Genomic DNA, 112,074 nt, shown 5'->3' on the forward strand with positions numbered 1-112,074 from the left:
CCCGCGTCGGGCCAGCCGAGGCTGTCGTGCCTGGTCATCGCACCGAGGAGTTCGTCGGCGGTGAACCGGCCGCGCTCCTCGCTGACGAGCCGCTCGTGCATCTCCACCGCCCGCGCCTCCTCGAACATGTCCACAATGGCGTTGCTGTCGGTGCCGAGCGAGAGCCGCACGCCCGCTTCGGCGAGCGCCCGCGCCGGGCCGAGCCCGTCCGCGAGGTCGCGTTCGGTCGTGGGGCAGAAGCTCGCGGTCGTCCCCGAGCGGCGCAGCAGCTCGATGTCGTGCCCCGCCAGGTGCGTGGCGTGCACCGCCGTCAGGTCCGGGCCGAGGAGCCCGCAACGCTCGAGCAGTTCCGTTGGGCTGCAACCGTGCACGAGGCGGCACGACTCGTTCTCGGACCGCTGCTCGGAGAGGTGCACATGGACCGGGCGGCCCTCGGTCGAGCACGCGAACGCCGCGATCGCCTCGTCCGGCACCGCCCGCACCGAGTGCACCGCGGCGCCGATCACCGCGTGACCCGGCGGGTGGAGCTTCTCGACCCGGTCGAGCCAGGCCTCCAGGCTCCCGTCGCCGAAGCGCCGCTGCGCGCGCTCGAGCGGCAGGCCGAAACCGCCCGCGAGATAGAGGGTGTCGAGCAGCGTGATCCTGATGCCCGCATCGGCGGCGGCCTGCATCAGGGCCTCCCCCATGGCGTTCGGGTCCGCGTACGGCCGCCCGCCCGGCGAGTGGTGCAGGTAGTGGAACTCCCCCACCGTCGTGATCCCGGCCAGCGCCATCTCGGCGTAGACCCCGCGCGCCAGCCGGTAGTACGAGTCCGGGTCGAGGCGTTCGGCGAGGGCGTACATGCCGTCGCGCCACGTCCAGAAGGTGCCGGTACCGGCTTGCGTGCGACCGCGCAGCGCCCGGTGGAACGCGTGCGAATGCGCGTTCGCGAACCCCGGCATGGTCACGCCCGCAAGCACATCGCCGCGGCGCCTGTCGCCGGGCGTCACCTTGGTGATGCGCCCCTCCGCGACCTCGATCGCCACCGCGTCGGCCGGACCGCCCGGCAGCAGCGCGTGCTCGGCCCAGAAGGTCAGCACGCCAGGTCCCTCAGCACGGCCGCGAGCGCGTCCACGCCCGCCGCGCAGTCCTCGTCGCTCGCCGACTCGCCCGGGGCATGCGAGACCCCGGTCGGGTTGCGCACGAACAGCATCGCGGTCGGCACATGTGCGGACAGGACGCCCGCGTCATGGCCCGCCGCGGTCGGCAGGACCGGCGCACCGCCCAGGAGCGCGGCGATCCGGTCGCGCAGGGCCCCGTCGAACTCGACGATCGGCGACTCCGACTCCGGCACGATCTCGACCCTCGTGCCGTCACGGCCCGCCCGCTCGACCACTTTGGACTCGAAACCGGTGAGGATCTCGCCGAGCACCGCCTCATCGGGCGCCCGCGCGTCGAGCCAGGCGGTCACGGAAGCAGCGATCGCGTTGGTGGCGTTCGGCTCCACCTCGACCCGGCCGACCGTGGCGACGCCCCCGGCCAGCCGCGCCTCCTTGCGGGCGGCGAGGACCGCGAACGCGAAGGTCAGCATCGGGTCGCGCCGGTCGGGCAGGCGCGTGGTCCCGGCGTGGTCGGCCTCGCCGGTGAACGTGACGCGCCAGCGGCCGTGCGGCCAGATCGCGCTGGCGACGGCCACGGAGGACTCGCTGCCGTCCAGCGTGCGGCCCTGCTCGATGTGCAGCTCGATGAACGCGGCGAGGCGTTCGAGCCGTTCGGGGTCGGGCCCGAGGAGGTCCGGTTCGGCTCCGGCCGCGCTCATGGCCGCTTCGAGCGTGACCCCGTCAGGGTCGGTGAGCGCGCGGGCGCGGTCGGGGGCGATCACGCCGGCCATGAGGCGGGAGCCGAGGCAGGGGACGCCGAAGCGCCCGCCCTCTTCCTCGGTGAACGCGGCGATGCCGATGGGCCGCTTCGGGTTCGCCCCGTCCGCCCTGAGCCGGTCGACGGCGAGGAAGGCCGAGACGATGCCGAGCGGGCCGTCGTAGGCGCCGCCATGCGGGACGGAGTCGAAGTGGCTGCCGGTGAGCACTGCTTTGTGCGGATGCGGGGCTTCGGGATCGACCACGAGCTCCTTCTCCGGGTCCCACCAGGCGTAGAGGTTGCCGTTGCGGTCCTCCTCGTAGCGCAGGCCGCGCAGTTTGGACTGCGCGTGGAACCAGGTGCGCAGGTCCAGGTCGGCCTCGGTCCAGGAGAGGCGCACGTAGCCGCCCGAGTCGGCGCGGCCGATCGGCGCGATCTCATTCCACAGTCGACGAAATTCGCCCGCGTCCATGTCAATCCCCGTTCACAGTTGCAGCGCGGCAGCGCGGATGGGCCTCAGGACTCCTTGGCGGGCACGCGGACACCGTGGTCCTGCGCAACCCGCTCGGCCTCCTCGTATCCGGCGTCCACGTGGCGGATGACGCCCATGGCCGGGTCGTTGGCGAGCACCCGCGCGAGCTTCTCGGCCGCGAGCGGCGTACCGTCCGCGACCGTGACCTGCCCGGCGTGGAGGGACCGGCCGATGCCGACGCCTCCGCCGTGGTGGATCGACACCCAGCTCGCGCCCGACGCGGTGTTGACGAGGGCGTTGAGCAGGGGCCAGTCCGCGATCGCGTCCGACCCGTCCTTCATGCCCTCGGTCTCACGGTAAGGGCTGGCGACCGAGCCGCAGTCGAGGTGGTCCCGGCCGATCACGATGGGGGCCTTCAGGGTGCCGTCGGCGACCATCTCATTGAAGCGCACGCCCGCGACGTCCCGCTCCCCGTGCCCGAGCCAGCAGATCCGGGCCGGCAGGCCCTGGAACGCGACCCGCTCGCGGGCCAGCGAGATCCAGCGGTGCAGGCTGCGGTTCTCCGGGAACAGGTCGAGCACGGCCTGGTCGGTCGCCGCGATGTCGGCCGGGTCGCCCGAGAGCGCGGCCCACCGGAAGGGGCCCTTGCCTTCGCAGAACAGCGGCCGGATGTAGGCGGGCACGAACCCGGGGAACGCGAAGGCGCGCTTGAAGCCGCCTTCGAGGGCTTCGCCGCGGATCGAGTTGCCGTAGTCGAAGACCTCGGCGCCCGCGTCGAGGAAGCCGACCATGGCCTCCACGTGCTGGGCCATGGAGGCCCGGGCCTGCTCGGTGAAGCCTTCCGCGTCGGCCCGCGCGAGTTCGGCCGCCTCGGTGTAGTCCACCCCGGCGGGCACATAGGACAGAGGGTCGTGCGCGGAGGTCTGGTCGGTGACGATGTCGATCTCGACCCCGCGCCGCAGGAGCTCGGGGAAGACCTCGGCGGCGTTGCCGACCACGCCGATCGACGTCGCCTCGCCATTGCGCTTGGCGGCCATGGCCTGCGCGATCGCATCGTCCAGGTCGGCGGCGACCGTGTCGAGGTAGCGGGTCCGCACGCGCCGCTCCAGGCGCTCGGGGTCGACCTCGACGATCAGGCACACGCCGCCGTTCATCGTGACCGCGAGCGGCTGCGCCCCGCCCATGCCGCCGCAGCCGGCCGTCAGCGTGAGCGTCCCTTTGAGACTTCCGGCGAAGCGCCTCTCTGCGACGGCCGCGAACGTCTCGTAGGTGCCCTGCAGGATGCCCTGCGTGCCGATGTAGATCCACGACCCGGCCGTCATCTGCCCGTACATGGTCAGGCCGAGCGACTCAAGGCGCCGGAACTCGGGCCAAGTGGCCCAGTCGGGCACCAGGTTCGAGTTCGCGATGAGCACGCGCGGCGCCCACTCGTGGGTGCGCATGACGCCGACCGCGCGGCCGCTCTGCACCAGCAGCGTCTCGTCCGCCTCCAGGGTGAGGAGGGTCCGCAGGATCGCCTTCAGGTCGTCGCGGCTGCGCGCGGCCTTCCCGGTGCCGCCGTAGACCACCAGGTCCTCAGGGCGCTCGGCCACCGCGGGGTCGAGGTTGTTCTGGAGCATCCGGTACGCCGCCTCGGCCTGCCACGTCTTGCAGTGCAGGTCAGGGCCGTGTGGTGCGTGCATGTGTCCGCTCCCCGATCGTGCGGCCGCCATCAGAGGTTGCCGCGCTTGGCCTGCTCCTTCTCCAAGGCCTCGAACAGGGCCTTGAAGTTGCCCTTGCCGAAGCTGAGCGAGCCGTGCCGTTCAATGATCTCGTAGAACATTGTCGGCCGATCCTGTTGCGGCTTGGTGAAGATCTGGAGCATATAGCCGTCCTCGTCCCGGTCCACCAGGACGCGCCGCGCCTGCAGCTCCTCGATCGGCACCCGCACCTCGCCGATGCGTTCGCGCAGCTCAGGGTCCTCGTAGTAGGCGTCAGGGGCCTCCAGGAACTCGACGCCGCGCTCGCGCATGGCGTCGACGGCGGCGAGGATGTCGCTGGTGGCGAGCGCGATGTGCTGGACGCCGGGGCCGCCGTAGAACTCCAGGTACTCGTCGATCTGCGACTTCTTCTTGCCTTCGGCGGGCTCGTTGATCGGGAACTTGATCTTGCGGCTGCCGTTGGCGACGACCTTGCTCATCAGCGCCGAGTACTCGGTGGCGATCGCGTCGTCGACGAACTCGACGATGTTGGTGAAGCCCATGACCCGCTCGTAGTAGCGGACCCATTCGCGCATCTTGCCGAGCTCGACGTTGCCGACCACGTGGTCGATGGCCTGGAAGAAGCGCTTCTTCGGCGGCGCGACCATGGGCTCGGCGGCGACGAAGCCGGGCAGGAACGGGCCCTCGTAGTTCGACCGGTCGATGAGGACGTTCCGGGTCTCGCCGTAGGTGCCGATGACGGCGCGGCGGACGGTGCCGTGCTCGTCCGTGAGGTCGTGCGGCTCCTCGATCGCGATGGCGCCCTGCTCGATCGCGTGCTTGTAGTTGGCGTCCACATCGGGCACTTCGAGCGCGACTTCGATGACGCCGTCGCCGTGGGCCGCGTAGTGCCTCGTCGCCTCGGCGTCGGCGGTGATGCCGCCGGCGAGGACGAAGACGACGCCGCCGGACTTGAGCGCGAACTCGGCGTGGTCGCGGTAGCCCTGCTCGGGGCCGCGGTAGGCGAACAGGGTCATGCCGAAGGCGGTGGAGTAGTAGTGGGCGGCCTGGCGGGCGTTGCCGACGTAGTAGCGGACGTGGTCCCAGCCCTTGATCGGGAAGGCGTCTTCGCGGATGTCGTGCGCTACGGCGCCGACAAGATCGGCATCACTGGGGCGGTTGGCAGTGTCGACCATGGCGGCCTCCTCGTCCTCAGAGTTCATTTCCGGCTCGCGAGCGTTGCCGGGGCGGGCGGTCGTCTTGATCATTGTTCAGATTCTGGGACAGGGCAAGCAGTCGTCAAAATATTGGTCATCTTGTGCAGATGTATCAATAAGAGCGCGCTTACACTGGTCAATATGACCACAGAAGCGGGAATCGATGCACTCGATGCCAGGCTCATCGAACTCCTCGAGGCCGAACCGCGCATCGGCGTGCTGGAGTGCTCGCGGCGGCTCGGGGTGGCGCGCGGGACGGTGCAGGCGCGGCTCGACAAGCTGACGCAGCGAGCGGTGGTCCGCGACTTCGGGCCGCGGGTCGAGCCCGCGGCCCTCGGCTATCCGGTGACGGCGTTCGTGACGCTGGAGCTGCGGCAGGCGGTCGGGCACGAGCACATGGCGCAGCGGCTCGGGAAGATCCCCGAAGTCCTCGAGGCGCATACGGTCACGGGCCAGGGCGACATGCTGTGCCGGATCGTGGCACGCACCAACGCCGAGCTGCAGGGCGTGATCGACCGCGTGCTGGCGAGCGAAGGGGTCCAGCGCGCCACGACCGTGATCGCCCTGGCCGAGCAGATCCCGTACCGGACCCTCCCGCTCGTCAAGCAGGCCGCGAACGAACCGGCCCGCCAGAACGCCGCGCGACCGACCGGACCGGCTTACTCGAAAGAGTGACATTCTGGCGGGCAAGCCGTTTCCGGTCCGATTCCTGTCGGACCCGCCCGCGAGACTCGCCGTGAGCCTTCCTTCCCCTCTTGGGAGGGTGGGGGCTCGTGGATGGCCATTCGCGGGGCCTCACGATTTCGCAGGCACGATCGTCCCGCTCACCTCGCCCAGGCCGATCTCGCCGCCGTTCACGCCGCGCGCGGTCGCGCTGATGACGACCGTGTCGCCGTCTTCGAGGAACTGCCGGTCCTCGCTCTCGCCGACCGTGACCGGCTCCTTTCCGCCCCAGGTCAGCTCCAGGAACGAGCCGCGCTGACCGGCCTCCGGCCCGGAGACCGTGCCGGAGGCGAACAGGTCGCCGGTGCGCAGTGAGGCGCCGTTCACCGTCATGTGCGCGAGCATCTGCGCCGGGGTCCAGTACATGCCCGCGAACGGCGGCCGCGAGACCTCGGTCCCGTTCCAGCGCACCGACATCTGGAGGTCGTAGCCGAACCGCTCGGCCTCCTGCAGGTAGGCGAGCGGGGCCGGGTCCTGGACGGGCGCGGCCGTCTTCGCCCCGGCCAGCGCGTCGAGCGGGGTCACCCAGTGCCCGATCGAGGTGGCGAAGGACTTGCCGAGGAACGGCCCGAGCGGGACGTACTCCCAGGCCTGGATGTCGCGCGCGGACCAGTCGTTGACGAGGACCGCGCCGAACACGTGCTCGGCGAAGTCGTCCGCGCCGACCGGGGTGCCGAGGTCGGAGCCGACGCCGACGACGAAGCCGACCTCGGTCTCGATGTCGAGGCGCGCGCTCGGCCCGAACTCGATGGCGGCGTCCTTGGATCTGCGCTGGCCGCACGGCCGCACGATCGGGGTGCCCGAGGGGACGACGGTGCCGGCGCGGCCGTGGTAGCCGACCGGGAGGTGCTTCCAGTTGGGCAGCAAGGGCTCCGAGTCGGGTCGGAAGAGCCGGCCGAGGTTCGTGGCGTGGTCCTCGGAGGCGTAGAAGTCCACATAGTCCGCTACCGCGAACGGCAGGTGCATGTGCGCCTTGGCGACCGGGGTGAGGAGGGTCGCGGACTGGTCCTGGTAGCGGCGGTCGCTCAGGAGCTCGGTGAGCTGGTGGCGCACGAGGCGCCACGCGGGCGGGCCCATGGCCATGAAGCCGTTGAGGTCGTGCTCGTGGAACGCGGGCCGGATCCAGGGCAGGAAGAACGTCCCGGTGGCGAGTCCGCGCAGGTCGAGCACCTGGTCGCCGATGCGCACGCCGATGCGCGCGGCGGGGTCCTTCGTGGTGGAGAAGACGCCGTACGGGAGGTGGTCGAGGCCGAACGGGCCCGCGTCGGCCCCTTCGACCCAGCTGGTGGCGGTCATGCGCGGTCCCCTCGGTGCAAGAGGTCGAGTTCGGTGAGGTCGTGGAGCGGTTCGTCGATGCTGCAGGAGCCGTACCCGGTCCACAGGGCGCGGGGGCGGTCGAGGACGCGGCGGGCGCGGGCGGCGAGGTCGGCGGCGTCGGTGCTGGCGAGCGTCGCGGTGAGGTCGTCGGTGCGGGCGCCCTCGAATGCGTCGGCGGCGGCGACCAGGACGTTGAGGAATCCGTGGTGGTCGAACCCGGTGGCGGGGTCGCGGTGGCGCACGGCCTGGTGGAGTCCGGCGGTGAGCTTGAACCGGAGTCCGCGCAGGCGGCAGCCGCTGATGGCGGCGGCGAGGGTCTCGGGCGCTGGGAAGAACTCGGCGGCGAGGCCGCCGGTGCGGAACTTCGGGGTGAACCCGGTGGACCGCACGGCGTCGAGGGCGTCGTCGCCGAACGGCAGCTCGGCGAAGACCGGCTCGCCCCAGGAGGGCGCGAACGCCATGAGGTGGTCGAGGGCGTGCCGGGACTCGTAGTGCACGACGGTGACCTGGGGCGGGAGTGCGGCGACGTCGCCGGTGACCTGTTCGAGGTCGCCGTCGACGATGACGCCGATGCGCATCTCGCCCCGCCCGGGGTTGAGTTCGCGGCCGAGTTCGGCGAGGCGCGACTGGGGTACCAGCAGCGGTCCGACCATGGCCTCGTACCAGGACTGGCGGTACCCGCGGTGGGCGGGGACGGCCGCTTGCATGGGCGCGTTTCCTGGTGGGAAGAGCGCCGCGTCGTCGATCAGGCCCCGCAGCATCGCGGGTATCGGTCCAACCATGGTGCAGAGCCTAGGCGGTGCGCGCGGCCCGGGTCCAGCGCTCCGCGCAGCCGGTGCGCGAATGGGCCCGGTCCGCGCGCGGGTGCGCGCGGACCTCTCGAAATCGAACGGCCGGAAGGTTATCCTCAGGGCATAACCGCCGCGGGGCGGGCGTCACCCTCGCCCGCACGCGCACGACAAAGGAGTCGACGTGCCGTTCTACCGTTCCGTCGGGCAGATCCCCGACAAGCGACACACGCAGTTCCGCCAGGACGACGGGAGCCTGTACGCCGAGGAGCTGATGGGCCAGGAGGGCTTCTCCTCGGACTCCTCGCTCCTCTACCACCGCTTCCGGCCGACCGCGATCTCCTCCAGCACCGAGCACCGGCCCGAGCGGGCCGAGCCGGTCGCGAATCACCCCCTCAAGCCCCGCCACTTCCGCACCCACAAGCTCAACGGCGGATCGGGCGACGCGATCTTCGGCCGCAACCACCTCTTGTCCAATGCGGACTGCCGCATCTCGTACGCGGTGGCCGACAAGCCTTCACCGTTGTACCGCAACGCGATCGGCGACGAGTGCATCTACGTCGAGTCCGGCGAGGCGCGCGTCGAGACCTCCTTCGGGGCGATCGACATCGGCCAGGGCGACTACCTGATCATGCCCATGTCGACGATCTACCGGGTCGTGCCGAAGGGCCCCGAGGCCCTCCGCACCCTGGTGGTCGAGTCGACGGGCCACATCACCCCGCCGAAGCGCTACCTCTCGGTGCGGGGCCAGTTCCTGGAGCACAGCCCGTACTGCGAGCGCGACCTGCGCAGCCCCGAGGAGCCCCTCCTCGTGGACGGGGAGGACGTGGACGTGTACGTCCAGCACCGGGGCCGCGGCAGCGCGACGCTCTGGACCAAGTTCACGTACGCCCACCACCCGTTCGACGTCGTCGGCTGGGACGGGTGCCTCTACCCGTGGGTGTTCTCGATCCACGACTTCGAGCCGATCACCGGCCGCATCCACCAGCCGCCGCCCGCGCACCAGGTCTTCCAGGGCCCGAACTTCGTCATCTGCAACTTCGTGCCGCGCAAAGTGGACTACCACCCGGACGCGATCCCGGTGCCGTACAACCACCACAATGTGGACTCCGACGAGGTGATGTTCTACTGCGGCGGCAACTACGAGGCCCGCCGCGGCTCCGGCATCGAGCAGGGCTCGATCTCCCTGCACCCCTCGGGTTTCACGCACGGCCCGCAGCCGGGGGCCGCCGAGCGCTCCATCGGCGCCGACCACTTCGACGAGCTCGCCGTCATGGTCGACACCTTCCGACCCCTCGAGCTCTGCGAACCCGCGCTCGACGTGGAGGACAGCGACTACGCCTGGACCTGGAACCGCGACGCGGTCTGACCTGTTGCGACGGTCGGCTCGCCTGCGCAGGGGAGCCGACCGGCCGCGCGGTCACCGCCTCGGTTCGGGCCAGGCCGCGCGCTTCGCTCCGTGCGCGTAGACGACCAGGGCCGCGAGCACGGCGACGCCGCCGCCGAGCGCCATGATCGTCGCAGGCGAGGAGCGGTCGACGACGAACCCTCCGGCGAGCGCCCCGATGGCGATGGTGGCCTGGAACGACGCCGTGAACAGCACCGACGAGGCCTCAATGGACTGCGGAGCGGCCTTGGCGAACCAGGTCTGCGAGCAGACCGGCACGCCGCCGTACGCGACGCCCCAGAGCGTGAGGAGCACGATCGCTCCGGGCAGGTCGCGGCCGAATACGGGCAGCAGCAGCGTGCTCGCCGCGATCGCGGCCGCCACGGCCGCGAACACGACCCGCGGATACCGGGACACGACGGCGCCGCACAGGAAGTTGCCGAGCATCCCGGCCGCGCCGTAGACGAGCAGGACCGCGGTGACGGTGGCCGGACCCGCCCCGGTCACGTCCTCTAGGAACGGCGTGACGTACGTGTAGGCGCCGAAGTGCGCGACCACGATGAGGAACGTCAGCACCAGCGCGTATCGCGTACCGGTGCCGCGAAGCAGGCCCCCCAGCTCGGACATGCGCGTCGGCCGCACGGGCGGCAGCTTCGGAACGGTGAGGATGAGCGCCGCGAGCACTGCGGTGCTCAAGGCGCCCATGACGACGAACGCGGTGCGCCAGCCCGCGGCCTCGCCGATGAAGGTGCCCGCCGGGACCCCGAGCACCGACCCGAGCGGCACCGCGGAGAAGATCACCGCCGTCGCCCGGCCGACCGACGCGGGCGGCACGAGCCGGCCGGCGAGGCCGGCCCCGATCGACCAGAAGCCGCCGATGGTCACGCCGACGAGCACCCTGGAGAGGAGCAGCAGCCAGTAGTCCGTGGCCGCAGCGGCGACGAAGTTGGCGACCGCCAGCAGCAGGATGAGGACGCACAGCATCGCCCGCCGATCGAAGCGCGCCGTCGTGACGGTCACCAGCGGGGCGGCGACCGCGGCCAGGAGCCCCGGCATGGTCATCATCAGCCCGGCCATGCCGTCCGAGATCGCGAAGCTCGCGCCGATGGAGGTCAGCAGGCCGATCGGCAGGATCTCGGTGGTGACGATGGCGAAGATGCCCATCGCCACCGCGACCACCGCGGCCCACGGGGTGCGGCGGCGGGCCGCCGGCTCGGTCGTCGTGCGGGTCGGGGCGGTGGCGTGCATGATGCTGCGTCCTGTCCTGGCGGCTGGAAGTGCGTGCGTTCCAGCTCATCAGGCGGCGCAGCGGGTTGCTGGCAGGATTGCGACGTCAACCCTAGTAGAGGCGAGCGGCCAGGTCCTCGCTGTCGAGGTCGGTGGTGGGACGCCACTCGGCGGCGTGGACCTCTTCGAGCCGCGGGGTGAGCTCGGGGTCGTCGCAGTCGAAGCGGTAGCGGATGTCGTAATGCCAGTGGGCGCCTTCGGCTTTGCGCGGGTTGGCGGGGATCGCGTGCACGTCGATGTGGATCGGGACCGGGTCGGCGAGCGTGAGCGCCGCCGGATCGATCCCCGTCTCCTCCACCGCCTCCCGCAACGCGGCCAGGGGCAGGGACTCGTCGGACGGTTCGACGTGGCCGCCCGGCTGGAGCCAGCGGTCGAGGCTCTTGTGGTGGATGAGCAGGACCTCGCCGGCGCGGTTGACGAGGATCGCCGAGGCCGTGACGTGGCCGGGCACGGTCGAGCGCTCGAACGCCTCCGAGCCGTTGAGGGCGAGGATCGGCGCTACGGCCTCGAAGTCCTCAGGCCAGCGGACCAGGTAAGCGGAGAGCTGGTCTTTGAGATGCGCGATGGAGATGGGCACCGCCGTATTCTGCCAGCGCCCGAATACGGCGGTGCCCCTGGCTAGTCGACGGTGAGCACGATCTTGCCGATCGCGCCGCCCGACTCCATCGCCTCGTGGGCCTTGACGAAGTCCTCGAGCGGGAACGTCTGGGAGACATGGACCTTGAGCTTGCCTTCGTCGGCGAGGGCCGCGAGCGCCTTGAGGCCGATCTCGTCGGGTTCGACGAGCATGAAGTCGGTGCGGATGCCGCGCGCGACCGCCTCGGGGAACTCGGCGTCGCGCAGCGAGTAGTAGAGCTGGGCGAGCACGCCGCCGTCGCGGATCACCGACACCGAGCGCGCGGCGTAGTCGCCGGCCAGGGTCGTGAGGGCCACGTCGACGTCCGCGACGGCCTCGGTGAAGTCGACCGCGCGGTAGTCGATGACCTCGTCGGCGCCGAGGGCGCGCACGAAGTCGTGCTTGCCGGCGCTGGCGGTGGCGATGACATGGGCGCCGCGGGCCTTGGCGATCTGCACGGCGAGGTGGCCGATGCCGCCGGCGGCCGCGTGGATGAGCACGGACTGGCCGGCCGCGAGACCGGCATTGTCCACCAGGGCCTGCCAGGCGGTGAGGCCGCACAGCGGGAGCCCGGCGGCCTCCAGGTGCGAGAGCGCGGCGGGCTTGCGAGCGAACTGGCGGCTCGGGGCGGTCACGAACTCGGCGTGCGTCCCGGCCTGGTGGGGGAAGCGGGGCATCCCGAAGACCTCGTCGCCGGGCTTGAAGCGGGTGACGCCGATGCCGACCTTCTCGACGACGCCGGAGACGTCCCAGCCGAGGATGAACGGCGGCTGTCCGATGTAGAGCCCGATTTCGCGGGCCGCCGGGTCGACCGGGTTGACGCCGGCCGCGCGAACGCGGACCTGGATCTCGCCGTAGTACGGCTCGGGCCGCTCGACCTCCTTGAGCGCCAACACCTCCGGTCCGCCGAGGGCGGTCTGCGTCACGGCGCGCATCATCTCGGGCACTGCGGGGTCCTCGTCTCTCTGGCGTTCGCGGTCAATGCTCGATTCTAGGCGGGCGCACGCTGGGGCCCGCCGAGCGGCGGGCCCCGGGCGGTGCGGTACTCAGCGCTTGCGGCCGTACGTGAGTCGCCGCAGCAGCGTCTCTGCCGGGCCGCGGTAGCCGCGGCGGTGGGCCAGGTAGGCGGCCCACACGGTCAGCACCCAGACGGCGAGCGCGCTGACCTGCGAGACCAGGAGCGGGCTGCCGACCCGGTCGTCCAGGCCGAGGAGGAACGGCGTCGCCAGGACCAGCCAGGCCACGGACTGGAACAGGTAGCCGCTCAGCGACCGCTGCCCCAGGGCGCTCACCGCGGTCACCAGGGTGCCGGCGGGCTTGCGGGTGAGGACGTGGGCGAGGAGGCCGAAGATCGCCGCGTACCCGATGCCGCCGAAGAAGCCCGAGGTCTCGTACAGGAGCTTCATCGACGCGGCGGTGCCCTCATCGGCGTTGATGAAACCGCCGCTGAGCAGCGCCATCGGCATCCCGGCGGCGACGGCGACCGTGAGGCCGCCGACCGCGGTCCAGCGCAGCAGCGGCAGGTGCCGCTCGGGCTCTTCGAGGAAGCGGCGGCGGCCCGCCCAGGCGCCGACCCAGACCATGAGGATCATCGGCAGCAGGGTCAGGGTGTGCACCGGCCACTCGGCGAGGCGCTCGGCGATCGAGGCGAGGTACGAGGGCGCTTCGACGGAGGGGAACGGCGACACGGGGATCGCGGCGCCGCCGGTCTGGAAGCCGGTCGCCAGCATGGCGGCGAGGACGAGGACGTAGAGGCCGCCGACGGCGAGGTACCAGGGCGCGAAGCGGTAGACCTTGTCCGTGCGCTGCAGCAGCAGGAGCGTGAAGACCACGCCGATGAGCCCGTACGCGCCGAGGAAGTCGCCCGAGTAGAGCAGCACGCCGTGGGCGATGCCGAAGAGGAACAGCCATCCGTTGCGCCGCAGCAGGACCCGCCGCACCTGGCCGGGGGTCGCGCCCGCTTGCGCCTGGCGGCGGGCGAGCTGGACGAGGCCGTAGCCGAACATGATCGCGAACAGCGGGAAGGCCCGCGCGTGGATGAACTCGACCATGAAGAAGTTGTAGAAGCGCTCGAAGCCGTGCGGGTCGGTCTCGACGCCGGGTGCGCTGGCGAGGAAGTAGCCGGCGCTGTTGGCGAGCGCGATGAACAGGAGCATCGCGCCGCGGGCGAGGTCGGGCGCGAGGGCCCGTTCGGTGGGGCGCACGGGGCCGCGGCGGATGCGCGGTTCGGCGAGGGCGGTCTGAGCGGTCATGTCGATCCTTCGGGGGTTCTCGGTCGAACAATTAATATCCTTGGGATACTATCCTAGAGATATTAATAACATGTGCAATGATGCTCCCGCAAGGGGGGCTACGAAGGGGCGGAGGTGACCGCAGCGCATGGACGAGGCGGCAGTGCCGGATGAGCTGGCGAGACTGTGGCGGATCGCAACGGAGTCCCGCCTCGGGCGGCCCGCGAAACTCGACGTCGGACAGGTCGTGGACGCAGCCGTGGCGCTGGCCGACCGCGAGGGCCTCGCGGCGGCGACGCTGCCGAAGGTCGCCGAGTCCCTCGGCGTCACGAAGATGTCGCTCTACCGCCACGTCGGATCCAAGGACGAGCTGCTGGCCCTCATGCAGGACGCCGCAGCCGGGCCAGTGCCCTCCTCATTGGACGGCACCGGACCGTGGCGTGAGCGGTTGCGGCTGTGGGCGTACGAGCAGCGCGCCTTCCTCGCCCGACACCCGTGGATCGCGACGGCGCCCGTCTCCGGGCCGCCGCGCGGCCCGAACCTCATCGGATGGTTCGACGCCGGGCTGCGCACGCTGCGGCCCACCGGACTCGACTGGGGCGCGAAGGTCGGCGTGGTCATGCTCGTCGGCGAGTACGTGCGCGGCAACGCCCAACTGACGCAAGGACTCGAGGCCTCGCGCTCCGAGACGGGCGAGGATCAGGCGGCGGCCGAGCAGGCCTACGGCCGCGCGATGGCGGCCCTGGTCTCCGCCGAGCGCTTCCCGGACGCGGCGGCGCTGTTCGCCTCAGCGACGTTCGAGGACACCGGCCCTGATACCGCCCAGGACGACTTCGACTTCGGCCTGGACCTCATCCTCGACGGCGTCGCCGCCGCGGTCGAGGGCTAGCGCCTACCCGGCGAGGCGCTGATCCCAGTCCCATGCCGAGATCTGCGCGCGCATGAGGCGCGCCGCGGCCGGGAGCCGTTCGTCGCTCGCCCAGTGCAGGCTGAGCGTGCGGTTGCAGTGCGGGTGGTCGATGCCCACCCAGGCCACGCCCGGCTCGGGCATCGCGAAACGGGCGATCTGCGGGAAGATGCTCAATCCCAGACCGGCGCTGACCAGCATGTACGTGGCGGCGGGCTCGTCGATCTCGCACACGATGCGCGGCTCCAGGTTGCGGTCGGCGAAGAGCCAGTCGAGCAGGCGCCGCTGCCACTGGCCGGGCCGGGTGATCACGAACGGTTCCGCCGCGAGGTCCTCGATGGTCACCCGCGGTTCGGCGGCGAGCCGGTGGCCCTGCGGCGCGGCCAGCCAGACCTGGTCGACGTGCACCACCGCGGACGTGATGCGCGGGGCGCTCACCGGCTGCGACGCCAGGCAGAGGTCGACCTCGTTGGCGCGCAGGGCCTGCTCCATCTCGTGCGGCGCCATCTGGTGCAGCCGCACCTCCACCTCGGGATGCGCGGCCGTGAACGCGGCGATCGGACCGGTGAGCGGCAGGAACGTCTCCGACGCGAGCCGCACGCTGCCTGGGCCGCCGCTCACGACCTCCGCGACCGCGCGGCGACCGGCCTCGAGCTCACCGAGCGCGCGTTCGACGTAGTCGCGGAAGACCGCGCCGGTCGCGTTGAGCCGCAGGCGACCCGCGCGGTCGAACAGCGGCGCGCCGAGCTCGGCCTCCAAGCGGGCGATGGTGCGGCTGAGCGCGGGCTGGGCGACCCGGAGCTCCGCCGCGGCCCGGCTGAGGTGCTCCTCACGTGCGACTGCGAGGAACTGGTGCAGGGCGTTCAGGTCCATTGACGTCCTTTCATGCCATCGGCGTTATAACACCATAGCGATATTGGTCTTTGCCGACTTAACCGCGAGGTCATATCTTCGAGCGCGTGAAACGACAAGCGACCCTCGACGACGCCAAGGCCGGCGCCCCGCCCGAGCCCCGTGCGCGCACTGCTGCCAGCGGCTGGGTGCTGCGCGGGGCGGCGACCCTCCTCCTCATCGGCGGCTTCGGCCAGCCCGCGTTCGCCGGCGTGTACCTGAGCGGCGACTTCGACGGGCTCGCCTGGCATGTGGTCGGGGCGGACCTGGTGTCCTACATCAGCCTCGTGCAGCTCGGCGCGGCCGTCGCGGTCTGGGTCCGGGTGCGCCGGGCCTGGCCGTTCTGGGCCACGCTCGCGCTCACCCTCGGCATCGCCGTGCAGTACTTCGCGGGGGTGGACGGGGCGCTCTGGCTCCACCTGCCTCTCGGCGTGGCGCTCATCGCCGGTATCGCCATCACGTTCGCGGCACTATGGCTGCGCCCGCTGCCCCGCCGCTCGAAGGAGGCGCGGACCGATGCCTGAACCCGCGCTGCCCGAACGCCCTGTCTCGCGGCGCCGCCTGCTCGGCATCGGCACCGGTCTCGGCGCCGTCGCAGTCGGCGGACTGGCCCTCTCGGCCGCATGGGCCCGCCGCCCCGCCGCCACCGGGGACCAACTGGTGAGCGAAGTACCGCTGCCACAAGCGTTCTCGGTACCGCTGCCGATCCCCGCGGTCCTCGCGCCGGTGGCGTCCACCGCTGAGGGCGACCGGTACGAGATGGTGCAGACCGAGACCGAAGCCGAGATCATCCCCGGCCACTCGACTCGACTATGGACGTACAACGGCACGTTCCCCGGACCCACCATCGAATCCCGGCGCGGCCGGCATGTCACCGTGGCGCACCGCAACGAACTCCCGGTGCCCACCGTGGTGCACCTCCACGGCGGGCGCACCCCGGCCGCCTCCGACGGCTACCCGACCGACCTCGTCCTCCCCGACGGCTGGACCGACACCGCCTCGCACCACCACGGCATGGCCGACGACCTCGCCGTCGTCACCAATGTGGAGCGCGAGTACGGCTTCCCGCTCGACCAGCGCGCGACCATGCTCTGGTACCACGACCACCGCATGGACTTCACCGCCCCGGCGATCTGGCGCGGGCTCGCCGGAATCCACTTCGTGCGCGACGACGTCGAAGACGCCCTGGACCTGCCCCGCGGCGACCGCGAACTCCCGCTGATGATCGCCGATCGCGCCTTCGACGCGGACGGGCAGCTCACCTACCCGTCCCTCGACCCGACCCTGACCGGCGAGATCGGCGTCGAAGAGCCCTACACGGCGGGCGTCCTCGGCGACGTGATCCTCGTGAACGGCGCGCCCTGGCCCGTGCACGAGGTCGACACCGGGCTGTACCGACTGCGGGTCCTCAACGCCTCCAATGCGAGGCACTACGAACTCGAAGCCACCACTGAGGACGGACGGCGGCTGCCGCTCGTCCAGATCGGCGCCGACCAGGGCCTCCTGGCCGCCCCGGTCCGCCACGAGCGCCTGCCGATCGCGCCCGCCGAACGCTACGACCTCCTCATCGACTTCAGCGGCCTGCCGGTCGGGGCGAACGTGCGCCTCGCGAACCGTCTCGGTTCGGGCCGCACCGCCGACGTCATGCAGTTCCACGTGGTCCGCGAGGGCACGAGCACCCCGATCCCCGAGACGCTCGCCGACGACCTGCCGGAATGGGACCGCTCGGAGGCGGTCGCGGTGCGCGACATGGCGTTCCGCGCCGGCCGCGTGAACGGCCGCCACGGCTGGGTCATCGACGGACTGCCGTTCGACCCGAACCGCACCGATGTGACGACCCGCCTCGGCGACATCGAGGTCTGGCGCCTCATCGCCGACGTGCACCACCCCGTCCACCTCCACCTCGTCGGCTTCCGCGTCCTCTCCCGCGGCACCGGTGGACCACTCCCCCAGGACGCGGGCCTCAAGGACACGATCGCCCTGCGCCCGGGCGAGTCCGCCGAGATCATCACCCGCTTCGACGGCTACAAGGGCCGGTACCTCTTCCACTGCCATACCGCCGAGCACGAGGACATGGGCATGATGGCCAACCTCGAAGTGACCTAGCGGGGCCCGGGCAGGCGGGCCCGCAGCTTCGCCAGGGCGCGGAGAAGGGCGTCGCGGTTCTTCGCTGAATTGATCCAGGCCGGGTGATGGTGCCGTTGCCGGGTCCGGTCTCGCGGACGCCGGCGGCGCCCTGCACTCGCCCAGTGGGTGGCGGGCGGCCTCATCCAGCCCACCGGCCGCGGCCTTCCACGCGGTGAATCCGCACCGACCCCGACGCCTACGAGCTCATGCGGGGCATCGGCGACCTCTGCATCGGCGACGGCGCCGACCCCGCGCTATGAGGCCGACGAGATGGTCGAACTGCAGGTCACGGGGTGCGAGTGCCAGACTGACGTGGTCCCGGTCCCGGTCCCGGTCGCGGCCGAGGACGGGCATCACACCCGTGCCATTCCGGCCCGGCCGAACTGTCGGGTACCCGACACTATCCGCTCTCGCCACGCCTGAATCCCGAGTCCTCGGCCCCCGGAAGAGTGAACTCGATCCCAGAAATGGTGACTGTCCGTATGTTTTTCATGACCGCAAGTAGCGGCTCAACGGACAGATGCCCCGCCGTCTCGGCGGGTTCGAAAGGAGCACCACATCATGCGCAAGCGCATCATGGCAAGTGTCGCCGCAGGTTTCATCATGGCCGCCGCCCTCGCCGCGCCGGCCTCCGCCGGCTGGGGCCACGACCACCACGACGGTCCGCACGACTGCCCCCGTCACGCGGTCTGCTTCTGGGAGAAGCCCCACTTCCACGGCGACATGTCGGTGAAGTGGAACAACGACCACCACTGCCACAAGGCGCCTGACCACCGGATCGGCTCGGTCGTCAACAATTCCCACAGCAAGGTCAAGCTCTACAAGGACAAGCACTGCGACGACCTGACCGAGGTCGTCTACGCCCACGACTGGGACAAGCACGTGCACGCGAAGAGCTGGAAGTAGTAGCCGCTCTTCTCCGCCGTTCAGGGCCCCGCTTCGCATGAAGCGGGGCCCTGAAGCTGCTTGAGGCAAAACAAAAGGTGGAGGCCATCCTCCTTCGCGCTGTTGAACGCGGCGCGCTCTGACCCTTCTCCCCCGCGGAACCACCGGGTGGACGGTAGCTCCGCACCCCAGACTTCCTCCTGAATTGAAGGTCATCGTGCAGCCTGTCGCTGCCGACCTCGACGAGATAGTTCTGGACTTGAACGATCGGCGATATGCTCTCATCCGCTCCAAGGCGAACAAGCATGCGCTCACGGAGGCGGCGGTCCAGTTCGGTGCGCGCGTCAGTGCTGCATGGGTGGGGGTTCGTGCACTGGAAGCGCATGGTTCCCAGGAATGGCTGCCTCGCCACACCAAACAGTTGGAAGATCCCGAACCTTTGCGGTACTTCGCGCTCGGATGCGTGGCTGCGTCGGCCAGTGGCGGTGCGACCTGCCTCTACGGCGGCCGGATCGCTGCCCGTGCTCCGCTGAAGTCGCGACCTGAGCCGGCTCAAGTCCGCATGGCGTACTCGACCAAGTGGCGGCCGACGTCCGAGGCTCATCCCAGATCGTCGAAGATCCACGGCATAGGCTGACCCTGCGGTTTCGATCCGCAATTGAGGCCAATGCACCTTGACGATCTTGCGCGCAGTCGCTTCCGACGAGAGGTTTCCCTCTCTCCTGAACTGGCTGAAGCACAATGATGACGTGCGTCAACTGGGGTCGGCGCCTGTCTCACGGTGGCTCATCGCTGGGGTATCTCACACAGGCTGATCACCTCTGAAATCGGTGGCGGCACCGGTCCTCCCCGGCGAGGATGGGAGGGTGGAAACTCTGCGCCGTGCAATCGAGGACTACCTCTACGAACTCGATGCCAACCTCGACCTGAGCATGGTTGCTGCTCACGCGTTGACTCGCGGAATCGACTCCCCGGCGTTGGCAGAGTTGGCGGGGCTATCAAGGGACACCCTCTACGAGATCCGTGAACTTGTGCCAACGGTGGTCGAGGAGCTTTCGATCGATGTCGGGTCCCTTCCCGAAGCAGTTTTCAGGAAGGCCGGGGAGGCAGCACGTGACTACCTCGCAGGCGACCTTGGGTTCAGGCCGGCGGTGCGCCGAGTAACCGAGCTGATGTTCAATCGCGACTACCTTGATTTCGATGATCGTCCCGACGTTGGTATCGACCAGTTCGACGATCTCTGGCTCCTCAACGAGTGGATCTTCGCCGTCGACATCGGGTACGAACGCGACGGTGTGTACTACTTCGAGACGAGCACTGACGCGGAAATGTACTTCAAGACGGTCGCCAGCGCGCTTGCTACACAGAGAACATGACGCGGCGATCTCGCACAGCCCATCGGCCACAAGGTGTCTGGGGAACTCGTCCAAGCATGCGCTGGATGGAGACCTTGAGAGCCGGGTTGCGGTCAGCCAGCTGCCACCTCGGGGTCATCGGCCGGCCAACCCTTGGGCATGCCCGGAATCGTGAAGTCTTTGCGGTAGAGCGCGGCAAGGAAATCAACGACGCCTATCGCATACTCCGACCAGTCGCCGTTCTCACCCGAGACCACGACCGACCAGTCGTCGGGGGACTCCGACCAGGTTCGCCAGAAAAAGTAGTCTCCTACATTTGACGACGCCCAGCGCAATAGTCCACCAGGCTCAGGAAACGGAACATACCCTGCGGCGTAACCCTCATTGCGCCAGTCATCGAGGATCTCGGCGGCTCGCCGATGAGCCGTGACGAAAGACGACTCCTCCCCAGGCTTGGGCAATCCGAGGTAAAGAAAATCCTCCAACACCAGCGCTGGATAAGCCTCCGCCAAAGCGCGGAAGTCGGAGGGAAGCTCCACCCCTAGTTCCTCGCGCAGCACCTCCCAACGCACCCCACGTGGCTCGGCAACACGAAACTGCACCATTGCAGGAATCGCGGACTCCAGTCTCATGATCGCGGACATGGCGTCTCCTTCGAAGTGCTGTTCATGATCGGCTGCCCGTGACATCCGTCCCTCGTGTCAGCTGTCGTAGACATGTTCTCCTCACCTGTCACACGAACCTCGCCAACCGAGACATGCTTTTAGCGTGCCGGTGGGATGTTCTCTGGCAGCCGCGCCCGCAGCTTGGCCAGCGCGCGGAGCAGGTCTTCGCGGTTCTTGCCGGACTTGATCCAGGCTGGGAGCCTGCTCGCGATGGTCCTGTTAAACGGGCTCACGTCCCGCACTCCGGCGGCGACGTAGGCTTCCAGGAAGCTCAGGTGCTGATCGTTCAACGCCCACAGCGACTTGCCGCGAAAATCTGTCTCGAGCCAGAGCTGTGCCCACTGATTCCGCTTCGGAGCCGCCCACGGGCGGTTAGCGGCTGGTTCCTTGGCCCAGCCGCAGCCTCGACAACGCAGTCGCTGCAGCCGCAGGTCGGATCTGTAGGTGCCGACATAGCGGTTGCACTCAGGGCACATGACAATCTGGGGTGGCTCCACCGGCTTGGCCTTGGGCTCTCGCCGAAGCCTGTCCGTGAACGCGCATGACCCGCAAGTCAAGTGGCGCTGCCGGCGAATCGCCATATCGTCGCATCGCGGGCAGTGCACCAGCGCGTAGTCGAAGCCTCCCATGTACTTGACAGGCTGATCCGCCTCGACGAACTTCGTCAGGTTGCGTCCCATGCGGCTGTCTCCCTTCGTATGCGGCTGAGCGAGCGTAGCGATCGAGTCGAGCTCCTGTCACCTCGGTTTCTGTTCGCGGCCAGAGACGCTTGACCTTGTGTGGATAACTGGGCAAACCGCAAAATTGTTAGGTCCAGGTCATATCGATCGATCGCGGCGAGAGATCCCGCTTGATCGTTCTTTTGCTGTTTGCCGAAGGTGCCGTTCTTGGTGTCCTCCTCAGAATCTCCCCTGCTCCGGAGTCGGAAATTTCGCGTGGCTCGACGTTGCGATGAAGTAGGTCTACCTTGCCGTTGACCTGCCGTTTTGCCCTGGTGAGGCGGTGAGCCCTGTGAGTGGCAGACAGCTTCGCGCGCGAAGCGTGTCGTGCTCTATCTGCGGGTGTCCTCGCAGGGGCAGGTGGAGACGGATTACGACCCCTAGGGGAACTCGATTCCAGCGCAGCGGAAAGCATGCCAGCGCCGGGCCGAGGAGCTTGGGATGGAGGTTGCGGCCGAGTACGTCGAGCCGGGGAAGTCCGGCATGACGGTTGACGGGCGCCCAAAGTTCCTGGAGATGATGGCGCGCGTGAGCGACTGGAGCAGGATCAGCTCTTGGAGCTGGTCGGTGACCCTGACCAGCCGCAAGCTCGGCTGAACGAGAAGGTTCGGGACCTCCGGGATCAGCTCGCTCGGATCAGCGAGCGGCTTGAGCGGGTCGGGAGCGCTGGGCTGGAGACCGCCAGACGGCCGGTGGACCTCGTATTGGAGTTGCTGGAGGATCCTCGGCGGTTCCTGGAGGTGCTGCCGGAGGCGCACCATCGGGCGGTCCACACCGGGTTCTTCGGGCGGCTCTTCGTCACGGTCGCCGGCGGGGATCGGGTGCCTCGGGTTATGGATAACCAAGTCACTGAGCTGCTGGAGCCGATGGTTCGGCGGCGCGGAGTCGCACGGGAGCTGAACAGGGCAAAACAAAAGGCCCGCAAGGCGGGCCTGATGACTCTTGCTGAAATTATGGCTGGGGTACCTGGACTCGAACCAAGAACAACGGAACCAGAAACCGCCGTGTTGCCAATTACACCATACCCCAATGGTGTCTTAGCGCCTCAAATCTGCAGGCGCCGACGAGAGACAACTGTACCGGATGCGCCCGCGGCCCTACAAACGGGTTCCTGTGACGGGGGCAACGCGTCGGTGCGAGTGCGAGTGGCCGCGCGTCGAGCGCGCCGCGTGCCGGGCGGATCTCGTGCGTGCGGGGCAACCGCCGAGACCGCCAGGGCGTACTAGGCGTGTCGGACCACGCCGAATCCACCACACCGCGGCCGGTCCGACCCCTACCCGTCACCTGAAAGAGGCCCCGTGAAGACCGAGGAGCAACAAGAGGCCGAGTTCCGATCCTTCGCCATCGCCCAGCGCGACAGCCTGCGCAGGTACGCGTACCTGCTCTGCGGGGACTGGTTCGAGGCCGACGACATCGTGCAGAAGGCGCTCACCAAGATGTTCGCGGCATGGCGGCGCATCGAGCCGGGCGGCGCTTCGGCGTACGTCCGCAAGATCGTCACCAATGTGTACATCTCCCATCGGCGCCTCGCCTGGGTCCGCCGCGAGCGGACCAGTCCCGAACTGCCCGTTCAGGAAATCGACCGTCCACAAGAGGCCGTGGATGTGCGGATGGAGCTGGAGGCGGCACTGAACCTGCTGCCCGCCAGGCAACGCGCGACGCTCGTACTCCGCTATTGGGAGCAACTGTCCGTAGAAGAGACCGCGACCGCCATGAGCTGTTCGACGGGAACCGTGAAGAGCCAGTCCGCCAAGGGCCTGCGCAAGCTGAAAGAGCTCCTCAACGACTCCCGCGTCCTGGCCCGGGTCTAGCGGAAGGAAGCGAATAGCGATGAACCTGCAAGACGACCCAGGTGCGGTGTTCCGCACCGTCATGCCCGAAGCCCCACCGCCGCCCCGGCAGCTCGACCTCGACCAGGTCGTGCGCGACGGCTACCGCGCCCGCCGCCGCCACCGCGCCGCCATCGGCGGAGCGGCGACCACCGGCGTCGCCGCCGTCGCCGCCGTGCTCGCCCTGACCGTAGTCGGACTACCGGGCGCCGAACCCGACCCGGCCGAGGACCCCACCGGCGCAGCGAACGGCGCGCCCCCGGAAGAGCAGGTCGTCGAAGACCCCGAAATGGCGGGCTATCCCTACGACTACGCCTGGGAGTACTCGGAAGACCCCATCACGAACGCGATCGTCTCCTCCCCGGAGGCCGAGCAGATCGGCGACGATGCCGCCGAGGCCTTCGGGCAGCTCCTGGCCGACGCCGGCATGTGGGACGACCCGGTGAACACGTTCGACACCGGCGATTGCGAGTTCGCCGCGGAAATGGGCGAGAACGTCGACGACTGCGAAGACGTCGAGACCGGCCTCCATGTCGATGCGCTCCAGCGCCCCGGCAACTACGGCCAGACCTACCTGCGCAGCTACACGGGCAGCGAAGCCGAGGAGCTCGGCGAACAGCTCTGGAACATGTTCAGCCTGGAAGTGCTGCTGCCGGGCGGCTGGACCGCCGAGCCGGGCCCGATCACCGACCAGCTCTTCCCGCAGCACCTGATCAGCGACGGCCCGTACTACTCCGCCGTGACCCCCGAGTTCACGACCACCGAGCTCGACGACGGCCGCACCCTCATGGTCGCCGACCACGGCTGCGCGTACGACGTCGCCGTGGTCTACCCCGGCGGGACCGGTCTGCGGGTCTCGTGGGACGCCGGCTGCGCCAGTGGCGACACCTTCTACCCGGTCGACCTGCCGGACCTGACCGATGCGGCGCTGGCGATGCCGGAGTACGAGTTCGACACGAGCGCGCTGACCACCGTCGACGAGCTCATGGAGATCCCGATGGGCTGGGTCGACGACGCCGACTGGGAGTACAGCGAACGGGCCGTCGACGACGCCGCCACGACCATCGAAGCGGCTGACGCCGCCCTACAGGAGGTCTACCCGGACGCCACGGTCGAGGGCGGCTCGGCCCGCACCCTGGGCATCACTGGGCGGGGCCTGGTGACCAACCGCAGCTACCACGGTTCGGGGACGCTCCCGATCGAGACCACGGTCGACGGGACGCCCAGCCTCGTGGGCTTCGAGATGCGCTACTACCTGCCCGGCGGGTGGGTTCCCGGCATCAACCAGTTCCTCGACAGAGGACCGTACATCGCCGGCTGCGTCGAGGGGGCCACGTGCACCGGCCCCTGGGAGGACCCGAACGGCACGTCCTGGACCTCCGAGGAGGAGACGACGACCTACGAGCCCGGGCCCGGTGAGGACTGGGAGGCGACCACGGAACACACGCTCCAGGTCACGATGTTCCACCCGGACGGCTGGGCCGCGAGCATCTGGGTGAGCTGGACCGACGACGCCCCGATCGACGCCGACATGCTCGGTGAGATCCTGCGCGCGATGCCGGCGCCGGCCTACGACGCGGAGGACGTGCCGACCGTCCCGGCCGGGTAGGCCTGCTCATTCTCGTCCCCTTTGAAGAACAGAGGCGCGGGCCCGACTCCTCGAGTCGGGCCCGCCCTCGAGTCGGGCCCGCGCCTTCCCCCGTCGCGGCGGCCGCTGCGTGGCCGCCCGGTTCCGGAGCGCCCGGTTCAGATCACACTCACCGCGAACGGTGCCGGCTACAAGACCTGCCAGTCGCGTGAGCCGAGGTACTCCGGCCGGTGCTTCTCGGCCGCGAACGGCGCTTCCAGGGCGTTCTCGACGCTGTTGAACACGATGAACAGGTTCGAGCGCGGGAACGGCGTGATGTTCCCGTTCGAGCCGTGCATGCAGTTCGAGTCGAACCAGATCGCCGAGCCGGCCGGGCCGGTGAACTGGTGGATGCCGTGCTTGTCGGCGAGCATCCGCAGCGAGCCGTGGTCGGGCGTGCCGACCTCCTGCTTGACCAGCGAGGCCTTGTGGTTGTCCTCGGGGGTCGCGCCGACGCACGAGACGAACGTCTGGTGCGAGCCCGGCATGATCATCAGCGAGCCGTTGAAGTGGTAGTTCTCGGTCAGCGCCAGGGAGAGGCTGACCGCGCGCATGCGCGGCATCCCGTCCTCGGCGTGCCAGGTCTCGAAGTCCGAGTGCCACTCGAACGGGGCGCCGCCGAAGCCGGGCTTGTAGTTGACGCGGCTCTGGTGCACGTACACGTCCGAGCCCAGGATCTGGCGGGCGATCCCGGCGATCCGCTCGTCGCGGATGAGCGCGGCGAAGTGCTCCGAGAGGCGGTGCACGTCGAAGACCGAGCGGATCTCGGCGGTGCTGCGCTCGCGGATCACGCGCTCGTCGCCGTCGAGGGCCGGGTCCTGCAGGAGCTGGTTCAATTCGGTCTGGGCCGCGGCGAGCTCGGCGGGTTCGAGCAGTTCCTCGATGGCGGTGAAGCCGTCGAGTTCGTGCGTGTCGAGCTGCGCCTCGGTGAGCGGCCCGTCGCCGGGGGCGCCCCACACGGCGGGGTCCTCGGTGCGGTAGACCAGGCGCGGTTCCTTGAAGCGCCGGGTCGGGTAGAGGTCGGTGGACTGCATCGTCGTTCGCTCCTCACTGCGCCGCAGGGCATGCGGCGCCGGATCGGCTGGTCGGCTAGTCGTCTTCGGTCAGCAGGGGGTAGGTGCCGTCGGCGTCGTGCACCTCGCGGCCGGTGACCGGCGGGTTGAACACGCACACGCAGCGCAGGTCCTGCTCGACGTCGAGCGTGTGCCGCTCGCCCCCGTTGAGCAGGTACATCGTTCCCGGCGCCAGCGCGTGCACGTCGCCGGTCTCCAGGTCGCGGAGCTTGCCTGCGCCTTCGATGACGTACACGGCCTCGACGTGGTTGGCGTACCGCATCGTGGTGGAGGTCCCGGCGAACAGGACCGTGTCGTGCAGGGAGAAGCCGACGCCGTCGCGGGCCAGCAGGAGGCGCCGCGAACGCCATGTGCCGGTGGCCTGGTCGCGGTCGCCGCCTTCGACATCGGCGTCGGTGCCGATGAGGTCTTCGAGTCTTCTGACGATCATGCGGTCACCTCTCCGAGCGTGCCGTCGGCGGCGGCTTCCTTCTCGACCGTCGCGACGGCTTCGCGGACGATGGCGACGCCCTCTTCGAAGTCGGCGCGGGTGGTGGTGAGCGGCGGGAGGAACTTGACCACTTCGTCCTCGGCGCCCGAGGTCTCCATGAGCAGGCCGTTCGCGAAGGCCTCGTGGCAGACCTGGCCGGCGTGCGCGGGGTTCTCGAAGACCATGCCGCGGGCGAGGCCGCGGCCGCGGGTGGTGATGCCGAGTTCGGGGTGGCTGGCGGCGATGTCGGCGAGCTCGGCGTCGAGCCAGGCGCCGTCGCTGTCGACGCCGGCGGTGAAGTCGTCATTGCGCCAGAAGGTCTCGAGCGCGGCGGTGGCGGTGACGAACGCGGGCGCGAACCCGCGGAAGGTCCCGTTGTGCTCCCCCGGCTCCCACACGTCGAGGTGCGGTTTCATGAGGGTGAGCGCGAACGGCAGGCCCATGCCGGACAGGGACTTCGAGAGGGTCACGATGTCCGGGTAGATCCCGGCCCGCTCGAACGAGAAGAACGGTCCCGTTCGGCCGCATCCCATCTGGATGTCGTCGACGATGAACAGCATGTCGTGCTCGCGGCACACGTCCTGGAGGCCGCGCAGCCATTCGTCGGTGGCGACGTTGATGCCGCCCTCGCCCTGCACGGTCTCGACGATGACCGCCGCGGGCTGGTCGAGGCCGGAGCCCGAGTCCTCCAGGAGGCTGCGGAGCCACAGGAAGTCCGGGGTCTGGCCGTCCATGTAGTTGTCGTAGGGCATGGTCGCGGCGTTGTTGAGCGGGACGCCCGCGCCGCCGCGCTTCATGGAGTTCCCGGTGACCGCGAGGGCCCCGAGCGTCATGCCGTGGAAGCCGTTCGTGAAGGACACGACGGTCTCGCGGCCGGTGTACTTGCGCGCCAGCTTGAGCGCGGCCTCGACGGCGTTGTTCCCGGCCGGGCCGGGGAACTGGACCTTGTAGTCGAGGTTCCTGGGCGCGAGTACGACGTCGCGGAAGGTCTCCAGGAACGAGCGCTTGGCGCCCGAGTACGTGTCGAGGGTGTGGACGACGTTGTCCTCGGTCAGGTAGGCCAGCAGGGCCTCTTTGAGCACTGGGTGGTTGTGCCCGTAGTTGAGCGATCCCGCACCGGCGAAGAAGTCGATGTACGACCTTCCCTGCTCGTCGGCGATGCGGCTGCCCTTGGCGGTGGTGAACACCGTGGGCCAGTTGCGGCAGTAGGAGCGGACTTCTGATTCGACCTGTTCGAAAACCTGCATGATCTCTTCTTCGTCTGCCTGTTGGCTGTTCTCCGCTTCCCGGCTGCGCTGCTTGGGGCGCACGCCGGGCGCATACCCGGGCTGGCACGTCTGGTCGACGCCCGGGTAGGGCTTGGCTCAGTCCGGCAGCGGGCCGTCGAGCGTCCGCGCCGGGCCCGCGAGGGGCCCGATGCGGTGGAGCACTTCCGGCTCGTGGCCGGAGCCGAGCTCACGCTCAGAGAACAGCACGTCGCGCGTCAGGTCCGCGCCGTTCGCCTCCGCGAACGACTCGAACAGGCGCATCGACGCTTTGTTGTCCGGAGTCACCGTCGTCTCGACGAAGCGGACTCCGTTGGAGCGCATGCGAAGGACCGCGTGGTCCAGCATGGTCCGCGCCAGTCCCCGGCGGCGGAAGCCGGGTGCGACCGCGACCTGCCAGACGAAGTACACGTCCGGCGCTTCGGGTCTGCGGTAGCCGGTGATGAAACCCGCGATCACACCCTGCGGGTCGCGGGCGACGACGCTGGTGGCCGCGAAGTCGCGGCACCACAGCAGGTAGGCGTACCTGCTGTTGACGTCGAGGTTGCCCGCTTCGCGGGCGAGGTTCCACAGGTCGGTCCCCTCGGCGGGGGTGGGCGAGCCGAAGCTCAGGTCCCCGCTGGGATCGATCGTTGCCTTGACCTGGGTGGCCGGGCCCTGCGGGCCTCTGTCACTTGCGTCACCGGATGGCATGCGCTCGACCGTAGCAAAGAAAGCCACGATTGTTAAGGCCAACAGAACGATATTGTGAAGTTCAGGTTTGAAGATCTAGTGTTCGATCGACTCCGCGACGTGCCCCTGCGGATCGAGGCGCTCGAGCCCCGCCCGCTCGGTGATCGACTTGCGCAGCGCCAGCTCGGGATCGACCCCGGCGGCCCGCGCGGCGGCCACGGCGGCGAGCAGGAAGTCGCCCACGTCCTCGGCCTCGAGCTTGAGGCCCTCGGGCAGTTCCGGCAGGTCCAGCTCCTCACCCTGGTCGTGGAAGCGCTCGATGACCTTGGCGGCCAAGGAGAGCGAGGGCAACTGGCGGGAGACGCCGTCGGCCGGGTGGTCGCGGTGCGGCTTCTCGGCGGCCTTCGCCTCGTTCCAGTGCTGGTAGAGGTCGTCCGGGTCGGCGTCGCCCCACACGTGCGGGTGGCGGCGGATGATCTTGTCGACCAGGTCGCCCGCGACGTCGTCGATGTCGAAGTCCTCGGCCAGCGAGGCGTGCAGGAGCGGCTGGAACAGCAGGTCGCCGAGCTCCTCGCGCAGCTCGTCGGGGTCGCCGCCACTGATGGCGTCCAGGACCTCGTACGACTCCTCGAGCAGGTACGGGCCGAGCGTCTCGTGCGTCTGCTCGTGGTGCCACGGGCAGCCGTCCTCGGCGTGCAGCCGCGCCACGGCCTCGACCAGGTCGAGCAGGCGCGCGCCGGGCGGATCCCAAGAGCCGTAGACGATCTCGAGCTCGATCTCACCGCCCGCCACGTACTCGGCGAGGGCCTCGCGCAGCTCCTCGTCGCCGTCCTCGCCGACGATCCAGACCCCGCCGGTCTCGATGAACTCGGCGGCGTCCTCCACGAGCTCCACGTCGATCCCGGCGTCGCGCACGGCCTCGACGGTGGGGCTCTCGAAGAACGCGGCCACGGCCTCGGCCTCGTGCAGGGCGTCCCAGGCCTCGACGGTGAGCAGGCCCGCGGGAATGCGCGGGGAGGTCAGGAGCCAGGTGATGTCGCTCAACGCTGCGGCACCTCGACCTCGAACACGCCCACGAGCGGGCTGATGTCGAGCGCGCCGTAGCGCGGGTTCACGGCGATGTCGTACTCGGCGATGTACCCGTTCAGGTCGTCGGCGAACCCGGCCTGCTGCTCGCCCCACAACTGCACGACCTCCTGGAGGACCGCGGGGTCGGACTGCGCGGCCATGTTGAACTCCGCCAGCTGCTGGTCGGTGAGCTGCTGCGCGGAGAGCCAGCCCTCCACGGCACGCTGCAGCAGGTTCTGGTCGTTCCCGACCGCGGCGTTCAGGGCCTCGGACTCGGCCTCGGTCATCGCACGCGGCTCGGCGGCCGAGGCGATCTCGTCGTAGTACGCGGCGGCTTCGATGTACCGGGCCTCGAAGTCGTCCGCCGCATCGTTCGTGTCAGGGGCCTCCAGGCCCATCGCCTCGCCGAGCTCGGAGAAGAGCACGATGAACGCGGCCTTCTGGCGGCTGTCCCCGTAGCTGACGTCGGCGAGCGTCGCGCCCTGCTCGAAGTACGAGTCCATCTCGGCGTCCACGTACCCGTCGAGCGTGGCCTCCGTGACGCGCTGGTCCCCCACGAACATCGCGGCCCCTTGCTCGCTCCCGCAGGCCCCCAACGCCAAGAGCCCGACCGACGCCACCACGACAATCCTGAGTATGCGCACTGCACTTCCCTTCCACTCGAATGCCCCTGTGACCTTAGCCTCACCGATGATTCCTCCACAATCCCCCCACCCGAGTCACAGGCGGCAGGCGGGAGCGGGCTTCAGCGTCCGCCGCGGGCCTCGGGGTTCGACAGCGATCATCTCGCTGTCATGGTTCACTGCCCGTGATCGAGGCACCCTCGATATTGATGGCGCGTAATACGATAGGAGGTCCCTCCGCTACGAGAGTGAGCGAGCTTGAGCACCCCCGAACCCACTCGTCGGCGTCTGCCAATGCCGAGCAGAACCACGTTGTTCATCGTGATCGCGGCGGTGCTCATCCTTGTCATGGTGGTCACCGCCGTCATCGGGGCGCTCGGTCAGGATAGGCGACAACCAGAGGCGGCCGAGTCGAGCGCGCCAGATGCCGCATCCGCAGCCGAGAGCCCGACAGCGGACACGGATGTCCTGCTGGCGACGATCACACGGCTCGGTGACGGCGACGAATCGCGGATCTTCGTGTTCGACGAACACTCGTCGGACGACGCGGACGCGATTCTCGAAAGCGACCTCCCGTACTACGGCAACACTCCCGAATTCGTCGGCGACCTGCTGTCCGCGGGCGCATACCTCTCAGGGACCATGAGTGTCTTCTTCACGCTGCAGACCGACCTTGCCCAGCAAGTGACCGTCACAGGCATCCGAGCCGAGATCATCGAGGAACTGGAGCCGATCACGGGCGGCACGTTCATTGAACCCATGCCAGGCGGCGGGGACCCGATCGACCAAATGCATCTGCTGCTCAACGCCCCGGTTCAGGGTCCGTACTTGCTCGATGAGAATACGGGGAATCGGACCGACCGGGCGTTCTTCGAGGAGCAGGTCATCAATGTCGCACCCGGAGACAAGCAAGCAGTCATGGTCAAGATCAGTCTTGACGACGAATCGGCAGGTGGCGCTTACGAGTACCGGCTGGTCGTGGACTACGAGGTAGACGGTGAGTTCGGCTCGGTGACGATCGACAATGACGGCACGCCGTTCCGCATGACCTCGTTCTCATGCGAGCAGGACCGCTTCTTCGGCCAGCCGGATTCTTCTTGGGGTGAAGGAGATCCAGGCTACGTGGAGATGTCCGACGCGATCGCGTGCCAGCTGATCGAACCGCCTTCCGCGCTTGACAACGCGGGCGGCGCCAAACGCGCGAGGTAACCGTGTGAATCCTTTCGTCACCCGCAACCAGGTGCAGTCCCTGCAGGATGAAGTCCGCACGTTGACCCGTGAACAGCAGCGGACGAATCAATTGCTCGCCGAGCTCATCGAACGGCACGGGCAGGAGTCCGAGCGCCAGCGCCGCTCCTCTGAGCACGCGACCCGAATCAGCGGCAGTCTCTCGGCGATCGCGCTGTCTGTGGCGATGGTGGGCTTCGTGGTCGGTTTGCTGGCGGTGTTCACGACGCTGCCTGCTTCACCAGTGACCGTCGTCGGCATCATCACCGCGGGTACCGCGATACTCCTGCTCCTCGGTCTCGCCGCGCGCCAACTCCTGGTCGCAGCCCGGTCTCAAGAAGCGTTCAAAGCGGAGGATGACGCCGCGAGGGGCTCCTCGGCACAAGCCAGCTCCACCTCTAGCAAAGTGTTGTCCCGCAGGCCGTCTGCGTAAGAGCGGCAGGGTGGTCTGGCGTGGTCTGGCCGCCGCGGAGTAACGGGTTCTTCAACGTCCTCAAGTCAGAATCTGCCTATGGACGCACCACCCCGGAGTCCCTGGTCTCAAGTTGCGTCTCCAGGCGACGGAGCAGAACGGCCCCACCGGGAGGCGGGGCCGTTCGCTTGTTCGCGGTCAGCTCAGGATTCGTGCGAGGGCCGCTTCTGCTGCGGGCTTCCAGGTCGGTTTGCCGCCCGGTTGACCGCGTTCACCTGCGATGCCGATATCGCGTAGGACCAGGGCCTTGATGAGTGCCCGGCCGCGGGCACGGAGCACTGTGGGCTCATCGGCCGCCTTGTAGGCGTTGAAGAAGGGTTCGGCGCTGCCGTCGGGCAGCAGAATCCAGGTGGCGGCGAGGTCGACGGCGGGATCGCCTACGAAGACGTCGCCGAAGTCGATCACGCCCGCGAGGGCGCCGTCCTGAGCGACGACGTTGGCGGGGTGCAGGTCGCCGTGGAGCCACACGTCGGGCTGGTCCTGCTGGGGCGCTTCGAGGGCGGCCTGCCAGACGGCGCGGGCGCGGTCGGCGTCGACATCGGGGTGGCGGGCGAGTGCCTGCTGGAAGTGCTGGTTCATCGCGTCGAGGGGTGCGCCGCGGCCGTCGTTGGCGGGGTCGGCCGGGCCTTCGGTGTGGAGCGCGGTGAGGAATTCGGCGAGCGCGGTGGCCGATTCGGGGTCGGTGACGGGTGCGTAGTCGGCGGGCGTGCCGTGGACCCAGGTGGTGATGAGCCAGGTGTGCGGGAACCGTTCGGAGGGTCGGCCGAGTCGGGCGGGCACGGGAACCGGGAGCGGCAGGCGGGACGCGATGCCGGGAACCAGGCGGTGCTCTCGCTCCAGGAGTTCGGGGGCGCCTTCGTGGCGGGGGACGCGGACGGCGAGGTCGGGGCCGAGGCGCCACATCTGGTTGGACCAGCCGCCGTCCACCGCCTTGAGTTCGAGGCCGGCCAGGTCGGGGTGCTGCTCCTCTAGGAGGTCTAGCAACAGTTGCTCGTCGATCGCCCAGTCGCCCAATCGGATTCCCTTCGCTGCAATTTCGCGACCACCCTACCCGCGGCGGTTGCGGAACGAAGCCGTCCAGGCGGTCGCGGAGGCCCGCTCACGAGTGCAGGATTTCGGCGAGGCGGTCCAGCGCGGCTTTGATCTGGGCGAGCGAGAGGCCTTGGGCGCGTTGGTAGGTGAAGACCTCGGGGGCGAGGGGGGCGAGGAGGGTGTCGGCGAGGGCTTCGGGGGCGGGGACGTTCGCTGCTCGGAGCAGGGAGAGGACGTGGGCGCGCCAGAAGCCGTAGGCGCCGATCTCGAAGCGTCGGCCGCCCACTTCTGTGGCGAGGGCGAGGTTGCCGTGCGCTTCGAGGAGGTCGGCCATGGCGGCGTAGAAGGCGGCGAGGCGTTCGGCGGGCGGGGCACCGGGGCCGAGGGGCGGGGGGCCGGACATCAGGTCGTGCTGGAGGGCGGCCTCGTGCTCGTCGAGGAGGGCGACCGCGATGGAGGCGACATCGGGGTAGCGGCGGTAGAGGGTGCCTCGGCCGACGCCGGCGGCTTTCGCGATGTCGTCCATGGTGACCGCGCGCGGGTCCTTGGCCGCGAAGAGGTCGGCCGCGGCGGCGAGGACCTTGGTGCGGTTGCGGGCGGCGTCGGCGCGCTCGGGCTTCATGGTGGCGATCCTAACAGTAAGTGGACATGATGACCGGTTATGCTCGAATAAGTGGACATCGTGTCCGTTTATTTGAGGAGGAACCGTGCTCCTGCACCTCGACGCCAGCGCCCGCCGCAGTTCGTTCAGCCGCGAGGTCGGCGACACCGTCGCCGCCGCTTGGAAACTCGCCAACCCTGATGCGGTGTACGTGCACCGCGACCTCACCCTCGACCCGCCGCCGCCGATCGGCGAAGCCTGGACCGAGCTCTGCGACTACGTGCTGGAGCACCAGATCACCGACCCCGCAAGGTATGCGGAGGCCGTCCGCACCCCGGAGCAGGCCGAGGCGTGGGCGATCGTGCAGCCCCTCTTGGACGAACTGGTCGCGGCCGAGGCGGTCCTGATCGCCGCCCCGATGTACAACTTCTCGATTCCGGCCGTGCTGAAGGCCTGGATCGACCAGGTGACGTTCCCGCGGATGTCGTTGGCGGGCACCAAGTTCGTGGTCGCCTACGCTCGCGGAGGCGCGTACGGGCCGGGCAAGCCTCGCGAGCCGTTCGACCATCACGAGCGGTACCTCCGCGACTTCTTCGCCGGGCACTTCGCCGTGGAGGACGCCGTGTTCGTCGGCTCGGAGATGGTGAACGCGCTCATCGACCCGGCTCTGGCCGGGCGGCGGGACGAGCACGAGCATTCGAGGGCCGCAGCGGTGGCCGCGGCGGCGACGATCGGCGGTTCGCTGTGAGCTGGTGGATCCTGCTCGGGGCCGGCGTCGTTGAGATCGCCTGGGCCATGAGCATCAAGCCGACGGAAGGGTTCACCCGGCTCTGGCCGACGGCCCTTTCCCTGGTGCTGATGGCGCTCGCCGCGTTCCTGCTCGCGCTCGCCATCCGCGAACTCCCGACCGGCACCGCCTACGCGGTCTTCACCGGCATCGGCGCGGTCGGCGCGGTGGTGCTCGGCATCGTCCTCAACCGGGACCCGGTGACCGCGGGGCGCATCCTGGCTCTCGCGCTCATCGTCGGCGGGGTCGTCCTCGCCAAGATCACCTCGCCGGAATGACCGCGACTCGTCGCGAACGGAACGGGCCGCCCGATCACCAGGATCGGTCGGCCCTTCGCAAACCGAATGGATCTCAACGCCGCAGCGCCCTGCGTGCATGTGGTCAGAACGGCGCATCGATGCCCAGCGCGATGCTGGAACCGTCGGGGAACTCCAGCAGGTGGAAGAGACCCTCCTTGGAGCCCTTGGACTTCCTCTCGTCGCGCCCGTGGTCCCGGTACTCGCCCATCGTCAGCTCGAAAACCGGCACGGCGTTCACCGGGGCGAGTTCCCTGTCGTCCTCACCGCTGGTCCAATCCCCGGCAGGTTGCCGAGACTCAGCTACGTCGAGGTGTCGGCGTGGAGGCATGACCGAGTCGGGACGAACTCGTGCCCGCCGTTCCTAGCGTGCTCGGCGGTGGCGCGAGGGCCGGACGGTCCCGCGGCACCGGCCGACCCTCCGGACCCTCCGGAGCGCCCCGCGTCGGCCCCCACCAACGACCACGGGAGACCGAGCAATGCACTCGAACGCAGAACAGTTCCCGCACGGGGACCTGGCAGCCCAGGCGGGACTCGGGCGCTGGCAAGCCCAGTACCGGCCCCGGAAGGCCCCCATCGCGTTGTCGATGGGGATCGCCGGGGCGATCTACGTCGCGCTCGCGGCGTGCTTCATCGGCAGCGACCTCCTGGCGAACGGGTTCCTGCTGATCCTGTTCCTGGTGATCACCGCGTTCTTCGCGCTGGGCTTCGCGAACCTGGCGTACACGAAGCACAAGTCCGGGGCGGGCGACACGCTCGACTTCTTCGAGCACGGCCTGATCGTCAAGGGCCCCAAGACTCTCGTCTCGATCTTCACCTGGGACGACGCCAGGGCCTACCAGCGCCTCTTCCACTACCCGCAGACCGGACTCGTCACCTACAACTACCTCCTGGTCGGCCCGGAGGGGAACGCGATCAGCATCGGCGATCCGAAGGGCGCGGCGATGTCCGCCGCGGTCAACCTGGAGGCGAACCTCGACCGGTTCACGCTCGGCGCGGCGTTCGACGCACCCCAGGAATGGGGGCCGATCGTGCAGGAGCAGATCACGCGGGCGCAGCTGCCGAAGGTGCTGGCCGAGATCGATGCGGGCCGCCGGGTCGAGTTCGGCGGCCTCGCGCTCGACGCCCGGTCGCTCCAGGTCGACGGCCGCGCGGTCCCCTGGGGCGATCTCCAGGGGGTGTCCGTCAACGACGGCGTGGTGGCCTTCAAGATCGCCGGCCGCTTCCTGAAGGCGCGCCAGTCGGTCTACACGATCCCGAACTTCTTCGTCTTCAAGGCGGCGGTCCACTCGCGGACCGGACTGGCCTGGTCGTGAGCCCGGCTTTGCCGGGACAGGCCGGGCCTCTGCTGCGTCCCAGGCAGTCCGGTGGCTTGGGCGCCCGGGAGTGCGGTTCTTCGGTCAGTCGGCGTCGGGCTGGTTGGGGTCGTGGGCGGTGCGGTAGCGGCGCCGGCGGCGCGGCCGGGGGCGGGCCCGGCGCCGCACCTGCTGGATCTGGTCGATTTCGTACCGCAGGTACCAGGGCTCCCAGCCGCCCTGGCGGAACCATTGGCGGGCCGTGCGGGAGGCGAGGCCGCCCAGGACGCAGAGCGCGGTCAGTATCCACAGTGGTGAGACTATGAGGGCCCAGACCTCGCCGTAGGTGCGGACGACGGCGGCGATGCCGATCCAGGTGTTGAGCGGGACGAACACGACGGCGGCGGCCCGGGCCCACTTGCGGCCCAGGCCGAGGGCGAGGACCGCCATGACATAAGGGACGGTGTATACCACGAGCGCGGGCAGGACCACCGCCATGGGGAAGCTCGTGCCGATGTCGATGGCGGCCTCGACGTCGGAGAGGTACGGCACCCCGGCGGTCTCGCCCTTGACCCAGTTGAAGATCCGGGGGCCGATGCCGACGCTCACGCTGACCAGCATGAAGTACTGGAACACCAGCATGACCTGGGCGAGGTCGACGGAGTGCGGCTTGTCGTACAGCGCTTGCGGGTCGGGTGAGGTGGACATGTTCATGGGCGCTCCAGGACACGGGTACTTCAAGACTACGGCCGCAACGGAACCGTGTGGGGGTTCAGCCGCCGCTACTTTCGTCGAAAGCCGCTTCCGACGAAGGTCGCATCGGTCGGCGCGACAGATCGGTCTCGCAGGGGATGCGGCGCAAGGCAGTCGGCGCGACAGTGGATCCCATGAACGCAGCTCCGCCCGATCAGCGCCCGAGTCGCCCCGCCCTGGCGCTCCGCACGTTCGGCGCGTGGGCGGCGATGGGGATCGGGCTCGGTGTCGCCGGGCCGGTCTCGATGGCGATCGCCGACCAGACGGGGTTCGGGCGCACCGCCCGGCAGGCCGTCGGCGCGGTCGTCGTCAGCCTCATCGTCGTCTCCGTCGTTCTCTGGCTTCACGCCAGGCTCGACCGGCGGCCGTACGCCGCGCTCGGATTCGTCTCGGCCGTATCCGCAGTGCGGACGTTCGGCCTGGGGGTCGCGGTCACCGGTGGGGCGGCAGCGGTCGCGATCGTGCCCGCGGTCCTCGGTGGCTGGATCGCGTTCGGGTCGGTGGACTGGGGCGCACTGGCGGGGTTCCTCGTCGTCAACGCGTGCATCGCATTCGCGTTGGAGGCGCTTCCTGAGGAGCTCACCTTCCGCGGCTACATCTACGCCACCCTCAAGCGCCGGGGCGCCCGCCGGGCGCCGTTCTTCGTGACCACGGCGCTGTTCTGCCTGATCATGCTGCCGACCTCCGCTGCCGCCGCCGCGGCGACCATGCTGCTGGGCGGCGATCCCGACGGGGTCGCGTTCGCGCCGTCCGGGCAGGAGCCCGTCACCTACGTCCTGCTGCTCGCCTGCTTCGGAACGGCGCTGCTGGCGGCGCGGATCGCGACCGGGTCGCTCTGGACGTCCATGGCACTGCATTTGACGTTCCTGACGGTGAACCGGATCGTGTTCGCGGGCGAAGGCCGCGACACCGGAGTGCGGGTGGAGTCCGCACCTGATGCCGCCGTGCTCGTGCTGGCCTACCTGGTGCTCACGGCCGCCGCGTTCGGTGTACTCGCCCGCGTGCGCGGCCGGCGTGGCGGTCAGGTCGACCCGAGCCGGCGTCCGTCGGCCGTCGGGCCTGCCTCCACGTCTCCATGAGCGGCCGACCGGTCATCATCGCGCTGCGATCAGGGCGGCGGGTGCGCTAGAGTCTCGGACCTGTGGCCACGCTTCGACCTGCCGACCTCGCCCGCGAGCACGGGCTCTCGACCCAGGCGGTCCGCAACTACGAGCGCGAGGGCTTCCTCCCGGCGGCGGCGCGCACGCCCAGCGGGTACCGGGTCTACACCGAAATGCACGCGGCGGCGCTGCGCGCGTTCCTGGCGCTGGTGCCGGCGTACGGGCACGCCGCGGCGGGCCGGATCATGAAGGCGCTCAACGCAGGCGACCGCGAGGGCGCACTGGCGCTGATCGACCGCGGGCACCTGCGCCTCGTGCGCGACAGGGAGACCCTGGACGCGGTGCGCAGCGCGATCGGGCACCTCACGGCCGAGCCCGCGCCCGCGCGGTTCCACGGCCCGCCGCTCACGGTGGGCGAACTGGCGCGGCGGCTCGAGGTCACCGCTGCGACCGTCCGGAACTGGGAGGACGCCGGCATTCTCACTCCCGAACGCGATCCGGCCACCGGGTACCGATTGTTCCGGGACGAGGACGTGCGGGACGCCGAGCTCGCGCACCTGCTGCGGCGCGGCGACCACCCGCTGGAGCGCATCGCTGTGGTCGTCCGGCAGGTCCGCACCGCGGGCGGCACCGAGGAGCTGGCGCTCGCGCTCGAAGGCTGGAGCAGCAGGCTCACCGAGCGCGGCCTGGCGATGCTCGACGCGGCCGCGCACCTGAGCCGGTACCTGCAGCTCGCCGAGTGAGCACGCCGATTGACAAGCGTAGATATCCCACTTACCATGGCACCGTCATTCTCGGAAAGTTTCATGAAACTTCTCGAAACTTCCGAAGCTTTGTTTTTCCCTCCTCCGCAATGGAGCTGCCAAGCCATGGAACGTCACCCCCGCTCACGGCACCGGCGCCTGCGCGCCCTCGCCGCCGCAACCGGAGCGCTGGTCATCCCCGCCGCGCTCGCCCTCGGCCAACCGGCCGCCGCCCAAGACGACGGCACCGTCGTCCACACCTCGGACTTCGAGGACGGCACGGTCGGCGACTGGGCCCCGCGCGGCCCGGTCACCCTCGCCGTCGAAGACGGCGCCCTCCTCACCACCGGCCGCGCCGCCGACTGGAACGGCCCCGCCCTCGACATCACCGACTACATCGCCCCCGGTGGCGTGTACGAGATCTCGCTCGACGTCCGCCTCGCCGAAGGCAGCACCGGAGACAAGCTCAGCGCCACCGTCCAGCGCGAAGCCGGCGGCGAGACCGCCTACGACAGCCTCGTCTACCAGGCCGCCGCCGGCACCGAGTGGACCACCCTCAGCGGCGAATACAGCATCGCCGCGCCCGCCGACGCCCTCACCTTCTACGTCGAGGCCCCGGCCCCCGATGCCTCGTACCTGATCGACAACGTGCAGATCACCGAGCTCACCCCGCCCGGCGTCGACCCGAACATCCCCTCCCTCAAGGACGTCCTCGCCGACGACTTCCGCTTCGGCGCGGCCATCGACCCCCGCGACCTCGCCGCCCCCACCGGCGACCTGCTGAACAAGCACTTCAACCAGGTCACCGCCGAGAACCACATGAAGGTCGAGGCGATCCAGCCGACCGAGGGGACCTTCAACTTCGACGCCGCCGACGAACTCGTCGAGCACGCCGAAGCGAACGGCATGGAGGTCTACGGGCACACGTTCCTGTGGCACAGCCAGACCCCCGACTGGTGGTTCACCTACCCCGCCGGGCACCCGCAGGCCGGTGAGCCCCTCGGCAGCTCCGCCGAGGACCAGCAGATCATGCTCGACCGCCTCGAAGCGCACATCGGCGCCATCGCGGAGCACTACGGCGACCGCATCTGGGCCTGGGACGTCGTCAACGAGGTCATCAGCGACAACGCCGCCGAGGTCTACCGCGACAGCCGCTGGTTCCAGATCTTCGAAGGCCCCGAGTACATCTCGCACGCCTTCCGCATCGCCCGCGAAGAGCTCGACGCCGTCGGCGCCACCGACGTCGAGCTCTTCATCAACGACTACGGCACCGACAACCCGGCCAAGCGCGACAACCTCTACAACCTCGTCGCCGACATGCTCGCCGACGGCGTCCCCGTCGACGGCGTGGGCCACCAGACCCACATCAGCCTCAACACCCCCCTCGACAACATCGAGTCGAGCATCGACAAGTTCGCCGGACTCGGCGTCCTCCAGGCGGTGACCGAACTCGACGTCGCCATCGGCGCCCCCGTCGAGGGCGTGGAGTTCCCCGAGTACGAGGCCCGCATCGTCCAGCAGGGCCACTACTACCGCGACCTGTTCGCGATGCTCCGCGAGAAGGACCTCGAATCCGTGACCGTCTGGGGCCTGCACGACGGCCGCTCCTGGCTGCGCGGCTTCAACGGCACCCGCCCGCTGGAGTCCCCGCTGCCCTTCGACGACGACCTCCAGGCCAAGTGGGCCTACTGGGGCATCGTCGACCCCACCCGCCTCCCCGAGATCCCCGAAGAGCCCGAACCCGAGTACGCGCGGGTGCAGGTGCCCCGGGCCAAGAACGCGCCCGTGATCGACGGCGAGAAGGACAAGCCCTGGAAGAAGGCCGCCACGGTCGCCACCGACGTCCGCGTCGAAGGCGCCGAGGACGGCGCGAAGGCCGACGTCTCGCTCATGTGGGACGAGAACGCGATCTACGCCCTGTTCGAGGTCACCGACCCGAACCTCGACGAGAGCAGCGCCAACCCCTGGGAAGAGGACTCCGTCGAGGTGTTCCTCAACCCCGGCAACACCAAGTCGGGCGGGTACGACGACGCCGACGGCCAGTACCGCGTGAGCTTCACCAACGTCGTCACCTTGGGCGGCAACGGACCCGACGCGGGTGCGATCACCAGCGCCGCGGTGGCCACGAGCACCGGCTACCGGGTCGAGATCGCGATCGCGCTGGCCGACGGCCAGGGCGAGGTCGGCGCCGAGCACGGCCTCGACCTGCAGGTCAACGACGCCACCGACGGCGTGCGCACCGCCGCGCACACCTGGTACGACCCGACCGGCCAGTCCTGGAGCACCAACAAGATGTGGGGCATCGCCGAACTGGTCGAGAAGGTCAAGAACGACAACGGGAACGGCGGCGGCGGCAGCCTGCCGGTCACCGGCACCGGCCTCACGGTCGCCGTCGCCTCAGCCGCGGTCCTCGCGGTCGGCGGCACGCTCCTGGTGCTGCGGCAGCGCCGCGCCGCCAACTGGGGCGAGTAGCGCCATAGATAGACGACAGGGCGGGACCTCGCGGTCCCGCCCTCGTCGTCTCCGGCGCGATGTCGTACCACCGTGCCACCATTGGGGCATGTGCCGCAGTGTGAAGACCCTGTTCAACTTCGATCCGCCCGCCACGGAGGAGGAGGTCGGCGCCGCCGCGCTCCAGTACGTGCGCAAGATCAGCGGCTCGACCCATCCGTCCCAGGCCAACGAAGCGGCCTTCGAGGCGGCGGTGGCCGCGATCGCCGCCGCCACCCAGGAGCTGCTCGACAACCTGGTCACCACCGCGCCGCCGAAGGACCGGGAGGTCGAGGCGGCCAAGGCGAAGGCCCGCTCGGCCAAGCGCTTCGGCGCCGAGGCCTAGGTCCCAGGCGCCTTGCTCAACCGTTCGTGTCTCGTTCCGGCACGGGCTGCGGCAGCCCGAGGGCCGCTGCCAGCCAGGTCAGGTTGATCGACGCGAGTTCGAGGAATACGCGGCGGAGCCAGGTCGGCTGCTCGCTCACACAGGCGCGCTGCAGTGACGGCCCTGCGAGCCTCGCGATGAGGGGTGCGGGTTCGGTGCACACCTGCCACGGCGGCGGGCCGCCCTCCAGGTGCAGGGTGGGGAGCAGCTGCACGAGGTCGTGCAGCTCGTGGCCGGCACCGGCGTGCGACCAGTCGACGAGGCGGGCTTCGCGCTCCCCGGCGCCGCCGAGGAGGCACACGTTGTCGCTGCGGAAGTCGCCGTGCACCAGGCATGCGCCGAGGTCGAGCGCGGTGTCCGCCGCCGCGTCGACAGCGGTCAGGGTCTCGGCGTGCGCCTCGAGCCAGCCGGGGACGACGACGCCGAGGTCGACGAGCCGGTCGGCCAGTTCGATGACGCGCGGCCACTGCGGCCCCGGCCAGCTGGGAGTCCGCGGCAGCCGGGCAGGGAGCGGCGTTCGGCGCAGACGGTCGAGCGTGCGGCGGAGCGCGTCGATGTCGCCGGGGCGCCAGACCGTCGACGTGCCCCCGTTCGGGTTCTCGGCGCCGGCCGCGGGCCAGTAGGCGGCGGACAGGTCCTCCGTCACCAGCAGCGGCAGCCTGGTGCCGTCGTCCTGCCAGCCGAGCACCTCTGGGGTGAGGCCGGTGCCGCGCAGGTGGTCGAGGATGCGGTGCTCGTTGCGCAGCCAGCCCGCGATCTCCTCGGTCGTCGCACCCTTGGCGAACGCGGCGCTGCCGTCGCTGAACGTGACGATGAGCCGGTCCGCACCCGACATCCCGAACGCAGGTGCGCGCCATGCCGTCGCGGTCTTGCCGAGCAGCGATCCTGCCGTCCCGGCGATCTCGGGCGTTGCTGCAGCCGTCACGCCCCAGGTATAGCAGAACTGCTCGATGCGCCGCCGCCCCGCGTCACCACCGGCGAACCGGATCGCACGGCGCCGACCGCGTCCGAAACCGGCCTAAGACCGTCCGAGGATTCCCCCGCGAACGCATCGGTGAGAAGCTGAGGCTTCCACATACGGGAGGGGCGCTCATGCGGTTCGAGGGGTATCGGGTGGTCGTGACCGGCGCCGGCCGCGGCTTCGGCAGGAGCCTGGCGATCGCACTGGGCCGGGACGGCGCGGAGGTGTACCTCAGCGCCCGCGACTTCCAGGCGGCCGAATCGGTCGCAGAAGAAGTGCGGCACGCCGGCGGGCGGGCGCACGCGTTCGAGTGCGACCTGGCCGACCCCGAGTCGGTGCGCGAGTTCGCCACCACCGTCGGTGAGGTGGCCGACCGGATCGACGTGCTCGTCAACAACGGCGCGCCCTACCTGGACGCGGGCGGGTTCCTCGAAGCGGACGACGCGCAGATCGCCGCCACGATCGCGGCCGGCGCCACCGGCACGGTGCTCGCCACCAAGGCGCTCCTGCCGCTGCTGCTGCGCAGCCCGCGGCCGGACATCGTGACCATGGTGTCCGGGTGCGGCGAGTACGGCAACCACCGGTCCGAGGCGCACGAGGCGTTCTACGCCGCGAAGTCCGCGCAGGCCGGGTTCACCGAAGTGCTCTCAAAGCGCCTGCGGCCCCAAGGGGTCCGCGTCATCGCCCTGTACCCGCCGGACTTCGACGACACCGACCCGCTCGGCCCCGCATGGGACGCCGAACGCGCGGACGGCGACGCCCTCACCGCCCGCTCGGTCGCCGACTGCGTCATGTTCGCGATCGGGCAGCCGCGCGACTGCTACATCAAGTCGTTCTACTTCGAGCAGGCGTGAAAGGGGGCCGGACGAATCCGGCCCCCGAAACACACTGATCAGCGGATGCGGTCGTAGACCAGCGAGACCGTGCCGTCCTCGCCCGCATTCTGGCTCACCAGCGCCCACTGCCCTTCGGGCAGTTCACCGTCGAACAGGCGCGGGCCCTCGCCGAGGAACACCGGGAACAGCGTGATCGCCAGCCGGTCGACCTGGTCGGCGGCCAGGAGCGCCTTGATGACGCTCGCGCTGGCGAGCACCAGGATGTCCCCGCCCTCGGCGGCCTTGAGGTCCGCGACCGCTGCTGCGGTCGGCTTGTCCACGACCTCGGCCCGCTCCCAGGGGGCTTTCTCCAGTGTGGAGGAAAGGACCGTCTTGTCCACGTCGACGAGCCATTGCGCGAAGGCCTCGTCGCGGGGGTCGACGCCTTCGGCGCCGATCACGGTGGGCCAGAAGCCGAGGAAGCCTTCGGCGTTGACGCGGCCGAGCAAGGCGGTGGTCGCCGTTTCGTGCAGGGCGGCGAGGTGGTCGCGGGCGGCCTCCGAGATCGCGTACGGCATGACCCAGCCCATGTCGAGCGGGTTCGCCTTGGCGTAGCGGCCGTCGAGGGACAGGGCGGTGTTGGTGACGACTCGGCGGGTGTGCTGCTGCGTGTTCATTGCAATGCTCCTTGAGGGTGTGCGGTGTTCAGTGGTCGAGCATGGCGGCGAGCTTGTCGAGGGTCTGGCCGAAGCCGATCTCGATGCCCGCGATGAAGTCGGCGGATTCCACGGTGCTGTCGGAGAGGCGCCAGTGGACGTCGAGTGCGGTGCCCTCGCCGGTCGGCCGGAGGTCGAACTCGACGTGGGAGGTGAAGGCGATGCCGCCGTCGGGCAGCAGCGGGGAGAGCCGGTAGGCCAGGCGCTCACCGGGAACGGCCTCGGTCACCTCGCCTTCGGCGCGGCCCGCGACGAGGTCGGTGCCCTTGTCGTCGATATCCCGGTACTCCAGGACGATCCGGCCGCCCGGCCGCGCCTCGAAGACCAGTTCGGCGACGCGGAAGTCGTCGGGCGTCCACCACCGGTCGAGCAGTGCGGTCTCGGTCAGGTGGGGCCAGAGCGCCGCAGGGGCGGCCGGGAGCGTGCGGGTGAACCGGAACGAGCGGCCGTCGGCCCAGCCTTCGCCGGTGGCGGCGATCCGCTCGGCCGCGGCGCTCGCCGCGTACCGGTCGAACCCCTCGTGGCCGTCAGCGGCGTCGGCGAAGCCCTGCAGTGCGGTCGCCAAGTCCCGCAGGGGACCCGAGCGGAGGGCGTAGATGCGGCGCTGGCCGTTGCGCTGGGAGGCGACGAGGCCGGCGCGTTCGAGGGCCTGCAGGTGCTTGGTGGTCTGCGGCTGGCGCGCCCCGGCCAGTTCGGCGAGGACGCCGACGGGCCGGGGTCGTTCGGCCAGCAGGTTGACGAGCCGCCACCGGGCCGGGTCGGCGAGTGCGGCGAGGATTGCTTCCATGAGAAGAAGTATTCTTCATGGAGAATATTCTTGTCAAGGAATATGTAGGAGTTCTTTCAGGCGACCTCGGGGATGATGTCGTTGACCAGGTCGGCGCACCACTGCAGCAGCGCGAGCCCCTCGAGCGGCTTGCCGCCGATCTTCGAGGTGGTCGGGCGCGGGACGCTGATGACGCCCCCTTGCGGCTTGTAGTGCGCGTCCGGGTAGTGCCGGCTCAGGCGCATCTGCTTCGAGTCGGGCAGCTCGATCGAGGAGAACCGGAGGTTCTTCCCCTGCAAGGCCACGTCCTGCAGGCCGTGCGCGCGGGCCAGGAGCCTGAAGCGCGCCAGGTGGAACAGGGTCTGCACCTGGTCGGGCGCGGGACCGTACCGGTCCTCCATCTCCTCGCGCACCTCGTCCAGCTCGGCCTCGCTGTGGACCTCGGAGATCTTGCGGTACATCTCCAGGCGCAGGCGCTCGACCTCCACGTAGTCGAACGGGATGTTCGCGTCCAGCGGCAGCTCCACCTTGACCGGCGAGGGCGGCTCCTCGGCGCCGCCCTTGAACGACGCCACCGCCTCGCCGACCATGCGCAGGTACAGGTCGAAGCCCACGTCCGCGATGTGGCCGGACTGCTCGGCCCCCAGGAGGTTGCCCGCGCCGCGGATCTCCAGGTCCTTCATCGCCACGTACATGCCCGCGCCGAGCTCGGAGTGCTGCGCGATCGTCGCCAGGCGCTCGTGCGCGGTCTCCGAGAGCGTCTGCTCCGGCGGGTACAGGAAGTACGCGTACGCCCGGTCGCGGCTGCGGCCCACGCGGCCGCGGATCTGGTGCAGCTGCGAGAGGCCGAGCAGGTCGGCCCGCTCGACGATGAGCGTGTTCGCGTTCGGGATGTCGATGCCGGACTCGATGATCGTGGTCGAGACGAGCACGTCGTACTCGCCCTCCCAGAAGCCCTGCATGATCTTCTCGAGCTGGCCCTCGCCCATCTTGCCGTGCGCCACGGCGATCCGGGCCTCGGGGACGAGTTCGCGCAGCTTCGTCGCGGCCCGGTCGATGGACTCGACCCGGTTGTGCAGGTAGAACACCTGGCCGTCGCGCAGCAGCTCGCGGTGGATCGCGGCCGCGACCTGCCTGGCCTCCCAAGCGCCCACATAGGTCAGCACCGGGTGGCGCTCCTCGGGCGGGGTGGCGATCGTCGACATCTCGCGGATGCCGGTCACCGCCATCTCGAGCGTGCGCGGGATCGGAGTCGCGGACATCGTCAGGACGTCCACGGCGGCGCGCAGGGCCTTCAGCTTCTCCTTGTGCTCCACGCCGAACCGCTGCTCTTCGTCCACAATGATCAGGCCGAGGTCCTTGAACCGGGTCTCGGCCTGCAGGAGCCGGTGCGTCCCCACGAGGATGTCGATCTCCCCCGCGGCGATGCCCTTCTGGATCTCCGCGGCCTCGCGCGTCGACTGGAACCGCGAGAGCTGCTTGATCTTGACCGGGAACTGGCCCATGCGCTCCACGAACGTGCCGTAGTGCTGGCTCGCCAGGAGCGTGGTCGGCACCAGCACCGCCACCTGCTTGCCGTCCTGCACCGCCTTGAACGCGGCGCGCACGGCGACCTCGGTCTTGCCGTAGCCCACATCGCCCATGACGAGGCGGTCCATCGGGACGCGCGCCTCCATGTCCGCCTTCGTGTCCATGATGGCCGACATCTGGTCGGGGGTCTCGATGTACGGGAACGCGTCCTCGAGCTCGCGCTGCCACGGCGTGTCCGGGCTGAACGCGTGCCCTTCGGCCGCCTGCCGGGCCGCGTACAGCTGGATCAGCTCGGCCGCGATCTCGCGCACGGCCTTGCGGGCGCGCCGCTTCGTCTTCTGCCAGTCCGCGCCGCCCAGCTTGTGCACCGTCGGCTGCTCGCCGCCCACGTACCGGGTCAGCTGGTCGAGCGAGTCGGTGGGCACGAACAGGCGGTCGCCCGGCTGGCCGCGCTTCGAGGCGGCGTACTCGATCACCAGGTACTCGCGCTCGGCCCCGCCGATCGCGCGCCGCACCATCTCCACGTACTTGCCGACGCCGTGCGCGTCGTGCACCACGAAGTCCCCGGGGGAGAGCTCGAGCGGGTTGACCACGCCGCGGCGCTTGGTCGCCTTGCCCTTGCGGGGCTTCTGGGCCGCGAGCGCCTTGCCGCCCGCGATGTCGGCGGCCGTGACGACCACCAGACCCGAAGCGGCGTCGACGAACCCGAGCGTGAGCGTGCCGGTGCACGCGACGACCTCGCCCGCGCGGAACGCCTGCGGCGCGGCCTCCAGGTGCGCGCCGATGCCCTCGGCCTTCAACTGCTCGGCGGCCCGCTCGGCCCCGCCGAGGGCCGGGTAGACGACGGCGACGGCGCGGCCCTCGCGGGTCCAGGCCTGCATGTCCGCCACCAGCTGCGGCGTGTTGCCGTGGTAGCGCGGGGTCTCGGCGATGCCGAGGTCCACGGTGATCGCGTCGTCGGCCGTAACCGCTCCATAGTGGAGCGGCTCGCCGGTGATGGCCGCGAGCTCCTCCGCGATCGCGTCCTCTTCGGGGGCGACGGCGAACGGCGAGATCGTCCACCAGCGCTGGCCCTTGGCGAGCGCGGCGGTGCGGGCCTCGGCGAGGTCGTGGAACGTGCCCGCGCCGAGGTCCACGGGCGCTTCGGCCCCGGCCGCGGCGGCGGCCCATGAGGCGTCCAGGAACTCGTTCGAGGTGGCGACGAGGTCGACCGCCCGCGAGCGGATGCGCTCAGGCTCGATCGCGACGACCAGGGAGTCGCGAGGCAGGACTTCTTGGAACAGCTGCAGCTCATCGGGTCCGGCGAGCGCGGGCAGCAGGGACTCCATGCCTTCGGCCGGGATGCCCTGGGCGAGTTTGGCGCACATCTCGGCGATGCCGGGGTAGGTGTCGCCGAGGGCGGCGGCCCGCTCCCGCACCTCGTCGGTGAGGAGCAGTTCGCGGCAGGCGACGGCGCGCAGTTCGGGGGCTTCGTCGAGGGAGCGCTGGTCGGCGACGGAGAACTCGCGGATGGAGTCGACCTCGTCGCCGAAGAACTCCAGGCGCAGCGGGTGCTGGGCGGTGGGCGGGAACACGTCGAGGATGCCGCCGCGCACGGCGAACTCGCCGCGCTTCTCCACGAGGTCGACCCGTTCGTAGGCGAGGTCGACGAGGTGGGCGGCGAGGTCGAGCAGGTCGGTCTCGTCGCCGCGCCTCAATTGCACGGGCTCGCGTTCGCCGAGGCCCTTGAGCTGCGGCTGGAGGGCTCCGCGGACGGGGGTGACGATGACGCGCGGCACGTCGCCGGCGTGGATGCGGTGGAGGAGTTCGAGGCGGGCGCCGACGGTGTCGGAGCGGGGCGAGAGGCGCTCGTGCGGCAGCGTCTCCCACGCGGGGTAGAGCGCGATGTCCTCCTCGTCGAGGAAGGACGCCAGTGATTCGGCCAGCTCCTCGGCTTCACGTGAGGTCGCGGTGATCGCGAGCACGGGGCCCGGCGAGCTGGCGGCGGCCCGGGCGAGCGCGAGGGGGCGCGCGCCGGGCACGGCGACGACGTCGACCGGGCGGTCGGACGAGGCCGCGAGGTCGCCGATGCGGGCGAGCTTCGGCGCTTTCGCGGCCGCGCTGAGCAGGCTCGCGAGTTTCGGAGCGGATCGTTCTGCGGCCATGCGGACTCCTGCGAGGTTCCGGGTTTCACTGTGCTCAAGGCACGACGATTGGCCGAAATCCGGGCATGAGGCCCGGTTCCGGCAACCGGTCGAGTCTACCTCGCGGGAGCAGCGCCCATTTACGGCTCGCGAGCTTCGCCGAGGGCCGCGTGCCGGCCGCGCCTACTCGCTCGCGCCCTGGCCCGTGCCCTGGTCGAAGAGCAGCTGCTGCACCTCGGGCACGTTGTAGAGCATGCCGATCACGACGAGGACGGTGAGCACGGGCAGGAGGATGCGGTTCTCCTCCTTGCCTCCCGCGCGGAGGGCGATCGAGTTGGGCAGGCCGATGTCCTTCCAGCGGCGGCCCTGGATCGGGAGCGGGAAGAACAGGGGCGAGCCCATCTTCGTGATCATGTCGCCCAGGACGTGGATGAAGCAGCCGATGCCCATCGCGAGTCCGAGGACCCAGTAGTCGCGGCCCTCGGGCAGGAACCGGTACATGCCGTAGGAGGCGACGAGCGCGACGCCGGTGGTGACGATCCAGCCCTTCTTCTCCACGGTCTCGGCGAGCAGGCCGCGCACCGCCAGACCGGTGAGGACGAACAGGATCGCGATGACCGCCGGCTTCCCGAACTGGTAGGCGAGGAAGCCGGTGCCGGTGCCCACGATCGCGGCGTGCAGGGCGGTGTGGGTGAAGGTGCGGTGGCCGTTCTTCCGCTTCTTGTCCTTCTTCGACTTCGTGAGCAGGTAGAACCAGTAGCAGAGACGTTCGACGACCTCGGCGACGAAGAGGGACGCGACGCCGAACGAACGGGCCACAGTGGAGCCGCCCTTGTTCTCGGTCACTTTGCCGGCGCAGTCGATGTCGGGGTAGAGCGCGGCGCCTGAGGCGACGATCGTGCCGACGATGAGCTCGGCGGAGGACTGGTCGATGCCGAACGCGATGTCGGCGACCGCCGAGCCCGCGAGCCACAGGGCGGCACCGGACATGGCGTGGGTCGGGCCCATGACCATAGTGGGGACTCCTTCAGGGCAGTATGGGGAGCAGTGTCTGGAAGCTGTGGAGACTATCCCACACGCGCACGACAACCACGGTTCCAGGCGAGACGTTCCTCCAGTCCCGCAACATCATTCCCGTATCAGTACGATCACGACCCAACCTGCGGGGCCGCCTCGCGCTATGGTCGAGGGGTGTTCGACTCCTCGCAGCTCACGGCCTATCTCAAGCGCGTCGGGATCAGGGCCCCGAGGCGCCCGACGCTGCACGCGCTGCGCCGGATCCACCGCGCCCACATCGACGCGATCCCGTACGAGAACCTCGACATCCAGCTGGGCAGGCCGATCCGGCTCGACGCGGCGTCGCTGTACACCAAGCTCGTCGAGGGCGGCCGGGGCGGCTACTGCTACGAGCACAACGGGACGCTCGCGCACGCCTTGGAGGCCATGGGCTTCGACGTGCGCCGCGTGCTCGGCGGCGTCGCCCGCGAGACCGAGGGCGAGGGCAACTGGTGGAACCACATGCCGCTCGTGGTGCGGTTCCCCGGCGGCGACGAGTACCTGGCAGACGCCGGCATCGGCACGGGCTTCCGCGACCCGCTGCCGATCCGCAGCGGCAGCTACCGGGTCGGGCCGTTCAATTTCGGCATCTGGAGCCTCGGCGAGGGCGAATGGCGCTGCTCGATCGACCCGCGCGTCACCAACCTCACGTTCGACTTCACCTCGGATCCGCGCGACGTGAGCGAGTTCGAGGCGAAGTGCACCGAGCTCTCGACCTCCCCCGAGTCCCCGTTCGTGAAGACCCTGACCGTGCAGAACCCCGGCGAGACCGACATCTGGGTCCTGCGGGCGCGCACGCTCACCGTCTACGACCCGCAACTGCCGGAAGGGAAGACGGTCCGGATCGTCGCCGACCCGGACGACTTCGCGTCGCTCCTGCGGGGCCGCTTCAACCTCACTCTCGACGAAGCCGATCTCGGCGCATTGTGGACCAAGGCCGAGGAGCAGCACGAACGCAAGCTCGCCGAGGACGCAGCCGCCAATCAGGCCTCGGTCTAGTCAGCCCCGGCGGCAGAGCCGGACTCCGATCAGCGACCAGACCAGCCCGGCCTGCCCTTCGGTAGCGGCCCAGGTGACGAACCCTGAGGCCGGTTCGCCCAAGCGCAAACCGGCGGCGACACCGAGGACGAGCAAAGGCAGGCTTGCGACCATCAGGACCGCTTCGGGAAGCGGACCCGATCGCTTCCGCAACGTCGCCGCCCCGAGCACCGTCGCACCTATGTAGACCAAATGCGACAGCACCCAGGCTGGCACACCCGCCAACGCCACCATCCCCTCGACCCCGCCCGGCGCCAACGGCCCGACCGCGTTCGCCAGGAAGCCGACCGCCGTCGCCACGAGCCCGGCCATCAGCAGGCCGCGCCCCCAGCCCGCGAGCCGCCCCGATCCCGCGCGGTGACGCCGCCCGAACGCTCGGAACCCCGCGAACACCAGGAGCACACCTGCCAGCCCCGCCCAGCCGGTCGACTGTGGCAGTGCCGCACCGACCCCCGGAAACCCAGTGGCGGCGAAGACGATCGCGCCACCGCACATCGCGGCACCGGCGACCGGTGCACCACGACGGGTCGAACCGGTGGCCGACAGGTCAGGGTCAGCCGAGGTGGCGATAGGCGCAGTCATGTGTCCTCCCATGCGCAGGGGATGGCGCCCGCCGATCAGCGGGTTCGAATCCATGTTCGCTTCCGGCGGTGCTCGCCGACTCCCCTGCAAAGGTGAGCGTGCTCCCCCGCCAGGGTGAGCGATAGCGCTACTAGAGCCGCCTCCTTCCCTCTCGTTGCTCCCGATTCACTTGCCCGGGAGGTGATGCCGATCCCGGGCATCGTCATTCGAGACCAGGGAGGTCACATTGCCTCGCATGGCGGAAACGGGTGGGCCGGGTCCTTGTTGCCCGGCCGGCATCGCCGATCATGCTGGCGGTCTTACGAGTGCGTGTCTCGTTCTGGACACTGTCTCCGGTCGGGGTGATCCCGACCGGCGATCTCCCACCCAGCACGGCCCCGAGGAGGGGCCGTGGTCAGCTGTGGATCCCGATAGCACAATAAGACTGAAACCCATGCCCCGTAAGGCATCGGTCTCGGAATCGGTCCGGTTTGGGTTTCGGCCAGAGGCTTGGCTTAGTCTGCTTGCACCTAATCGCCACCTGTACGTTTTCCGTATCCCTGTGCGTATATCAATCATCCCTCGCGCACGCCCGACCGTCATCACTCGCGGGGATACAAGTCCCTCATGTTTCGCCGAACCCGTCTGCGCCCCAAGGAAACAGCCGACCCCTGCCCCGCGATCGGGCGTGTCGCCCGCCTTGAAACAAACCCGCCACCCGCCGACCGGCCCCACCCCGAATCGCACCGCTTCGGCGGCGCCCGCCTGAACCGCAAGCCGACGCCGACCGGGAGCGACTCAGGCGGTGCGCTGGCGGGCGGCCTCGTAGAGCGCGACCGAGCCGGCGTTGGCGGCGTTCAGGGAGGAGGCGGCCTTGGGCGACATGGGGATGCGTGCGGTGGCGTCGGCGAGTTCGAACCAGGACTTGGACATGCCGGTGGTCTCGTTGCCGACCACGAGGAGGGTGGGGCCGCCGAGGTCGTGTTCGGAGAGCGCCTGCTCGCCGCGCTCGTCGGTGCCGATGATCGTGGGTGCGTGCGGCTGCTTGCGGGCCCATTCGGCGACTTCGTGCGCCGAGGCGGCACTCACGACGGGCATTGCGAAGAGACTCCCGGTGGAGGCCCGAACGGCCTTGGGGTCGTAAGGGTCTGCGGCGTTGCGGCCGGTGATGACCACGGCGTCTGCGCCGAACGCGTCGGCCGAGCGGATCAGCGAGCCGACGTTCCCCGGGCTGGTCGGCCGGTCGATGACGATGCCGAGCCAGTCGGGGCGGGTGGCGAGGTCGGCGAGCCGGCGCTGCGGGATCTTGACCTGGGCGAGGAGTTCGGGCGGGTTGTCCTCGTCCTTCTCCCCCAGTTCGGCGAGGAGGCCGCCGGAGAGGGCGGCCTGCTCGGTGTGGGGCCGTTCGAGGAGGCCGCGGGCCCAGTCGGAGAGGCGCGGGCGGTCGGCGTCGTAGAGGAAGGCCTCGACGGTCCAGCCGTGCTCGACCGCGAGGGAGATCGGCCGGACGCCCTGCACGAGGAAGGACCCGGCGCGGTGGCGCTTGTTGCGGTTGCGCAGCAAGGTCTCCCATTGCTGGAACTTGGCGTTCCGGACACTGACCTGCAGGGTTCTCGCCATGGTCTCCGCAATTCTCGTGTGGTCGTGGACAGCGCAGAAACTACCACGGCGGCGACCGGCCGCGCCCTCTGGAAATCAACCGTGCTCTTCCGCTGCCAGCGCCTCCAAGGTCGTCGAGAGCTCCCCGAGAAGGCGGTGGACGTCGGCGGCGCGATCGTCTCCCAGGGCCTCGCACAGCCGGTCGGCGAATGCGGCGTGCGCGGGGCCGATGCGCCGCACGGCCTCCAGGCCCTCCTCGGTCGGCGCGACCAGTTTGGCCCGCCGGTGGGCGGGGTTGGGCAGGTACTCGACCATGCCCTTCTCGGCCAGGATGTCCGCGATGCGCTGCACGGCCTGACGGGTGATGCCCATCGCGCGGGCGATGCCCGCCACCGGCAGCGGTTCCTTGGTCACCGCCCCGAGCACCTGCCAGTGGGCCGCGGTCAGGCCGGCCGGGCGGGCCAGTCCCTCGGCGACGTCGAGGAACTGGCCGTTCAGTCGGAACACCGTCACGGCCAAGCCAGACAGGAGTTCTTGGCGTTCGGTCATGCGGTCTCGCCCATCAGCTCGTAGTACCCGGCCGGGTCGCCGAGTCCGTAGAGCTTGTACCACGAGGCCAGGACCTCGGGCGTGTACAGGTCGAGGGCCGCGAACACCTCGCGGGCGAAGTCCACCGGCTTCGTGCCCGAGGCGGTGATGAGCCCCCGGTCGGTGATCGCCGGGACGTCGCGGTACAGGTCGGTGCCCTTGGAGCCGAAGGCCTGCACGAATTCCGGTGCGTTGCTGGTGTGCGCGCGGTCGTCGAGGAGTCCTTCGGAGGCCAGTCCCCCGGTCGCCCCGCAGATGGCCGCGACCGGGACGCCGGCGTCGAGGAACCGCCTGGCGGCCTTCGCGAAGCCGGTGTTGCCTCCGAAGAGCCAGGTGTCGGCGCCGGGGAGGATCAGCATGGCGCTGTCGTCGGCGCTGAGCTCGTCGAGCACGAGGTCGGGAGTGATCGTCAGGCCGCCCTTGGTCCGCACGGGTTCGGGGCCGGCGCCGACGGTGCGGACCTCGTAGCGGCCCGGTTCGCGCTGCCAGTCGCCGCCGTTGATGTGGGCGGTCGCGTAGCCGACCTCCCAGTCGGCCAGCGTGTCGTAAACGGCCATGTGCACGTACTGCGTCATTGTCGCTCTCCTCGTTCCAGGTATGACAACATTCTGTCATATTGACAACGTGTTGTCAAATCTGGGTGAACGAAAAAGGCCGCGGCGGTGCGTACCGCCGCGGCCTTCGCGCAGCCTGGATCAGCCGGTGTTGCGCAAACCCGCCGCGATGCCGTTCACGGTGATGAGCAGGGCTCGCTTGAGCTGCGGGTCGACGTCGCCGTCGGCGCCGCCCTCCGAGCGGTAGCGCTTGAGCAGCGAGATCTGCAGGTGGTGCAGCGGCGCGAGGTAGCGGTCGCGGACCTCGAGGGTCCGGGCCAGCTGCGGGTTCGCGTCGAGCAGCTTCTCCCCGCCGGTGAGCGCCAGCACCTCGGCGACGGTGCGCTCGTGCTCGGCCGTGATCGTCTCGAAGATCGGCCGCAGCTTGGCCGGGACCAGCGTGGAGACGTACTGCTCCGCGATCGACAGGTCCGTCTTCGCCAGCGTCATCTCCACATTGGAGACGAAGTTGCGGAAGAAGTGCCACTTCTCATACATCTCGGCGATGTCCTCGCCCAGGCCCGCCTCGCGGGCGGCCGCGAGGCCCGCGCCCACGCCGTACCAGCCCGGCACGATCTGCCGCGACTGCGTCCAGCCGAACACCCACGGGATCGCCCGCAGGCCGCCCAGCCCCGCGTCCGTGTTCGGACGCTTCGACGGGCGCGAACCGATGTTCAACGCGCCCAGCAGCTCCGTGGGGCTCACGGCCCAGAAGTACTCGGCGAGGCCCGGCTTCCCGGTCAGCTCCCGGTACGTGGCCTTCGAGGCCTCCGAGGTCTGGTCCATGACACTGAACCAGCGGCCCAGCACGTCCGGCTGGTGCCGCGGCTCGGTGTGCAGCAGCGTCGCCTTCAGCGAAGCGGCCACCGTCAGCTCGAGGTTCTCGCGCGCCAGCGCCGGCAGCGTGTACTTGTCCGACAGCACCTCGCCCTGCTCGGTGATCTTGATGGCGCCGTCGAGCGTGCCCGAGGGCTGGGCCAGGATCGCCTCGTGGGTGGGGCCGCCGCCGCGGCCGATGGTGCCGCCGCGGCCGTGGAAGAGGCGCAGGCGCACGCCGTGCTTGTGGGCGACGTCGCGCAGCTGGCGCTGGGCGCTCTGGATGTTCCACTGGCTGGCGGTGATGCCGGCGTCCTTGTTGGAGTCGGAGTAGCCGAGCATCACTTCCTGGATGTCGCCGCGGGCGGCGACGATCGCGCGGTACGCGGGGAGGCTGAGGAGCCGGTCGAGGAGGGTGTCGGCGCCGGCGAGGTCCTCGACCTCTTCCATGAGGGGGACGAAGCCGATGTCGGCGCGGCCGCGGGCGACGTCGACGAGGCCGGCGTCGCGGGCGAGGATCGCGGGGGCCAGGACGTCGGCCGGGTCGTGGGTCATCGAGATGATGTAGGACTCCACGATCGACTGTCCGAACTGGACCTGGGCGTCGCGGATCGCGTGGAAGACGTCGAAGGTCTTGCGGTTGCGTTCGGCGAGTTCGACGTTGGAGGGCGCGAGGGGGCGCTGGCCGGAGAGCTCCTTCTCCAGGAGCGCGTCGCGCTCTGCCGCGGTGAGGTCGGCGTAGGGCTTGTCGAGCTCGCCGGTCGCGTCGTACAGCTCGCCGAGGACGGCGTGGTGGGCCTCGGAGTGCTCGCGCACGTCCATGGTGGCGAGCTGGAGGCCGAAGGCGCCGACGGTGCGGATGACGCGGTCGAGGACGCCCTTGGCGGGGAGCTGGCCGCGCTGGCGGGCGAGGGAGTCGCGCATGACCTGGAGGTCGGTGAGGAGTTCGCGGCCGTCGGCGTAGTCGAAGCCGGCGCGGTGCGGGAGGCCTTCGGCGTGGCGGGCGCGGGTGTTGGCGAGCTTGGCTTCGATGGCGCGGGCTTTGAGGCGGTAGGGCTCTTCGCCGTAGATGCGCTTGTACCGCTCGGGGATGTTGTCCAGGACCTTGAAGTCGGCGGCGACGGAGTCGAGGAGTTCCTGGGCGGCCGGGCGCACGGTCTGGGAGACGGAGAGCTCGTTGATGAGTGCGGCGACGGCGCCTTCGGCGGCGGCGATGCCGTGCTCGTGCTGCATGAGCAGGACCTGCTTGGTCACCTCGGGGGTGACGAAGGGGTTGCCGTCGCGGTCGCCGCCGATCCAGGTGCCGAACTTGAGGGGCGCGTGGCCGGGGCGGGGGGAGCCGCCGAGGTCGGTGAGGGTGGCGTTGAGGTCGGTGAGGACCCGCGCGGCCGCGTCCCGGTAGAGGTCGGTGAGGTAGTAGATGGCGTTGCGGGCCTCGTCGGTGGGCTCGGGCTTCTCGACGCGGAGCTCGTCGGTCTGCCAGAGGAGGTCGATGATCTCGGCGAGGCGGGAGTTGACGGCGTCGACGTCGGCGGAGCCGAGGACGGCGCGTTCGGCGGTCTCGGCGTCGAGGAGGTCGGCGATGCCGCGGAGCTTCATGAGGATGGAGCGGCGGGCGGCCTCGGTGGGGTGCGCGGTGAAGACGGGGCGCACTTCGAGGCGCTCGGCGGCGGCGGCGATCTGGTCGGCCGGGATGTCCTCGGCGGTGATCTCGGCGCGGGCCTGGGAGAGCCAGCCGCCGTTCTCGGCGCGGGAGCGGCGCATGTCGCGGGCGCGGTGGACCTGCTCGGTGATGTTCGCGAGGTGGAAGTAGGTGGCGAACGCGCGGGCGAGGTCGACCTCTTCGTTCACGTCGAGTTTCGCGAGGCGGGAGGCGACGGCCTCGGGCTGGTGCCGCACCAGGCCGCGGACCTCTTCGACGAGTTCGAGGAGCTGGGGGCCCTCCTGGCGGACGAGGGCCTGGCCGAGGAGGTTGCCGAGCCGCCGGATGTCGCGGCGGAGCTGCTTGTCGTCGATGCCGCTGGAGGAGTCGAAGTAGTCCATGGAGGTCTCCACTGGTGGTCTGGACGGCACAAACTTACGGCTCCGCAAGCTTCGCCATGTAGCCCTGGGGGCCGGCCGCGCCGACGTCCTTGTCCGCGGTCACTGCTGCACTCGTGCTCTCGGGCCTGTTTGGCGACCGCTTGCAGAGCCGTCGATCAGCTCCTCGGCGCCCGCGTGCAAAGCCGTAAATTAGCTCCGTCAGCGTAACTTACCGGTAATGGGTGCGCCACTTTCTCAGTCCGCCATGCGGGACGATCCCGTTCATAAGCGCCCGGCGCGGGTGAGGTGAGTGACGGTCCCGTGGCATACGCTGGTGCGACCGAATCCGATGCCGCCCCTGCCCGAAGCACTGCGAAGGGATCCCGACCGCCGATGTCTGACTGGGTACTGCCCGATGAGATCCTCGCCGAGGCGCCGAGCCACACCCCCCTGCCGCACGAACTCGCCGACCTGGAGCTGCTGCTGTACGGCGCGTACGCGCCGCTGCGCGGGTTCATGGGCGAGGCGGAGGCCAGGTCGGTGACACGGACCGGGATGCTCCCGGACGGGACGGCATGGCCGGTCCCGGTGACGCTGGACGTGCCGATAGCGACCGCCCAGCTGCTCGACAACCCCGACCCGAAGCGCCGTGTGCTTCGCATCACCGACCCTGAAGGGGCGCCGGTCGCGGCAGTGGAGTGCCACAGCCTCGACGCGCTCGGGCCGGACATGGTCCGCGTCGGCGGCCCGGTGCGGCGCATCGCCGACGCCGCGCACGGCGTCTTCACGGGCCTGCGCGCCACCCCGGAGCAGGCGCGCACGACCTACACGAAGCCGCGGGTGCTCGCGCTCGTCGCGGACCGGCCGCTGCACCGCCCGCAGCTGGCGCAGCTCGCCAGGGCCGCACACAATCTGGCCGCGCACGTGCTCGTCATGATCCCCACGGGGGACGAGACGAACGGCGACCGGGAGCTGCGGCTGCCGACGGCGGCGCTCGTCCGGTCGGTGCTGGCCGCGAAGGACCGGCTCCCGACGGCCACGGTGCTGACGGTGCCTTTGTCCAAGCGCGGCGACAAGCTCCGCGACGGCCTCCTCACCGCGAAGGTGGCGGCGGCGTACGGCGCGACCCACATCATGACCGGCCGCGACGGCCTCGGCGGCGGCGACGGCGTGCGCTCGATGGTGCCGCGCGAGCTGGCGTACGACACCCGGGACGGGCAGTGGCGGCCCGTCGAGGACATCGAGCCGCCGTTCCGGCGGGTCGCGTTGAGCGACGCCGAGGTCGCCGACATGCTCGACCGCGGCTTCGGGCTCCCCGAGTGGCACACGCCGCCGAGCGTGGCCTCCGAGCTGCGGAAGGCGCGCCCGCCGCGCCGCCAGCGCGGCCTGGTGCTGTTCTTCACGGGCCTCTCGGGTTCGGGCAAGTCCACGATCTCGCGCGGCGTCTTCGAGGCGCTGCTGGAGGAGGGCACCCGCACGGTGTCGCTGTTCGACGGCGACGTGGTGCGCCGGCTCCTCTCGAGCGGGCTCGGGTTCTCGCGCGCGGACCGGTCGGTGAACATCCGCCGGATCGGGTTCGTGGCGGCCGAGGTCGCCCGGCACGGGGGCATCGGCATGGCCGCCCCGATCGCGCCGTACGAGGCGGACCGGGCCGAGGCGCGGCGCATGGCCGAGGCGGCGGGCGCCGACTTCGTCCTCGTGCACGTGGCCACCCCGCTCGAGGTGTGCGAGGCGCGAGACCGCAAGGGGCTGTATGCGAAAGCCCGTGCGGGCCAGATCCCGGAGTTCACCGGGATCTCGGACCCGTACGAGGAGCCGCCGGCCGCGGAGCTGACCATCGACACGAGCGAGATCACCGTCGGCGAAGGCGTCGAACAGGTGCTCGAGTACCTCTCTGAAGGCGGCTGGCTGGAGCCGACCGGCCTGCGACTTGGCTAGAAGACCGGGTTGAGACGGCATGTGGAAAGGCCCCGGGCGGATGCCCGGGGCCTTTCCTCTTTGCGTCGACGCAGGGTTTAGCAGCGCGCGTCCGCGTCGCAGCAGTGCTTAGAAGAGCGTGGACCAGTAGTCCCAGAAACCGGTGCCCACGAGCACGAGGACCACCGCGTACAGCAGGACCAGGCCGACCCAGTGGAAGCGCAGCAGGTCGTCGACGGCGTCGCGCCAGTCCTCCCCCACCGGGATCGCCCCGGTGCGCAGGTTGCGCACCGTGGAGAACCAGAAGATCGGCAGGACCACGGCCCACACCGCCATGCACCAGGGGCAGAGCACCCCGATCTGGTACACCGACTGGTAGATCAGCCAGGACACGAAGACGAGCCCGGCGAGCGTCCCGAGGTTGAAGGCCAGCGCGATCCAGCGCGGCAGCGACACCTTCGACAGGAGCAGCGCGCCCATGAAGACGACGAGCGGGAACGCGACGAGGCCGATCATCGGGTTCGGGAAGCCGAACACGGAGGCCTGCCAGGTGTTCATCACGGTGCCGCAGGACAGCACCGGGTTGAAGTCGCAGGAGATCGCGTGGCCCGGGTCGATGAGCGAGGCGATGCGCTCGTAGGTGAGGTCGAACGCGGCGGCCACGCCGACCAGTCCGCCCAGGAGCAGCACGAGGCCGGTGACGGTGCGTCCCCGGACCTCGCGCGAGCTCTCGCCGAAAGCCTCGTCCATCCGCGCTTCCCCCGTCTCGGTCCGCTCAGCCGGTACTGTCGTCGCCGCAATCGTGTTCACGCAAGGGTAACGACCGCGGCCGGTGCGAAGTTGCGGACGACTGGTCGTTATGTGACGGTTAGGCCCGCAGGGACTTGCCGCCGTCGACCACGAGGGTCTGCCCGGTGATGTAGGAGGCCGAAGGGGCGCAGAAGAACACGGCGGCGGCCGCGACCTCTTCGGGGCTGCCGGGGCGGCCCATCGGGCCGTCGAGGCCCTTCTGCAGCTCGGGGACGGTGGAGGAGCCGGTGCGGATGAGGCCCGGCGCGATCGCGTTCACCGTGACGCCGTCGGCGACGACCTCGGTCGCCAGGGCCTTGGTGAGGCCGGTGACGCCGGCTTTCGCTGCGGCGTAGGCGGCCTCGGCGGGGACGGCGGTGACGACACCGGTGGTGGCCGCGACGTTCACGATGCGGCCCCAGCCGCGCTCGGCCATCGACTGCACGAACGCGCGCGAGACCAGGAACGCGGTGTCGAGGTTGCGGGTGATCTCGGTCTGCCAGTCCGCATAGGACAGCTGCGCGACCGGTTTCACCACGGCCGGATCGGACTTGGAAGTGAGACCGGCGTTGTTGATGAGGATGTCGACCTCACCGAGCGCTTCCGCGACGGCATCGGCGAGGCCGCCGACTTCCGCCTCGTCGGCGAGGTCGGCGACGAACCCGATCGCACCGATCTCTTCGGCGCGCTCGTGAATCCGCTTGGTGGTCGAGACGATCGCGACCGCCGCGCCCGCGAGGCGCAGCCGGGTCGCGATGGCGAACCCGATCCCGTCGGGCGCACCCGCACCGGTGACCAGCGCGATCTTCCCGGCGAGCGAGTCGAGTTCCTGCAACCGCCCGCGGGAGGACTGGGTGCCCTGCGTCCCGCCGTTCGACGGGAGGTCGATCACCTCGGCGAGGCCCTGGTCGACGGTGGCGTAGTCGTCGGCTTCGTAGGACGAGTCGAATGCGTCGGCGCTCGTGCGCGGTTCACTCATCCCCGCAGTCTCTCACGGCACCGTTACCAAACAGATCACCGGCAGGCCGAACTGCGCCAAACCGCCACCATCAGGTCACCCGAGGCGCAAGGACCGGCGAAGCCGAAGCAGCGCAGGCGATCGGCGAGTCCACGGGACGGCGGCGCAGGCGGTCAGGGCCTCGCCGAACCGGAGTGCCGGCGGCCGGCGGCTTCGCCGAAACCCCGTCCACAAACCCCCACCCACCACTAGAGGGGAAAGAAGGGTCCGCCGCAAATATCCCGCCCAGGACCGACAAAAACCGGGCCCCGCGGCGCCAGTGTCACCCGAAATCGGGAACGAGCGCGAGCCGATCTCGCACTCCACCCGCCCTCGCGCCCTGACACGTGACACCATCGGAGCATGGACCCGCACCCCGAGTCCGGCCTCGGCCCGGTGCTGACCGCGCTGGCGCGCAGCGCCGTCGCGACCTCCTTCGCGCCCCGCCCGCCCGGCGCCGCCTCCCTCATCGGCGCCGCACCTGAAGCCGCCGCACACGCCGCCGACCTCGCCAAGCGCGAGGCCACCTTCGTGACCCTCCAACGGGACGGCCGCCTCCGCGGCTGCATCGGCACCCTCACCGCCTTGCGGCCCTTGGGAGTCGACGTCGTCCGCAACGCACGCCTGGCCGCCCGCGACCCGCGCCTGCCGCCCGTCGAAGCGACCGAGACCGACGCGCTCCAGGTCACCGTCACGGTCCTCACCCCGCCCGAGCCGCTCGCGGCGCGGGCCTTCACGTCGCTGCTCGACCACCTGCGCCCCGGCGAAGACGGCCTCACCCTCAAGGACCAGGGCGGACGCCGCGCGACCTTCCTGCCGTCGGTCTGGGCGAGCCTGCCCGAACCCGAACGGTTCGTCGCCGCCCTGCTGCGCAAAGGCCGCTGGCCGCGCCGCCTCTGGACCGCCGAACTGCGCTCGGCCGCCTGGCCCGAAGGCCTTGCGGCCGAACGCTACGGCGCCCGCGAATTCGCCGGCTGAACCCCTACTCCGGGAGCGTCACCAGCGTGCCCTCGGCGACCTTGACCGCCGCACCCGAGACCGAGACCGACACGGCCGCACCGTGCTCGACCACGACCTCGCCGTGCAGCGCCGAAGGCCGGTCGATCTCGGCGCCCTGCGCGATCTCGTACGAGTGCACGCCGTCACCGCTGATGAGCCCCTGGTCGACCAGGTGCACGCCGAGCGCGACCGCCGCCGAACCGGTCGCCGGGTCCTCGCCGACGCCGCGGTGGAACAGGCGGGCGTGGACCGCGTGCGACTCCTCGTCAAAGCTGAACAGGTAGACCTTCTCCAGGTGGCCCGGCACGTCGACCGCGGCGGGCACGTCCGCGTCGGCGAGGCGCACGAAGTTGTGGTCGAGGCCGGCGCTGGCGTTCTTCGGGGTGCCGATGATCTTGGCGGGGTCGAGGCCGATCGCGGCCGCGGCCGTGGCCGTGTCGAGTTCGGGGCCGACGCTGATCGCCGTGGAGGTGAGTTTCGCGGTGCCGCCGTCGACGGCCACGGTCATGAGGCCGGCACCGCATTCCTGGACGACCGTGCCGTCGTTCGGCTCGACCCGGCCGGACGCGACGGCGGCGATCGCCGCGCCGATCGTGGGGTGCCCGGCGAAGGGCAGTTCCTCCGCAGGGGTGAAGATCCGCGCGAGGTAGTCGGCGCCCGGCGCGGCCGCCGGGAGCACGAACACGGTCTCGGAGTAGTTGAACTCGAGGGCGATCGCCTGCATCTGCGCGGTGGTGAGTTCCTGGCCGTCGAAGACGACGGCGAGCTGGTTGCCCGCATAGGCTCGTGCGGAGAACACGTCGTAGATCGCAAAGGGAAGCATGGGCCAGTTATAGCGCGGCCGGCGCGCGCGGGCAGTGGCCTCGGCAGCGGTAAGGCTACGCTCACATTGCCGAACCGAAATGCGTGGTTACGATTGGGTCATGTCTGACAACGCTGCCGTCGTCGAGGCCGTGCACGAAGCGCTCTCGCACGTCAACGACCCCGAGATCCGCCGCCCGATCACCGAACTCGGCATGGTCGACACCGTCGAGGTCGACGGCGGTCGCCTGTCTCTGAAGATCCTCCTCACCGTCGCGGGCTGCCCGATGCGCGACACGCTGCAACGCGACATCGCCGGCGCCGTGGACGGCGTCGAAGGCGTCCGCGAACTCGCGCTCGAGTTCGGCGTCATGAGCGAGCAGCAGCGCGCCGACCTGCAGACGAAGCTGCGCGGCGGCCGTCCGGGCGCCGAACCGGTGATCCCGTTCAACCTGCCCGAGTCGCGCACCCGCGTGTTCGCGATCGCGTCCGGCAAGGGCGGCGTCGGCAAGTCGTCGATGACGGTGAACCTGGCCGCGGCCATGGCGCAGAAGGGCCTGTCGGTCGGCGTCGCGGACGCCGACATCTACGGGCACTCGATCCCGCGCATGCTCGGCGTCGAAGGCGCCCCGACGCAGGTCGAGGACATGATCATGCCGCCGCAGGCGCATGGGATGAAGGTCATCTCGATCGGGATGTTCACGCCGGGGAACACGGCCGTGGTGTGGCGCGGGCCGATGCTGCACCGCGCGCTCCAGCAGTTCCTCGCCGACGTCTACTGGGGTGAGCTGGACGTGCTCCTGCTCGACCTGCCGCCCGGGACCGGCGACATCGCGATCTCGGTGGCGCAGCTGCTGCCGACCGCGGAGCTCGTGGTCGTCACGACGCCGCAGCAGGCGGCGGCCGAGGTGGCCGAGCGGGCCGGCGCGATCGTCACGCAGACGCACCAGAAGCTCGCCGGCGTGGTCGAGAACATGTCGTGGATGGCGCTGCCCGACGGGTCGCACATCGAGCCGTTCGGCTCCGGCGGCGGCAAGAAGGTCGCGGAGGCGCTGACGCGGGACATCGGTTCCGACGTGCCGCTGCTCGGCCAGATCCCGCTCGACCCGAAGCTGCGCGAAGGCGGCGACGCCGGGGTGCCGCTGGTGCTCTCGGACCCCGACTGCGAGGCGTCGCGGGCGATCCGCGCGATCGCGGACCAGCTGGCGGTGCGGAAGGTGTCGCTGGCGGGCAAGCAGCTGGGCCTGACCCCGGTCTAGAGGTCTTTTGAGCGGCGGCCCTCTTGTGCCCTTGAGGGCCGCCGCTCCTTTTCCCCAGTTTCCTGATTAAAGCTTGCGGACGGTGACGGCGGTGCCGTAGGCGCACACCTCGGTGCCCATGTCGCGGGCGTCGGAGACGTCGAAGCGCATCATCACGACCCCGTTGGCGCCCAAGGACTTCGCCTGGTCGACCATGCGGGTGAGCGCCTCCTCGCGGGAGGTCGCGAGGGCTTTGGTGAGGCCCTTGAGCTCGCCGCCGAGCAGGGACTTGAAGCCCGAGCCGACATCGGAGAAGAAGTTCCGGGACCGCACTGTGAGGCCGAAGACCTCGCCGTGCGTGTCGAGGACCTCGTAGCCCGGCACGCTCTCGGTCGTGACGACCACGAAACCCGAACTGGTGGGATTGGCCCCGCCGAACTCTCCGACTCTGTCCATGTGGACCAGGTTATGGAAAATTCGGGGCCCGCACCTCGATCTCCGGGATGAACTGCCCGAACGCGGGTAGCACCCGGGTACTACTACGAACGGAGTGGGGAGAAGCGGGAATCGGGATCGCCTCGGCGCGTCCGGCACAAATCGGGCACCGGAAGCCGCCCCCGAGTCAAGGATGCCCTGCGGGTCCGACACCGGCTTCGGGGACGCCGAAGGCCCCGGCATTCGCCGAGGCCTTGACGCGAGCTTTGTTCGATTATCGAGTGCGCGCCGCGTTAGGCCGCCTGGCCGCGAACCGTGCCCGGTCAGCGGGCCGCACTCGTTCACTGCGTCGCGGATCGTGCCCGGTTCCCGGTCCGCGCAGAATGGGTCCGCCTACTGGGCGCTGTGCAGCGCCGCGTTCAGCTCGCCCCAGGTGCCCGTGCGGGGGCGCACTTCGAGGACGCCGGTCTGCGTGTTCGTCCAGAACTGCAGGTTGTCCTTGCCCGAGAGGGTCGCGGCCTTGACGACCGTGCCGTCCGGGGTGGTGACCTTGGAACCGGCGGTCACGTAGCAGCCGGCGGCCACGACGCAGTTGTCGCCCAAGGAGATCCCGATGCCGGCGTTCGCGCCGAGGAGGCACCGCTCGCCGATCGAGATGACTTCCTTGCCGCCGCCCGAGAGCGTCCCCATGATCGAGGAGCCGCCGCCGATGTCCGAGCCGTCGCCCACAAGCACGCCCGCGGAGATGCGGCCCTCGACCATCGAGTTCCCGAGCGTCCCGGCGTTGAAGTTCACGAAGCCCTCGTGCATGACCGTCGTGCCCTCGGCCAGGTGAGCGCCCAGGCGCACCCGCGACGCGTCCGCGATGCGCACGCCCGTGGGGGTCACGTAGTCGGCCATCGGGGGGAACTTGTCGAGGGACTTCACCTCGAGCGTCTGCCCCTCGCCGCGGAGCTTGAGGCGGGCCGCGTTCACCGCGTCGGCAGGGACCGGGCCGTGGTTGGTCCAGGCGTTGTTCGGCAGCAGGCCGAAGATGCCGGAGAGGTTGATGGAGTGCGGGATGACGAGCCGGTGCGAGAGCAGGTGCAGCCGCAGGTACACGTCCGCAGTGTCCAGGGGCTCCTCCGCGAGGGACTTGACGATGACCGACACGCCCTTCGAAGTCGTGCCCGTCGGGTTCACCCGGTCGAGCTCCGGCGCGGCCACACCCGTGGGCGCCTCGCCCAGTCCGAGGCGGGTGAACCACACGTCGAGGACCGTGCCGTCGGCGTCGACCGTGGCCACGCCGACACCCCATGCTCCGTCAGTCAGGAAATCACTCATGCGAAAAGCCTATCCACGCGGCGAGTATCGTCTGCGGATGTGACAGTTTTGAGTGAGGCAGTCCTCGCCGACCCGGTCGCGCTGACCAGGGCCCTGTGCGACATCCCGTCCGTGTCCTGGAACGAGGCCGAGATCTGCGACGAGGTCGAGGCGGCCCTCAAGCGCCTGGGGCACTTGACGACCGAGCGGGTCGGCAACACGCTCATCGCCCGCACCGACCTGGGCCGGGGCAGGCGCGTCATGCTCGCCGGGCACCTCGACACGGTGCCGGTGAACGACAACTTCCCCACCCGCCTCGACGGCGACGTGCTGTGGGGCCTCGGCACCTCCGACATGAAGTCCGGCACCGCGCTCGCGCTCTGGATCGCCGCCACCGTCCCCGAGCCGAAGTTCGACCTGAGCTTCGCGTTCTACGACTGCGAGGAGATCGAGGCCGAGCACAACGGGCTCAACAAGCTCTCCAAGACCCGCCCCGAACTCCTCGCCGCCGACTTCGCGATCCTCCTCGAACCGACCTACGGGCTCGTCGAGGCCGGCTGCCAGGGCACCATGCGGGTCCGCGTGACCACCAGCGGGAAGCGGGCGCACTCGGCGCGGTCCTGGAAGGGCGAGAACGCGATCCACAAGATCGCCCCCGTCCTCGAACGGCTCAACGCCTACGAGGCGCGCGAGGTCGAGGTCGACGGCTGCACGTACCGGGAGGGCCTGAACGCGGTCTTCATCGGCGGCGGCGTGGCAGGGAACGTCATCCCCGACGAGGCCTGGGTCGACGTGAACTTCCGCTTCGCGCCCGACCGCGACGAGGCCGCCGCCGAAGCCCATGTGCGCGAGGTCTTCGCCGGCTTCGACGTCCACGTCTCCGACACCGCCCCGTCCTGCCGCCCCGGACTGGATCGGCCCGAAGCGGCCGAGTTCGTCGCCGCAGCCGGAGGCGAGTTCCGTGCGAAACTCGGCTGGACCGATGTGGCGCGCTTCGCGACTCTGGGTATCCCGGCAGTGAACTTCGGACCGGGCGACCCGAACCTCGCCCACAAGCAGGACGAACGCGTCGAGATCCCGCGCATCCGCGCCTGCGCGGACGCACTGCGAGCCTATGTGGAGGAACAATGAGCCTGAAGCGCCGCGTCACCGCGGACGAGCACCTGCTCGACACCGCGCACAGCGAGGAGTGGAAGCAGAAGGCCGCGTGGCGGGTCATGAAGATCCAGGCCGAGTTCGTGGAGGGCTTCGACACGCTCGAAGCCGCCGAGCTCGGCGACGCCATCGGCGTCTACGGCTCGGCGCGCACCAACGTCGACGGCGACGAGTACAAGCTCGGCATCGAGCTCGGCCGCAAGCTCGGCGAGGCCGGGTTCTCGGTCATCACCGGCGGCGGCCCCGGCGCCATGGAGGCCGCCAACCGGGGCGCGGCCGACGCCGGTGTCAAGTCCGTGGGCCTGGGCATCGAGCTCCCGTTCGAGCAGGGCATCAACCCGTACGTGGACATCCAGCTGGACTTCCACTACTTCTTCGTCCGCAAGGTCATGTTCCTCAAGTACTCGTGCGGGTTCTGCGCCCTCCCCGGCGGCTACGGGACCATGGACGAGCTCTTCGAGTCCCTGACCCTCGTGCAGACCGAGAAGGTCGGCAAGTTCCCGATCGCGCTCATCGGCACCGACTTCTGGGGCGGCCTGGTCGACTGGCTGCGCGACGTGATGGTCCGCGAGGGCAAGATCGGCCCTGACGACGTGAACCTGCTGCTCGTCACCGACGATCTCGACGAGGCCGTGGAACACATGAAGAGCGGCCGCAAATAAAACGCGAGAGCTTAGACGGCGTACGGCGTACGGCGTACGGCGTACGGCGAATAACCGTACAGCGCACGAGATGCAACCGCCGTATGGCGCACTTTGTACCAAGTACGACGTACAAGGTATTACGTACGGCATACGACGTACGAGACATAGTCATACAATGTACGAAATAAGGCCGCCGTACGCTGTACGGCGGCCGTTTCGTGCTCAGAGGCTGCGGTGCGGCGCCTTCGGGGGCTTGTCGCCCTTGATCGCGGCGATCATGTCGAGCACCTCGCGGGTCGCGGCGACATCGTGGGCGCGGAAGACGCGCGCGCCGTTCCACGCCGAGATCGCGGTCGCGGCGAGTGTGCCGTTGAGGCGGCGGTCGACCGGCAGGTCGAGCGTCTCGCCCACGAAGTCCTTGCGGGACAAGGCGACCAGCACCGGCCAGCCGGTCCCGGCGAGCTCGTCGAGGCGGCGGGTGAGGTCGAGTGAGTGGTACGTGGTCTTGCCGAAGTCGTGCGTCGGGTCGATGAGGATGCCGTCGGCGCGCACGCCTGCCGCGACCGCCGCCTCAGCGCGCTCCACGAGTTCGGTGCGGACCTCCGCCACGACGTCCTCGTAGACCGCCTTCGCCGCCACAGTGCGCGGCTCCAGGCCCCCGGTGTGGGAGACGACGAACCCCGCGCCGGTGTCCGCGGCGACCTCGATCACCGTCGGGTCCCAGCCCGCCCACGTGTCGTTGATCAGCTCGGCCCCGGCCGCCACCGCCTCACGCGCCACTTCGCCGCGCCACGTGTCCACCGAGATCACCAGGTCAGGGTGCTTGTCGTGCACTGCGGCGATGAACGGCACCACGCGGTCGATCTCTTCCGCGACGGAGACTTCCGGGCCGTCGCCGGCCTTCACCCCGCCGATGTCGACGATGTCCGCGCCGTGCGCCACCGCGTTGTCGACCGCGGCCACGGCCGCCTCGAATGCGAAAGTCGCCCCCGAGTCGTAGAAGGAGTCGGGCGTGCGGTTGACGATCGCCATCACCGCGTAGTCGCCCTCATCGAACACCCGTCGGCCCAGTTTCAACGCTCGCATCCGTCTATGCTGACAGCCGCCACGGCCACCCGCCACTAGAAGGAGCACCGATGCCTCGCTTCGACCGGTCGCACACCGACGACCTCGCCGCGTTCATCAAAGCCAGCCCGACCCCTCACCACGCGTGCGCCGAGGCCGGCCGCCGGCTCGAAGCCGCCGGGTTCCAGCGGCTCGACGAGGCCGCGGCCTGGCCGGAGGAATGGCCGCTGACCGAGACGAAGAGCAGCGGCTACTACACGGTCCGGGACGGCTCGATCATCGCCTGGCGGGTCGACGGCAGGGACTTCGACGGGTTCCGCATCTTCGGTGCGCACACCGACACCCCCACGTTCAAGGTCAAGCCCCGGCCCGACACCGGCGCCGCGGGCTGGAAGCAGATCGCCGTCGAGGTCTACGGCGGCGTGCCGCACCAGACCTGGCTCGACCGGGACCTCTCCGTCGCCGGGCGGCTCGTCATGCGCGACGGCTCCGAGGTGCTCGTGCACGTCGACCGGCCGCTCCTGCGCATCCCCCGCCTGGCGATCCACCTCGACCGCGGCGCGAACGAGGGCCAGAAGCTCAACGCCCAATCGCAGCTCACCCCGATCTGGGGGCTCGGCGAGCCGCGCGACGGGGAGTTCCTGGAGTTCATCGCGGCGGAAGCCGGAGTCGACGCCGCCGACGTGTTCGGCCACGACCTGTTCGCCGTCGCCCTCGACGAACCCGCCTACCTCGGCAAGGACGAGGAGCTGTTCGCGGCCTGGCGACTCGACAACCTCACCAGCACCCACGCCGGCATCGCCGCGATCATCGCTGCAGATGAGACCGACGACGTCCCCGTGCTCGCCTCGTTCAACTACGAGGAGGTCGGCTCGATGACTTACTCCGGCGCGCAGAGCCCGTTCCTGGAGTCGGTGCTGCGACGCATCATCGGCGGCGTCGACGACCGCTACGAGCGGTACGCGCAGGTGATCGCCGCCAGCGCCATGATGTCCTCCGACACCGGCAACGCGATCCACCCGAACTACCCCGAGAAGCACGAGCCGGGCCACCGCCCGATCCCCGGCAAGGGCCCGATGATCAAGGTGAGCGCGAACCAGCGCTATGCGAGCGGCGCGGAGGAGCAGGCGCTGTTCCGGCGCTCGGCCGAGGCCGCGGGCATCCCGTGGCAGACCTATGTGAACCGCAACGACATCCCGGGCGGGACGACGATCGGCCCGATCTCGGGCACGCAGCTGGGAATGCTCACTGTGGACGTCGGCCTGCCGATCCTCTCGATGCATTCCGCGCGCGAACTGTGCGGCGCCGAGGACCCGGGTCTGCTCGCGGACCTGGCGCTCGGCCTGTTCACTCACTAAGGGGCGCAGATGCCGACGCTGTTGCGGCTCGATGCCTCGGCGGCCGCGGCGGATTCGACGTCGCGGTCGCTGACGGCGGCGTTCGCCGCCGCGTTCGCGGCCTCGCCGGGCAACGCGGTCGTGAACCGGGATCTGCACGCCGATCCGGTGCCGCACCTGCCCCATCCGCAGTTGCACTGGGCCGCGCCGCTGCGCAACGGGAGCGCGCCTGATCCGGCCAACGAGGCGCGGCAGGAGGCGCTCATCGTGGAGCTTCTGGCTGCGGACGTGCTGGTGATCGGGTATCCGCTGTACAACTATTCGCTGCCGTCGAGCCTCAAGGCCTGGATTGATCACGTGCATGTGCCGGGGCGGACCGCGGCGGCGGCGGGGTCCGGTTCGCCGCTCGCGGGACGGCCTGCGGTGCTGGTGGTGACGCGGGGCGGCGACTACGGGCCGGGGGCGCTGAACGAGGGCCGCGACCTGGCGACGCCGGTGCTCGAGCTGGTCTTGGGTGAGGAGATGGGCATGGACGTGTCGGTCGTGGCCTGCCAGTGGACGCTCGCCGGGAACGGTTCGGACCGCGAGGCGCGGCTCCGCCGGGGCGAGCGAGAGCGGGCTGCTGCTCTTGAGGCGGTGCGGGTGCTCGGGTCGCGTCTGAACTGACGCGTTCGGGCCCCCGGAGGGTTTCGGGGCGAGCGCGAGCGGGGCTGCCGCTCTCTACGCGGTGCAGGTGCTCGGGTCGTGCCTGGGCTGACGCGTTCGGACCCCCGGAGGGTTTCGGGGCGAGCGCGAGCGGGCTGCCGCTCTCTACGCGGTGCGGGCGATCGGGTCGCGTCTGGGGCTGAGACGTACTGGCCCGGTGGGCTTCATTGGATGAACGCGAACGGGCTGCCGCTCTCGACGCGGTGCGCGAGCTCAGGTCGTACCCGGGTCGACGCTTGCGGGCCGGGAGGGTTTCGTGGGGTTATTGCACGTTGGGGTGCAGGGCTTTCGCGTCGTGCGCCGGGGCCCCGTCCCGGTATGGTGGTCTCGTCGACATACCCGGCCTCGAGCCGTTGCACGAGCACCTTCGGCGACGCCTGCGAGCCTTGGTTGAGCACCCTCGGCGAAGCCTGCGAGCCGTGAATGAGCACCCTCGGCGAAGCTTGCGAGCCGTAAATGAGCACCCTCGGCGAAGCTTGCGAGCCGTAATTGAGCAAGGAGGCGGCTTTGACCTGGCGGACCGAATTGGAGCGGGCGGCCGCGCGCGTGCGCGAGGCCGCAGGTGCCGCCGACGAAGCCGAGGAGCTGCTGCGGGGCGATGCTTCGCGTTTGGCCGCAACGGGAATCGAGCAGCGGCGCAGTGACCTCGCCGAGCGCCTGCGCGCAGTGGCGTCGCAGACCGCGACCGGCTGGCTGGGCGAGGACCTGGCCGCGGTCGTCCCCAACACGCCGGTGTGGACCGAAGCGCCGTCCACTGAGGCGGTCAGGATCGGCACCGCCGAGATCGACGACGCCCCCGCGTTCCCCGCGCTCGTCGGACTGCTCGGCAAGGGCCACCTGGTATGCGACGGCGACGCGGCCGACCCGCGCGTCGCCGGGATGCTCCAATCCCTGCTGCTGCGGATCTGCGCGGCCCACCCGAACCTCGAACTGAGCCTGGTCGACGGCGTGACCCTCGGACAGGTCTTCGCGCCCGCCACAGCCCTCGTAGACGCCGGCATCGCCGGTCCCGTGGCCACGGACCACCTCGCGCTCGGGCGGGTCCTCACAGCCGCGGAGAAGCGGCTCACGGAGCTGCGCGACATCGCTGCGAGAGGCCAGTCGATCGCCGACCGGCCCTACCACCTAATCGTGATCGCCGGGCTCCCACCGGAAGTCGGCAAGTCCATGCGCGAGCGGCTGGCCGCGCTGGCGCACGCCGGGCCGTCCGCCCGCTGCCACCTCGTGGTGTGCGGGTGGCGGCAGCTCCCGCACCGGGAGTCGCTGCCGGCGATCGAGCATGCGACCTACCTGTACTGCAACGAGAAGGACGTGCGGCTCGGGAGCCTGCCGCTGCCGGTGCGGCTCGACGCCGCGCCGCCGCCGAGCCTCGCCCGCGCCGTCTACGGGTCGCGGGCGCAGCAGCGCAAGGAGGCCGGCGAGCTGAGCGTCGCCGATCTCGTGCCGGAGGTGCTGTGGTCGGCTTCGAGCCGGGACGGGCTCTCGACGGTGATCGGCCGCGACCAGGCCGGCAGCTCCCAAGGCGGCGATGTGGAGGTCGCGTTCGACGACGCGACGCCGCACTGGCTCATCGGCGGGCGCACCGGCGGCGGCAAGACCGTGTTCCTCCTCGACGTCCTGTACGGGCTCGCGACCCGCTACTCCCCCGCCGAACTCGAGCTGTACCTGCTCGACTTCAAAGAGGGCGTCTCGTTCACCGAGTTCACGCCCTCGCATTTGGACCCGTCGTGGATTCCGCATGTGCGGGCCGTCGGCGTCGAGTCCGACCGCGAGTACGGCGTGGCCGTGCTCGGCGCATTGCGCGCCGAACTCTCCAGGCGCGCCGGGCTCATGAAGCGGGCGGGCGCGACCAGGCTCGCGCGTCTGCGCGAACTGCGGCCCGAGATGGCGCTGCCGCGGATCGTGGCCGTGGTGGACGAGTTCCATGTGCTGTTCGCCGGGAACGACCGCCTTGCGGGTGAAGCGGTGGCGCACCTGGAGGAGTTGGCGCGCAAGGGCCGCTCCTACGGCGTGCACCTGGTGCTCGCGAGCCAGACGATCTCCGGCATCGAGGCCCTGTACTCCAAGAAGGACTCGATCTTCGGCCAGTTCCCGCTGCGTGTGGCCCTGCCGGGTGCGAAGCACCTCCTGGACGAGGGCAATGACGCGGCGGACGGCATCAGCGTCGGCCAGGCCGTCATCAACGACGCCGGGGGCATCAAGGGCCGCAACCGGACCTGCCGCTTCCCGGACGCGTCCAGCGCCGAGGACCTCCTGACCGGCCTGCGGCGCCAGCTGTGGGAGCGGCGGGAATCGGACGTGGAGCCGATCGTCTTCCGCGGCTTCGACGAGCAGCATCTCGAAGACGACCCCCGGTTCGCCGACCTCGCGCCGACCCACGCGCCCGTCGCGCTGCTGGGCCGGGCCGTCGACGTGCACATGTCCTCGGTGGGCTACCAGTTCGACCGCAGCCCCGGCCGGCACCTGGCCGTGCTCGGCACCTCGGCGGTCGCGGCGGACGTGCTCGCCGCCGCCGCCGTCTCCCTTGGGCGCCAGCACGAGCCGGGCAGCGTCGCGTTCGAGGTCGCGGCGACCGCCGTGGGCGTCGAGGACACCGCCCGGCAGGTGGTGGGCGAGCTCGAAGCGGGCGGGCACGAATGCCGGCAGCTCGCGCCCGGCTCGATCCTCAGCGCGAAACGCGACAAGCCGACGTACCTGATCTGGTTCGGCGCGGACGGCGCCGACGGACAGGGCGCCGCACTGCGCGATCTGCTGCTCCACGGCCCGGCCGCCGGCGTGCACCTGCTCGGCTGGTGGCGGGGCGCGCGCCGGTTCCTCGACGACATCGGCGGCTCCTCGGGGCGCGAGCACTGCGCCGGGGTCGTGGCGCTCAACATCGCCGGGAACGACCTCGCCGCCATCACCGGCGGCTTCGAGCGCACCTGGGAGGCCCGCACGAACCGGTGCCTGGTCATCGACCGGCACGCGGGCACCGAGACCCTCGCCGTGCCGTACGTGCGGCCCGGCCGCCTCGACGGCCTGCCCGTCCAGGACACCCCCGGAAAGGTGGAGTCGCGATGAGCCTCAGCGCATACGAGGACCTGGTGCACGAGTTGACGCGCCTGGACGCGGACACGAACGCCAGCACCGCCCAGGCCACCCGGCAGCTCGAGCGCCGCCGCGAATCGCTGCGCGAGGTCCGGTCCGAACTGGACGACCAGATGATGGGGCTGGCGGAGCTGTGCGCGCGCCTGCGGCACACCGCGCCCGACCTGACGCCCGCGCTGACCGCCGAGAGCGCGGACGGCGTGCCGGGCGAGGCCGAGGACAATCCCGACAGGGTCCTGGAACGCGCGAAGACGGCCCTGCGGGAGGCCGAGCTGGCCCGGACCGCGACCGTGCGGGCCGCGCAGCGGCCGACGCTGCTGCCGAAGGCGCACCATGTGCTGCGCGAGCTCCTGGTCTACGGCTCGTGCATGATCGCGTGCCTCGCCGTCCAGTTCGGCTACTTCGCGGCCACGGGCGGGAAGGGCGAGTCCACGTTCTGGGTCGCGTTCCTGCTCCCGGTGATGGCCACGATCGTCGGGTATGTGCTGGTGGGGATGGCCAACCGGCCGAGGCTGCCGCTGCTGGACCGCAGCGGGAAGCCCATCAAGGCGGTCGTCCCCCACAACCCGCGTCTGGGAGTGACGCTCGCAGTCTGCACAATGGCGCTGTTCGCCTATTTCGCGTTCTTCGCTTAGAACTCCCTGGAGGAACCGGTGCTGAAGCTCGTCCTCGAATTCGCACTGCCGGTGACCATCGCGGTCATCGGCGTGTGGATCGCCTTCTCGATCGTCGTGTGGGCCACCGGCCGCGACACGCTCCTGGACACCGCCGGCGCGGGCGCGCCCCTCGGTCTGGGCGAGGGCGAGGCGGTCGACGAGGCCGCCGTCGCCTCCGTCAGGTTCGACACCGGTCTGCGCGGCTACCGCACCGACCAGGTCGACGCGGCGCTGAACCGGCTCGCGTGGGAGATCGGCCGCCGCGACGAGATGCTCGCCGAGATGCAGTCGCAGCTCGACGGCACCGCCGACACCGCGGAGCTCGCCGTCCCCGAGTCCGATGAGGACACCGCGCTCGACCTCGCCAACGAGGGCGCGGCCGCCGCTCCGCTGGACCCCGCGACCGATGCCGACAGGGACCTGGACGCCCCCGGGAGTGAGGCAGGGCGCGAGGAACCCGGTGAGACGGCGCCGCGCGGCGAGGCGTGATGGGATAGGCCCATGCGTTATTGGCTGCTGGCGTTGAACGAAGACGAGTACACCGAGCAACAGGCCTACGAGGTCGAAGACGTCGAGCCCGCGTCGCGCCCCGAGCGCGTCTCGGACGGCGACGAGGTGGCCCTGGCCGGCCCGGAGGGCGTCTTCGCGCTCGGCGAGGTCGTCGGCCCGGCCGTCGCGTACCGGCGCCGCCTCCAGGAGCCCGCCAAGACCGCCGAGACCGTGGAGATCTACGGTTCCGCCGAGGACGGGTCCACGGAGGGCTGGAACGAGCTCAACCCGGACGCGTGGGAGGACCTGGTCCGGACCCTGCCGACCCCGGAGCGCCGCAGCGACTGGCTCGTGACGCTCTCGATGCCCATCGAGGCGGTCGACAAGGCCGAGGCCGTGCGCCAGTTCTGGTCGTACATCCGCTCGCTCGGACCGAAGGAACTGCCCACGTTCGTCGCGCCGTACGGAAGGGAACTTGAGGGCACTTCGTTCCTTTTGGGCGTCGAGCACGAGCAGGATCCGGAAGAGTGAGTGACGCGGGTCATGCCCCGTTAAGAAAAATCACGCAAGTCTCAAAAGCCACTTTTCGGTAGATTTCTACGCAACCTTGTCACAAACCCGGAGGGGCGAGTTGGCCCCTGCGCCCTTCATCAGGGAAACTTGATCTAGCAACGTCGAGTCGCAACCTGCGGCATTGGATCGAGGGGAGACCAAAATGGCGGCCATGAAACCGCGGACTGGCGACGGCCCACTGGAAGTTACTCAGGAGGGCCGCGGCATCATCATGCGGGTTCCGCTCGAAGGCGGTGGGCGGCTGGTCGTGGAGATGACCCCGGAAGAGGCTGCGACCTTGAACAAGGAGCTCCAGGGCGCCCTGGAGTAGTCCCTTCTCCACAACGCCCCCACCACGGCGGTCACCCCGCTGCCGAACGGACCTGAGGGCCCGCTCCCTGTGCGGAGCGGGTCCTTCACCCTCTGCTGCGCCCGTGCCGCCGCGCACCGGCTGAGCGGACCGTCCGACACAGGGCGGAATCGCGGGGCCGATGAACGAGCGGCAATTCCGGCATAGACTTTCTGTCATGACTTCCGGCACCCAGCCGCCCCAGGCAGATCCGGGCAATCCGCAAGACCCTGAAACGGCCCCTCAGGGCCCGCAGGTGAACGGACCGTACGAGGCCGCGTCGCAGCGGCCCGAGATGCAGTCGCCCGCGCCGTACGAGCAGCCGGCCCCCGGTACGCACCCGCCCGCGATTTACGCGCCGGCCGCCGCTCCCACGCACCAGCCGGCCGCCCCGCAAGCCGGGTACCAGCCCGGCACCCCCGGGCCGCAGCCGTACGAGCCGGCCGCTCCGCAAGCGGGACGTCAACCCGCCGCCCAGGGCGGCTACGAGCCCCCTCAGAACCCGGCGGCGCCTCCCGGCGCGCCCGCCATGGCCGCCCCGGCCCCGTACCACCACACCGCTCCGCAAGCGGGCCAGTCGGCCTGGTGGCACCCCGCCGCCGCCTCCGACCCGTGGCGCGACCCCGCGAGCCGGGCAGTCATCGAGACCCGGCCGGCGCCCCACGCGCCCGCACCCGAACCGCTGCCGGCCCCCGCGCCGCGCGCGAAGCCCGCGCTCGGCGTCGTCATCGCCGTCTCCGCCGTCACCGCGCTCGTCGCCGGGACCCTCGGCGCGGCCATCGGGATCTGGGCCACCCGCTCGGGCACGGACGCCGGCAGCCTCCTCGGCGCCGAACCGCAGACCGAACGCGACGTCACCTCCGTGGCCGGCGTCGTCGAGCAGATCATGCCGTCCGTGGTCACCGTCCTCACCGCCGACGGCGGCAACGGCTCGGGCTTCATCGTCTCCGACGACGGCTACGTCATGACCAACCACCACGTGGTCGTCGGCGGCGGCACCGAGCCCGCAGAGAGCCTCCAAGTGCTCTTCAGCGACGGCAACGTGACCACCGCCGAGGTCATCGGCTCCGACCCCGACTCCGACGTCGCCGTGCTGCGCATCGAAGGCGACGAGCACCCCGCGATGGTCCTCGCGGACTCGGACCAGGTCGCCGTCGGCGACCCCGTGCTCGCCGTCGGCGCGCCTCTCGGCCTCTCCTCCACCGTCACCGAGGGCATCGTCTCGGCCATCGACCGGCCCGTGCTCACCCAGAACAACAACGGCGAGGTCGAATCGGTGATGGCCGCGATCCAGACCGACGCGGCCATCAACCCCGGCAACTCCGGCGGGCCGCTCACCGACATCGCCGGGCAGGTCATCGGCATCAACACCGCCATCGCCTCCACCGCCGCCGAGGGCGAGGCGGGGAACATCGGCATCGGCTTCGCCATCCCGATCAACCAGGCCAAGCGCATCGCCGACGAGATCATCGCGACCGGCTCGGCCAGCCACACCGTGCTCGGCGCCGAGCTCGGAGAATCCGAATTGGGGGTCGGCGTGACCCTCAGCAAGGTCGTGGCCGGCTCCCCCGCCGACGACGCCGGACTCCAGGACGGCGACGTCCTGACCAGCTTCAACGGCAACATGGTCGCCGAGAACACCGAGCTGATCGCGCTCATCCGCAAGCTCGCGCCGGGAACCGTCGTGACCGTCGTCTACGAACGCGATGGCGAGGAACACAGTGCCCAGGTCACGCTGGAGGCGGCCAGCGACTGAGTGGGAGTACGCTAGGCGGAGGTTTTTCAGGTATCAGCAGGCACAGGCAGTCATGAGGAGATCAGCGTGTTCGGAGGCTTTGGCGGAACCGAGTTCCTGGTCATCATCCTCATCGCCATCTTCTTGTGGGGTCCGGACAAGCTGCCCAAGGCGCTCGCCAACCTGCGGCGGTTCATCTCGAAGGCCCGCAACATGGCGTCGAACGCCGCCGCGGACCTCAGCCGGGAGATCGGCACCGACATCCGGCCCGAAGACCTCAACCCCAAGACCTTCGTCCGCAAGCACATCCTGACCGAAGAGGACCAGGAGATGCTGACGAGCCCCCTCAAGTCCACGATGCGCGACCTCCAGGACGGCACCAAGCCGCTCAAGGAGGGCCTGACGGACACCACGAGGGACATCGAGAGCACCCGCCGCAGCGTCAACCGCGGCAGCCTGACCCGGAAGGCGAACGGCACCAACGGTGCCAACGGCTCCGGCGACGCCGCCGCGGTCGAACCGGCCGCAGGCACGCGCGACCGCGCCGCCACCTTCGACGACGTGACCTGAGACCGCCGGAACGGCGAAGCCCGAACGGCGCCGGGGCCCGAGTCCTGCCTGATCGCACCCGGTCTGAACAGCACCGGATTCTCAACCGCGCCAGCTTTCGGCAGCAATGGTTTGAACAGCATTGGTTTTGAGCGGCGCAGTCGTCTGACGCGCTGGAAACTGTCGGTCCCGTCTGCGACCCTGGGTCGATGATCGGCACTTGGCACGGACTCATCATCGACTGCCCGGACCCGCAGGCGCTCTCGGCGTTCTACCGCGAGATCCTCGGCATGATCGAAGTACAGGACGACGGCGACTGGGTCGTCATCGGCGACGCCCCCGACCGCCCGGGGATCGCGTTCCAGCAGGCCGAGGTGTACACGCCCTCGACCTGGCCCGACCCGGCGATCCCGCAGCAGATGCACCTCGATATCAGGGTCGACGACTTCGACACCGCCGAGGCCGCGGTACTGAAGCTGGGCGCGCGGCGGCTCGAAGGCGGCGGCGAGACCTTCCGGGTCTACGCCGACCCCGCCGGGCACCCGTTCTGCCTCGTCACGATGTAGCCCGGACGGGAGGCGGCTCCGGACGCGCGAAAGCGGCGCGGGCCGGAGCCCGCGCCGCTTCACGATGCCGTTGTCGCGGTCTTACATCATGCTGGCCGAGCCGCCCAGCATGGCCATGCCGCTCGCGAACATGATGATGCCGATGACGGCGAGCGCGCAGACGATGATGCCGAGCACGAGCCCGGTGATCGCCTGGCCCTTGCCCGCGGCCTGACCCGCGTTGATCTTCTTCAGGGCGACGCCGCCGAGGACCGCGGCGATGATGCCGAGGACCAGGCTGGCGAAGTTGATGTACGGGATGCACAGGCCCGCAACGCTGATGATGCCCGTGACCATGGACGCGATGGCCTGGCCCTTGGGCAGCTGCGGGCCGTACCCGGGCGCGCCGTACGCCGGCGGGTAGCCGGGCGCCTGCGGCGGGAGCTGCGGCGCGGGGCCGTAACCCGGCTGCTGCGGCTGCGAGGGCTGGCTGTAGCCGGGCTGCTGCGGCTGCGACGGGTTCTGGGGCTGAGAACCCGGCTGGCTGTTGTACGGGTCGTACTGGAACCCGCCCTGGCCGGACTGGTCCGGAGGAGGCGGCGGAGGATACGTCATCGCTAAAACTCTCTGCTCGGGCGGAACGGCACAAGGACGTTCACGATAGCCGACCGCCGCCACCGGCGGAAACGAGGCCGTTCAGGAAAGCCGCATAATGCGCAGCTCACCGCGTTCTACTTGGGGGCCTTCAAGATTCGGCCGCGCAGGACGATGACCGCGGGCTCCCGGACGGCCGCGAGATCGGCGCGCGGGTCGTCCTCGTAGACGACGAGGTCGCCTAGGTCGGCGGGGATGCCGAGCCATTCGCGGGCGCGCCACGACGCGGCGGCGACGACGTCGGCGGCCGGGATGCCCGCCCGCTCGTGGAGCAGGTGCATCTCCTCGGCGGCGAGGCCGTGGTCGATGCCGCCGCCCGCGTCGGTGCCGAGGTAGACGGGCACGCCCGCTTCCCAAGCGGCGCGCACGACACCGGGGAAGCCCTGCTTGAGGCGTCGCATGTGGTCGGCGTAGCGGGGGAACTTGGCGTCGGCCCCGGCGGCGATGTCGTCGAACGTCTCGATGTTGATCATGGTGGGCACCAGGGCGATGCCGCGCGCGGCCATCCGGTCGAGGAGGTCGGGGGCGAGGCCGGTGCCGTGCTCGATGGAGTCGGCGCCCGCTTCGACGACGCAGGCGACGGCCTCCTCGGAGAAGGTGTGCACGGCGACCTTCGCGCCTTCGGCCTGCGCGGCGTGGATCGCGGCGGTGAGGATCTCCGGTTCGAAGGACGGCGCGAGGTCGCCCTTGTCGCGGTCGATCCAGTCGCCGACGAGCTTGACCCAGCCGTCCCCGAGCGCCGCCTGGCGGGCGAGAGCCGCGACGGCCTCATGGGGCTCGCATTCGAGGCCGATGCCGCGCAGGTAGCGGCGGGAGGCCGCGATGTGGTGCCCGGCGCGGATGAGGCGCGGCATGCCGTCCTCCCCCACGAGTTCCGGGTAGGGGTAGGGCGATCCGGCGTCGCGGATGGCGAGGACGCCGGCGTCGCGGTCGGTGCGGGCGAGCGCGCGGGCCTCGTCGACGCTCTCGATCGCCTTGGGGCCGCGGCGGATGCCGATGTGGCAGTGGGCGTCCACGAGTCCGGGGAGGGCGAATCCGGCGGTGGTGACGGTGCGCGCGCCGGGCACGGGCTCGAAGGTGGTCCGGTCGCCGTCCACGTACACGTCGCGGACGGTGTCGTCCGGCAGCCAGACGACCCGGAGGTGGAGCGGCTCAAGCGGTGCGAGTGCGTTCATCGCCTCGCAGTATCGCCCGCGCGGCAGCGGAGCCGCAACGGGGGCGCGCTAAGCGCCGCGACGCGGCCTCGGGTGTGCGGTGCGGGCGGGCCGGGGCGGTGTGCTCCCACCCAGGGTGGGTAAGTCCTTCCGCCACGTTCCGCGCCGGGTCCGACAAGATCGCGCTTGCACGCCAATGCCTGTGGTGCAGAACACGCGCAGGCCGGACCGTGCACAGCGCGGTCCGGCCTGCGGTTCCCGGTCGCCGACCGGGAGCGGTGCCTACTGGTTCTTCTTGTTCTGGTCCTTGAGGAACTGCTCGAAGTCGATGTCGGGCAGGTCGCCGGCGTTGAGCTGCGAGAGGTCCGGCATGCCCGGGGGCAGCTGCATCCCGGCGGGGAGCTGCGGGGCCGCGTTCTGGGCGGCCTGGCCGCCGCGGCGGACCACGGGCTTCTTCTTGGTCTTCTTGCCCTTGCGCTTGTTGTAGGGCGACTTGGTGGCCTTCGTGCCGCCGCCCAGGCCCATCGCGCCGGTCATGCCGCGCATCATCTTCTGCGCGTCCTTGAACCGCGACAGGAGCTGGTTGACCTCGGAGACCGTGACGCCGGAGCCGTTGGCGATGCGCAGGCGGCGCGAGCCGTTGATGAGCGCGGAGTCGCGGCGCTCGGCCGGGGTCATGGAGCGGATGATCGCGGAGGTGCGGTCGATCTGCTTGTCGTCGATGGCGTCGATCTGCTGGCGCATCTGGCCCATGCCCGGCATCATCTTGAGCACGTTGCCGATCGGGCCCATCTTGCGGATGGCCTGCATCTGCTCGAGGAAGTCCTCGAGCGTGAAGTCCTCGCCCTTGAGGAGCTTCTGGGTCATCTCCTCTTTCTGGTCCTCCTCGAACACGGCCTCGGCCTGCTCGATGAGGGTCAGCATGTCGCCCATGCCGAGGATGCGCGAGGCCATCCGGTCGGGGTGGAAGACGTCGAAGTCCTCGAGCTTCTCGCCGGTGGAGGCGAACATGATCGGCTGGCCGGTCACGTGCCGCACGGAGAGCGCGGCGCCGCCGCGTGCGTCGCCGTCGAGCTTGGAGAGGACGACGCCGGTGATGCCCACGCCGTCGCGGAACGCCTCGGCCGTGTTGACCGCGTCCTGGCCGATCATGGCGTCGATGACGAAGAGGACCTCGTCGGGGTTGACGGCGGCCCGGATCTCGCGGGCCTGCTGCATCATCTCCTCGTCGATGCCGAGGCGGCCGGCGGTGTCGACGATGACCACGTCGTGGCCCTTGCGGCGGGCCTCTTCGATCGAGTCCGTGGCGACCTTGACGGGGTCGCCGACGCCGGAACCGGGCTCGGGGGCGTAGACGGCCACACCGGCGCGTTCGGCGAGCACCTGGAGCTGCCCGACCGCGTTGGGGCGCTGGAGGTCGGCGGCGACCAGGAGCGGGGAGTGCTCGTCGCTCTTGAGCCACTTGGCGAGCTTCCCGGCGAGCGTGGTCTTGCCCGCGCCCTGGAGGCCCGCGAGCATGATGACGGTGGGGGCCTGCTTGGCGTAGTTGAGGCGCCGCGTCTCGCCGCCGAGGATCGCGATGAGCTCCTCGTTGACGACCTTGATGATCTGCTGGGCGGGGTTGAGGGCCTTGGAGACCTCGGCGCCCTTGCACCGCTCCTTGATCTGGTGGATGAAGGTCTTCACCACCGGGAGGGCGACGTCGGCTTCGAGCAGGGCGAGGCGGATCTCGCGGGCGGTGGCGTCGATGTCGGCATCGGTCAGGCGGCCTTTGCCGCGGATCGACTCGAAGATCCCGGACAGTCGATCTGACAGAGCGTCGAACACGGGCGAACCTCTCGGTGGTGCGGTGCGGATGGCCTGCGGGCGGGCGCCTGCCGGCGCGCGGGACCCTTACGAGCTTAACGGGGCTGGCGGCGCGGCCGCCGCCCGGTGATGCCCGCCCGGGCGTGACCTTGCCCGGGGAAAGCGGAACGGCCGCCCCGGGGGAGGGCGGCCGTTCCGTATTTCAGCGGTGACGTGAAGTCGGTGCTACGCGTTGACCTTCTCGGCGGTGTCGGCGTTGGTCTCGGGCAGGCCCGTGCCGGTGTTGCCGTTGACGGGGAGGTCGTAGCCGGCCTCGCCGTGCTGGCCGGCGTCGATGCCCGCCAGCTCCTCTTCCTCGCTGATCCGCACCCCGACGGTGTACTTCAGGATGAGGGCGATGATGAGGGAGGCGACGAAGGAGAAGGCGACCACGGAGAGGACCGCGGCGGCCTGCTTGCCGAGGAAGCCGATGTCGCCGCCGTAGAAGAGGCCGTCGACGCCTTCGTCGTAGACCCCGGCGATCACGGTGACCTCGGAGATCGCGAAGAGGCCCACGGAGATCGAGCCCCAGATGCCGGCGACCATGTGCAGGCCGACCACGTCGAGCGCGTCGTCGTAGCCGAGCTTGTGCTTGAGGCCGATGGCGAAGGGGCAGATGACGCCGGCGATGAGGCCGATGAAGATCGCGCCGATCGGGGCGACGTAGCCGGCGGCCGGGGTGATGGCGACCAGGCCGGCGATGACGCCGGAGCAGGCGCCGAGCACGGAGGGCTTGATGCCGCGGATGCGGTCGACGATGAGCCAGGCGAGGATGGCGGCGGCGGTGGCGACCTGCGTGTTCAGCAGGGCGAGGCCCGCGGTGCCGTTGGAGGCGAAGGCGGAGCCGGCGTTGAAGCCGAACCAGCCGAACCACAGGAGGCCGGTGCCGATGACGACGAGCGGCAGGTTGTGCGGCGCGAAGTTGCCGTCCTTCCAGCCGATGCGGCGGCCGACGACCAGGGCCAGGGCGAGGCCCGCGGCACCGGCGTTGGCGTGGACCGCGGAACCGCCGGCGAAGTCGAGCACGCCCCAGTCCTCGATCCAGCCGCCGCCCCAGACCCAGAAGGCCACGGGGGCGTAGACCACGACGACCCAGACGGTCGCGAAGATGACCCAGGAGAAGAACTTCATGCGGTCGGCGACGGCGCCGGCGATCAGGGCCACGGTGATGATGGCGAACATCATGCCGAAGGCCGACAGGGCGCCGTTGGAGACGCCGCCGGTGACACCGGCGAGGTCCTTGACGTAGTCCAGGCCGAACGAGCTGCTCAGGTCGCCGAAGAACGCGTTCTTGTCGGCGCTCAGGTTCTCGGGGTCGGTGCTGCCGATCGCGATCGACTCGCCGACGAGGACCCAGGCGATGGACACGACGCCGATCGCGACCAGGCACTTCATCATCATGTTGAGGACGCTCGAGGCCCGGGTGAGACCGCCGTAGAACAGGGCCAGACCGGGGGTCATGAGCAGAACAAGGGCGGCGGAGGTCAAGATCCAGGCATTGCTGCCGGTGTCGAGCTCGGGCATGGCCGCCTCCTCTCAGGAGGTACGTGAGTTACTGCGGGCTTTAAGGCTGTTCCGGCGTGAGGGGAGCGACGGTGCTCGGGATAGGTGTCACGCGCCGACCGAATGAACGGCCGGCGCGTGATGCTCCTACCTACCGGAGTGAAGCCAGCTTCACGAAGACGTGTTACGCGACCCGGGCCTGCGTGTTAAGAAGTTGTCGCCAAAGATTTCCAATGTGTGAACTCGGCCTCACAAGCCCCTCTGCAAGCGCTACCGGAGGAGCGGGAGCGTCGGTTGTGCCGTTTGGGGTGTTTGCGGAGCCCTTTGAAACCGTTACCTCGGCATGACCCCTCCGTTACGAAACTGTGCTCTACTATTCTTGATGCATAACCGAAGTGAGCGTTAACATCACTCGGCGTATCGTCGTATGGGACTGCGGCCACACTGGGACCGGGACGGCCCGGTCCCCTGGGACGGCCTGCGACGACTGAGAAAGAGACCAATAGCGATGGCGCAACCGAAGAAGGCAGCCAGTATCTGGGATGTGGCGAGACTGGCCGGAGTCTCACACCAGACCGTCTCCCGCGTCGTCAACGGATCGCCGCGGGTCGCCGCGGCCACCCGGGACAAGGTCCTGGAGGCCATCGCCGAACTGGGCTACCGGCCCAACCGGCTGGCCCGGAGCCTCGCGGGCGGCGCGGTCGAGTCCGTCACCGTGCTCGCCGCCGACACCTCCCTCTACGGGCCCGAAGCGGCCCTGCGCGGCATCGAGAAGGCCGCCCGGTCGCTCGACTGGAGCGTCCAGGTCTCCGTGCTCGACCCGGCCGACACGCACTCGGACGCCGACATCGTCGCGCGCCTCCCCCGCGCGGGCGAACCGACGATCATCATGGCCCACGACGAGCCGGGCATGCGCGCCAAGCAGGTCCTGCTCGACACCCAGCCGCAGGCCATGGTCGCGATCGGCCCCTACACCGCCGAAGAGCTCGCCGCCTCCCCCTGGCTGGTGGGCATGGACGACGGCAAGGCCGCCGCCGAGGCCACCAAGTACCTCCTCGACCTGGGCCACGAGACCGTGCACCACCTGGCGATCCCCACCTCGACGGGCACCTTCGGCGGCGGCAAGGCCCACCGCGCGGAAGGCTGGTCGCGGGTGCTGCGCGAGGCCGGACGCGAGGTGCCCGACGCGGTGCCCTCCGGATGGACGTTCGCCGAGGCCTTCAAGGCGGTGCAGCCGCTCATCAACGACCCCTCGGTGACCGCGATCCTCTGCGGCAACGACCACCTCGCCCTGGCGACGCTGCGCGCCGCGCACCTCGCCGGGCGCTCCGTCCCCGGCGACCTCTCCATCGTCGGCTTCGACAACACGCCGTTCACCGCGTACACCACCCCCGCGCTGACCACCGTGAACCAGGACTTCGAGAGCGTGGGCCGCGGGGCCTTCGAGCTGCTGCGCCACCGCGTGGACGGCACCAACCCGCGGCCGAAGCCGAGCTGGCCCGAACCCGAGCTCATCGTCCGCGAGACCTCGGGCCCGCCCCGCTCCCGATCCTGACGCGAAAGGCCCGGCAATGGCCCTCACCCCCCTCCCCCAGGGGGCGGCCCGCCTCACCGCGGACTTCGCCGCCCCGACCGGACCGGTGCTGCACGGCGCGGCCGGGTCGCTGTACGGCGTCTCGGAGGACGGCGTGCCCGGGGACGAACTGCTCGACGCGCTCGACATCACCACCCTCGCGGTGAAGCCGGACGGCGGCGCGCAGCACCCCGGCGGCGACGCCTCCAGCGTGGTGAACGCCCTGCGCCGCAACGGCGACGGCCTGGCGTTCGTGTACCTGCAGGACCTGTTCACCAAGTGGCCCTACGAGGACGTGGGCATCGACCTGTACCACGAGCGGCTGTGCGCGGTCGTGCCGCCGATGCTCACGCCCGAGAACGCCGGGCGGCTCGTGTGGGTGCCGTTCAACGAGCCCGACTGGATCTGGTACTCCCTCAAGGAGAACGCCCCCGCGAAGTACGACCGGTTCCTGGCCGACTGGATCACCACCGTGCAGCTCCTGCGGGGCCTCGCGCCGGGCGTGCCGATCGCCGGGCCGAACGAGTCGTACTACCACCCCGAGTTCCTGCCGCACTTCCTCCGCCGCGCCCGCGACACCGGGACGCTCCCGGAGTGGACGACCTGGCACGAGCTCTCGCCGCGCTCGCTCGCGGAGTTCCGCGGCCACTACGCCGACTACCGGGGCCTGGAGCGCTCGCTCGGCATCGCGCCGCGGCGCGTGAACATCGACGAGTACGGGAACAACCGCGACCTCTCCGTGCCCGGCCAGCTCGTGCAGTGGGCGGCGATGCTCGAGGAGGCGAAGGTCCACGCCGACATGGCGTACTGGACCGCCGCAGGCGGCTACTCGGGTGCGGCCCCGCAGCCGAACCTGCCCAACGGCGCGTGGTGGTTCCTCAAGGCGTACTCCGGGATGACCGGCCAGACCGTACGCGTCGAACCGCCCCATCCGAACACTGTGGACACCTTGCAGGGGATCGCGAGCATCGACGCCGAGCGGCGCACCGCGCAGATCCTCGCGGGCGGCACCGTCGAGGACTTCCTCGTCGTCGCAACGGGACTCGACCCCGAGTTCTGGGGCGAGCGCGTCACCGCCACCGTGCACCGCATCGACTGGACCGGCTACGAGGGCGCCTCGGGCCCGCCGCTGCCCGTCGCGCAGGTCGTGAGCGACCCTGCGCGCCTTGAGATCCCGATCTTCGGGCCCGACCGCATGTCCGCGTACTGGATCACCGTCACCTCCGGCGAGGCCGCCGTACCCGGGCCGCCGCCGTGGAAGGGCCATTGGGACGCCGAGGCCGCCGACATCACCTCCGGCGAGATCACCCGGCACGGCCACGCCGACGACGGCAACGCCTTCGCCGCCTCCGGCGAGCACGACGTGTGCGGCCTCGGCCTCCCCGACTCGGCGGTGGTCTTCCAGGTCGAGGTCCCCGACGCCGGCGAGTACGACCTCGCGGTCTTCTACTCCCACTCGTACGGGCGCGGCGCCGAGGCCACCGAACCCCAACCGGCGCAGCAGGTCCTCACCGTCAACGGCGCGGAGCGGTTCGTCCACTACCCGAGCACCATGAACTGGGGGCACCGCTCGATCGTGCGCGTGCCGCTCACCCTGCGGGCCGGGGCGAACACCGTCGAGCTCTCCAAATCCGGCGCGATCGGCACCGCGCGCGGCGAAGTGGCCCTCGACAAGATCGAGCTCACCGAGCGCCGCGGCTGCCCCACCTGCTACGACGCCGCCTTCGCACGCCTGGACGGCGGCGGGCTCGTCTTCGACCTGTACGCGGCCGAGGCCGGCTACCACCGCATCGAGGGCGCCGACACCGCGATCCTCGCCGGGCCGCAGAACCAGGACGTCCTCGTCGACCTCGCCCGGCCCGTGTTCCTCCACGCCGGCGTCAACCGCCTGCGCACCGAGATGATCGCCGGGCCGATCGTCGTCACCGGCGCCGCGGGCCCCCAGCCGGTCGAGGTCGACGCCGCCGAGGTGGCCCGCACCGGCGGCTCCTGCCTGGTCGTCAACGACTTCGCGACCCGCGGCCACGTGATCGGCTGGAACGGCCGCGGCGCCACCGCCGCGATCGAGGTCGAGGCCGCCGCGGGCCCGCACGTGCTCCTCATCAGCTACGCGAACGACGAGCGCACCACCGGCCACGAGTACAATGTGGACATCGTGACCCGGCACTGCGACATCACCGTCAACGGCAAGGAAGCGGGCCGGCACCCCATGCGCGGCACCTGGACCTGGAACGACTTCTGGACCTACCCGGTCATCCTGGACCTGGACGACGGGCCCAACACGATCGTCTTCGCCAACCCCGACGGCCCGACCGCGGAGTTCGAGCACTTCCGCATCGCCCCGCTCAACCCCTGAAGCGCAAGCGAAAAGGCCCGCGCCGTTCGGCGCGGGCCCTGCCTCGTCGGCTACGCCGAAGCGAGCGCGTTCAACGCCTCGTACTGGTCGTCGGTGAGCACCACGTCGCGCGCGCCCACGTTCTCCTCCAGGTGCGCGATCGAGCTCGTCCCCGGAATCGGCACGATGTTGTCCGAGCGGCGCAGCAGCCACGCCAGCGCGGTCTGGGCCGGGGTCGCGCCGATCTCGGCGGCGATCTTGCCGACCGGTCCGTCTGGGCCGGCGTGCTCGCCCGCGGCGATCGGGAACCAGGGGATGAACGCGATGCCCTGCTCGGCGGTGTAGTCGAGCACGGCCTCGCTCTGGCGGTTGATGAGGTTGTAGAGGTTCTGGACGCTCGCGATCGGGGCGACCGCCTGGGCCTCTTTGAGCTGGTCCACGGTGACCTCGGAGAGGCCGATGTGGCGGATCTTGCCCTGGCGCTGGAGTTCGGCGAGCGTCTCGATCTGGTCGGCGATCGGCAGGCCCAGGTCGAGGCGGTGGATCTGGTAGAGGTCGATGGTCTCGACGCCGAGGCGGCGCAGGCTGAGTTCGACCTGCTGGCGGATGTAGCCGGGGTTGCCGACCGCGATCCACTCCTCGGGCGAGGGGCGGGTGTTGCCGCCCTTGGTGGCGATCACGACGCCGTCCGCGTAGGGGCGCAGTGCTTCGGCGATGAGCTGCTCATTGTCGCCGAGGGCGTAGGCGTCGGCGGTGTCGATGAAGTTCACGCCGAGTTCGACGGCGCGGCGCAGGACGGCGATGGCGCCGGCGCGGTCCTTCGGCGGGGTGAAGATGCCCGGGTCGCCGGAGAGGCGCATCGCGCCGTAGCCGAGCCGGTCGACGCGGAGGTCGCCGCCGATCACGATGTCGCTCATGGGGAATGCCTTTCAAGCTGTGCTTCGGGTGGATGGCGGCCGGTCGGGCCGGCCACGTTCGGGTGCAACCGCTTCACGGGCCGGATTGTTCCCGTCCGGGTGATGTCTCGTGCGCCACGGCGACACGGGGTTTCGCGACTGATGGTCCGATGCGCCGGGATGCGAGACTCTTGGTCATGATCAAAGGGTTCAAAGAGTTCATGATGCGCGGCAATGTGGTGGAGCTGGCCGTCGCGGTGGTCATGGGTGCGGCGATGACGGCGCTCGTGGCCTCGTTCAGCGCGGCATTCCTCAATCCGCTCATCACGCTGGCCACGGGCGGGGCCGAGGTCGGCGGCGAGTTCACGGTGAACGGGGTCGTGTTCCCGTACGGCGTGTTCTTGAACGGCATCCTGGTGTTCTTCCTGACGGCGCTCGCGGTGTACTTCGTGATCGTGCTGCCGATGAACAAGCTGCGCGAGCGGTTCGCTCCGGTGGTCGAGGAGGTCGACGAGGTGCATGCCGTGGCGGAGATCGAAGTGCTGCAGGAGATCCGGGATCTGCTGCGGGAGCAGCGCCGAAGCTAGTCCTGGTCCGTGTCACGGCCCGTCGGCGCTTCGCGTCGGCGGGCCCCGGCGTTTCCGGGCCGGAGCGGGCGGGTAACCGGCGGATCTGCGCGCACCTGAGGCCTTGCCTGCGTCGTACCCCCGTGGGACGGTGGGGTGAGCCGACCCGACTTGCGAAGGACTGCCATGTCTACCAAGATTCCGCCCGGGGCCCCGATCTGGGCCGACGCGAACACCCCTGATCTGGCTCGTGACCTGGACTTCTATATGCGCCTGTTCAAGTGGTCGAGTTTCGGCACCGGGGAGGAGTTCGGGCATTACACGGAGTTGTGCCTGGGGTCGACGGTGTCGGTGGCGCGCGCGGTGGGGGGTCTCGCGCCGAACCCGCCGGGTGACCCGGACGCGTTGTCCGCGTGGGGGGTCGCGTTCCATGTGGCCGACTGCTTCGAGGCGGCGGCAGCGGCGGAGAAGCTGGGCGCCCAGATCGTCAGCCATCCAGTGCGGGTGGGCGACGACCTGGTGTACGCGGCGTTGAAGGACCCTGACGGCGGGGCGTTCGGCCTGTTCGAGCCGATGAACGAGCATGTGGGGTTCATGGCGTTCGGCGAGCCGGGCTCGGCGGTGTGGTTCGAGTACGTGTACGACGGGGCGCCGATGGAGGCGATGCAGTTCTACTCGGAGCTGCTGAACTGGTCGATGAAGGCGCCCGGTGAGGACGAGCTGTCGCACGACTCGCCGTATGTGGGGTTGTGGACGCACGGGCATCTGACGGGCGGGGCGGTGGAGTTCGGCGGGGCGCGGATGGCGCTCGGTCCGGAGATGCGGATGAAACCGCACTGGCTGGTGTGCTTCGGCACCGCGTCGGTGGACTTGACGGCCGCGAAGGCGGTCGACCTGGGCGGGCGGGTGGCGGTGGCGCCCGTGGACGACCCGGGCGGGCGCATGGCGGTGCTGGTGTCGCCCACGGGCGCGCATTTCACGATCATGGAGAGCAAGAAGCTGGACTGATGCTCGGCGGGGAAAATCCTGCGGGCGTCGGGGTCGCGTGGGACGGTGAACGGGCCGGCTTCCACATCTGCGAAGGAGCAGTCCGCCATGACCTCGATTCCGATCGGCGCGCCCGTCTGGTCCGATGCCCTGACTTCGGATCTCGCCGCTGACGTCCCGTTCTACGAGCAGTTGTTCGGTTGGGCGTCGATGGACGCGGGCGAGGACTTCGGCCATTACACGACCTTCGGCATCCCGGACGGCTCCGGCGGGCCGGGCCGGCCGGTCACGGGCGTGATGCCGTGCCCGCCCGGGATGGAGGCGTCGCGGATCTGGAATCTGCAGTTCCGGGTCGCCGACTGCGATGCCGCGGCCGAGCAGGCGCGGCGGCTGGGCGGCACGGTCGTGCAGGGGCCGGAGGACGTGGGCGAGATGCTGCGGTTCGCGATGCTCGAGGACCCGAACGGCGCGTCGTTCGGCCTGGTCGAGTCGAAGGAGCCGGGCACGGGCTTCGGCGCGTGGGGCGAGCCGAACAGCGTCGCGTGGGTCGAGTACCGCGTGGACGGCGTGCCCGCCGAGGCGATGCGGTTCTATGCGGAGCTGCTGGGGTGGAACGTGAACACGCCCCCGTGGGAGGACGCGTCGAATCCGAAGCCGTATGCGGCGGTGAGCGCGGCGGGCGACGAGCGCGAGTTCGGCGGCTGCCATGCGGCCGAGGGATGGGAGCTGGACCTCCCGCCGCAGTGGAATGTGATGGTCGCGGTCGAGGACACCGACCGGATGTGCGAGCGCGCGGTCGAGCTGGGCGGCTCGGTCGCGGCCGAGCCGATGGATGTGCCGGGCCTGCGGATCGCGGGCATCGCGACGCCGACGGGCACGATCGTGGGCATTCAGTCGTTCCGGGCCTGGGAGTAGCAGGCGGGACGGTCGTCCGGCGGGACTCGGGAGTCTCGCCGGTCGTGTGTTGTTGCGGGGGCGGTCGACCTGGCTAGGGCCGACCGCCCGCGCGCTCCGCGGACGCCTGGTGCAGGTGCCGTCGGCGCGGGAGCCATCCCGCGCCTCCGATCTTCCGGCGGTCCGCGCGGTCCCCTACCTACCGCCGACCTACACCAAAACTGAAGCCAGCCTCCCACAGAAAGTCAAGACGCTCAAGCAACGTTTTTTACCTGTGGATAACTATGTGAGCTGGGCTTTTGTTGCCTGGTCGCGGGCCTGTGGATAACGCTCGGCCGGGACCGGGACCGGGACCGGGACCGGAGGCCGGCGCAGCCGCGGTCGGCGTTTCGGGAGCGAGACGGCGGCCATGACGGCGAGGGTCAGGGCGATCATCGCGGCCGCCGGGGCCAGGGCCGCGAGGGGTGCGCGTTCGAGGTACGGCAGGGAGCGGGCGAGGCTCGCGCCCCATTCGGGGGCGTCGGCTTCGGCCCCGAGGCCGAGGAAGCCGAGCGAGGCGATGCCGAGGGCCATGCCCGGCAGGCGCAGACCCGCATGGGCCGCAAGGGGTCCGGTGACAAGCGGGAGCGTGTGCCTGCGCAGGATCCACCACGGCCCCGCGCCGAGGGCCAGTCGTGCTTCGAGGTGCCCGGCCGTGCGCGCCTGGGCGACGAGTTCGGCGGCGTGGGCGGCGAGGGGCGGCCAGGAGACGGCGACGACCGCGAGGACCGCGCCGAACTGGCCGCGGCCGAGGACCACGACGACGATCATCCCGGCGATCGCGACCGGGAACGAGTTGAACGCCTCCGCGAGCGGATGTGCCAGGCGCGGCGTGAAACCGAGGCCCAGCGCGAGCAGGTACGCGAGGACGCACGCGAGGAACGCGGCTCCCGCCGTCCACAGTGCGCCCTGGCCGAGGCGGGCGAGCACGTCGCGGCCGAGTTCGTCGGTGCCGAGCCAGGCGGCGGCGGACGGGGCGTCGAGGCGGGAGCCGGTCGCGATGTCGCCGGACCGTATGAGGCCGTAGGCGACGGCGAGCAGCAGCGGTGCGGCTCCTACGGTGATCCAGGCGAGGTGGCGGCGGCGTCCGCCGGTCGCGGGCGGGGCGGCGGGGATCGCGGTGGCGGGCCCGTCGAGGGCGCGGGCGGCGAGGCGGGCGAGGAGTCCGGCGGTGAAGCCGAAGGCGATGAGCAGTGCCATGCAGGCCTGGAGGACGGGCAGGTCTTGGGCGTCGGCGGCGGCGAGGGCGGCGCGGCCGAGTCCGGGTACGGCGAAGATCGTCTCGACTGCGACGGCCGCACCCGTGATGGAGACGGCGATGATCGCGAACTGCGGCAGGACGGGCGGGAGGGCGCGGCGGAGGAGGCCGCGGGCGATGCGGGCCTTCGGGTATCCGGCGGTGCGCCACTGGCGGACCCAGTCTTCGGCGGCGATGCGGCCGATGGCGTCGCGGCCGAGCCGGGCGAGGACGCCGCCGCCGGGCAGGCCCATGGCGAGCGCGGGGAGGACGAGGTTGGCGGGGCCGTTGAAGCCGTACGCGGGCAGGAGGCCGGTCCAGGTGGCGAAGACGGCGACGCCGAGTGTGGCGATGAGGAAGTCGGGGAGCGCGGCGAAGGAGGCGACGGCGACGCCGCCGGTGCCGACGGGGCGGCCTTGGGCGGCGCGGTGCAGGGCGGGGGCGCATGCGGCCGTGGTGACGGCGAAGGTCACGGCGAGGGCCGCGGCCATCACGGTGAGGGAGGTGCCGAGTGCGGGCAGCACGGTGTCGGCGACCGGTGCGCCGCTCGTCCAGGACGCTCCGAAGTCGCCTCGGGTGAGGCCGAGGAGCCAGTCGCGGAGGATCGCGAGGGGCCCGGCGTCGAGGCCGAGTTCGGTGCGGATTGCATCGAGCGCGCTGTCGGTGGCTTCGCGGCCAGGGTAGCGGGCGCGGAGCACGGTGAGGGCCGGGTCGCGGTCGGCGAGCCAGGGCAGGAGGCCGATCGCGGTGAGCACGGTCAGGAGGACCAGGGCCCGGGTGAGGGTTCCCCGCAGGAGCGTCACCGGCTACCCCATAGTGGTTGCGGTGGTGATGATCTCGCGTTCGCGCGGGTCGCTGGTGACGTTCGCGGCGCCGCCCGCCACGCCGGTGACGAGGCGCTCGTGGGCGATGGGGACGACGGCGACGGTGGCGAGTACGACGGCTTCGGCGTCGAGGACGGCGCTCTGGCGGGCGGCTGCGGCGGCGTCGGGGTCCATGTCGGGTGCGGCGGCGGTGGCGATGGCGGCGACCGCTTGGTCGACGGCGGGGTCGGCGAGGCGCGAGGCGTTGAAGCCGCCGTCGCCGGTGAAGTCGGAGTCGAGGTAGGTGTAGGCGTCGCCGGAGTCCTGGACGACCGAGCGGGACATGAGGAACGCGTCGAAGTCCCCGGCGAGCATGTCGGGTTCGATGTCGTTGTATTCGCGCACTTCGGTTTCGACCGCGAATCCGGCGGCCTCGAGCTGGGAGGCGAGGACGATGAGCGCTTCGGGGAGTTCGGCGCGGTTGGAGTAGGTGGCGATGCGCAGGGCCTCGCCGGCGGGGGTCCTGGCGTCCGGGAGGGTGTACTCGCGGTGGTCGGCGGCCCAGGCGAGGGCGGGGCCGAAGAGGCCTTCGGGGGCGTCGGCGCGGCCTTCGTAGATGTCGTCGACGATCGGTGCGGTGTCGATCGCGGCGGCGACGGCGGCGCGGAGCGCGGGGTCGGCGAGGGGGCCGGTCGCGGTGTTGAGGTAGAGGCTGACGGTGCGGCCGGTGGGGGCGTCCTGCAGTTGGGAGGCTTCGAGGTTCGCGATCTGGGCGTAGGGGACGGCTTCGATGACGTGGGCTTCGCCGGAGCGCAGCGCCGCGACGCGGGTGGCGGCGTCGGGCACGTAGTCGGCGCGGTAGCCGGCCATGGCGGCCGGCTCGCCCCAGTAGTCGCCGTTGCGTTCGAGGGCGACGCCGGTGGAGGTGGACTCGGTGATGTGGAAGGGCCCGGTCGCGAAGCCGACCGGGTTCACGGTGCCGCCCTGGTAGGCGCCGGGGGCGAGGATCGCGAGGTAGGGGCTGGAGAGTCGTTGCGGGAGTACGGGGTCGGGGGCGGCGGTGGTGACGCGGAGGGTGTGGTCGCCGGTGGCTTCGGCGGTGAGGCCGAGTCCGTCGATGACGCGCGGCACGGAGGCCGCGGTGGCGGCGGCGTTGAGTGAGGCGGCGGCTGCGGCGGCGTCGAGGGCGGTGCCGTCGTGGAAGGCGACGTCGTCGCGGAGGGTGAGGTCCCAGGCGGTGGGTTCGGTCTGGGTCCAGTCGAGGGCGAGCCGCGGGACGGGCAGGCCGTTGTCGTCGAGGCCGAGGACGGTTTCGGCGACGGCCCAGCGGGCCAGGAGGAACGCGTCCTCGGAGTGGGGTGAGAGCCCGGCGGCGGGGGTGAGGGCGGTGGCGAAGACGAGGGTGCCGGTGTCGTTGCCGCTGGAGGAGAAGCAGCCGGTGGTGGCGAGGACGCCGCCGAGTCCGAGGGGGGCGGCGGCGGTGATCAGGGTGCGCCGGGAGAGCGGCATGGCGTGAGCCTCGTCTCTTATCGCGAATTGTTTCCTATTGCAAATCGGATGCAATAATGGCACACATGTCAGATATCGCGGTGGCACGAGGGGCCAGGGGTGTAGAGGGTTACGTACTGCGGCAGGCGGAGCCCGGGGACCTCCCGGGGGCGCGCTCGGTGATGCTCGACACCGTCTACCGCGACTTCGGCCACGGGTACCTGCCGCAATGGCATTCCGACATCATCGATCTCGACTCGTACTACCTTGCGCCCGAGGACAACACGCTGTTCGTCGCCGTGCGGGACGGGGTCGTCGCGGCCACGGCCGGCGTGCGCGGCCAGACCCCGGCCTCGCCGCCGCACCCGCCCGAGGTGACGCGCCGCTTCGAGGAGGGGCGCACCGCGACGCTGTACCGCGTGTACGTGCGCCCCGAGCACCGGCGGCGGGGCCTGGCGGGCGCGCTGGTCGACGCCTGCCTGGAGTTCATCGCGGGCCGCGAGCGCTACAGCGGGGTGTACCTCCACACGGACGCCCGCACGCCGGGCGCGGTCGAGTTCTGGTCCAAGCGCGGCACCGTCCTGTTCGACGAGCGGGTGGCCGTCAACGAGGCGCGCCCCGAAGGATTCGACGAACCGTTCCAGACGGTCCACTTCGAACTCGACCTGCATCGCTAGAGCCGGTCGCTGCGATGCGGTCGCGGACCCGGCCGTCCGCGACCGGCGCTCATGCCTCCGGGAGCACTTGGCGCCCTTGGTACTGGCCGCAGTGCGTGCAGAGGTGGTGCGGGCGGATCGTCTCCTTCCGCGGGCACGGGCACACCTGGAGCGCGGGTGCCTTCGCCTTCCACTGCGAGCGGCGTTTGCGGGTGTTGGAGCGCGAGAGGCGCCGTTTCGGAACTGCCATGCCGCGATCTTAACGACAACGGTTTTCATTAACGATGCCGGGGGCGCCGGTCGCCAGGCGCGCACGAGGGGCCGCCCCGGCGGCAGGGCGGCCCCTCGCTTCTTGCGTGCGAATCCTGGTAGATCTCTGGGCTAGCAGTCGCGGGCTGCGACGGCCAGGTCCGGGAAGTCGCTGAAGACCGCGTCCACGCCGAGGTCGTAGAACAGCTCGAACTCGGCCTCGATGTCGCCCCACGCGGCCGGGTCGGAGCCCTCGCGCAGGTTCGCCGGCAGGAACGAGTTCTCGGCGCGGAAGGTCCAGACGTGCACGTCCAGGCCGCGCCGGTGCGCGCGCTTCACGATGTCCGTGGGCTCCGAGATCGAGCCGTCGGCCGCGCGCGGGAAGATGCGGTTCTTGTTGAGGCTCACCGTGTCCAGCGTCTGGGCGTACTCGTCCAGAGTCGCGTTGGCGATCGCGCCCTGGCCGTCGATGTTCAACCCGATCCGGTTGTCGACGCGCTCGGCGATGGTGAGCAGGCTCTCGTACTCGAACGACTGGATCCACACCGGCGACCGCTTGCGGTCGAGCTTGCGCTCCTCCAGCAGGTCGGCCAGCGCGTCCTCGATGCTCATGCCCTTGTCACCGTAGTAGGACGGGTGCTTCATCTCGGGGTAGGTGATGACCTTGCGGTCGAGGGTGTCCACGTAGTCGAGGACCTCGTCGTAGGTGACGAGTTCGAACTGGCCGTCGTGCTCGGCGCTGCCGGGGCGCAGGTCGGGCAGGCGCTCTTCGGCGCGGAGGGTCTTGAGTTCGGCGAGGGTGAAGTCGTCGGCAAAGAAGCCGGTGACGGGTTTGCCGTCGATGAGCTTGGTGGTCTTGCGGTCGGCGAACTCGGGGTGCGCGGCGACGTCGGTGGTCTCGTCGAGGACCGGCTCGTGGCGGGCGAGGAGTTCGCCGTCCTTGGTGAGCACGAGGTCGGGTTCGATGACGTCGGCGCCCATCTCGACGGCGAGCGCGTAGGCCTCGAGGGTGTGCTCGGGGAGGTAGCCGCTGGCGCCGCGGTGCGCGATCACGAGGGGTTCGTCGTGGTGGGGCTTGGCGGCGGCCGGTGCGGCGGCGAGGCCGGCGAGGGCTCCGGCGGCGGTCAGCACGGCCGCGCCGCGCAGGAGCACGCTCTTGAGGGACATGAAGGTCCTTTCGTGGGTGGGCGCGGCCTTGGGGGGCGCGGCCTTTCGGCGCTGGACTCCATCGGGGATGGGCCTTCAGTCAAGCCGTCGCGGTCGTCACCCGCTCGGCGCGAACGTGAACGGGGCCTGAATGATGCCGGAAATCCGGCGGTCGGCGGTTTCGACACGCCGGGCGCGGGTGGTGTGGGGCGGGTGCTGGATGTGGTCGCGGCCAGGCGGGAGGCCGTCGCTTCGGCGGTGGCGGCCACCCCGGCATGCGCCACCGCGACCATCGGTACGGTCACCGAGGCGACGGCCTCCCTGTCGGCCCTTCCGGCCCGATCCGATCGCGGCAGGGGGTGTCGCGATCCGGTGCCCGCGGGTTGCGAGCCTGCAGGTATCGGTTTCTAGATCGGGTTCCGGGCAGGGAGGCAGGGGAGGCTGGACCTCCCCTAAACGATTCAAATATTGATAGGAACCGTTTTCTAGGACATCTTGGCGCATCTCGGAGCGGACGTCAAGTATCGAAATCCTCCGATGCGTTCGGCGGCGTCCGGGCGGTCGCCGGGTTGCGCGGAGGTTGACTGCAGCCGAACAACAAGAACTGGCTGGTCAGCGGCTACCGCTCGCCGCCTGGGCTCCTGCATACTGGCCACTTTGTCATCATTGCCGCCACCGGATCGGAGCATCCTCCCAATGGAGCACCTTCCCCCGACCTACTCGCTGATCGGCTGCTGCGTCACACGCGACGCCGCCGACCTGGGCCGCGACCCCCTGCCCGCGCCAGTGCACTTCGTCTCCCGCACCCGCGTCCAGAGCCTCGTGTCGACCCCGACTCCCATTCGCGCCGAGGACATCGCGCTCGACTCGGCCTTCCAGCGCCGCACCATCGTCGAGGACCACCTGAAGACCGGGCTCGACGCGCTCGAGGGGATCGACCACCCGCTCGTCATCGACCTCATCGACGAGCGCTGGCCGCTCATCGAGACCGGCTCCGGGCTGGTGACCTCCACGATCTACCTCCGCAGCGCGGGTCTGGACCAGCGGCCCGGCTACGCCCCGTACGGCAATGACACCGAGCTCGCCGACGACGGCCCGTTCGCCACCGCCGCAAGGGCGCTCGTCGCCCGGCTGCCGCGGCAGGTGCTCATCCACCGCGCGTTCTGGGCCGTGAACGACACCGCGGGCCGGCCGGTGAGCGACCTGCGGCGCACCCGGCGGAACAACACGTGGCTCGAACGCGCCTACGCGATCCTCGAAGCGGCCCTGGGCGACCGCGCCCTCCCGCCGGTCGAAGTGGACGCGTCGCTGCGCATCGCCGACCCCGGGCACCGCTGGGGCCCGGGCCCGTACCACTACATCGACGAGTACTACACGGACTTCTCGGAGCAGGTGCGCAAGGTGCTCGCCAACGCCCCCGCCCGCTAGCCGGACTACGCGAAGCGCCCCGCGGCATCGCCGCGGGGCGCTCGTCGTTCAGGCACGGATCCGCAGCATGCCGCGGGGCGCTCGTCGCGCAAGCCCAGACCTGCAGCGGACCTCGCCGTTCACGTGCAGACCCGCAGCCGCAGCGGACCCTCGCCGTTCACGCGCAGACCCGCAGCATCGCGGCGGACCCTCGCGTCGTTCACGCGCAGATCCGTGAAGGGCGGTCCTGCGCGCTCCCCCCTCCCCTACGCGGCCGTCAGCAGCTGCGAAGCGGCCAGGTCGCGGTACAGGTCGTCGTGCTCCACCAGTTCCGCGTGGGTGCCCACGGCCCGCACGAGACCGGCGTCGAAGACCACGATCTGATCGGCCCTGGTCACCGTCGAGAGCCGGTGGGCCACAACGAGGACGTTCGTGCGCTCGGCCGCATCCAGCATCACCTGCTTGAGCGCGGCCTCGTTCGCGGCGTCGAGCTGCGAGGTGGCCTCGTCGAGCAGCAGCAGGCGCGGCTTGCGCAGCAGCGCCCGCGCGATCGCCACGCGCTGGCGCTCGCCGCCGGAGAGGGTCGTGCCCCGGTAGCCGATCCGCGAGTCGAGCCCCTCGGGCAGCTTGCCGACCAGTTCGGTGAGCCGCGCGACCCGCACGACCTCGTCCAGGTCGGCCTCGGTCGCGTTGGGCGAGGCCATGACCAGGTTCTCGCGGAGCGTGCCGTCCAGGACCGGCGCGTCCTGCTCGACGTAGCCGATCAGGCCGCGCAACTCTCCGAGCGGCCAGTCCGCGACGTCCACACCGTCCACTTTGACTGATCCGGTGGTGGCCGGGTAGAACCGCTCGATGAGCGAGAACACCGTCGTCTTGCCGGCGCCCGAAGGGCCGACCAGCGCGGTCAGACCGCGCCCGCTCGACTCGAACGAGACGCCGTGGTGGACGTACGGGAGGTCTTCGGCGTAGCGGAAGGTGACGTCCTCGAAGACGACCTGCGCGGGGCCGGTGCCGACCGGGATGCGCACGGCCTCGGGCAGGTTGCCCTCGGACGCGGAGTCCTCGGCGGCGAGCACCTCGACCTCTTCGATGCGGTGGATCGCGGCCAGGCCGGTCTGGAGCTGCGAGAGCGACGCGACGAGGCCGTTGATCGGGCCCATCAGGTAGAACAGCAGCAGCAGGAAGCCGATGAGGGTGCCGACCTCCATGGCCCCGGAGGCGACGCGCGCGCCGCCGACGCCGAGGACGAGGAGGAACGCGATGTTCACCGGCAGGAACGCGACGACGCCGGCGAGCGCCTCCCAGAAGGAGGCCTTGACGCCGGTGTCGCGGGCGGCGGTGGCCGCCGTGTTGAGGCGGCCGATCTCGTGGTCCTCGGCGCTGGAGGCCTTGACGGTGCGGAAGGCGCTGAAGATGCGTTCCAGGAGCGATCCCATGTCGCCCAAGGCCTTCTGCGAGGCGATGGTGGCGTTCTGGATGCGCGGCATGATGAACAGCATCGTGACGGTGACGAACGCGACCATGGCCATGGTGGTGCCGAACAGGGCGAGGTCGAGCCAGGCCATGAGGGCGATGCCGCCGAGGATCATGAAGCCGTCCGTCACGCCGCCGATGACGGTGGTGCTGGCGACGGTGCGCAGGAGGTTCGTGTCGGAGGAGAGCCGCGAGACGAGGTCGCCGGGTTTGATGCGGTCGACTTCGGCGACTTCGAGGCGCACGAGCCGGTCGATGAGCTGCTTGCGGACGGTGAGGACGACGTCCTGCCCGGCGATCTGCATGAGGTAGGGGCCGAGGGCGCCGAGCGCGCCGCCGACGATGACGACCGCGCCGAGGTAGAGCAGCGGCCGGGTGAGGGACTCGTTCGAGGAGAGGGTGTCGATCACGTCCATGGCGATGAGCGGCTGGACGAGGCCGACGAGGCCTCCGGCGAAGGAGAGCACGCCGCCGATGAGGAGCAGGCGCAGGTGCTGGCGGGCGTAAGCCCACAATCGGGTGATGGGGGCGCGAGGGGTGCCGGCCGCAGTGGCGGGCGTGTCCTCGGCGTTGAGGTCGTCGGTCATGGTTCCTGTTTCCTCCGCTGGGTGCTGCGGTCCCCATCGAAGCTACCTGCGGGGGCCGACACTGCCATCGGCCGATGGTCGTGACCGTCCTACGACCAAAGTCGTACGCCGTGAGGGGCCGCGGCGATTCGCGTCGGCCCCTCACGGCGTGCGCCGGTGTCAGTCCTCGGCGAGGACGATGATCTTGTCCCCCGGTTGGAGCATGAACTGCAGGCCCTTGTCCGGGTTCAGGTGCACGCCGTAGTTGGGGGCCTGCTTGGCGAGGGCGGCCACGCGGTAGCCGAACGCGGTCTCGCCGCGCCGCCGCGCCGACTCGGCGACCGTGTAGAAGTTGACCGGGACGCCCGGGCGCACGTAGTGCTCGGCGGGCTTGAGGTAGATCTCGGAGCCCTCGGGGCTGAACAGCTGCCCGAAGACCTGCGAGAGGTGCGGGTTCTCGGCGGTCTGAGTGAGCAGGAGGCTGATGAGCTTGTCGCTGACGATGAAGTCGTCGGCCTGCGTGACCTGGGCGAGCGTGCGGTTGCGGTCGTCGGCCATCTCCGAGACGACCTTGAAGCGGCTGTTGCTGCGCTGCGCCATGTCGCGCAGGTGCAGCAGGGTCACGAGGGTCTTCGAGTCGGCGAGCTGCGGGGCCACGTCGTCCGAGCACAGGGCGATGATGTGGTTGTACGAGCCGGGGTTGAGCGATTCGAGGAGCACCCGGTCGGTGGTGTCGTCCTCCTTGAAGTTCAGGCCCTGGACGCGCATGGTCGGTCCGATCTTGCGGATGGCCTCGGGCGCGTCCGGGTGGTCGGTGACGACGTCGGTGACCGAACCGGGGGCGACGTACTGGTCGAGCTGCTCCAGGATCGTGCGCGACATGGCGTTCCAGCCGAGGATGAGCGTGCGCTCGGGCCGGTTCCCGGCGTCCGCGCGCGCCACGATGACGCTCTCGTCGATCACGGGCCGGGAGCCGTCGAGCACGATCGCGGAGTCGTCCGCGGCGAGGAGGATGAGCTTGTCGCCCGGCTGCAGCGACGCCGAGGTGGGCGGGTTGATGATGCACCGGCCCTCCTTGGTGAGCACGCCCAGGAACGAGGACGTGCGGTAGGAGTGCAGGGCCTGGCTGAGCGGGCGGCTGAACAGGCCCGGCTCCTCGACCATGTAGATCTCGTCCCCGCCGAAGTCGAGCAGGTCGGTGTAGACGACGGAGAGGCCGGACTGGCGGCAGGTCTGCACCATGAGGCGGGCCATGAGGTCGTTCGCGTCCACGATGTGCGCCGCGCGGCCACCGGCGAGGCGGGCCGCGGGGAGGTTCCGGCCCTCGGCCACCGCGCCGACGACATGGCACTTGATGCCGTTGCCGCCCTGGGTGACCGCGAGGAGCGAGCGCACGAGCTGCGCGTCGGGGTCCTCCTCGGCGGAGGTCAGGATGATGACGCTCTTGGCCTGCGAGGGGTTGACGAGGCCGATGCTGTCGGGGTCGGCCGGGTCGCCGGTGCGGCACACGACGCGCGTGGACTTGAGGTCCGCGATCTTCGTGCGGATCTCGTCCTCCATTTCGACCTTGTCGCGGTCGGCGAGGATCGCGATGACGGCGCGCTTCTCGCTCTCGTTGGCCTCCACCAATTCCGAGATGACGATGAAGACCTGGTCGGACCATCCGAGCACGACCGTGTGATCTTTCTCAACGACGAGCGAGCGGCCTTTCCGGAGCTCTTCGAGTTTCGCGTCGAGACCGGTCGTCAGCACACCGACGAGTGACGACAGGATCACCAGACCGCCGATGGTGGTGATGAACATGACGACCATCGAGGGGCCGCCGGCATCGTCGCCGGTGATGGTGCCGGCGTCGAGGATGTGGATGAACGACTTCCACAATGTACCGCCGAATCCGTCGGCGTCTTGCACGACGGCGAGGAAGAGGGCACCAATTGCGGTGAGCGCCAACGTGATTACGGTCAACCAACCGATCAGCGCTTTCGTGCCCTTCGACATGGTGTTGTCGAACCAATAGCGTGCCCGCTGTTTGAACGTCGGATCGGACATCGGGGGGCGTCCTTTCTGGGAACGGCTTTCGACCGGCCGACTCGGGGCGGAGGCGAGTGGGGCCGGGACTGTTCAGGGGCGTCAGCCACTTCTACTGCATTGCGTCCACTGCGACCAGTCGCAATGGCATCGCTACACGGGGTCACCCGGATCCGAGGGGCGCCAGGGGCGGGCGCGGAGACCGGCGGGCGACGACGCCTCCCACCCTAGTTCGAAACGTAAAGCCGGAAGAGGCGAGGGTGACCGGAGGGCGACGCCGGACCGCGCCCTCACCCCATGCGGCGCTGCAGCAGCCGCAGCGACCTGCGGCCGGACCGCTTCACGCCCAACGGCACCAGGGCCGCCCGGCCCGGCACGCGCACACCGCCGGTGAGCGCGACCCGGGTCCGCTCCGGCCCGTCCGGCACGGCCGCCACACCGATGAGGAGGAACCGGCTCTGCAGCCAGCACCAGCCCGGCCGCAGGCTCCCGCGCAAGTGCGCCCGCATCCCGTACCTGCTCACCGCGAGCGCCTCCACGCGGCCCTCCTCCGCGCGGATGACGGTGAGCCGCTTCATGTCCGGCTCGAAATCGCCGAAGCCGCGCTCCAGGTCCGCGATGTGCGCCCAGACCCGTTCGAAAGGCGCCGCGACGACGCCCTCGGTGACGCTCGCGCCCCTGATCCCGGCGGCCAGCGCGTGCAGGCGGGCGATCGCGTCGGGTTCGGCCACGGGCCAGTGCTGTGTCACTCGGACCACGCCTTTCGGAAGGTTCGCCGGGCCCGGTGGAGCCTGGACTTGACGGTGCCGGTCCCGATCAGGAGGAGTGCGGCGGCCTCGGTCTCGCTGTAGCCCTCCTGGTCGCGGAGGACGAGGATGGCGCGGTGCTCGGGCGAGAGCCGGCGCAGGACGTCCTCGATGTCGGTCTCGAGCTGGGGGTCGCCGGGCTGGGGGAGGTCGTCGAGTTCGGCGGGGACGGTGCGGCGGTCGCGGGCGATGCGGACGGCCTCGCGGACCGCTATCGTTCGCGCCCAGGAGAAGAGGGCTTCGGGGGCGCGGAGGGTCTTGAGGGACTTGAAGATCGCGATGAGGGCTTCCTGGGCGGCATCGGGGCCGTGGCCGAGGGCGATGGGCGCGCAGATGCGCCCGACGTAGGGCGCGAGGGCGTCGAGCAGGTCGTTCATGGCGAGGGTGTCGCCCCGCTGGGCCTGGCGGACCAGCGGGGCGAGCTCGTCGGGGTTCATGGGAGGCATCCTGGCATCAGGGCGACTCGGGCGCGGCCCCGGTCGCGGCGAGTGCGGGGCGGCGTGCGGTGCCGCTGCGGGCGATGTGGAGGACGGCGGCGGCCAGGGCGATGCACAGCGGCGTGTAGAGGAGCAGGTTGAGCCGGTAGAAGTCGGGGTGGTCGGCGGGCGCGCCGAGGCCGAGGCCCCAAGCGATGCCGGCGAGTGCGCGAAGGCTGACGAACGCGAGGAACGCGAGGGTGCCGGCCTGGAGCAGCGGGTAGAGGCGGTGGCCGCGTGCGACGCGGGCGCGGCAGTGGATGACGGTGAGAGTGGTCAGGGCGAGGGCGGTGAGGGCGAGCAGGAGCCGGGGCGCGAACGAGACCTCGGCGCCGAGCAGGCCGTAGGAGAGCGTTCGGACGCTGCCGGCGGGCCAGGTGCTCCCGGTGGCCCAGAGCAGGTGGAACGCGGCGTCCACGATGAGCACGGCTTCGACGGCGTAGGCGGTGCGGCGGGTGCGGGCGGTCAAGGTCTTCTCCTTCCGAGCGGAACGGTTCACAGGAGAAGAGGAGCGTTGCGGGCGAAAGGTTCCCCACGGGTTTCCGCGCGCTGCGGTGACGCGTGGCGGACCGCCGCGCGGGGTTCACCTTTCAGTTTGCGGCCCGGCGCGCGGCTTCTGTCGGGCGGTGGCGCAGCGGGGTGCGGGCCGGTCGCCGCGCGGGTTCACGTTCCAGTTCGCGGGGCGGCCGGCACGAGGCTTCCATTTCGGCTCTGGCGCAGCGGGTGAGGGCCGGTCGCCGCGCGAGGTCCGCGTCCCAGTTCGCGGGGTGCCCCTGCGCTCGGCTTCCGTTCCGGCAGCGGCGCAGAAGGTTCCCCGCGGGTTTCCGCGCGCTGTGCTGACGCGCGGCGGGATCCCGTGCGGGGTTCGCCTTCCAGTTTGCGGCCCGGCGCGCGGCTTCTGTTCCGGCGGTGGCGCAGCCGGGTGCGGGCCGGTCGCCGCGCGAGAATCACGTTCCAGTTCGCGGGGCGCCCCGGCGCTCGGCTTCCGTCCGGCGGTAGCGCAAGCGGGGTGCGGGCCGGTCGCCGCGCAGGTTGCCGCTCCGGGGGCGGTCGGCGTGTTCGCCGATCGCAGCGCTCGGGTCCCGTCCCGTTCGGTGCACCGGCGGGGGCCGGTGGCGCGGTCCGGCGGTTACCGGAGGCCGTCCTCGTCGGGCACCACTTCGATCGCGAGGCGGGTGTGTCGCTTGGGGACGGTGAAGCGCGGTTCGGACTCGGGTCCGGTCCCCTTGCGGTGGGCGGTGATCTGGAGGCTGACGCCGTCGCGGCACTCGCGGTCCCAGACGCGGACCTCGTCGGCGACGCGGGCGGCGAGGTTCGGGCCGTTCGGGCCGTGGCCGCGCACGCCGATCTCGTTGCCGCCGCCGGTCTTGCGACACACCAGGTACGCGAAGTCCTCGCCTTCGACGACGGCCGGGTTGGCCCAGCGCAGCAGCAGCCGCTGCAGGCCGTGGTCGCCGAACGGGGCGCTCATACGCCCGTACCCGGCGAACGCGCAGGCCAGCCACAGCGAGAGCTGGGTGGCGTCATCGTTCACCTTGAGCTGCACGGGGGTCCACACGGTCGAGCCGCGCCCGTCGAGGACCCCGCGCACGCCGTCGGCCTCGACTTCGTGCTCGACGTGGAAGGTCATGATGCGGCCCTCGGAGAGTTCGACCGTCTGGCCCTCCTGGCTGCCGAGACCGCGCATGGGCATGAACCCGCAGCTCACGATCGAGCGGCTGCGCATGACGCCGTCCTCGTAGTCGAAGGCCACCGAGTGCTCGCAGCCGCGGATGCTCAGCGGAGCGACCAGCCGGCCGCCTTCGGCGAGCTGGTCCCACCAGGCCGGCGGCAGGTCCCAGGTGCCCACGGTGGCGATGATGCGGTCGTAGGGCGCGCCGTCGATGAAGCCGAGCTCCCCGTCGCCTTGGACGACGCGCACGCGTTCAGCACCGACCTCGGCGAGCGCCTTTCTGGCCCGGCCTACGGTGTCCGAGTCGATGTCGACAGTGGTCACCGCGCCTTCCGGTCCGACGAGCGCGTCGAGCAGCGCGGCGTTGTATCCGGTGCCCGCGCCGATCTCGAGCACGCGCTGGCCGGGCCGCACGTCGAGCTGCTCCAGCATCTCGGCGACGATCGCGGGCTGCGAAGCGGAGCTCACGGCCTCGCCGTCGCTGTTGCGCTTGGTCACGTACACGTCGTCGGCGTACGCGATGCGCAGCGTCGCCTCGGGCACGAAGCGGTGGCGCGGCACGGCGAGCATCGCCGTCTCCACCGCCTCGCTCCGGATCACGCCGCGCGACCGCAGGCTCCCCACGAGGCGCGTGCGCAACTGCTGCGCCTCGTTACCCGAAGTATCGGTGCGATCACCCACGTCTTCCAGCGTACGTCCGATGTGCCACGTTCGCCTCCTCCAGTTCCATCGGTTGGAACGGTTCAACCGTTCATTCCCGCTCAGCGCAGCGCGCGTCGAGCATCGCCCAGAGCGCCTCGCGCCGGTCCTCCGGCACGTCGATCGGGGTCGCGACGGGCTCGCCGCCGCCGATCGCGATCCACGCACTGAACCCGAACGGGTGCTTCGCGTCGCCCACCACGTGGCCGTCGCAGCGGTGCGCGTCGAAGACCAGCGGCACCGTCACGCCGCCCGCCTCGGGCGCCGACGCGCCGGCGTGGATCTCGAACAGGACGCTCCCGCGCACCTCGGTCACGTCCAGCGCCGCCTCTCCCAGCGGCGTCACACTCAACCTCCCTTCGAGGGTGCCGTCCGCGGCGGCGGTCAGCTCCCCCAGCTCGATGCGGGCGTTCGCGGCAATTGCCTGCGCTGCGCACGCTTCCCGGACCAACCGGTCAAGTGTGCCGTTCGGGTACGACAATTCCAGGGTGAGCGTGTGCTCGGCCCCGTCCTCGGTGGCGACGAGGAGGACCACGGAGGCCGGTTCGGCCTTGGAGTCGACGCCCTCGGGGCAGGACGCGGCGCCGTACTGGATGAGCATGTCGCGCGCGTTCTTGCTGGGCGGGACCTCGGTGTCGAGTTCCTGGACGCCCAAGGGCGCGAACGAGTCCGTGAGGAGTTCGACGCCGCGCACGCGCACGGGTGCGTCGCCGTGGTTGGTGACCGCGATGGCGACCTGGCCCGGCTTCATGAACATGCGGCGGATCTCGGCGGTGGCGGTCAGCTCGGGCGGGTCGGAAGGGGCGGTCGCGGCGGTATCGCCGCGAGGGCCGGCGAGGCTCCCGGCGAGCGCCGCCGAGACGGCGGCCAGCACGAAGACGCCGACGATCGCGATCCGAACCCAGCGCATGCGGCCTCCCGGCGAGCCGATCCGAAGGCCCGCAGGGGATTGCGGGGAGGGACGGGCCCGGTCGAGTCCAGTCTGGCACTGCGCGCGCCCGATGTGAAGCACCCGGGCGGCTGCGGTTCGGTGGAGGGGTGCGGGGACTGGCGGTCGACGCGGGGGCCGGGAGGCCTGTCGATCCCCGCGGGTCGTCACCGGTTGGGCGTCAGGCGCTCCGATGCGTCGAGGCACCACGCGAGCGCCGAAGGCCAGCGCCCGTAGCCGTCGCCGAGGGCGAGGTGACCGCCGCCGGGGATCACGTCGACCTCGCAGCCGAGGGGCCGCCCATAGTGCTCGGCCGCGCCTTCGGTGCAGTACGGGTCGTCGTCGGAGCAGACCAGCCGCACCGACCGCTCGGCGAGCCGCAGGCCGGCAAGGTCGAGGCCGACCGTGGTGAAGCCGGCGATGACGTCCCAATCGAACGCCTGCGGCCCGGGCGGGCTCACGAGCAGGACCCGGTCGGCCGAGAGGGGGTTCGCCGAGGCGGCGTCGGCCGCCGCGAGGTGGAGCCACGCGACGCTGGCGAGGCTGTGGCAGACGACGATCTTCTCGCCGCGCATGAGCGCCAGTTCGGACCGGAACGCGTCGGTCCAGTCCACGAGCCGCGGCCGGTCGGTGTCGGGCAGCTGGGGGTAGAAGACCTGCTCGCCGTGCTCGCGCAGGTCCATGGCCAGCTCGTGCTGCCAGTGGCCTTCGGGCCTGCGGTTCTCCACGCCGTGGAGGATGAGATAGCTGCGGTTCCACATAGTTCGGGAGCGTAGTGGCGGCGCGCTGCGGAGGCGAACGGGGTCCCGTCGCGGGGCCGGCGCGCGGGCGGCGAACGCTGCGCCCCCGGAGTCAGCTCGCAGCGCCGCCCCGCGGAGGCGGTACGCGGCACGCCCGCTTCGCGGAGTCGGCTCGCGGGCGACGAACGCTGCGCGGAGCCGACTCGCAGCGCCGCCCCGAAGGCCCGCTGCGCGGGGCCGCCGGACGCCCAAGTACGGGCTCGCAGCGCGGGACCACAGAGGACCGCTGCGCGGGGCCGCCGGGATCGGTCGGGCCCCGCGCAGCGGGTTCAGGCGACGAACGTCAGGAAGCGGGCACCGTCGCGATCGTCAGCAGGTGGTTGCTCGCGCCCAGCAGCGAGGGCTCGGCCTCGATGAGCCGCAGGCCGTCCATGAGGTGCTCGCGGGTGTCGGGTTCGTCGATGAGGCGCTCGAGTTCGGGGATGTACCCGGGGAATCCCTGCACCGCGTACTGCGCCGCGCCGTCCAGGCCCGCGTCCGCGAACTCGGACGCGACCTCGCCGGGGTGGGCGAGGTAGGCGGTGGTGAAGATGTCCTGGTCGTAGTACCGCAGCGTGCCTTCGCGCATGATGCGAAGGCTGGCCTCGGCACTCAGGCCCTTGTCGGCACCGCCCCCTCGGAACAGCAGGAAGTCGTTCCAGCCCGCCGTGCGGTTGATCGTCACGGCCGCCACAGTGCCGCCGGGCCGCGCGCATCGCGCGGCCTCCGCCACGGCCTGCACGCGGTGCGCGCGGTCGGTCAAGTGGTAGAGGGGGCCCATGAGCAGCACCGCGTCGAAACTCGCGTCGTCCCAAGGCAGTTCGCGGGCGTCGCCGACGACGGCGGTGACGCCGGGCAGCTGGGCCGCGACCTCGACCTGGCTGGCGACGGGGTCGATGAGGGTGACGCGGTGGCCGTCCTCGGCGAGCCACTTCGCGTGCACGCCGGTCGCGCCGCCCACGTCAAGCACCTCGAGTCCGGCACCAGGGAGCTTGCGGCGCAACAGGTCCTGCATGCGGGCGAACTCCAGGCGTCCGCGCGCGTTGCGCGTCAGGCGCTCGCGCTCGCCGCCGCGCTCGTAGTACGACTCGATCTCGGTCTCCAGTTCCCAGGTGCTCATGGCGAGAATTCTCCAAGAACGCCACAGAAACCGCTATCGAGTAAGCGGGGCGTGGAAACGGCGGCCGGTCAGCCGTCCCCTCGCACTCCCGCAAGCGCGAAGGATCGGTCGGCTGGCCGCCGCGCTGCTATCTCACCTCATCGCCCGCGCACCCCGCCGCGCGGGGCCGCCCGCTCGACTCGGGACGAACCGTGCCCCGGCCGGTTTCAGTTGGCGGCGACGCGCAGGCCCAGAGCCACCATCACCGCGCCGGTCACGCCGTTGAGCCAAGCGCGCACGCGCGGGCGCTCAAGAACGGTGCGGAGCAGGCCGATCAGGTTCGCGAGTCCGATGTAGAAGAGACCGCAGACGGCCATCCCGACGGCCGCGAGCTCACCGATGAGCACCGCCTGCGAGCCCCCGCCGATGAGGAACTGCGGCATGAGCGCCGTGAACAGGACGACCGCTTTCGGGTTGAGCAGGTTGCACATCAGGCCCGAGCGGAACGCGGCCCAGTGGCTCATGGGCCGGTCGAGTTCGATCGCCGCGGCGGGCCGGCGCCGCTCCTTGATCGCGGCGCGGATCGACCGGATCCCCAGGTAGACAAGGTAGGCGGCGCCCGCGAGCTTGACGGCGGTGAACGCCAGCGCCGAGGCGGCGAGGAGCGCCGCGAGCCCGATGGAGGTGGCGACGACCCACACGCTGATGCCGAGGCCGATCCCGACGGCGGTCCACATCCCGCTCGCCCGCCCCGAGAGCACGGTGTTGCGCACGACCATCGCGAAGTCGGGTCCGGGGACGATGGCGGCGAGCAGGATCGCCAGGCCGAAGAGCAGTGGCGCGGTCATGGTCTCCCCCTAGGTGCGTTCGGGCCCATCCTCCGGGTTCGGGGGCGGGGGCGCATCCGCACGGTGACGGGGTTCGGCGACCGGGTTCTCGCGTCGTCCGGCGGCTAGGCGGGGTCGGCGAGGCGCCAGTACTGCTTCTTGTCCTTGTCGTGCACGACGACGTTGAGGGCGGCGAGTTCGGCGAGGAGTTCGGCGAGGTCGCCGCCGTTGGACTTCTCGAGGGCGTGCTGGCGGGCCTTGAGGACGGCGTTCGCGCCTTGCGGGAGGCCGTCGGCGCCGGGGACCCAGCGTTTGAACTCGGCGGTGTACGGGTCGCCGCCGGGGAGCCAGCCGTAGCCGTGCTTACGGAGGGCGGCGGCGAGCTGGTCGGAGTCGAGGTCGAATTCGACGTTGGCGAGTTCCTGGCGGCGGTGGCCGAGCACGACGATGCGCTTGTCCTGCACGAAGACGCCGCTGACGTCGGCGCGGTCCAGCTCGCGGTCGTAGTCGCCGCGCCTGAGGCCGATCCGGTCGCGGCCGACGGTGATCTTCAGCATCTCGTGGAGGGCGAAGAGGGCGAGCACGACGCCGAGGAGGAGCCCGGCGGCGAGGGCGACGACGAGGCGGAGCGTCTCGGACAGTTCGGTGAGCAGTTCGAACAGGCCCTGGAAGGGGAACCAGCGGAGGCCGACGATCCATTCGACGATGAAGGTGAGCCCCCATCCGAGTGCGGCGCCGGCGAGGGGGAGGCCGATGAGGAAGGCCGGGCCGACCCAGGCGGGGTCGGCCACGGTGGTGGTCTCGCCGATGCGGGCGTGATCGGTGGACATGCGGTCGCCTTTCGGTCGGATGCGAACGACTTCACTGTATTGGGACCCTTCTGAGCTGCGCAAACATTGCGCCGAGATCGAGCCCAAGGGATGAGCGGTACGGCGGTGTCCGATACCGAAGACGCCGGGGCCGGGGCGCGGGCGATACGAAAGTATCGGGGACCCGACACCCCTTGAGCCCTCCAAACGGGTGAAAGCGCCGCAAACGGGATCAGGCTCGGCTAGCGTCCGGTTTGTTCGATCCGGAACGCGGCCATGGACTTGCGCCGCACGCGAGAAAGGCCCGGAGCCATGCCGCACCGCCGTTCTGCAACGCTCGCCGCCGCGGCGGCGCTCCTGTTCTGCACCGCTTCCGCCGCCACGTCCACCGCGGAGACCAAGAACTTTGTGGACATCGTGTTGACCGAAGGCGGCAGCCGCTGCGCGGCCGAGCGCGTCGAGGTCGACGCCGCCCCGCCCGCCCGGGTCTCGATCGATGACGGACGGGTCGACTTCGACTGCAGCGGCAGCACCTGGTTCGCGTTCAAGAGCGACGCCCTGTTCGCCTTCGACGACGCGAAGGGCACGGCGACCGCCGCTGAGGTCCGCATCGCCGCCACCAAGTTCGGCGTGACCTGCACGTACAAGGCGTCCCGGGTGACGCTCAAGCGGGAAGGCACCGGCCGCGGCTACAGCGGCGGCCCGATCCGCGCGGGCAAGGTCGGCGGTTCGTTCCTGTGCCCGGATGCGGTGAACCTCGACTCGGCCGAGGTCGTCTTCCACCAGTAGCCAACGCCCGCAAGCGAAAGCGTCGGACCTCCGCTCAAGGCACCGGCAGCGGCCGTTGCACGAGCGTGCCCTCCCGCGCCGCCGCGACCGCGTCCCGCCAGGGCTGGGCCGCGGCGGGGTCGCGCTGCTCGGGCACGCGCTCCTCGATCAGGTCCAACTCCAACTGCTGCAGGCGTTCCTGCGCGACCCGCACGGCACCGAAGCTCCGCAGGTACCGCCGCCGCGCGCGCCGCCGCGAGAGGCTCGCGGCCTCGACGGGCGCGAGGCTCCCCAGCCGCACCTCCTCGGCGGTGACCGCGGCCCAGCGGGCCCGGAACCCGCGACGCACCACTATGCACACGACCACGAGGACCGCGAAGTTCACCAGCGGCCTGGCCAGCGCACCGGCGACCCCGCCGCCGAGCAGCGGGCTGTTGAACAGCCAGTGCATGCCCATCGCGAGCGCCAGGCACCCGGCCGCGACCCAGGCCCGCAGGGCCGCGGGCCGGCGCGACGCGCTCACGAGGTACCCGATCCCGGCCCCCGCGACCGCGCTCATCGTCCAATGCGATCCGATGCCGGTGACCAGGATGCGCACCCACAGCACCTGGCCGGTGGCCCCGACCGGGTCCACGCCGCCGGCCATGCCGATCGCGTTGAGGCCGTAGGTGAAGTTCTCCATCAGCTGGAAGCCGAACCCGACGAGCGCGCCGTACACGAAGCCGTCGGCGGCGCTGCGCACCAGGCGGGTCGAGACGCACGCCAGCAGCACCACGCCCGCGGTCTTCACTGCCTCCTCGTTGAGCGGCGCGGTGAGCGCCGCCGACCATTCGGCCGAGGCCTCCAGGCCCAGGGCCTTCGACCAGGCCGAGAGCAGCACGCCGTTCATCACCAGCGCGAGCCCGCACGCGCCGAACGCGCCCCACATGAGCGCCAGCCAGGTGCCCGCCCACGGCGGGGCCTGCACGGGCCGCAGGATCCGGCGCGCCAGCCACAAGGCGACCGCCAGTCCCATGCCGAGCACGAGCAGGTTGAGCACCGTGCTGTCGGGGAACGCCAGCACGACCGGCAGGAAGTCGCTCTGGATCGTCCAGACCCCGAAGGCGGACACCGCGATCATGACCCAGAACCCCACGGTCCGGACGTTCACGTTGACCGGGCGCGGCACCGCGGTGTGCGTGTAGACGGTCATGACGCCTCCTCGAACGCGATCGAGTCGATGAGGTCGGCGGCCGCTGCCATCTCGCTGTCGCCGGTGCCGGCCGGGGCGAGGACCTGCGCCTCCACCGCGGTCGTGCGGTCCGCGTCGGGCAGCACGTACGCCTGCCCTGACCGGTCGCCGAGCTGCAGGTCCCCTTGCAGCCCGGCGGTGCCCGCGGCGTTCTCGTACCCGGTCGGAGCATCGAGTCGCACGTCGACGCCTTGGCGGCGTTGGATGTCCAGGAGCCGGTCCAGGCCCTGCCACAGCTCCTCCGGCGAGGTCGCGGCCGGGACGGTCACGCTGGACAGCTGCACCACCACATCCCCGTGCACGAGCACGAGACGCGAGTCGATGTCGCTCGACGCGCTGTCGAGGACCCAGTCCTCGCCGACCTGCACGGTCGCCCGCTGGTCGAACCCGAAGCCGATCACCGTGTCGGGCACGACCGCCGTCCCGTCGGGCTGCGACTTCGCGAAGACGGCCTCGGCGGCGAGCAGCACGATCAGCACGCCCACCACGGCCAGCGGCACCCGGATGCGGCGCCTGCCGTGCACCGCGTTCCCCGCGGCCCCTATGTCGTTCATGTGATCCAACGTAGCCAGAATTCGGCCGCTCTAACCTGGGAAGACTCTCAGACAGGGGTTTCTGTGAGCATTCCGATCCCCGGTCCGCGGTGCGTCCGCGGGCACCATCTCGGCGTCAGCCTGGTCGCGGCGGCCGACCGGTGGGAGGATGTTGCGCATGTCGACACTGGCGCAGGGTTCGAGGGACCACCGTTTCCGCCGCATGACGGGCCGCGACCCCGAGGAGTCGCACCGCACCGCGACGCCGCTCGAACTGCTCTTCGATCTGACCCTGGTCGTGGCGTTCAGCCAGGCGGGCGCGCAGACGGCGCACCTCCTCGAGCTCGGGCACTACGCGCCCGCGATCGGCGCGTTCTCCTTCTCGGTGTTCGCGATCTGCTGGGCGTGGATCAACTACTCCTGGCAGGCGTCCGCGTTCGACAACGACGACGTGTTCTTCCGCGTCGCCACCATGGTCCAGATGCTCGGCGTGCTCATCCTCGCCCTCG

107 protein-coding genes, 1 tRNA gene and 1 pseudogene (2 of these 109 only partly in view) are annotated in these 112,074 nt (G+C 70.4%); 47 read left to right on the forward strand and 62 right to left on the reverse strand.

Annotated elements, in window-relative coordinates:
• The 4 genes in view from QWI33_RS09565 to hppD are tightly spaced (at most 44 nt apart) and all read right to left on the reverse strand, a layout consistent with a single transcriptional unit that may run on beyond the window.
• On the reverse strand, window positions 1–1,079 hold the 5' portion of the coding sequence (locus QWI33_RS09565) for a formimidoylglutamate deiminase (protein ID WP_289957020.1). It extends 217 nt beyond the left edge of the window; 1,079 of the gene's 1,296 nt are visible here — the first part of the coding sequence; its start codon is at window positions 1,077–1,079; its stop codon lies beyond the left edge, outside the window.
• Complete coding sequence (locus QWI33_RS09570; RefSeq protein ID WP_289957021.1) at window positions 1,073–2,308, reverse strand: allantoate amidohydrolase; 1,236 nt, start codon at window positions 2,306–2,308, stop codon at window positions 1,073–1,075. The genes QWI33_RS09565 and QWI33_RS09570 overlap by 7 nt, the downstream gene beginning before the upstream one ends.
• Window positions 2,309–2,352: 44 nt before the next feature.
• Entirely contained in the window at window positions 2,353–3,990 is a 1,638-nt protein-coding gene (gene hutU / locus QWI33_RS09575; RefSeq protein ID WP_353895413.1) for a urocanate hydratase, read from the reverse strand.
• 29 nt (window positions 3,991–4,019) lie between these two features.
• A complete protein-coding gene (gene hppD / locus QWI33_RS09580; protein ID WP_353895444.1) occupies window positions 4,020–5,183 on the reverse strand; it encodes a 4-hydroxyphenylpyruvate dioxygenase in 1,164 nt (387 codons plus the stop codon).
• A gap of 162 nt (window positions 5,184–5,345) precedes the next feature.
• Here hppD and QWI33_RS09585 point away from each other — a divergent pair, with 162 nt between their 5' ends.
• Window positions 5,346–5,879, forward strand: a complete 534-nt coding sequence (locus tag QWI33_RS09585; protein ID WP_289957024.1) for an Lrp/AsnC family transcriptional regulator — start codon at window positions 5,346–5,348, stop codon at window positions 5,877–5,879.
• A 120-nt stretch (window positions 5,880–5,999) separates the two neighbouring features.
• Here the strand turns inward: QWI33_RS09585 and fahA are convergent, their stop codons facing one another.
• Both fahA and QWI33_RS09595 read right to left on the reverse strand, forming a co-directional pair.
• Complete coding sequence (gene fahA, locus QWI33_RS09590) at window positions 6,000–7,223, reverse strand: fumarylacetoacetase (RefSeq protein ID WP_289957025.1); 1,224 nt, start codon at window positions 7,221–7,223, stop codon at window positions 6,000–6,002.
• Window positions 7,220–8,026, reverse strand: a complete 807-nt coding sequence (locus tag QWI33_RS09595) for a hypothetical protein (protein WP_289957026.1) — start codon at window positions 8,024–8,026, stop codon at window positions 7,220–7,222. The genes fahA and QWI33_RS09595 overlap by 4 nt, the downstream gene beginning before the upstream one ends.
• Window positions 8,027–8,216: 190 nt before the next feature.
• Here QWI33_RS09595 and QWI33_RS09600 point away from each other — a divergent pair, with 190 nt between their 5' ends.
• Entirely contained in the window at window positions 8,217–9,401 is a 1,185-nt protein-coding gene (locus tag QWI33_RS09600; RefSeq protein WP_289957027.1) for a homogentisate 1,2-dioxygenase, read from the forward strand.
• Between the two features lie 51 nt (window positions 9,402–9,452).
• Here the strand turns inward: QWI33_RS09600 and QWI33_RS09605 are convergent, their stop codons facing one another.
• The 4 genes from QWI33_RS09605 to QWI33_RS09620 form a co-directional block, all read right to left on the reverse strand.
• The gene (locus tag QWI33_RS09605) at window positions 9,453–10,667 is read right to left on the reverse strand and encodes an MFS transporter (RefSeq protein ID WP_289957028.1); all 1,215 of its coding nucleotides are present in this window, start codon (window positions 10,665–10,667) and stop codon (window positions 9,453–9,455) included.
• Between the two features lie 91 nt (window positions 10,668–10,758).
• Window positions 10,759–11,283: an NUDIX hydrolase gene (locus QWI33_RS09610; RefSeq protein ID WP_289957029.1), complete on the reverse strand. Its 525-nt coding sequence runs from the start codon at window positions 11,281–11,283 to the stop codon at window positions 10,759–10,761.
• Between the two features lie 41 nt (window positions 11,284–11,324).
• Entirely contained in the window at window positions 11,325–12,260 is a 936-nt protein-coding gene (locus tag QWI33_RS09615) for an NADP-dependent oxidoreductase (protein ID WP_289957208.1), read from the reverse strand.
• A gap of 108 nt (window positions 12,261–12,368) precedes the next feature.
• Window positions 12,369–13,574, reverse strand: a complete 1,206-nt coding sequence (locus tag QWI33_RS09620) for a DUF418 domain-containing protein (RefSeq protein WP_289957030.1) — start codon at window positions 13,572–13,574, stop codon at window positions 12,369–12,371.
• A gap of 127 nt (window positions 13,575–13,701) precedes the next feature.
• Here QWI33_RS09620 and QWI33_RS09625 point away from each other — a divergent pair, with 127 nt between their 5' ends.
• Window positions 13,702–14,442 carry a TetR/AcrR family transcriptional regulator gene (locus tag QWI33_RS09625; RefSeq protein WP_289957031.1) on the forward strand — a complete coding sequence of 247 codons (741 nt, stop codon included), beginning with the start codon at window positions 13,702–13,704 and terminating at the stop codon, window positions 14,440–14,442.
• 3 nt (window positions 14,443–14,445) lie between these two features.
• On the opposite strand, the gene QWI33_RS09630 is transcribed toward QWI33_RS09625, so the two are convergent.
• Window positions 14,446–15,333, reverse strand: a complete 888-nt coding sequence (locus QWI33_RS09630; protein WP_289957032.1) for a LysR family transcriptional regulator — start codon at window positions 15,331–15,333, stop codon at window positions 14,446–14,448.
• A gap of 86 nt (window positions 15,334–15,419) precedes the next feature.
• Between QWI33_RS09630 and QWI33_RS09635 the strand changes: the two genes are divergently transcribed.
• From QWI33_RS09635 to QWI33_RS09655, 6 genes and pseudogenes are all read left to right on the forward strand, one after another.
• The gene (locus QWI33_RS09635) at window positions 15,420–15,875 is read left to right on the forward strand and encodes a hypothetical protein (protein ID WP_289957033.1); all 456 of its coding nucleotides are present in this window, start codon (window positions 15,420–15,422) and stop codon (window positions 15,873–15,875) included.
• Window positions 15,868–17,457 carry a multicopper oxidase family protein gene (locus QWI33_RS09640; protein ID WP_289957034.1) on the forward strand — a complete coding sequence of 530 codons (1,590 nt, stop codon included), beginning with the start codon at window positions 15,868–15,870 and terminating at the stop codon, window positions 17,455–17,457. The genes QWI33_RS09635 and QWI33_RS09640 overlap by 8 nt, the downstream gene beginning before the upstream one ends.
• A 197-nt stretch (window positions 17,458–17,654) precedes the next feature.
• A pseudogene (locus QWI33_RS29340) lies at window positions 17,655–17,901 on the forward strand (hypothetical protein); the annotation flags it as partial.
• A gap of 138 nt (window positions 17,902–18,039) precedes the next feature.
• Complete coding sequence (locus QWI33_RS09645) at window positions 18,040–18,384, forward strand: peptidase inhibitor family I36 protein (protein WP_289957035.1); 345 nt, start codon at window positions 18,040–18,042, stop codon at window positions 18,382–18,384.
• Window positions 18,385–18,568: 184 nt separating this feature from the next.
• The gene (locus QWI33_RS09650) at window positions 18,569–19,000 is read left to right on the forward strand and encodes a hypothetical protein (protein ID WP_289957036.1); all 432 of its coding nucleotides are present in this window, start codon (window positions 18,569–18,571) and stop codon (window positions 18,998–19,000) included.
• A gap of 229 nt (window positions 19,001–19,229) precedes the next feature.
• Window positions 19,230–19,739 carry a hypothetical protein gene (locus QWI33_RS09655; protein WP_289957037.1) on the forward strand — a complete coding sequence of 170 codons (510 nt, stop codon included), beginning with the start codon at window positions 19,230–19,232 and terminating at the stop codon, window positions 19,737–19,739.
• A gap of 92 nt (window positions 19,740–19,831) precedes the next feature.
• On the opposite strand, the gene QWI33_RS09660 is transcribed toward QWI33_RS09655, so the two are convergent.
• Both QWI33_RS09660 and QWI33_RS09665 read right to left on the reverse strand, forming a co-directional pair.
• Window positions 19,832–20,362, reverse strand: coding sequence for an SMI1/KNR4 family protein (locus QWI33_RS09660; RefSeq protein ID WP_289957038.1), 531 nt, complete (start codon window positions 20,360–20,362; stop codon window positions 19,832–19,834).
• Between the two features lie 119 nt (window positions 20,363–20,481).
• Window positions 20,482–21,063: a hypothetical protein gene (locus QWI33_RS09665; RefSeq protein ID WP_289957039.1), complete on the reverse strand. Its 582-nt coding sequence runs from the start codon at window positions 21,061–21,063 to the stop codon at window positions 20,482–20,484.
• Between the two features lie 432 nt (window positions 21,064–21,495).
• Here QWI33_RS09665 and QWI33_RS09670 point away from each other — a divergent pair, with 432 nt between their 5' ends.
• Window positions 21,496–21,699, forward strand: coding sequence for a recombinase family protein (locus tag QWI33_RS09670; RefSeq protein WP_289957209.1), 204 nt, complete (start codon window positions 21,496–21,498; stop codon window positions 21,697–21,699).
• Between the two features lie 357 nt (window positions 21,700–22,056).
• Here the strand turns inward: QWI33_RS09670 and QWI33_RS09675 are convergent.
• Window positions 22,057–22,131 (reverse strand) — tRNA-Gln (locus QWI33_RS09675).
• A gap of 269 nt (window positions 22,132–22,400) precedes the next feature.
• Here QWI33_RS09675 and QWI33_RS09680 point away from each other — a divergent pair.
• Together QWI33_RS09680 and QWI33_RS09685 are read left to right on the forward strand one after the other, a co-directional pair.
• Window positions 22,401–22,913, forward strand: a complete 513-nt coding sequence (locus tag QWI33_RS09680; protein ID WP_270115790.1) for a SigE family RNA polymerase sigma factor — start codon at window positions 22,401–22,403, stop codon at window positions 22,911–22,913.
• Window positions 22,914–22,932: 19 nt separating this feature from the next.
• Complete coding sequence (locus QWI33_RS09685) at window positions 22,933–24,540, forward strand: hypothetical protein (RefSeq protein ID WP_289957040.1); 1,608 nt, start codon at window positions 22,933–22,935, stop codon at window positions 24,538–24,540.
• A gap of 167 nt (window positions 24,541–24,707) precedes the next feature.
• On the opposite strand, the gene thpD is transcribed toward QWI33_RS09685, so the two are convergent.
• The 6 genes from thpD to QWI33_RS09715 form a co-directional block, all read right to left on the reverse strand.
• Window positions 24,708–25,592: an ectoine hydroxylase gene (gene thpD / locus QWI33_RS09690; RefSeq protein ID WP_289957041.1), complete on the reverse strand. Its 885-nt coding sequence runs from the start codon at window positions 25,590–25,592 to the stop codon at window positions 24,708–24,710.
• Between the two features lie 55 nt (window positions 25,593–25,647).
• Window positions 25,648–26,061: an ectoine synthase gene (locus tag QWI33_RS09695; protein ID WP_289957042.1), complete on the reverse strand. Its 414-nt coding sequence runs from the start codon at window positions 26,059–26,061 to the stop codon at window positions 25,648–25,650.
• The gene (gene ectB, locus QWI33_RS09700) at window positions 26,058–27,347 is read right to left on the reverse strand and encodes a diaminobutyrate--2-oxoglutarate transaminase (protein WP_289957043.1); all 1,290 of its coding nucleotides are present in this window, start codon (window positions 27,345–27,347) and stop codon (window positions 26,058–26,060) included. The genes QWI33_RS09695 and ectB overlap by 4 nt, the downstream gene beginning before the upstream one ends.
• A 117-nt stretch (window positions 27,348–27,464) precedes the next feature.
• Entirely contained in the window at window positions 27,465–28,058 is a 594-nt protein-coding gene (gene ectA, locus QWI33_RS09705; RefSeq protein WP_289957044.1) for a diaminobutyrate acetyltransferase, read from the reverse strand.
• 75 nt (window positions 28,059–28,133) lie between these two features.
• Complete coding sequence (locus QWI33_RS09710) at window positions 28,134–29,081, reverse strand: nucleoside triphosphate pyrophosphohydrolase (RefSeq protein ID WP_289957045.1); 948 nt, start codon at window positions 29,079–29,081, stop codon at window positions 28,134–28,136.
• Window positions 29,078–29,668, reverse strand: a complete 591-nt coding sequence (locus QWI33_RS09715) for a hypothetical protein (RefSeq protein WP_289957046.1) — start codon at window positions 29,666–29,668, stop codon at window positions 29,078–29,080. Before QWI33_RS09715 ends, QWI33_RS09710 begins: the two co-directional genes overlap by 4 nt.
• Window positions 29,669–30,040: 372 nt before the next feature.
• Here QWI33_RS09715 and QWI33_RS09720 point away from each other — a divergent pair, with 372 nt between their 5' ends.
• Together QWI33_RS09720 and QWI33_RS09725 are read left to right on the forward strand one after the other, a co-directional pair.
• Window positions 30,041–30,937, forward strand: a complete 897-nt coding sequence (locus tag QWI33_RS09720; protein WP_289957047.1) for a hypothetical protein — start codon at window positions 30,041–30,043, stop codon at window positions 30,935–30,937.
• 4 nt (window positions 30,938–30,941) lie between these two features.
• A complete protein-coding gene (locus tag QWI33_RS09725) occupies window positions 30,942–31,388 on the forward strand; it encodes a hypothetical protein (protein ID WP_289957048.1) in 447 nt (148 codons plus the stop codon).
• A gap of 177 nt (window positions 31,389–31,565) precedes the next feature.
• Here QWI33_RS09725 and QWI33_RS09730 read toward each other — a convergent pair whose 3' ends face one another.
• A complete protein-coding gene (locus QWI33_RS09730) occupies window positions 31,566–32,411 on the reverse strand; it encodes an aminoglycoside phosphotransferase family protein (protein WP_289957049.1) in 846 nt (281 codons plus the stop codon).
• 115 nt (window positions 32,412–32,526) lie between these two features.
• A complete protein-coding gene (locus QWI33_RS09735; RefSeq protein ID WP_289957050.1) occupies window positions 32,527–33,081 on the reverse strand; it encodes a TetR/AcrR family transcriptional regulator in 555 nt (184 codons plus the stop codon).
• 85 nt (window positions 33,082–33,166) lie between these two features.
• Between QWI33_RS09735 and QWI33_RS09740 the strand changes: the two genes are divergently transcribed.
• Together QWI33_RS09740 and QWI33_RS09745 are read left to right on the forward strand one after the other, a co-directional pair.
• Window positions 33,167–33,808, forward strand: coding sequence for an FMN-dependent NADH-azoreductase (locus QWI33_RS09740; RefSeq protein WP_289957051.1), 642 nt, complete (start codon window positions 33,167–33,169; stop codon window positions 33,806–33,808).
• Entirely contained in the window at window positions 33,805–34,125 is a 321-nt protein-coding gene (locus QWI33_RS09745; protein ID WP_289957052.1) for a DMT family transporter, read from the forward strand. The genes QWI33_RS09740 and QWI33_RS09745 overlap by 4 nt, the downstream gene beginning before the upstream one ends.
• A 103-nt stretch (window positions 34,126–34,228) precedes the next feature.
• On the opposite strand, the gene QWI33_RS09750 is transcribed toward QWI33_RS09745, so the two are convergent.
• The gene (locus QWI33_RS09750) at window positions 34,229–34,375 is read right to left on the reverse strand and encodes a hypothetical protein (protein ID WP_289957053.1); all 147 of its coding nucleotides are present in this window, start codon (window positions 34,373–34,375) and stop codon (window positions 34,229–34,231) included.
• 247 nt (window positions 34,376–34,622) lie between these two features.
• On the opposite strand from QWI33_RS09750, the gene QWI33_RS09755 reads away from it, so the two are divergent.
• Complete coding sequence (locus QWI33_RS09755) at window positions 34,623–35,459, forward strand: DUF6585 family protein (protein WP_289957054.1); 837 nt, start codon at window positions 34,623–34,625, stop codon at window positions 35,457–35,459.
• An 84-nt stretch (window positions 35,460–35,543) separates the two neighbouring features.
• Here QWI33_RS09755 and QWI33_RS09760 read toward each other — a convergent pair whose 3' ends face one another.
• Window positions 35,544–36,146 carry a hypothetical protein gene (locus QWI33_RS09760; protein ID WP_289957055.1) on the reverse strand — a complete coding sequence of 201 codons (603 nt, stop codon included), beginning with the start codon at window positions 36,144–36,146 and terminating at the stop codon, window positions 35,544–35,546.
• 179 nt (window positions 36,147–36,325) lie between these two features.
• On the opposite strand from QWI33_RS09760, the gene QWI33_RS09765 reads away from it, so the two are divergent.
• The 4 genes from QWI33_RS09765 to QWI33_RS09780 all read left to right on the forward strand — a co-directional run bounded on the left by QWI33_RS09765 (window position 36,326) and on the right by QWI33_RS09780 (window position 40,870).
• Window positions 36,326–37,270, forward strand: coding sequence for a CPBP family intramembrane glutamic endopeptidase (locus QWI33_RS09765; RefSeq protein ID WP_289957056.1), 945 nt, complete (start codon window positions 36,326–36,328; stop codon window positions 37,268–37,270).
• 62 nt (window positions 37,271–37,332) lie between these two features.
• The gene (locus tag QWI33_RS09770) at window positions 37,333–38,034 is read left to right on the forward strand and encodes a TioE family transcriptional regulator (protein WP_289957058.1); all 702 of its coding nucleotides are present in this window, start codon (window positions 37,333–37,335) and stop codon (window positions 38,032–38,034) included.
• Window positions 38,035–38,160: 126 nt separating this feature from the next.
• Window positions 38,161–40,506: an endo-1,4-beta-xylanase gene (locus QWI33_RS09775; protein ID WP_289957059.1), complete on the forward strand. Its 2,346-nt coding sequence runs from the start codon at window positions 38,161–38,163 to the stop codon at window positions 40,504–40,506.
• An 88-nt stretch (window positions 40,507–40,594) separates the two neighbouring features.
• On the forward strand, window positions 40,595–40,870 hold the full coding sequence (locus tag QWI33_RS09780) for a DUF2277 domain-containing protein (RefSeq protein WP_289957060.1): 276 nt from the start codon (window positions 40,595–40,597) through the stop codon (window positions 40,868–40,870).
• A 16-nt stretch (window positions 40,871–40,886) separates the two neighbouring features.
• Here the strand turns inward: QWI33_RS09780 and QWI33_RS09785 are convergent, their stop codons facing one another.
• Window positions 40,887–41,834, reverse strand: a complete 948-nt coding sequence (locus QWI33_RS09785; protein ID WP_289957061.1) for a phosphotransferase family protein — start codon at window positions 41,832–41,834, stop codon at window positions 40,887–40,889.
• Between the two features lie 167 nt (window positions 41,835–42,001).
• Between QWI33_RS09785 and QWI33_RS09790 the strand changes: the two genes are divergently transcribed.
• Window positions 42,002–42,724 carry an SDR family NAD(P)-dependent oxidoreductase gene (locus QWI33_RS09790; RefSeq protein WP_289957062.1) on the forward strand — a complete coding sequence of 241 codons (723 nt, stop codon included), beginning with the start codon at window positions 42,002–42,004 and terminating at the stop codon, window positions 42,722–42,724.
• A 38-nt stretch (window positions 42,725–42,762) separates the two neighbouring features.
• On the opposite strand, the gene QWI33_RS09795 is transcribed toward QWI33_RS09790, so the two are convergent.
• The 4 genes from QWI33_RS09795 to QWI33_RS09810 form a co-directional block, all read right to left on the reverse strand.
• A complete protein-coding gene (locus QWI33_RS09795; protein WP_289957063.1) occupies window positions 42,763–43,362 on the reverse strand; it encodes a dihydrofolate reductase family protein in 600 nt (199 codons plus the stop codon).
• 28 nt (window positions 43,363–43,390) lie between these two features.
• On the reverse strand, window positions 43,391–44,188 hold the full coding sequence (locus tag QWI33_RS09800; RefSeq protein ID WP_289957064.1) for a metalloregulator ArsR/SmtB family transcription factor: 798 nt from the start codon (window positions 44,186–44,188) through the stop codon (window positions 43,391–43,393).
• 56 nt (window positions 44,189–44,244) lie between these two features.
• On the reverse strand, window positions 44,245–47,841 hold the full coding sequence (gene mfd, locus QWI33_RS09805; RefSeq protein WP_289957065.1) for a transcription-repair coupling factor: 3,597 nt from the start codon (window positions 47,839–47,841) through the stop codon (window positions 44,245–44,247).
• 162 nt (window positions 47,842–48,003) lie between these two features.
• Window positions 48,004–48,834 (reverse strand): metal-dependent hydrolase, encoded by an 831-nt coding sequence (locus tag QWI33_RS09810; protein ID WP_353895414.1) that lies wholly within the window; start codon window positions 48,832–48,834, stop codon window positions 48,004–48,006.
• 177 nt (window positions 48,835–49,011) lie between these two features.
• Here QWI33_RS09810 and QWI33_RS09815 point away from each other — a divergent pair, with 177 nt between their 5' ends.
• Window positions 49,012–49,875 (forward strand): arylamine N-acetyltransferase family protein, encoded by an 864-nt coding sequence (locus QWI33_RS09815; RefSeq protein WP_289957067.1) that lies wholly within the window; start codon window positions 49,012–49,014, stop codon window positions 49,873–49,875.
• On the opposite strand, the gene QWI33_RS09820 is transcribed toward QWI33_RS09815, so the two are convergent.
• The 5 genes from QWI33_RS09820 to ppc form a co-directional block, all read right to left on the reverse strand.
• Window positions 49,876–50,550 (reverse strand): hypothetical protein, encoded by a 675-nt coding sequence (locus tag QWI33_RS09820; RefSeq protein ID WP_289957068.1) that lies wholly within the window; start codon window positions 50,548–50,550, stop codon window positions 49,876–49,878. It abuts the gene before it with no gap.
• A gap of 723 nt (window positions 50,551–51,273) precedes the next feature.
• Window positions 51,274–52,095 (reverse strand): TrmH family RNA methyltransferase, encoded by an 822-nt coding sequence (locus QWI33_RS09825; RefSeq protein ID WP_289957069.1) that lies wholly within the window; start codon window positions 52,093–52,095, stop codon window positions 51,274–51,276.
• Window positions 52,096–52,170: 75 nt separating this feature from the next.
• A complete protein-coding gene (locus tag QWI33_RS09830) occupies window positions 52,171–52,623 on the reverse strand; it encodes a MarR family winged helix-turn-helix transcriptional regulator (RefSeq protein ID WP_289957070.1) in 453 nt (150 codons plus the stop codon).
• Window positions 52,620–53,237: a DJ-1/PfpI family protein gene (locus QWI33_RS09835; RefSeq protein WP_289957071.1), complete on the reverse strand. Its 618-nt coding sequence runs from the start codon at window positions 53,235–53,237 to the stop codon at window positions 52,620–52,622. The genes QWI33_RS09830 and QWI33_RS09835 overlap by 4 nt, the downstream gene beginning before the upstream one ends.
• Before the next feature lie 120 nt (window positions 53,238–53,357).
• A complete protein-coding gene (gene ppc / locus QWI33_RS09840) occupies window positions 53,358–56,114 on the reverse strand; it encodes a phosphoenolpyruvate carboxylase (RefSeq protein WP_289957072.1) in 2,757 nt (918 codons plus the stop codon).
• A 372-nt stretch (window positions 56,115–56,486) separates the two neighbouring features.
• On the opposite strand from ppc, the gene cysC reads away from it, so the two are divergent.
• On the forward strand, window positions 56,487–58,031 hold the full coding sequence (gene cysC, locus QWI33_RS09845) for an adenylyl-sulfate kinase (RefSeq protein WP_289957073.1): 1,545 nt from the start codon (window positions 56,487–56,489) through the stop codon (window positions 58,029–58,031).
• A gap of 108 nt (window positions 58,032–58,139) precedes the next feature.
• Here the strand turns inward: cysC and QWI33_RS09850 are convergent, their stop codons facing one another.
• Both QWI33_RS09850 and QWI33_RS09855 read right to left on the reverse strand, forming a co-directional pair.
• The gene (locus QWI33_RS09850) at window positions 58,140–58,760 is read right to left on the reverse strand and encodes a vitamin K epoxide reductase family protein (protein ID WP_289957074.1); all 621 of its coding nucleotides are present in this window, start codon (window positions 58,758–58,760) and stop codon (window positions 58,140–58,142) included.
• Window positions 58,761–58,878: 118 nt separating this feature from the next.
• Complete coding sequence (locus tag QWI33_RS09855; RefSeq protein WP_289957075.1) at window positions 58,879–59,778, reverse strand: SDR family NAD(P)-dependent oxidoreductase; 900 nt, start codon at window positions 59,776–59,778, stop codon at window positions 58,879–58,881.
• 381 nt (window positions 59,779–60,159) lie between these two features.
• Here QWI33_RS09855 and amrA point away from each other — a divergent pair, with 381 nt between their 5' ends.
• A complete protein-coding gene (gene amrA / locus QWI33_RS09860; RefSeq protein WP_289957076.1) occupies window positions 60,160–60,774 on the forward strand; it encodes an AmmeMemoRadiSam system protein A in 615 nt (204 codons plus the stop codon).
• Between the two features lie 4 nt (window positions 60,775–60,778).
• On the opposite strand, the gene QWI33_RS09865 is transcribed toward amrA, so the two are convergent.
• Window positions 60,779–61,618, reverse strand: coding sequence for a PhzF family phenazine biosynthesis protein (locus QWI33_RS09865; RefSeq protein WP_289957077.1), 840 nt, complete (start codon window positions 61,616–61,618; stop codon window positions 60,779–60,781).
• Window positions 61,619–61,718: 100 nt separating this feature from the next.
• Between QWI33_RS09865 and QWI33_RS09870 the strand changes: the two genes are divergently transcribed.
• On the forward strand, window positions 61,719–62,855 hold the full coding sequence (locus QWI33_RS09870; RefSeq protein WP_289957078.1) for an Mrp/NBP35 family ATP-binding protein: 1,137 nt from the start codon (window positions 61,719–61,721) through the stop codon (window positions 62,853–62,855).
• A gap of 66 nt (window positions 62,856–62,921) precedes the next feature.
• On the opposite strand, the gene QWI33_RS09875 is transcribed toward QWI33_RS09870, so the two are convergent.
• Together QWI33_RS09875 and QWI33_RS09880 are read right to left on the reverse strand one after the other, a co-directional pair.
• Window positions 62,922–63,290, reverse strand: coding sequence for a YbjQ family protein (locus QWI33_RS09875; RefSeq protein ID WP_289957079.1), 369 nt, complete (start codon window positions 63,288–63,290; stop codon window positions 62,922–62,924).
• Between the two features lie 372 nt (window positions 63,291–63,662).
• Window positions 63,663–64,592 (reverse strand): DapH/DapD/GlmU-related protein, encoded by a 930-nt coding sequence (locus QWI33_RS09880; RefSeq protein WP_289957080.1) that lies wholly within the window; start codon window positions 64,590–64,592, stop codon window positions 63,663–63,665.
• 39 nt (window positions 64,593–64,631) lie between these two features.
• Between QWI33_RS09880 and dapE the strand changes: the two genes are divergently transcribed.
• Together dapE and QWI33_RS09890 are read left to right on the forward strand one after the other, a co-directional pair.
• Window positions 64,632–65,702: a succinyl-diaminopimelate desuccinylase gene (dapE, locus tag QWI33_RS09885; protein ID WP_289957081.1), complete on the forward strand. Its 1,071-nt coding sequence runs from the start codon at window positions 64,632–64,634 to the stop codon at window positions 65,700–65,702.
• The gene (locus tag QWI33_RS09890) at window positions 65,699–66,388 is read left to right on the forward strand and encodes an LOG family protein (protein ID WP_289957082.1); all 690 of its coding nucleotides are present in this window, start codon (window positions 65,699–65,701) and stop codon (window positions 66,386–66,388) included. The genes dapE and QWI33_RS09890 overlap by 4 nt, the downstream gene beginning before the upstream one ends.
• A 204-nt stretch (window positions 66,389–66,592) precedes the next feature.
• On the opposite strand, the gene folP is transcribed toward QWI33_RS09890, so the two are convergent.
• Entirely contained in the window at window positions 66,593–67,456 is an 864-nt protein-coding gene (gene folP, locus QWI33_RS09895) for a dihydropteroate synthase (protein ID WP_289957084.1), read from the reverse strand.
• A 50-nt stretch (window positions 67,457–67,506) separates the two neighbouring features.
• Between folP and QWI33_RS09900 the strand changes: the two genes are divergently transcribed.
• From QWI33_RS09900 to QWI33_RS09945, 10 genes are all read left to right on the forward strand, one after another.
• Window positions 67,507–68,793 carry a M18 family aminopeptidase gene (locus QWI33_RS09900; protein ID WP_289957085.1) on the forward strand — a complete coding sequence of 429 codons (1,287 nt, stop codon included), beginning with the start codon at window positions 67,507–67,509 and terminating at the stop codon, window positions 68,791–68,793.
• A gap of 9 nt (window positions 68,794–68,802) precedes the next feature.
• On the forward strand, window positions 68,803–69,438 hold the full coding sequence (locus QWI33_RS09905) for an FMN-dependent NADH-azoreductase (RefSeq protein WP_289957086.1): 636 nt from the start codon (window positions 68,803–68,805) through the stop codon (window positions 69,436–69,438).
• Between the two features lie 546 nt (window positions 69,439–69,984).
• Entirely contained in the window at window positions 69,985–72,537 is a 2,553-nt protein-coding gene (locus tag QWI33_RS09910) for an FtsK/SpoIIIE domain-containing protein (RefSeq protein ID WP_289957087.1), read from the forward strand.
• Window positions 72,534–73,199: a hypothetical protein gene (locus tag QWI33_RS09915; RefSeq protein WP_289957088.1), complete on the forward strand. Its 666-nt coding sequence runs from the start codon at window positions 72,534–72,536 to the stop codon at window positions 73,197–73,199. Before QWI33_RS09910 ends, QWI33_RS09915 begins: the two co-directional genes overlap by 4 nt.
• Before the next feature lie 18 nt (window positions 73,200–73,217).
• Window positions 73,218–73,709, forward strand: a complete 492-nt coding sequence (locus QWI33_RS09920; RefSeq protein ID WP_289957089.1) for a DivIVA domain-containing protein — start codon at window positions 73,218–73,220, stop codon at window positions 73,707–73,709.
• Between the two features lie 12 nt (window positions 73,710–73,721).
• Window positions 73,722–74,240 carry a hypothetical protein gene (locus QWI33_RS09925; RefSeq protein ID WP_289957090.1) on the forward strand — a complete coding sequence of 173 codons (519 nt, stop codon included), beginning with the start codon at window positions 73,722–73,724 and terminating at the stop codon, window positions 74,238–74,240.
• Window positions 74,241–74,424: 184 nt separating this feature from the next.
• On the forward strand, window positions 74,425–74,592 hold the full coding sequence (locus tag QWI33_RS09930) for a DUF3117 domain-containing protein (protein ID WP_091030400.1): 168 nt from the start codon (window positions 74,425–74,427) through the stop codon (window positions 74,590–74,592).
• A 547-nt stretch (window positions 74,593–75,139) separates the two neighbouring features.
• Window positions 75,140–76,366 carry a S1C family serine protease gene (locus tag QWI33_RS09935; RefSeq protein ID WP_435367571.1) on the forward strand — a complete coding sequence of 409 codons (1,227 nt, stop codon included), beginning with the start codon at window positions 75,140–75,142 and terminating at the stop codon, window positions 76,364–76,366.
• Between the two features lie 66 nt (window positions 76,367–76,432).
• Window positions 76,433–76,915, forward strand: a complete 483-nt coding sequence (locus QWI33_RS09940; RefSeq protein WP_289957092.1) for a twin-arginine translocase TatA/TatE family subunit — start codon at window positions 76,433–76,435, stop codon at window positions 76,913–76,915.
• Window positions 76,916–77,103: 188 nt separating this feature from the next.
• Window positions 77,104–77,460 carry a VOC family protein gene (locus tag QWI33_RS09945; RefSeq protein ID WP_289957093.1) on the forward strand — a complete coding sequence of 119 codons (357 nt, stop codon included), beginning with the start codon at window positions 77,104–77,106 and terminating at the stop codon, window positions 77,458–77,460.
• Between the two features lie 81 nt (window positions 77,461–77,541).
• On the opposite strand, the gene QWI33_RS09950 is transcribed toward QWI33_RS09945, so the two are convergent.
• From QWI33_RS09950 to QWI33_RS09965, 4 genes are all read right to left on the reverse strand, one after another.
• Window positions 77,542–78,054: a DUF4190 domain-containing protein gene (locus QWI33_RS09950; protein WP_289957094.1), complete on the reverse strand. Its 513-nt coding sequence runs from the start codon at window positions 78,052–78,054 to the stop codon at window positions 77,542–77,544.
• Between the two features lie 116 nt (window positions 78,055–78,170).
• Window positions 78,171–79,268, reverse strand: a complete 1,098-nt coding sequence (locus tag QWI33_RS09955) for an amidohydrolase family protein (protein ID WP_289957095.1) — start codon at window positions 79,266–79,268, stop codon at window positions 78,171–78,173.
• Between the two features lie 261 nt (window positions 79,269–79,529).
• A complete protein-coding gene (gene ffh, locus QWI33_RS09960) occupies window positions 79,530–81,074 on the reverse strand; it encodes a signal recognition particle protein (RefSeq protein ID WP_289957096.1) in 1,545 nt (514 codons plus the stop codon).
• Between the two features lie 204 nt (window positions 81,075–81,278).
• Complete coding sequence (locus tag QWI33_RS09965; protein ID WP_289957097.1) at window positions 81,279–82,616, reverse strand: ammonium transporter; 1,338 nt, start codon at window positions 82,614–82,616, stop codon at window positions 81,279–81,281.
• A gap of 487 nt (window positions 82,617–83,103) precedes the next feature.
• Here QWI33_RS09965 and QWI33_RS09970 point away from each other — a divergent pair, with 487 nt between their 5' ends.
• Window positions 83,104–84,150, forward strand: coding sequence for a LacI family DNA-binding transcriptional regulator (locus QWI33_RS09970; RefSeq protein ID WP_289957098.1), 1,047 nt, complete (start codon window positions 83,104–83,106; stop codon window positions 84,148–84,150).
• Between the two features lie 16 nt (window positions 84,151–84,166).
• Window positions 84,167–86,524 (forward strand): carbohydrate-binding protein, encoded by a 2,358-nt coding sequence (locus tag QWI33_RS09975; RefSeq protein WP_289957099.1) that lies wholly within the window; start codon window positions 84,167–84,169, stop codon window positions 86,522–86,524.
• Between the two features lie 50 nt (window positions 86,525–86,574).
• Here QWI33_RS09975 and QWI33_RS09980 read toward each other — a convergent pair whose 3' ends face one another.
• Window positions 86,575–87,420, reverse strand: a complete 846-nt coding sequence (locus QWI33_RS09980; protein ID WP_289957100.1) for an aldo/keto reductase — start codon at window positions 87,418–87,420, stop codon at window positions 86,575–86,577.
• A 176-nt stretch (window positions 87,421–87,596) separates the two neighbouring features.
• Here QWI33_RS09980 and mscL point away from each other — a divergent pair, with 176 nt between their 5' ends.
• The 3 genes from mscL (at window position 87,597) to QWI33_RS09995 (ending at window position 89,867) form a co-directional block, all read left to right on the forward strand.
• The gene (gene mscL / locus QWI33_RS09985; RefSeq protein WP_289957101.1) at window positions 87,597–87,986 is read left to right on the forward strand and encodes a large conductance mechanosensitive channel protein MscL; all 390 of its coding nucleotides are present in this window, start codon (window positions 87,597–87,599) and stop codon (window positions 87,984–87,986) included.
• Window positions 87,987–88,151: 165 nt separating this feature from the next.
• Complete coding sequence (locus QWI33_RS09990) at window positions 88,152–88,973, forward strand: VOC family protein (protein WP_289957102.1); 822 nt, start codon at window positions 88,152–88,154, stop codon at window positions 88,971–88,973.
• A gap of 87 nt (window positions 88,974–89,060) precedes the next feature.
• Window positions 89,061–89,867 carry a VOC family protein gene (locus QWI33_RS09995; RefSeq protein ID WP_289957103.1) on the forward strand — a complete coding sequence of 269 codons (807 nt, stop codon included), beginning with the start codon at window positions 89,061–89,063 and terminating at the stop codon, window positions 89,865–89,867.
• Between the two features lie 261 nt (window positions 89,868–90,128).
• On the opposite strand, the gene QWI33_RS10000 is transcribed toward QWI33_RS09995, so the two are convergent.
• On the reverse strand, window positions 90,129–91,925 hold the full coding sequence (locus QWI33_RS10000; protein WP_289957104.1) for an ABC transporter permease subunit: 1,797 nt from the start codon (window positions 91,923–91,925) through the stop codon (window positions 90,129–90,131).
• Window positions 91,926–91,928: 3 nt separating this feature from the next.
• Complete coding sequence (locus tag QWI33_RS10005; RefSeq protein WP_289957105.1) at window positions 91,929–93,434, reverse strand: ABC transporter substrate-binding protein; 1,506 nt, start codon at window positions 93,432–93,434, stop codon at window positions 91,929–91,931.
• A gap of 65 nt (window positions 93,435–93,499) precedes the next feature.
• Here QWI33_RS10005 and QWI33_RS10010 point away from each other — a divergent pair, with 65 nt between their 5' ends.
• Window positions 93,500–94,090 (forward strand): GNAT family N-acetyltransferase, encoded by a 591-nt coding sequence (locus QWI33_RS10010; RefSeq protein ID WP_289957106.1) that lies wholly within the window; start codon window positions 93,500–93,502, stop codon window positions 94,088–94,090.
• Window positions 94,091–94,139: 49 nt separating this feature from the next.
• On the opposite strand, the gene rpmF is transcribed toward QWI33_RS10010, so the two are convergent.
• Complete coding sequence (rpmF, locus tag QWI33_RS10015) at window positions 94,140–94,319, reverse strand: 50S ribosomal protein L32 (RefSeq protein WP_289957107.1); 180 nt, start codon at window positions 94,317–94,319, stop codon at window positions 94,140–94,142.
• Between the two features lie 131 nt (window positions 94,320–94,450).
• Window positions 94,451–95,485: a glycerophosphodiester phosphodiesterase family protein gene (locus QWI33_RS10020; RefSeq protein WP_289957108.1), complete on the reverse strand. Its 1,035-nt coding sequence runs from the start codon at window positions 95,483–95,485 to the stop codon at window positions 94,451–94,453.
• A gap of 675 nt (window positions 95,486–96,160) precedes the next feature.
• On the opposite strand from QWI33_RS10020, the gene QWI33_RS10025 reads away from it, so the two are divergent.
• Entirely contained in the window at window positions 96,161–96,892 is a 732-nt protein-coding gene (locus tag QWI33_RS10025; RefSeq protein ID WP_289957109.1) for a DUF6270 domain-containing protein, read from the forward strand.
• Between the two features lie 245 nt (window positions 96,893–97,137).
• Here the strand turns inward: QWI33_RS10025 and QWI33_RS10030 are convergent, their stop codons facing one another.
• The 11 genes from QWI33_RS10030 to QWI33_RS10080 form a co-directional block, all read right to left on the reverse strand.
• Window positions 97,138–98,931 carry an ABC transporter ATP-binding protein gene (locus QWI33_RS10030; RefSeq protein WP_289957110.1) on the reverse strand — a complete coding sequence of 598 codons (1,794 nt, stop codon included), beginning with the start codon at window positions 98,929–98,931 and terminating at the stop codon, window positions 97,138–97,140.
• A 159-nt stretch (window positions 98,932–99,090) separates the two neighbouring features.
• On the reverse strand, window positions 99,091–100,875 hold the full coding sequence (locus tag QWI33_RS10035) for a CASTOR/POLLUX-related putative ion channel (protein WP_289957111.1): 1,785 nt from the start codon (window positions 100,873–100,875) through the stop codon (window positions 99,091–99,093).
• Window positions 100,876–101,228: 353 nt separating this feature from the next.
• A complete protein-coding gene (locus QWI33_RS10040) occupies window positions 101,229–101,687 on the reverse strand; it encodes a hypothetical protein (protein ID WP_289957112.1) in 459 nt (152 codons plus the stop codon).
• Window positions 101,684–102,181 (reverse strand): RNA polymerase sigma factor, encoded by a 498-nt coding sequence (locus QWI33_RS10045; protein ID WP_289957113.1) that lies wholly within the window; start codon window positions 102,179–102,181, stop codon window positions 101,684–101,686. The genes QWI33_RS10040 and QWI33_RS10045 overlap by 4 nt, the downstream gene beginning before the upstream one ends.
• A 16-nt stretch (window positions 102,182–102,197) precedes the next feature.
• Complete coding sequence (locus QWI33_RS10050; RefSeq protein ID WP_289957114.1) at window positions 102,198–102,689, reverse strand: DUF3995 domain-containing protein; 492 nt, start codon at window positions 102,687–102,689, stop codon at window positions 102,198–102,200.
• A gap of 660 nt (window positions 102,690–103,349) precedes the next feature.
• Window positions 103,350–104,573: a methyltransferase, FxLD system gene (gene fxlM / locus QWI33_RS10055; protein ID WP_289957115.1), complete on the reverse strand. Its 1,224-nt coding sequence runs from the start codon at window positions 104,571–104,573 to the stop codon at window positions 103,350–103,352.
• Window positions 104,574–104,643: 70 nt separating this feature from the next.
• Window positions 104,644–105,501 carry a hypothetical protein gene (locus QWI33_RS10060; RefSeq protein ID WP_289957116.1) on the reverse strand — a complete coding sequence of 286 codons (858 nt, stop codon included), beginning with the start codon at window positions 105,499–105,501 and terminating at the stop codon, window positions 104,644–104,646.
• Window positions 105,502–105,686: 185 nt separating this feature from the next.
• Complete coding sequence (locus tag QWI33_RS10065; RefSeq protein ID WP_289957117.1) at window positions 105,687–106,280, reverse strand: RBBP9/YdeN family alpha/beta hydrolase; 594 nt, start codon at window positions 106,278–106,280, stop codon at window positions 105,687–105,689.
• Window positions 106,281–106,602: 322 nt separating this feature from the next.
• On the reverse strand, window positions 106,603–107,418 hold the full coding sequence (locus QWI33_RS10070; protein WP_289957118.1) for a class I SAM-dependent methyltransferase: 816 nt from the start codon (window positions 107,416–107,418) through the stop codon (window positions 106,603–106,605).
• A 206-nt stretch (window positions 107,419–107,624) separates the two neighbouring features.
• A complete protein-coding gene (locus QWI33_RS10075) occupies window positions 107,625–108,245 on the reverse strand; it encodes a LysE family translocator (protein WP_289957119.1) in 621 nt (206 codons plus the stop codon).
• A 104-nt stretch (window positions 108,246–108,349) separates the two neighbouring features.
• Window positions 108,350–109,054: a YqeB family protein gene (locus tag QWI33_RS10080; RefSeq protein WP_289957120.1), complete on the reverse strand. Its 705-nt coding sequence runs from the start codon at window positions 109,052–109,054 to the stop codon at window positions 108,350–108,352.
• 291 nt (window positions 109,055–109,345) lie between these two features.
• On the opposite strand from QWI33_RS10080, the gene QWI33_RS10085 reads away from it, so the two are divergent.
• On the forward strand, window positions 109,346–109,822 hold the full coding sequence (locus tag QWI33_RS10085) for a hypothetical protein (protein ID WP_289957121.1): 477 nt from the start codon (window positions 109,346–109,348) through the stop codon (window positions 109,820–109,822).
• A 34-nt stretch (window positions 109,823–109,856) separates the two neighbouring features.
• Here QWI33_RS10085 and QWI33_RS10090 read toward each other — a convergent pair whose 3' ends face one another.
• Both QWI33_RS10090 and QWI33_RS10095 read right to left on the reverse strand, forming a co-directional pair.
• The gene (locus QWI33_RS10090; protein WP_289957122.1) at window positions 109,857–110,993 is read right to left on the reverse strand and encodes a PrsW family intramembrane metalloprotease; all 1,137 of its coding nucleotides are present in this window, start codon (window positions 110,991–110,993) and stop codon (window positions 109,857–109,859) included.
• Window positions 110,990–111,586 (reverse strand): hypothetical protein, encoded by a 597-nt coding sequence (locus QWI33_RS10095; protein ID WP_289957123.1) that lies wholly within the window; start codon window positions 111,584–111,586, stop codon window positions 110,990–110,992. The genes QWI33_RS10090 and QWI33_RS10095 overlap by 4 nt, the downstream gene beginning before the upstream one ends.
• Before the next feature lie 157 nt (window positions 111,587–111,743).
• Between QWI33_RS10095 and QWI33_RS10100 the strand changes: the two genes are divergently transcribed.
• A protein-coding gene (locus tag QWI33_RS10100) for a low temperature requirement protein A (protein WP_289957124.1) crosses the window boundary here: on the forward strand, window positions 111,744–112,074 show its beginning. Its footprint extends 920 nt past the window's final position; 331 of the gene's 1,251 nt are visible here — the first part of the coding sequence; it begins with the start codon at window positions 111,744–111,746; the stop codon falls past the right edge of the window.

It is taken from the genome of Glycomyces tritici, from assembly GCF_030403505.1.

Coding starts and splice junctions, on each gene's coding strand:
- QWI33_RS09570 (WP_289957021.1), bottom strand. CDS start 2,308: ATGGACGCGGGCGAATTTCGTCGACTGTGGAATGAGATCGCGCCGATC.
- hutU (WP_353895413.1), bottom strand. CDS start 3,990: ATGCACGCACCACACGGCCCTGACCTGCACTGCAAGACGTGGCAGGCC.
- hppD (WP_353895444.1), bottom strand. CDS start 5,183: ATGGTCGACACTGCCAACCGCCCCAGTGATGCCGATCTTGTCGGCGCC.
- QWI33_RS09585 (WP_289957024.1), top strand. CDS start 5,346: ATGACCACAGAAGCGGGAATCGATGCACTCGATGCCAGGCTCATCGAA.
- fahA (WP_289957025.1), bottom strand. CDS start 7,223: ATGACCGCCACCAGCTGGGTCGAAGGGGCCGACGCGGGCCCGTTCGGC.
- QWI33_RS09595 (WP_289957026.1), bottom strand. CDS start 8,026: ATGGTTGGACCGATACCCGCGATGCTGCGGGGCCTGATCGACGACGCG.
- QWI33_RS09605 (WP_289957028.1), bottom strand. CDS start 10,667: ATGCACGCCACCGCCCCGACCCGCACGACGACCGAGCCGGCGGCCCGC.
- QWI33_RS09615 (WP_289957208.1), bottom strand. CDS start 12,260: ATGATGCGCGCCGTGACGCAGACCGCCCTCGGCGGACCGGAGGTGTTG.
- QWI33_RS09620 (WP_289957030.1), bottom strand. CDS start 13,574: ATGACCGCTCAGACCGCCCTCGCCGAACCGCGCATCCGCCGCGGCCCC.
- QWI33_RS09625 (WP_289957031.1), top strand. CDS start 13,702: ATGGACGAGGCGGCAGTGCCGGATGAGCTGGCGAGACTGTGGCGGATC.
- QWI33_RS09630 (WP_289957032.1), bottom strand. CDS start 15,333: ATGGACCTGAACGCCCTGCACCAGTTCCTCGCAGTCGCACGTGAGGAG.
- QWI33_RS09640 (WP_289957034.1), top strand. CDS start 15,868: ATGCCTGAACCCGCGCTGCCCGAACGCCCTGTCTCGCGGCGCCGCCTG.
- QWI33_RS09645 (WP_289957035.1), top strand. CDS start 18,040: ATGCGCAAGCGCATCATGGCAAGTGTCGCCGCAGGTTTCATCATGGCC.
- QWI33_RS09660 (WP_289957038.1), bottom strand. CDS start 20,362: ATGTCCGCGATCATGAGACTGGAGTCCGCGATTCCTGCAATGGTGCAG.
- QWI33_RS09665 (WP_289957039.1), bottom strand. CDS start 21,063: ATGGGACGCAACCTGACGAAGTTCGTCGAGGCGGATCAGCCTGTCAAG.
- QWI33_RS09685 (WP_289957040.1), top strand. CDS start 22,933: ATGAACCTGCAAGACGACCCAGGTGCGGTGTTCCGCACCGTCATGCCC.
- thpD (WP_289957041.1), bottom strand. CDS start 25,592: ATGCAGTCCACCGACCTCTACCCGACCCGGCGCTTCAAGGAACCGCGC.
- QWI33_RS09695 (WP_289957042.1), bottom strand. CDS start 26,061: ATGATCGTCAGAAGACTCGAAGACCTCATCGGCACCGACGCCGATGTC.
- ectB (WP_289957043.1), bottom strand. CDS start 27,347: ATGCAGGTTTTCGAACAGGTCGAATCAGAAGTCCGCTCCTACTGCCGC.
- ectA (WP_289957044.1), bottom strand. CDS start 28,058: ATGCCATCCGGTGACGCAAGTGACAGAGGCCCGCAGGGCCCGGCCACC.
- QWI33_RS09715 (WP_289957046.1), bottom strand. CDS start 29,668: ATGTTCGTGGGGGACCAGCGCGTCACGGAGGCCACGCTCGACGGGTAC.
- QWI33_RS09735 (WP_289957050.1), bottom strand. CDS start 33,081: ATGAAGCCCGAGCGCGCCGACGCCGCCCGCAACCGCACCAAGGTCCTC.
- QWI33_RS09755 (WP_289957054.1), top strand. CDS start 34,623: ATGCACTCGAACGCAGAACAGTTCCCGCACGGGGACCTGGCAGCCCAG.
- QWI33_RS09760 (WP_289957055.1), bottom strand. CDS start 36,146: ATGTCCACCTCACCCGACCCGCAAGCGCTGTACGACAAGCCGCACTCC.
- QWI33_RS09765 (WP_289957056.1), top strand. CDS start 36,326: ATGAACGCAGCTCCGCCCGATCAGCGCCCGAGTCGCCCCGCCCTGGCG.
- QWI33_RS09775 (WP_289957059.1), top strand. CDS start 38,161: ATGGAACGTCACCCCCGCTCACGGCACCGGCGCCTGCGCGCCCTCGCC.
- QWI33_RS09780 (WP_289957060.1), top strand. CDS start 40,595: ATGTGCCGCAGTGTGAAGACCCTGTTCAACTTCGATCCGCCCGCCACG.
- QWI33_RS09790 (WP_289957062.1), top strand. CDS start 42,002: ATGCGGTTCGAGGGGTATCGGGTGGTCGTGACCGGCGCCGGCCGCGGC.
- QWI33_RS09795 (WP_289957063.1), bottom strand. CDS start 43,362: ATGAACACGCAGCAGCACACCCGCCGAGTCGTCACCAACACCGCCCTG.
- QWI33_RS09800 (WP_289957064.1), bottom strand. CDS start 44,188: ATGGAAGCAATCCTCGCCGCACTCGCCGACCCGGCCCGGTGGCGGCTC.
- mfd (WP_289957065.1), bottom strand. CDS start 47,841: ATGGCCGCAGAACGATCCGCTCCGAAACTCGCGAGCCTGCTCAGCGCG.
- QWI33_RS09810 (WP_353895414.1), bottom strand. CDS start 48,834: ATGGTCATGGGCCCGACCCACGCCATGTCCGGTGCCGCCCTGTGGCTC.
- QWI33_RS09820 (WP_289957068.1), bottom strand. CDS start 50,550: ATGGATTCGAACCCGCTGATCGGCGGGCGCCATCCCCTGCGCATGGGA.
- QWI33_RS09825 (WP_289957069.1), bottom strand. CDS start 52,095: ATGGCGAGAACCCTGCAGGTCAGTGTCCGGAACGCCAAGTTCCAGCAA.
- QWI33_RS09830 (WP_289957070.1), bottom strand. CDS start 52,623: ATGACCGAACGCCAAGAACTCCTGTCTGGCTTGGCCGTGACGGTGTTC.
- QWI33_RS09835 (WP_289957071.1), bottom strand. CDS start 53,237: ATGACGCAGTACGTGCACATGGCCGTTTACGACACGCTGGCCGACTGG.
- ppc (WP_289957072.1), bottom strand. CDS start 56,114: ATGGACTACTTCGACTCCTCCAGCGGCATCGACGACAAGCAGCTCCGC.
- cysC (WP_289957073.1), top strand. CDS start 56,487: ATGTCTGACTGGGTACTGCCCGATGAGATCCTCGCCGAGGCGCCGAGC.
- QWI33_RS09850 (WP_289957074.1), bottom strand. CDS start 58,760: ATGGACGAGGCTTTCGGCGAGAGCTCGCGCGAGGTCCGGGGACGCACC.
- QWI33_RS09855 (WP_289957075.1), bottom strand. CDS start 59,778: ATGAGTGAACCGCGCACGAGCGCCGACGCATTCGACTCGTCCTACGAA.
- amrA (WP_289957076.1), top strand. CDS start 60,160: ATGGACCCGCACCCCGAGTCCGGCCTCGGCCCGGTGCTGACCGCGCTG.
- QWI33_RS09865 (WP_289957077.1), bottom strand. CDS start 61,618: ATGCTTCCCTTTGCGATCTACGACGTGTTCTCCGCACGAGCCTATGCG.
- QWI33_RS09870 (WP_289957078.1), top strand. CDS start 61,719: ATGTCTGACAACGCTGCCGTCGTCGAGGCCGTGCACGAAGCGCTCTCG.
- QWI33_RS09875 (WP_289957079.1), bottom strand. CDS start 63,290: ATGGACAGAGTCGGAGAGTTCGGCGGGGCCAATCCCACCAGTTCGGGT.
- QWI33_RS09880 (WP_289957080.1), bottom strand. CDS start 64,592: ATGAGTGATTTCCTGACTGACGGAGCATGGGGTGTCGGCGTGGCCACG.
- QWI33_RS09890 (WP_289957082.1), top strand. CDS start 65,699: ATGAGCCTGAAGCGCCGCGTCACCGCGGACGAGCACCTGCTCGACACC.
- folP (WP_289957084.1), bottom strand. CDS start 67,456: ATGCGAGCGTTGAAACTGGGCCGACGGGTGTTCGATGAGGGCGACTAC.
- QWI33_RS09900 (WP_289957085.1), top strand. CDS start 67,507: ATGCCTCGCTTCGACCGGTCGCACACCGACGACCTCGCCGCGTTCATC.
- QWI33_RS09905 (WP_289957086.1), top strand. CDS start 68,803: ATGCCGACGCTGTTGCGGCTCGATGCCTCGGCGGCCGCGGCGGATTCG.
- QWI33_RS09915 (WP_289957088.1), top strand. CDS start 72,534: ATGAGCCTCAGCGCATACGAGGACCTGGTGCACGAGTTGACGCGCCTG.
- QWI33_RS09925 (WP_289957090.1), top strand. CDS start 73,722: ATGCGTTATTGGCTGCTGGCGTTGAACGAAGACGAGTACACCGAGCAA.
- QWI33_RS09930 (WP_091030400.1), top strand. CDS start 74,425: ATGGCGGCCATGAAACCGCGGACTGGCGACGGCCCACTGGAAGTTACT.
- QWI33_RS09935 (WP_435367571.1), top strand. CDS start 75,140: ATGGCCGCCCCGGCCCCGTACCACCACACCGCTCCGCAAGCGGGCCAG.
- QWI33_RS09945 (WP_289957093.1), top strand. CDS start 77,104: ATGATCGGCACTTGGCACGGACTCATCATCGACTGCCCGGACCCGCAG.
- QWI33_RS09950 (WP_289957094.1), bottom strand. CDS start 78,054: ATGACGTATCCTCCGCCGCCTCCTCCGGACCAGTCCGGCCAGGGCGGG.
- QWI33_RS09955 (WP_289957095.1), bottom strand. CDS start 79,268: ATGAACGCACTCGCACCGCTTGAGCCGCTCCACCTCCGGGTCGTCTGG.
- QWI33_RS09965 (WP_289957097.1), bottom strand. CDS start 82,616: ATGCCCGAGCTCGACACCGGCAGCAATGCCTGGATCTTGACCTCCGCC.
- QWI33_RS09970 (WP_289957098.1), top strand. CDS start 83,104: ATGGCGCAACCGAAGAAGGCAGCCAGTATCTGGGATGTGGCGAGACTG.
- QWI33_RS09975 (WP_289957099.1), top strand. CDS start 84,167: ATGGCCCTCACCCCCCTCCCCCAGGGGGCGGCCCGCCTCACCGCGGAC.
- QWI33_RS09980 (WP_289957100.1), bottom strand. CDS start 87,420: ATGAGCGACATCGTGATCGGCGGCGACCTCCGCGTCGACCGGCTCGGC.
- mscL (WP_289957101.1), top strand. CDS start 87,597: ATGATCAAAGGGTTCAAAGAGTTCATGATGCGCGGCAATGTGGTGGAG.
- QWI33_RS09990 (WP_289957102.1), top strand. CDS start 88,152: ATGTCTACCAAGATTCCGCCCGGGGCCCCGATCTGGGCCGACGCGAAC.
- QWI33_RS09995 (WP_289957103.1), top strand. CDS start 89,061: ATGACCTCGATTCCGATCGGCGCGCCCGTCTGGTCCGATGCCCTGACT.
- QWI33_RS10005 (WP_289957105.1), bottom strand. CDS start 93,434: ATGCCGCTCTCCCGGCGCACCCTGATCACCGCCGCCGCCCCCCTCGGA.
- QWI33_RS10010 (WP_289957106.1), top strand. CDS start 93,500: ATGTCAGATATCGCGGTGGCACGAGGGGCCAGGGGTGTAGAGGGTTAC.
- rpmF (WP_289957107.1), bottom strand. CDS start 94,319: ATGGCAGTTCCGAAACGGCGCCTCTCGCGCTCCAACACCCGCAAACGC.
- QWI33_RS10020 (WP_289957108.1), bottom strand. CDS start 95,485: ATGTCCCTCAAGAGCGTGCTCCTGCGCGGCGCGGCCGTGCTGACCGCC.
- QWI33_RS10025 (WP_289957109.1), top strand. CDS start 96,161: ATGGAGCACCTTCCCCCGACCTACTCGCTGATCGGCTGCTGCGTCACA.
- QWI33_RS10030 (WP_289957110.1), bottom strand. CDS start 98,931: ATGACCGACGACCTCAACGCCGAGGACACGCCCGCCACTGCGGCCGGC.
- QWI33_RS10045 (WP_289957113.1), bottom strand. CDS start 102,181: ATGAACCCCGACGAGCTCGCCCCGCTGGTCCGCCAGGCCCAGCGGGGC.
- QWI33_RS10060 (WP_289957116.1), bottom strand. CDS start 105,501: ATGCGCTGGGTTCGGATCGCGATCGTCGGCGTCTTCGTGCTGGCCGCC.
- QWI33_RS10065 (WP_289957117.1), bottom strand. CDS start 106,280: ATGTGGAACCGCAGCTATCTCATCCTCCACGGCGTGGAGAACCGCAGG.
- QWI33_RS10070 (WP_289957118.1), bottom strand. CDS start 107,418: ATGAGCACCTGGGAACTGGAGACCGAGATCGAGTCGTACTACGAGCGC.
- QWI33_RS10075 (WP_289957119.1), bottom strand. CDS start 108,245: ATGACCGCGCCACTGCTCTTCGGCCTGGCGATCCTGCTCGCCGCCATC.
- QWI33_RS10080 (WP_289957120.1), bottom strand. CDS start 109,054: ATGTCCACCGATCACGCCCGCATCGGCGAGACCACCACCGTGGCCGAC.
- QWI33_RS10085 (WP_289957121.1), top strand. CDS start 109,346: ATGCCGCACCGCCGTTCTGCAACGCTCGCCGCCGCGGCGGCGCTCCTG.
- QWI33_RS10090 (WP_289957122.1), bottom strand. CDS start 110,993: ATGACCGTCTACACGCACACCGCGGTGCCGCGCCCGGTCAACGTGAAC.
- QWI33_RS10095 (WP_289957123.1), bottom strand. CDS start 111,586: ATGAACGACATAGGGGCCGCGGGGAACGCGGTGCACGGCAGGCGCCGC.